The sequence below is a fragment of the Vibrio sp. R10-SG3-ISO10 genome, from assembly GCF_059834185.1.
Window position 1 is genome coordinate 402,846 of record NZ_JCBDHG010000022.1, and the last position, 114,935, is coordinate 517,780.

Genomic DNA, 114,935 nt, shown 5'->3' on the forward strand with positions numbered 1-114,935 from the left:
AACAGATAGCCAATTAAATACGACGTACAAAAAGCTAATGAGTGCGCTTAAACTGCCATCTGAAGACTATGCGATGCCAAAACCACAAGCTGACGATGTAAGAGAAGTGCAAAGACAGTGGATTAAACATCGTGATGCGACATGTCGCTTGATTGCCTCAGTCGAGCCACAGTTAAAAGAGCAATGCCTCAACTGGATAACGGCTCAACGAGAGCAAGAGTTGCAAGGTATTATCACGCCATAATGGCACCAACAAATATGACAAGGGGACATGAGGTCCCCTTTTTGTTTTTTAAACGCTTTAAGCCTGCGAGACTGCGCTTGTGCTAGCTAACCAGTTAGACAACTTTCTAATTTGCGGTAAGACAGTCAAGTTAAGTGTTAGCGCTGCCGGCCATGCCAGAAGAAAGCTATCTAACCAAATTGCTGGCCACTCGCTACTAAAACCCAATTTATAGCCAGAAATTAATCCCGACATAATGATGGCCATGGTCAAAGACGAAAGCAGGGCGGAAATCCAAAAATGTTTGCGGCTCATAAATTCTCCTCTTCTTGTTGTTGTTCTGATGTATTTAAGGATATAACTATCCAATAGTGAAAAAAATAAGCAGGTATAGAAGTATGAATTCCATATTTGGAAACATGGATGATCTCTATTTGTTTTGTAGTGTGGTGGAAGAAGGCTCTTTGCTGTCGGCTTCTAAAAAGCTTCAGCTTCCGGTTTCGACCATGTCACGCCGCTTATCTGCGCTTGAACAGCGCCTCAACACGCGGTTATTGGAAAAGAAGGGCAGAGAGCTGGTTGCAACACAAAGTGGCTCAGAAGCCTTTGAGTTGCTTAGAAGTGGAATGGAATCGGTTGAGTCTGGCTTCGGGCAAATGCTATCTGATACACAGGAAGTGTCAGGCAAGATAAAGCTCGCTATTCCACACAACTTTTATCGAGCCTTTGTGGGGGAGGTGGTCGAGCAGTTTTTGGCTGATTATCCCAAAGTATCGCTCGACTTGGTGCTTAGCCAAGAGCAAGCAGTACCACAGACTGACCGAGATTTGCTGATCACTTTCGACTTGGCAGAGATGAATGAGATGATCGCCAGACCTTTATTTAAAGCTCGCCATGCCTTTTTTGCCAGTCCTGAGTACTTAACCAAAGTAGGGGAGGTTAACGATCTTGCTTTTTTGAGTCAGCTTGACTGGGTCAGCGTTGATCATGCACTAGACATTTCCGTGTATGAGCAAGAGCATCTGGTTGATGTGATGAGTGTGAAACCTAAGCTGATCGTGAATGATATTTTGGCGGTATGTGGCGCTGTAGAGAAAGGTTTAGGCGTGGCGTCGTTGCCTTTCAGACATGTGCATAAAGGGATGAACTTAGTTAGGGTGCTGCCTCAGTATCAACGCAGTGTTAGACAAGCCTACTTGGTTTATAAGCAAAGGCGTTACCAACCTAAGGCGCTGAGTTTGTTGGTAGAGCGCTTAATGGCTGGCGTAGAGAAGATGCAAGAGCCAACGGATTTTACACTGTAAAGTCACCTCAATTGGAATTGAAGAGTAAAGGAAATCAAATGGATAAAGTGGTTATTGTAACGGGAGCGGGGAGGGGAATTGGCGCTGAAACCGCAAAACTTCTTGCAAGCCAAGGCTATGCCGTCGCGGTCAATTATCTTAAAAACCACCAGCGCGCTGATGAAGTGGTTGACCAGATCGTTTCTGCGGGCGGAGAGGCATTCGTGATTCAGGCTGATGTCTCAGACCAAGAGCAAGTTGAAGCTATGTTTGCCCAAGTTATCCAGCGCTATGGCACGGTCACTCATTTGGTGAACAATGCAGGAATTCTGTTTACTCAATCAACCTTGAGCGAGATTGACCTAGAACGATTCAAGAAGGTAATGGATGCCAATGTCATAAGTTGCTTTTTGTGCTGTAAGGCGTTTATCAATCAACTTGATAGTAATGGCTCTATCGTAAATGTCTCTTCTGCTGCGTCAAGAACAGGAGCGCCATTTGAATATGTAGACTACGCAGCCTCTAAAGGCGCGATGGACTCGTTAACCAAAGGGCTGTCACTTGAGCTTGCGTCGCGAAATATCCGTGTTAATGGTGTCAGGCCAGGTTGTATTTACACTGAGATGCATGCCGATGGGGGGGAGCCAGGACGCGTAGATAGGCTTGGGCCACAACTTCCGTTGGGACGCGGAGGAACGGCATTAGAAGTGGCGAACTCAATTGCTTGGCTACTGTCTGATGAAGCGTCGTTCGTCACCGGCTCTTTTATTGATATAGCGGGTGGTCGATGATTGCTTTTTAACAAGGGCATTCGCTAAGCCGATGCCCTTACATTGAGTTAAACCACCAGTGGCAAATGGCCTGTCTTCACTAGGATCACGGTTTCTTGTTCGACGTAAGGAAAGTGCTCACTCATATGCGGACTGCGTATCCAACAGCCCTTTGGATACTGCCCGTGCTCATCGGAGAATTTGCCACTGAGCACAAGGATTTCTTCACCACCAAAATGCTTATGTGGTTGAAACCTTTCTCCGGCTGGCCATTTAACTAAGGCAACATGCTCATGCTCAAAGTCATGTAGGGGCATCACTTCAAGGCCACCAATCCCCGCAAGCCATTGCTGTCTGTTTGTATTGACTCGAACTGTCGCACTATCGCGTGCATCAAATTGATTTAGTTTGACTAAGATAACGCAGCCTTTGTCGCTAAATGGAGCGTGGCTACTGCCCGGAGGGTTACGTAAATAAGTCCCTGCTGGGTAATCGCCATTTTCATCGGAGAACACCCCCTCTAATACAAAGATCTCTTCACCCATTGGGTGAGGGTGGGTTTTAAACTGAGAGCCTGCTTCATAGCGCACGATACTTGTCGTATGGCCTGATTCTGCTTCCTCACGTTCGAGTGGTTTACGCCAAACACCTTGGGCAGGGCTGGCGATCCAAGGCATAGACTGAGTATCAATCACGACTCGCTCAGCAAAATTCATATTGAGCATACTTTTCTCCTTCCCGTTACTTGCTCAATTGAAGGCAGTGTTATCGGCATCAAGTAATGGGATTATTTAGATAAGAATAATCCAGTTTCTTATCGTTTTGGTTATTTTGTTGGTACTTATACTATCCACATACCAAGGCGTTAGATAGTAAGTACTAACTGGTGGGGTAGGTACTTATTGGTACATCTTTATGAATAACAAAGAGAAAAAATTTTCGAGGAAAGTCGCTCCTCAAAGTAGCGCTCGGATGGTTGAAACCATCTATGGCTGCAAATGGTCACTAACGGTTTATCAATTGCTTGCTGTAGGCATCAATCGTCCTGGAGAGATGGTACGTAGTGTTGATGGGCTGTCGACTAAGGTTCTGAACCAATGTCTAAAGCGTAATGTAGAGTTCGGTATTCTAGATAAAGTGGTATACAACGAATTGCCGCCAAGGGTGGAATATAAGGTGACGGATTTTGGGGAGAAGTTTCTCACTGTACTTGAGCAACTTGAAGCGCTTCAGCAAGAGATTGACCGTGATTTAGAGCGCTAATAGACATGGAATACTAGCGCTCTTTGTAAAGCAGTTTAGCCAGTGATTAGGGCGAGGTTCTTTAAGCTTTTGTAGGCCGCAGTTTGTGTTTCGATCGGCTTACACACCGAAAGTAGATCATCAATAAAGTGCCCCAAAGCGCGGGCTTCAACCTTTCTAATACCGCGTTGTTGGCTTTCGGTTAAGTAGTCGTAGACTGATGCGGCACCAAAATCGCCAAATATCATCTCACCTTGTTCATTGATCAACACATTGTGCGCGTAGAGGTCACCATGACATACCTTGTTGTCATGCAGGTGATTAAACACATCCATCATCTGGTCGACAATCTTTTCAATCTGACTGATCGAAAGAGTGAAGTCTTGTTTAAAAACATCTCGTGTACAGGTTTGCAATGTTGGTGGTAGACCAAGATTAAAGTAGCTATCTGGGATCAACTCCATCACTAGGGCAAGGTGATTGTCCTCGTTTACTTGCGCGATAGATTTCACAAGGTTGTTGTGGTGACCTGTTTGCAGGCAAGCTTGCAACTCATCGCAAGGATAACCATCACTGGTTACGTCTCCCTTAAACACTTTTACTGCAACATGGGCTGGGAAGTCGAAATCGGCGTCGAGCCAATCCGCGTGAGAGATCACCCCAGAAGCCCCTTGCCCTAAAACCTGATTAAGCTTGTAAGCGCTTGAAGCAACTTGTGGAACACTCTCTTCAAGACTAGTTCTTTCACAGAAAGGGTTGCCTGCAAAAGCCATCCACGCCAGTTTAGGAAGCTCAAGTAGTACGCTAGGGAAGCGCTCAAGTTGATTTGCAGACAGGCGTACTAACTCTAAGTTGAGCAACTGGCTAAAGCTGTTGGGTAGTGATGTCAGTTTGTTACCTGCCAAGGCCAATTTTTTCAGGCGCGGGCGATAACCCAAAGACTCTGGCAACTTAGTGATCTGGTTATCAGTCAGAATTAACCAACGAAGTTGCTCTGGCAATGACTCTTCGGCGACACGAACAATTTGGTTACTTTTAAAGCCAACCATCTCAAGCTTTTCGCACCGTCCGAGAACAAGCGGAAGGCGTGTGAAACGGTTATTGGAAGCAAACACTATTTTGAGTTGCTTTAATTCAGTGAGCCATTCCGGCAGTTCACTTAAAAGGTTGTTTGAAACATCGAGAATTTCCAACGTATCAGCTAAGGCTAAGATCTCTTGTGGTAACTCGGTTAATTGTTCAGAAAGTTGAAGACGCTGAATGCCTGCAAGCTCTCCGCTTTTAAGGTGTTCTACTGTGTGCAAACTGACTGCCTATAGTTGCTCGTGAATGGGAAAAGAGCGCGTATTCTACGCAGGTTGAATACAAAAGGCGAGGTGAGCGTATCTGCGCCTTACATGAGGCGCAAATAGCTTTGGAGTTATGATTTTTTTCTCAGCTGTCGATAGCTTAATAGTGACAAAAGAGCAAAGAAGGCCGGATCGCTCCAACCGAAGCCGACAAAGATCCCTGTAAATCCAGCATAGCCAGTTATTACGACACCGAGAAGATTGGTGACAAGCAGCGCTTTGAGTAGCTGTTGCATTGTCTCTCTGTGCTCTATTGTTCTTAGAAACAGGCTTACTGCCGCTACGCCTCCGAGAAAGATACTTGTGTGTTGTGAGAGGAAGTAAGCGTATCTATCGTTAATCTCAACGCCATACATTGGCCACATCATGGTTGGCAGAAAAAACAGTGCTAGTGCAAACACAGTGTAGATGCTGCCGTGTAAGGTTAAAAACAGTCTGTTCGTCATAGCGGTTCCTTACAGACCTACTGGCCCACGATTGATTTCAGTCAGTGGCTGATTGATGTCAAAAATAACGCCACGTACTTCTCCTACGCCCATTTTTTTCAGTCTCGCAGCATGCATGTCTAGGTAATTTTGTGCGCTGACCTCATCTTGGAAAAGATAGATACCACCACCTAGCTTTTCAGATTCGTTTTCTGTCCAGATTTTCCAGATCATACCGGGTTCTTGATTAATTGACTCCGCTAGACCAACCAATGCTTTAGACATCTCTGCGCCCATAGGGCCATGGTATTCAAAATCGACTTGTAGTATTTTCATTTTAGTTTCTCCGATTGTTGTCTGTTGTGAACGCGTGTTTCCGTTCGATGGAGATATTGTTGTCTATATAAATTGAACAGAAAAGTTCATAATGTTGTGTATAAATGTCTAAAAAATTGACAGGTTATGCAATGAGACTGAAAAGTACCCTTGAGCAATGGGTTACGCTGAAAGAAGTGGATCGGGCGGGCAGTATTCAAGCCGCGGCTTCGGCTTTAAACAAAAGCCATACAACCTTGATTTACTCGATCAAAAAGCTTGAAGATCAACTGGGCGTTAAGCTGGTGGAGGTTAAGGGAAGACGTGCCACAGTCACAGAGCATGGTCGTTCACTGCTTAGAAGAGCGAGCAGTATGCTTGAACAGGCAAGAGAGTTGGAAGACTTAAGCCAACAAATCTCAGCGGGTGTCGAGTCAGAGATTACAGTCGCGATGGATCACCTTTGCGACCCGAGCCTGCTCTATCAACCGATGGCAGAGTATCTTAGTCGAAACAGTATTACCTCGATTCAAGTAGTAGAGACATCTTTATCTAAAACGGCCGAAATGGTGACCAGCGAGCAAGCGGATATTGCGATTATTACCTTGCCGGTGACCAATTATCCGGCTCAAGCTTTTTCGATGACGAGTATGTTGCCCGTTGTCTCAAGTAAGCACCCACTCGCAAGTCAAAGTCAGGTTTGTATGGCGGATTTTGCCACTCATTGCCAAGTTGTCATTCGCGATCTGGGGGCTACTCAGATTGAGAATAAAGAGCAAAATGTCGGTTGGTTAAAAGCTAATCAGCGGATAACCGTCGATAATTTTGATCATGCATTTCGAGCAGTGGAGCAAGGCGTCGGTTTTTGCCGTTTACCAGAGCACATCATCAAGCTAAGAAACACAGGCCAGCTTAAGGTGCTTAAAGTCGAGCACAATGAAAGGTATCAAGTCCCGCTGCATATTACGCTTCCTAAGGGAGCCAAAACTGGCCCTGCCGCCAAATGCTTCTACGAATTGTTATTATCAAAAGCGGCTAAAGGCTAATCGTAACCCTTGAAAACATAACAGTGAGTAATTACTTACAACCATTTGTTTACGTCGGTATGACGCAAATAGTGACCTACCACACGCTGCGTTAAGTTAGTGATTTAATCTTTTTATAAGCTGACATTGGTATGCGATATTTCGATGGTAATTTTAAGATTGACTGGTAAGTGATATGAGAAGCGAAAAAGAGAAAATGCTCGCTGGTGAGCCATATGATGCGTGGGACAAAGAGCTATACAACGAACGAATTTCATGTCGTAAAGTTCTGCAAAAGCTCAACAATAGTATTCCAGATACCGAAGAGTGGCGCAGCGCGATTGATACTCTGATCCCTGATTCTAAAGACGCTTACCTAGAACCTCCATTTCGTTGTGACTATGGTTCGAATATAAAACTCGGCAAAAACTTCTACGCTAATTTCAACTGTGTGGTGTTGGATGTGGCTGAAGTTCATATCGGTGATAACGTCCTCTTTGCTCCTAACGTACAAATCTACACGGCAGGTCACCCGCTCGACGTGAAAGGTCGTGTTGAAGAAGGCGTCGAGTTTGGTACACCGATTACTATTGGCGACAACGTTTGGCTTGGCGGTGGTGTGATTGTCTGCCCTGGCGTCACCATCGGTGAAAACAGCGTGGTTGGAGCGGGTAGTGTCGTCACCAAAGACATTCCAGCTAACGTTGTCGCAGCAGGTAGCCCGTGTCGAGTGATTAAACCTATCGAACAAGCTTAAGGTTTTTAAAGCGTAGAAGAGTGATAAAGAGAGGCGATCACCTTTTACGTTTTTTTATTGATGGAGCGCTAATGTTGTTAGCTAAAAAATAATCAAAATAGTTCTTTACAATTGTCTAAAAAACACAAATAATGCCATCGCTCTGTTGTTCAGAGTTATTAAATGAAACATCCAGTTGTAAAGTAAACCCTCAGAATTTCCTCTTGTTATCCTCTGTGTTTCCCTTAGCTTCATAGATACATTAAATAATTCAAGCTCCTAGTGCATCGCATTTCTGCGAATTAAATTTATTATTACTAAATAAGGGACATGATATGTCTAACAAAGTAAATGGTTCTGTAAAATGGTTTAACGAAACTAAAGGTTTCGGTTTTCTTTCTCAAGACAACGGTGGCGAAGATGTATTTGTACACTTCCGTGCTATCGCTTCTGAAGGTTTCAAGACTCTAGCTGAAGGCCAAAAAGTGTCTTTCGAAGTAGAGCAAGGTCAGAAAGGCCTTCAAGCAGCTAACGTTTCAGTACTATAACGTTTAGCAAGGGTGCAAGTGGCAACCTGCTAATTGCACAACTTCATTCAATCTAGAAATACTATTTATAACATCTTTTCGAAATCCCCAATATTTCCTTATACCTCCTCTCTGTATTTGTCGTTGCGCTATTGGACTTCTTCGTCTCATTATAAATTTAGTAATCTATTCCTCTGATATTAGGTAATGGTTTTATTACTTGTCAGAAACTTAAAATATATAAAGGCAAAATATGTCACGTTCAATCGGCCGTAAGCGCTTTTGGTTTCAACAGAACCGTAGCAAACAGAAAAACGAAAACAATAAGGATTTATGATAGTTACATTTAACTTATTGGAAAATGAGATCACTTGGCAATCAACACTTCATCAGCTCAATAGTGATATTTTGAAACGTCATGTTTTATTTCATGGACGTCTTAGAGATATCAATATTTCCTTTCTCTACTGTGAAGCAACATTAAGCGGAAAAATTATTGATTCAACCAATGAGGTAGTGGGTTGTTTTTACATGACCGCTTCATAGATTCATCAATATTGTCATCGCTCTCTCTAGCTCTCCCAAGTTTTGTTCAACTTTTAATTAAAAATCTAAAAAAAGTTCTTTACCTCAACCTTAGTTGAGGTTTTAGCATGCTTCTTGTTGGCTAGGAATTGATAAGGAGAAAGCAATGATTCAACTAGAACATGTTAATTTAGTGGTTAAGGACATCCCTGAGATGTTGAAGTTCTATCAAGCGGCATTTCCACATTGGTCGGTGCGAGATGAAGGACAGGGAGAGTGGAGTGGCAAACCGAGAAACTGGCTGCATTTCGGCGATGAATACCAATATATTGCAATGAGTGATCACGGTGAAGGAAATAATCGAGAACTGGCAGGCCATCAGGTAGGACTAGCCCACTTTGCTTATGTCACCAACAACATTGATGCGGTGATCGGCCGATTGGTTGAAGCGGGTTATCCTATCGCTAAGCCGGGCGCTGATGAACCTTACCGTAAAAATGTCTACTTCGTTGATCCTGCAGGATTTGAGATTGAGTTTGTTGAATACCTAACCGACGATCCAAAACTGCGTAATTTATCGAGTTAAAGCGCTAGAGCGCAGAAAGCAATTGAGCCTTTCTGCGCGTTAGTGACGTTATTACAGCGGAGTAAATTCGAACTTGTCGCCTTTATCGGCAACATGGTATCCAAGTGCTGTGATTTGTTCTCGGATCTTATCGGCATCCGCAAAGCGTTTTTGTTGCTTCAGTACCAGCCTCTCTTCGGCAAGCTTTATGACCTCGTCGGGTACTACAACCTCTTCAATATGGTCAATATTCAGGCCGAATATCTTATCGAAAAACAACACAGTAGCTTTTATATCTTGGCTAGGGTAGGCGCTGTCTAATACATCCCATAACAAAGCGAGAGCCTTTGGCATATTTAGATCTTGATTGATGAGTTGGATAAAACGCAGCTTATATTCCTCTATCAACTGCCCGTTATCTGCTAGCTTAGCCACCTTGTTTCTCAGTCGTTTTAGTGCTGTTTGCGCTCCTTGTAAACTCTCCCAAGTAAAGCTTAGATGACTTCTATAGTGACTCGTTAATGTAAGGTAACGATAGGCTAAGGGCTCAAATCCGCGCTCGAGTAATGCTTCTAGGCGCAAAGAAGTGCCAGATTTAGAAATTTTCTCTTTGTTAAGTTGTAGAAAAAAACCGTGAAGCCAATAGTTTGCTTGTATGCGTCCGTTTTTTGCTTGGCACTGCGCGATCTCGTTAGTGTGATGGATAGGAATATGATCCTCGCCGCCGACATGAATGTCGAATTGCTCTCCTAGGTATTTTTCCGCCATTGCGGAACACTCGATGTGCCAGCCAGGAAATCCAACACCCCAAGGGCTAGGCCATTCCATTTGCCTTGCCTGCTTGCCAGAAAGTTTCCACAATGCGAAGTCTGTCGCCAGTTTTTTATCAGCCATGTTGACCCTAATTCCGGCCTCTAAACCTGATGTATCCAAACGTGCGAGTCGACCATATTCAGTTAATTTACTGGTGTCAAAATAGACTCCATCACGGGTCTGGTAGGTGAAGCCTTTCTCTTCAAGTTCAGTGATGAAGTCTATTTGCTCTTGGATATGCTCTGTTGCTCGGCAGATGGTGGTTGGGGTCAAGATATTGAGCTGCTTTAAGTCCGTTAGGAAAGCTTGCTCAAAATATTTCGCTATTTCCCAGGCAGACTTATTTTGTTTTCTAGCGCCTTTCTCCATTTTGTCTTCACCAGTGTCGGCATCTGAAGTCAGGTGGCCAACGTCTGTGATGTTCATAACGTGATTTACTTGATACCCATTGAGTGACAACACGCGTCTTAAGGTATCGACAAAAAGGTAGGTACGTAAGTTACCCGCGTGAGCGTAGTCATATACGGTTGGACCACAAGCATAAAGGCCTACGGTATTGCTATCTATGGACTTAAATGGTCTTTGTTCACGAGCCATAGTGTCAAATAACGAAAGGGTCGCTGAGGTCATAGATTGTTCCTTCAAATACAAAAAGGCCGCGGATGAGAACATCAGCGGCCTGTGATTAGGTATAGATTTTTGCTAACTAATAGCTACACGAAAGCCGCCGTATATCGAAGCGATTACAGCAGCAACAAACTGGAGAGGTGTAGCTAAACAAATATGTCATGCTTTTACCCTAAAGAAGAGGTGTGATAAATGCAACCTTTGGATTCACATGGTTTCGAATTGGTTAGGTTGTTACAATTACAGGCTAAGCAACTTTGAAGCATCATTGAATTGGTGTTGGAACTTGATCATGGCCCGTCCTAAGAAACATCGTCACATTTGCACTCATGCAGCTCATGCTTTTTACAAACCCAATGGTGTGACTATGGATGAGTTGCAGATTGTTGAGCTGTTGCCGGATGAATTAGAAGCACTGAAACTTGCCGATCAAGAAGGATTGAATCAGATTGATGCCGCTGTGCAAATGCAGGTGTCGCGCCAAACGTTTGGAAACATCATTAAACGCGCTAGGCAAAAGGTTGCTAGTAGCATCATCCAAGGTCATGCCCTAAAACTTCAATAGGCTTGAGCTACTCAGGCTCTTTGATTTGATAAAGCGTGCGCTTTGTCCCTTCACACGCATCTTTGCAGTCGCACTCCCTAGTGATGTTTAGTTGCGATAAACCACCGCAACTGCCTTGAATTGGTCGGCGAGAGAACACCACCCCGATCGCCATTAAGGCTATAAAGCTCACGAAAATAAGTACTGTAAGTAGTAACGTCATCGTCTAATCCTCCGGATTGAGCGCCAGTTTGGTTGCGACCGTGCCAAAGCGAGAGTGGCGTTGTTTTTGCCACAAGCTTTTTTCTTTGGTGATATTCGACCGTAATCCAAACTCTCTACTGCAATCAGCTCGGCAAAATTGATGTCGTGAACATCTTGCTTCGCTTTTGTGGCTAACACTTTAACTTTAGATTGAAACAGCCCTTTGAGCATATTTTGGCCAATGTTTCTCACTACAACTACGTCTACTTTGTAACCAGCGATAACCTGTTGCCACTTTTTCTTGGCACTACAACAAGATTCATCCTTAGAGATAGAGAGGTACTGTGTTTTCCGCGTGATGGAATCAATGATGGCGATTTGCTGGCAGCGAGAGAAGTGATTACTTACTGCGTTGTTAGTACAAGGAATTGCGTAGATCATGCTGGCTCCAAAACTCGTTGAAATTTAGAGCACTATAGCGATTTATTACTGGCATATGCCAATAATAAAGTTGGTTTCTTAGTTATCGCATTTCGAGAACAACTAATGTTTACATACAGTTTCGGTAAACAAGAACCGCTTTTCAGTGGGTTCATGTTATTGATTAAATAGAAAATAAATGTCTTCTATGTTTCTGCTGTGAGTTCGTCGGAAATCGATTTTGGGGTAGCTATTGTTTACCTTCAGATAACAGTACTTTGCGTAGTAGATTGGCAAATTGATCTTGTTCATCTGGGTTTAGAGCGCTAAGCATATTGTTCATATTGTCGACGTGATCGTTCAGGGCGTTATCGACAAGTTCAATGCCTTTATTGGTTAGAATCACCTTACAGCTGCGTCTGTCATGTTCACTGAAAACTCTCTCCACAAGTTCTTGCTTAACCAAATGTTCTATCCGAGTGCTCACTGCCCCAGAAGACAGCATAAGAGTTTTATATAACTCTGTAGGGGTAATGCCATGGGCATCGCTACGGCGCATTGTTGCTAAGATGTCGAACTCAATGCTGCTTAGTCCATGTTGCTTAAACACGCTGTCCATCTTCGACTTCCACAGATTGCTTGTGCGACGCAAGCGGCCAACAACTCCCATCGACGAGCAGTTTAAATCGGGTCTTGCTTGTTTCCATTGAGCCAAAATTAAATCGACACTATCTGATGGCATTTTTATCTCTCATCTAAATATCTTTTTAAAAAGATACTTGATCAAAAGTTAAGTTGCCATTACTTTATAAAAAGTATCTTTTGCAAAAGATACTTTTTATTGAGGTTATATGGAGAGACTCTAGTGAAGGATTTGCATCAGATTAAAACCATAGTGTTGACGGCATTCGCCCCTATCGTATGGGGAAGTACTTACATAGTGACGACAGAGTTACTGCCAGCGGAAAGCCCTTTGCTCGCTGCAACGATTAGAGCCCTACCGGCAGGTTTGTTGCTCGTATTGTTTGGTAAAACGCTACCCAGCTCAGTGTGGCTTGCTCGACTTGGGGTACTCGGATTTTTGAACATTGGGTTGTTCTTTTATTGCCTATTTTTTGCAGCGACCTACTTACCGGGTGGTATGGCCGCTATGGTGATGTCGATTCAACCTGTTGTCGTGATATTGCTGAGTTGGTGGTTACTCAGTGTAAAGGTGTCAGCAATACAGCTAATCGCCTCAGTAGTGGGCATCTTTGGAATCGCTTTACTGGTCCTAAATAGTACCGCGAAGTTAGATTTAGTCGGTCTCATTGTCGCGAATGTTGGAACGTTAAGCATGGCGAGCGGGGTCGTTTTGACTAAAAAATGGGGCAGACCTATAGGTATGTCTGTGCTGAATTTTACGGGTTGGCAGCTCCTGTTTGGTGGATTAATGCTGCTCCCAGTTGCTATATGGTTTGAGGGGGTACCTCATCAACTAACGCTAATGAACGCTCTGGGTTACTTATACCTGAGTGTTATCGGAGCCGTAGTTGGGTATTTTCTGTGGTTTAGAGGCATTGATCAGCTGCCTACCACTACGGTCTCATTTCTCGGTTTTTTAAGCAGTGTCTCTGCTTGTATCTTGGGTTATATCGTTCTCGACCAGCATTTGTCGGTATTTCAGTTGCTTGGAGCATTACTGGTTTTAGTCTCTATTGTACTTGCAAGCCATCACTCTTCAGGAAAATCGACTCTATCTAATCAAACTCCAACCGTTCGATCACTAGAAGGAAACTAATATGAATCTTACTATCGTATCTGGCAGCCAGCGTGACAATTCGCAGAGCTTAAACGTCGCTCGCTATTTAGAATCATTATCTGAAAAGCACTTTGAAACTATCAATATCTTGGATTTACATCAGCTTAATTTGCCGCTCTGGAATGAAGGTGTTTGGCAGCAATCCGAAGAGTGGCAGCAATGGCCCCCTATTGCAGAAATGTTAAGGCAATCTGATGCAGTGATTCTTATCTCGCCTGAGTGGCATGGAATGGCGACACCTGCAATTAAGAATTTCTTGCTGTTAACGACTGATGAAGAGCTAGCGCACAAGCCTGTATTGCTAGTGAGTGTTTCTGCCAGTGTGAATGGTGTCTATCCGATAAGTGAATTACGTATGACTGGCAGCAAAAACAACCATGCCTGTTTTTTGCCTGATCATCTGATGTTTCGCAATATCGAAACGCTGATGACCCAAAATCACCAACTACACGATGATGAGATGCACCAACGTAGTCAATATACCTTGTCATTGCTTGCCCACTATGCTCAAGCGCTTGCTCCTATTCATCGCGATATGGTGACTATCGGAAAACCATTCCGTTACGGAATGTAGCTGTTTTACAGTGTAAAAGCTTAAGTCGGGAGGTTGTCCAATAATGGAATCTGTTTATCGCTTGATTTGGTCAACTTAGTAAAGATTCTAGAGTCCAATCAAAAAAGGGTATATACATAATCTTATGTTATTCAATCTGCTGAGTATTTAATGACTCTCAAACAAATCCTTCAAATCCGCAATGTTCGCTGCTTCTTAATGTTCCGAAGCAGCTACTTTGCGCGCTTTTACTATCCAGTTTTCACTTTACTCTACTTAGATTATGGTTTGACCCTTTCTCAGTTTGCCATGCTCAATGTAGTTTGGGCGGCAACCATCGTTCTAGCAGAAGTACCATCGGGTGCATTTGCCGATACTCTAGGGCGTAAAAAGCTGGTGGTGCTGTCCTCAATTGTCATGTTTATAGAAATCGCCATGATCGCCTTTGTTCCGACTGGCAACCCCACCTTAGTGTTCATGGTATTTTTGGTAAATCGGGTCTTGAGCGGTTTGGCTATGGCATTAGCCAGTGGTGCCGATGAAGCACTGGCTTATGACACGCTTAAAGAGCAGGGCAAAGAAGATCTTTGGCCGCGAGTGTTGCAGATTCAGTTACGTATCGCTTCAAGTGTCGGCATAGTTGTGACCTTGGTGGGTGCTGCTATGTACGACGTTAACTTTATGGCTCATGTCTATCATCTACTGGGGTTCTCAGCGCCAGAAACGACTCAGGATATAATGCGCATCCCTGTTTATGCGACCTTGTTTGTAGCTCTTATCGCCATGTACGCTGCATTTAGCATGAGGGAAGAGAAGAAGACGTTGCCAAGTGATAGCGGTAAGTTGGCAACGACGATGGCAAGTCTTAAGCTCACCATGAACACGGGTAAGTGGGTGATCTCCACACCCTATGTTCTGTTTATTCTGCTTTATTACAGCCTGTTTGAGCACACTTCACGGATGTTTTTAACCATGAACAGCCAGTACTATCGAGCGATCGATATCCCCATCATCTATTTTGGGTTGATTGGCGCAGGGATAAGCTTGCTGCAAATTGTGTTAGCGGGGCAAAGTCGAAAGTTGGCGGAAAGCATCGCTCCGAGAAGGTTTATTGCCATCATGGGCATCGCGACGATGGCGACTTATTACTGGATTAGCTTAGGTTGGTCTATTTACGGGGTGATTCCGGCGTTGCTATTAATCTTCATCATCATGACGATGAATATCTTTATTAGCTACCACCTTAATAAAAACACCGAATCACACAACCGAGCCACAGTACTGAGCTTTAAAGGGCTAATGTTTAACCTCGGCTATGGGATGATTGGTATTTTGTACGCTTACTATTACAAATTGCTGTCTAAAAACTATAGCGAAGAGCAGATAGAGCAACACATCGACTTTATTGCGTCTCTTTCTTCATTCTTCTACTACTTTACGTTTTTGTTTGTTGCTATCAGTCTGTTTTTCTACGTGAAAGACAAGCAAAAGCCGATTTTCTAAGTCCTGTTAACCTGTTAACCTGTTAGGCTAGCTTATTCTTAATGTTTGATTGTATTCAACATTCAATAAAGAGTGAGCTTGCTCTACGGTTCCTGTAACCCAGTTAGGAACATGGTTTGCGTCAATCAGTAGCGGCATGCGGTGATGATATTGAGCGCATTGCGGATTGGGTTTCGTGGTGAGTGTGACCACTTTTGAGTTGTTTTCGAGTGCGATAGCTGCCATGTACAGAGCTCCTTTGTTTGGCTGCTCAAATAGGTATTTCACCTTTCGCCCTTGTTCCTCACGCCACTCATACCAGCCACTGCATGGGACAATAACCCGACTGAACTGAAACGAACTGGCAAAGGTGGGTTTCTGCGCCACAGTTTCTGCTTGGGCGTTAATGATAACTCGTTTTGCCCAGTCAGGCTTAATGCCCCAAGCGAGGTTGCGCTGCTGTAGCTTGCAACCATCACTGGCTAAACAAGCTACTTGTTCTGTCGGACGTAAATCGTTGTTGCTATGAGTATTAAAACTTAAGCCAAGCTGTTCACAGACGATATTGCACAAGGGATCGTCGATGACATTGAGTCTTCCGCACATTGCTTCCACCTTTCTCAAATGAGCCTAGTCAGTATAGCAATCACGCTGGAACCGTTTTAAAAAGTAAAAAGCCGCGCTGAGTGGCGCGGCTATTTGAGCGATAATTTGTGCCTATTAGCTTTGGCATTCAGCGGGCGCTGGCCTGTTTTGTCTTATGGCAAGTATCGCTTGAGGTAACAAAGACATCACAATCATGCCGATCATCAAGCTGTACTGGAATGGGGTGAAGGATTCACCGAGCAAGACGAGCCCAGACACGATCCCCGCGATCGGATTGGCAATACCCCCAAAGGTAAAGTCGACCACAGACATGCGTTGCAATAGCCACACATACATACCGTAACCCAGTGCAGTGTTCAGCCCGACAACCCATAACAAACCAGAAAGATTGGTCATTGAGAAGTTGTCGAAAATCGCAGCGTATTTCGCCGGTTCCATTGCCCCTTGAACACCTGCGGCGATAGACAGGATCACGCCACCTAGGATGAGCTGCCAGGTTAAGACTGTCCACCAGTGCATACGATTGCCGAGTGATTTAGTGATCGAGCTGCCAACCACAATACACATGATCGCCGCGAGCATAGCCCCCAAACCAATCGGATTTAGGCGAATTGAACCTGGGTCAAACAGCATCCAAGCGAGTGCGATCAGGGTGGCACCACATACCGACTGAATCAAGCCTGGGCGATGTTTGTTGATCAGCCAGTTGTAGAGCATCGCAAATACAGGCACTGAGATCATGCCGACGCCAGAAATGGCAGAAGGCAACGTCAGCGCCATGACAAAGATTAGCCCGAAGAAGGTCGCAATATTGATCAATCCTAAGCTAAACAAAATCTGCCAGTCGCCTTTTTTCGGCAGGCTTGGCTTAAATGCCAACAACAGAAGTCCGGCTGGTAGCGCACGGATCGCACCCAGTAATAGGGGAGGCCAGTCTGCAAGTGTGTATTGCGTGACGGCATAAGTGGTTCCCCAAAAGAACGCCGGAATCATGGCAAGTAATATATTCATAACAACTATCTTTACGTTAAGATACTTTTGTGAGGAATGTACGCCTAAAAGCGCTGTTTGTAAAGTATCTTTATGTTAAGATATTCAAAACAGCATTTTGTTACTGGAGACAAATATTCATGGACGCTATTGATAGAGTAGTAGACCAGTGGGCTAAGGAAAAGCCAGAGCTAGAAACTGAACCTATGGCGATAATGGGTCGATTGATGCGCATTGCCAAGTATATGGAGACAGAAGTGGCTCAGCTACATAAGCGCTATGACTTGAAACTTGGGGAGTTTGACGTGTTGGCGACTTTGCGTCGTAGTGGTAAACCTTTTCGCTTAACCCCTTCAGAGCTGATTGATTCTATGATGCTGACATCTGGCGCGATGACGAACCGATTAGATAAGCTTGAGTCTAAAGGTTTGATCAGCCGCGAGCACAGCAAAGAAGACCGTCGTAGTGTGACGGTTGAGCTAAGCCAAGATGGTTTTGTGCTGATCGACAAAATTATTGAAGAGCACGCCGCAGTACAGGAAAAGTTGGTTAAAGGTATTAATGCTAATCAGAAGAAACAGATGAACACTATTTTGAAAGGCTGGCTGACTCAATACGAGTAATCTCTTCGAAAATACGAAATAGAAAAACGCCCTCATTTGCGTGTGCAACTGAGGGCGTTTTGTTTAGCTTTGTTAGTCAGTACTAAGAGACGGCGTCATCACAATAAAGCTGGGCGTGGTCAATTCCCCCGAGTGCGCAGCTTTCATCGATATCAGATAAATCACCACTGACCCCGACCGCGCCAAGAATGTTTTTTTCGGCATCGCGAATGAGCAATCCGCCTGGAACGGGAACCATATTACCGTGTGCGAGAACATTAACAGCGGAGATAAATGCAGGTCGATTGTCGGCATCCTGAGCGAGCTTTCGCGAAGAACACCCGAGCGCTAGTGCGCCCCAAGCTTTAGCAATCGCGATATCTGGTCGCATCATGCTAGAACCATCTTGGCGTTGCAGAGAGATGAGTTTCCCTCCACTGTCGAGAACGGCGACCGTGAGCGGTGCGCTTTTGCTCTTGGAACCTGCCTGAAAGGTACCGTCAATGACGGAGAGTGCTTGATCTAGAGTTAAACTTCCCATGTTATCTCCTGTTAATGTTCTACCGCCCTAGCTCGAATAGACGAACTAGGTTGGTATTACGCAGCCCCGTTAAGAAGCTGATAGCTTGGTAAGGTCAGGAAGGTGGCGAACTCTTTCGCTGTTGACAGCTCGAAGAAAAGGTCAGCGGTTTGTTCAAAGCGGCCAGCTGCGAATCGAGCATCGCCCACTTCCTGTTTGATAGTGTTGAGCTCTTGATACAGCCATTGGTGGAAAAGCTCTTTAGTAAAGGTTTGCCCATCATCAAGTTCGACTGAGTGATGAATCCATTGCCAGATATTAGCGCGCGAGATCTCTGCCGTTGCGGCATCTTCCATCAAGCCATAGATCGGCACACAACCATGGCCTTGAATCCAAGCTTCGATGTAATAAAGCGCAATACGGATATTTTTGCGAACGCCAGCTTCATCGCGTGTCCCTTCACACGGTTTTAGCAGCAAATCAGCACCAATTTCATGTGTTGGGCTGACAAAATCGAGTTGGTTTGGCTGTCCGCCAAGATTCTTATCGAACACAGACATTGCCAAATCGACTAGCGCTGGATGTGCAACCCAAGTTCCGTCGTGGCCATTGCGAGATTCACGCTCTTTATCCTCAATCACTTTGGCGGTCACTCGCTCCATCTCGGCAGGATCTTTTGCTGGGATGAAGGCTGACATACCGCCCATTGCTAAGGCACCACGCTGATGGCAAGTACGTACTAACAGTTGGCTGTAGGCATTAAGGAATTCTTTATCCATCCCAACCACGTGTCGGTCTGGAAGAATGCGGTCGGTGTGGTTTTTGAGGGTCTTGATATAACTGAAGATGTAATCCCAGCGGCCGCAGTTCATTGCGACGATATGGTCACGCATGGCGTAAAGCATTTCGTCCATTTGGAATACGGCAGGTAGCGTTTCAATCAGAACGGTCGCACGAATCGTGCCTCGCTCGACACCAAAGTAATCTTCAGTGAAAGAGAAAACGTCATCCCACCATTGTGATTCTTCCATGCTTTCTAGCTTAGGAATGTAGTAGTAAACCCCAAGTCCTTGCTCTGCTCGTGATAGATAGTTGTGGTAGAAGTAGAGCGCGAAATCCATCAAGCAACCAGGAATGGGTTTATCGTCAAATTGGATCGATTGCTCCGGCAGGTGCAGGCCTCGCGGACGGGCAATCAGTAGGGCTGGGTTATCACTTAGCTGATAATGTTTGTTTTTTGCTTCATCGTGATAACTGATCGTGCGGGCATTGGCATCGCGCAAGTTGATCTGCCCTTGAACCATGTTCTCCCAAGTTGGGGAAGAAGCGTCTTCAAAACAACACATAAAGACCTTAGCACCTGAATTCAGTGCGTTGATCACCATTTTGCGATCAATCGGGCCGGTTATTTCTACTCGACGGTCTAACAGTTCAGGTGGCGGAGTGGCGACTTTCCAGCTCTTGTTGTCACGAATAGATTGTGTATCCGCTCGGAAATTCGGTAGTTCACCAGCATCAAAGCGCTTTTGTTGCTCTTCGCGAGCAGCGAGTAGCGCATCTCGACGTGGAGCAAACTTCTTAACTAGCTTGGTTAAGAATGAGAGCGCTTCTTTGTTAAGGATGGTTTGGTATTCAGGGTTGTCCATGTTACCGACTACGCGCAGACAGGCGGTTTCTTCTCTTTCTGCTACATCGTTCAGACTCATTGTTCGTCTCCTTTAAACAATATCGAATGATTTTGTGTACAAAAATCATGTTGCACGAATACTTATATTTCAATTCATGTAAACAATCAAAGGGTATTTAACATTTATTTTTCATTTGCTCTGTTGGGAAAATATTTTTATGTAAAGATATTTTATATAAAGCAATGATTTCTAGGGTTTTCGGGGTTAGTGTTCGCTTCGAGTAATGGCTCTATGTTGAAAAAATGTTGCATTTAGGGGTTGCCAAATTCTGAATATGATTCATAGTACACAAAGTATCTTTGAATTGTATACAATCGAAATGGAGGTTCGCATGGCAAAGATGAAGGCAATTGAGGCGGCGGTAGAAGTACTTAAGAAGGAAGGTGTAGACATTGCCTTCGGTGTTCCTGGCGCAGCGATTAACCCAATGTACGCGGCAATGAAAAAGCTCGGTGGTATTGATCACGTACTTGCTCGCCATGTGGAAGGTGCTTCGCATATGGCAGAAGGTTACACGCGTACCAATCAAGGTAACATCGGCGTGTGTATCGGCACATCGGGTCCAGCAGGCACAGATATGATCACCGGATTGTATTCTGCATCAGCGGACTCAATTCCAATCCTTTGTATTACAGGGCAAGCGCCACGAGCTCGCCTGCATAAAGAAGATTTCCAAGCAGTAGATATCGAATCTATTGCTAAACCCGTCACTAAGTGGGCGACAACCGTACTAGAGCCAGCACAGGTGCCACGTGCATTCCAGCAGGCGTTTCACCTAATGCGCTCAGGCAGACCAGGCCCGGTACTGATTGACTTACCGTTAGATGTTCAGCTGACGGAAATCGAGTTTGATATTGATACTTATGAACCGTTAGAGGCATACCAGCCAAAAGCAACACGTGCTCAGGTAGAAAAAGCCATCGAAATGATGTGTGAGTCTGCTAACCCAGTGATCGTTTCTGGTGGTGGTGTTATTAATGCGGGAGCTGAAACGTTGCTGCAACAATTCGCTGAAATTACAGGTGTTCCAGTGATTCCAACTCTGATGGGGTGGGGATCCATCGCGGACGACCATGAACTGATGGCAGGTATGGTTGGTCTGCAAACGGCGCATCGTTACGGCAACGCAACTCTGCTTGAGTCTGATTTTGTGTTTGGTATCGGTAACCGATTTGCTAACCGCCACACGGGGTCTTTGGATGTGTATACCAAAGGGCGTAAGTTCGTTCACGTTGATATAGAGCCGACTCAAATTGGGCGTGTGTTCTGTCCGGATCTTGGCATTGTTTCTGATGCTAAAGCAGCACTTGAACTGCTGGTGGAAGTGGCGCGTGAATGGCGTGACGCAGGCAAATTACCAAACCGCAGCGCGTGGGTTGGCGAATGTCAGCAGCGTAAAGCGACGATGTTACGTAAAACTCACTATACCGACGCACCGATTAAACCAATGCGTGTTTATGAAGAGATGAATAAAGCGTTTGGTCGCGATACGTGCTATGTCAGCACGATTGGTCTTTCTCAAATTGCGGCAGCGCAGTTCCTACACGTGTATAAGCCACGTCATTGGATTAACTGTGGTCAAGCTGGCCCGCTAGGTTGGACGACACCTGCCGCTCTCGGTGTACGTGCCGCGGATCCTAATCGCGATATCGTGGCTATCTCTGGTGACTACGACTTCCAATTCATGATTGAAGAGCTGGCCGTTGGCGCACAGTTTAACCTGCCGTATATCCATGTTTTGGTAAACAACTCTTACCTTGGTCTGATTCGCCAAGCGCAGCGTCAGTTCGACATTGATTATTGTGTTCAGTTGGCGTTTGAGAACCAGAATGCACCTGAGCTCAACGGCTACGGTGTTGACCATGTGACGGTTGTTGAAGGCTTAGGTTGTAAAGCGATTCGAGTGACTGACCCAGAGCAGATGCAAGAGGCGTTTGCTCAAGCGAAAGAGTTAATGAACAAGCACAAGGTGCCTGTTGTGGTTGAAGTGATTCTAGAGCGCGTAACCAACATTGCGATGGGCGTCGAGATTGACTCAATCAATGAGTTCGAAGCCTTGGCAGAAAGCGCTGACGACGCACCAACGGCGTTAATCAATAACAGCTAACAGAATAAGGAAATCAAAATGGCAAAGTTTGCAGCAAATTTATCCATGTTGTTTACCGAATTGGACTTCGAAGATCGCTTTGAGGCCGCAGCAAAGGCGGGTTTTAGTGGCGTAGAGTATTTATTTCCTTACGCCTTAGAAGCCGCTCAAATCAAGGAGAAACTTGATGAAAACCAACTTACCCAAGTGCTGTTCAACCTTCCGGCCGGCGATTGGGAGGCGGGCGAGCGCGGTATCGCGGTGGACCCAAACCGAATTGAAGAGTTTCAAGCAGGCGTCGCCAAGGCCATTGAATACGCCAAAGTATTGGGTAATACCCAAATCAACTGCCTCGCAGGGATCGTTCCACAAGGGGTAAGCCAACATGATGCGCATGCGGCGTTTGTTATCAACCTACGTTATGCCGCGCATGCTCTAAAAGAGGCTGGCATTCGCTTAGTGATTGAAGCCATCAATACGCGTGACATCCCGGGATTCTTCCTCAACACCACTGAGCAGGCGAAAGCGGTGATTAAAGAAGTGGGTAGTGACAACCTGTTTATTCAGTACGACATCTACCACATGCAAATCATGGAAGGGGACCTAGCGCCAACCATGAGTGCCAACATCGACCAAATTGCCCATGTGCAGTTAGCCGACAACCCAGGCAGACATGAACCGGGTACTGGGGAGATTAACTACCCATTCGTCTTGAAACATCTTGATGAGCTTGGTTATCAAGGGTGGGTTGGCTGCGAGTACAAGCCGAAAACCACCACCACTGAAGGCTTAGATTGGATCAACCTATACCGCTAAGTGCGGTCTGTGCCCGCCAAAGTGTGGGCTAACGTTACGGAGAACAGAATATGAAAATTGCATTTATTGGTACAGGTATTATGGGCCGCCCAATGGCAGCGAACTTGCAAAAAGCCGGTTATGACATTGTGCTATCTGATCACTTTAACCCAGCGCCAAAAGACTTGGTGGATGCAGGAGCTCAAGTTGTTAACTCTGCGCAAGCAGCCGCTGAAGCAGCAGACGTTATTATCCTTATGGTGCCAAATACACCACAAGTGGAAGATGTGCTATTTGGCGAGAAAGGTGTTGAAGCAGGCCTGAATGCGGGGGGGGCTGAAGGTAAGCTTGTGATCGACATGAGCTCAATCTCACCAATGGCAACCAAAGCGATTGCTGCGCGCATCAATGAAAGTGGTGCACAGTACCTAGACGCACCAGTGTCTGGCGGTGAAGTCGGTGCGGTTAACGCTACGCTAAGCATCATGGTAGGCGGCGCGCAAGAAGCGTTTGATAAAGCTCGCCCTCTGTTTGAGGTGATGGGTAAAAACATCACCCTAGTCGGTGAAAACGGTGCCGGTCAAACTTGTAAGGTCGCCAACCAGATTATTGTGGCACTTAACATTGAAGCGGTTTCTGAAGCGCTGGTGTTTGCTTCAAAAGCGGGCGCTGATCCAGCACGTGTGCGCCAAGCGCTGCTCGGTGGGTTTGCAAGCTCTAAGATCTTAGAAGTCCACGGCGAGCGTATGATTGAAGGCACGTTTGATCCTGGCTTCAGAATCTCGTTGCACCAGAAGGACTTAGATCTAGCGCTAACGGGTGCCAAAGAGCTAGAAGTTGCACTGCCTAATACGCAAAACGCACAAGAGTTGTTTGAAGAGTGTGCGGCTCAAGGCGGACAGGACTGGGACCACTCAGCGCTGATTAAAGCGATTGAGAAGCGCTCAGGACATTCGATTCGAGATTAGGGTCTACTGCCTCTAGTTTCCGTCTGGGATAGCAAGGACTCCTCTCCCTCGCTATCCCATACCAATCACGACAAGCAATTGGTGGTGATTGGTATCTATATATCAATCTTGCTGACTAGCCGTTGTGGGGGAAATCAGTCGGATTGATATTACTTAAATCGCGTAGTTTTTCGTCTCCTTTTGTACGCGTTCCCGTTGTAAGTCAACAGGTAGAGGCTCGTTCGGGCCTCGTCTTAGCAGGCACCTCGCGTGCTTACATCGGGATTTTTTCTTGGTTACTCAGCTGCAGGCACTGTTGGCGCAATAAAAGCGCGGGGGAGTTGTGCTATGTTAGCCCTAGGAAGAGTAAGGCTTCGAGTACGAGTAAAGAGATGCAGTTAAATACGTTAATCGCGAGACAAATCGTTGAGCGCGCGACAAAAATTATCCAGTTTCCTGTCAATGTGATGGATGAGAACGGGATAATTATCGGCTCAAGCGATCCAGCGCGATTGCACCGAACCCATGAAGGCGCCTTATTGGCGATACATGACAACCGAACAGTTGAAATTAATCATACGGTTGCCAGTACTCTGATTGGTGTAAAAGAAGGGATTAACTTGCCTATTTTGCATCAAGATAGTGTGATTGGTGTAGTCGGTATTTCAGGGCAGCCTGAAGAGGTCAGACGCTATGGCGAACTGGTTAAGATGACCGCTGAACTCATCGTTGAGCAAGCTGATTTAATGGCTCAGATTCAGTGGAATAAACGTCATAGAGAAGAGCTACTGCTGCAGCTAATACAGGGTTCTACCTTAAATGAAACCCAGCTGCTATCGATAGCAGAACGATTAGATTTGGATTTAGCTCAGCCAAGGATCGCTGCCACAGTTAAGGTGATACCTAAGCAAGGTCAACCTTTGACGTTAGAGCAGTTGCAGAAGCTAGTGCACCTGTTGGAGTACCCAGAGCGAGACAACATTGTAGGTATTGTGTCTGTCTCTCAAAACGAAGTTGTCGTGCTCAAGCCAGTGACCTTAGTCGACAATACATGGAGCAAAGCTGAAGAGAAAAAGCGGGTTAAACGCCTGCTTAAGCGGATCGCTCAAGAGGCGGATTTTACGGTCAAAATCGCCATGGGAGAGTATTTTCCCGGCCTTACCGGGTTATCTCGCTCTTATGAAACGGCCAAGGCGACCCTAGCTTGTAGCGATGAAAGCAAAGATGCGATCTTATTTTATCAAGAGCACAAGCTGTCGGTTCTGATTGATAATTTGAAGCAAGATGAGTGGCGTCGCAATCAGATAAGTCACCCGATTGAAGTTTTGCAGCAACACGATAGTAAAGATGTTCTGGTTAAGACGTTAAAGGAATTTTTTGCTCAGGATTGCGATCTGGCTCAAACCTGTGCAGCTCTCCATATTCACCGCAATACACTGCGTTACCGAATAGAAAAGATTGAAGAAGTTACAAGTTTAAAAATCAATAAGTTAGACCATAAAGTTCAACTGTATTTAGCCCTAAAATGTGTGTGATTATTTGAAGGTTTTTGTCATTTTGCACAAAAATGTTCGTTTCAGATAATAATAAATCTGTCATTTTGCATAAAGAATTTATTTGTCTCTGCTCTTACTCTTCAGGCAGTTCACAAAATAATCGGAAATAACAACAAAATGATAGAAGTCACTACCCTTGGTGCGTTGACCGCTTTGGTCGTCGCCATCGCCCTTATTTTGAAAAAAGTGCCGCCTGCATACGGCATGATTATTGGTGCCTTAATTGGTGGTGTGGTCGGTGGTGTATCACTAACTGACACAGTTTCACTGATGATTGGTGGTGCGCAAGGTATCGTTACTGCGGTACTCCGTATTCTTGCCGCTGGTGTACTAGCGGGTGTCTTGATTGAGTCGGGTGCGGCAACTTCGATTGCCGAAACCATAGTGAAAAAAGTGGGTGAAACACGCGCACTTCTTGCACTCGCTATCGCGACGATGATTTTGACTGCGGTTGGTGTGTTTGTCGATGTTGCTGTTATTACGGTGGCACCAATTGCACTCGCGATTGCACGCCGCGCTGATATCTCTAAGACCGCAATTTTGCTCGCCATGGTGGGCGGCGGTAAAGCGGGTAATGTGATGTCACCAAACCCGAACGCGATTGCAGCAGCCGATGCGTTTAATGTTCCACTGACATCGGTGATGGCGGCAGGGGTGATTCCTGGTTTGTGCGGCTTAGTATTGGCTTACTTCATCGCGAAAAAGCTTGTAAACAAAGGCTCTAAAGTGGATGCGTGTGAAGTGGTAGAAGTAGATCACTCGCGCCTACCCGCTTTTAAGGCAGCGATTGTTGCACCATTGGTTGCGATTGCACTGCTGTCACTGCGCCCGATAGCTGGTATTAACGTTGACCCATTAATTGCGCTTCCTTTAGGTGGCCTTATCGGCGCTGCAGTCATGGGACGCTTTGCAGATACCAATCACTTCGCTGTTGCCGGTCTTAGCCGTATGGCACCAGTCGCAGTAATGTTGCTTGGTACAGGTACATTGGCGGGCATTATTGCTAACTCTGGCCTTAAAGATGGATTGATTGATGTATTGACGGCATCTGGGTTGCCTTCATTCTTACTGGCACCAATTTCAGGTGCAATGATGGCACTGGCAACAGCGTCAACAACGGCGGGTACGGCAGTCGCTTCAAGTGTGTTTAGCGGCACAATTTTAGAACTCGGAGTGCCAGCTTTAGCAGGTGCTGCAATGATTCATTCGGGAGCGACAGTTCTTGATCACATGCCTCATGGCAGCTTCTTCCATGCAACGGGTGGTGCGGTGCACATGGATATTCGCGAACGTCTGAAGTTGATTCCATACGAGTCTGCGGTAGGTCTGATGATCGCCTTCGTCTCGACCATGATGTTCGGTGTGTTTGGTTTATTTGTTTAAGGAATGAAAATGAAGATTGTAATTGCTCCTGATTCGTACAAAGAAAGTTTAACTGCTATGGAAGTGGCGACTGCGATTGAAAACGGCTTTAAAAAAGTAATGCCAGACGCAGAGTTTGTTAAGTTGCCAATGGCTGATGGCGGTGAAGGTACCGTGCAGTCATTAGTTGATGCAACGGGTGGTTGCATTGTAACGGCTACAGTGACAGGGCCGTTAGGTCAGCCTGTTGAAGGTTTCTATGGCTTGTTGGGCGATGGCTCTACAGCCGTGATTGAGATGGCCGCGGCATCGGGTTTACACCTTGTTGAACCAGCGAAGCGTAATCCACTGTTAACGACGACCTATGGGACTGGCGAACTGATTAAAGCAGCACTTGATGCTGGGGTGAAACATATCATTGTAGGCATTGGTGGCAGTGCGACCAATGATGGTGGTATTGGTATGGCCCAAGCGTTAGGGGCTCGCTTGCAAGACGAACAAGGCGCTGATCTAGCTTATGGGGGCGGAGCGCTTGAGAAGCTTGCTAGCATTGATTTGTCTGGTCTAGATAGCCGCCTAGCTGATGTTAAGTTAGAGGTGGCGTGTGATGTTGATAATCCACTGTGTGGCCCGAAAGGCGCATCTCATATCTTTGGCCCGCAAAAAGGCGCAACGCCTGAAATGGTAGAGCAGCTAGACAGTAACCTAGCTCACTACGCTAAGGTGATTCGCCAAACTAACGGTAAAGAAGTGATAGACCAAGCTGGCGCAGGTGCTGCGGGTGGCCTTGGCGCGGCTTTACTTGGCCTGTTTGATGCGAGCCTACGCCCAGGTATCAGCATTGTCATGGATGCAGTCAATCTGGCCGAAGTGGTAAAAGATGCGGATTTAGTGATTACTGGTGAAGGTCGTATCGATAGCCAAACCATTCATGGTAAAACACCAATCGGTGTCGCTCGCACTGCCAAACAGTACGACTTGCCTGTGATTGGGATTGCTGGAAGTATCGCGCAAGATTGCCACGTTGTGCATGAACACGGCATTGATGCCGTCTACAGCGTAGTACTCGGTGCAACCGATCTACCGACTGCACTTAAAGAAGCGGCATTCAACGTCGAGATGACCTCACGCAACGTTGCCGCTGCACTGGCAATGACGCTTAAATAACTTCCCTTTACACTGTAAACGGCCGCTAGTTAGCGGCCGTTTTTGTATTTAATGAAGGTCGAGTTATAGAGGCAATTGGCACCTATATATGAACTCTAACTAACTGCGTTACCCGCGTCGATCAAACTCATTATGAATAAGTACGATACATTGAGACGCAAACAGCATTTGAGGTCCAAGGCTGACCTTTTGTGTTCCTAAACGCTTAAGACTGTTCCAACTCTTTTTCGGCATTGGAATGTGGTCGGTTAGGATAAAACAAGCATTGCCACCAAACGGCTCGTCACGAATGTCCGTGCCCTTTTTATCAAGTAAGTAGAGCGTATAGTCTTCTGCCAAGCGCTGAACCAGTTTTTCAAAGCTGATGGTTTCGACACTTAAGCCGCTTGCCACATTGCGCAGCTCTTCTTTTTTCATGCCGACAGAGTGCTCTAAAGCTTTCGCAATTAAAGCGATTAACGCCGATTCATGAAAGCCACCAATGTTGGAAAGCTGAGTGGATTCAAAGCATAGAGTGCGCGAAAAGTCTGCGGTACTTTCGATGACCAGATAGACCTTCACGTCATCTCGATGAGATTGAGCAGTGAAAATCGCATTCATCAAAACATGAGCAAGAATTTCGGAATGAGCGTCGCCACCGACTCCCTCAACGAAAACCTTATGGTCAGTCGAAGCTGCGCGGGCACGGATTACAAAGGCTTTATTCATAGATAACCATTAGAGCGAAAATTGCCCCTTATATTAACGATGTACAACGCTCTGTCTATTTGCATTTTGATTTATTTGCATCCAAGTGTTGGGGTGGTTGCTCTAGGCGCTCAAAAGTGACGACTCCAAAATACGAAACTCTTAAAACAACATCCCAACAAACAAGCCGATGAAAAATACACATAATACATGCATTGCAGCGGGTGGTACTTTGTCCGTAATGGGTTGTTTTACTTCTGGGTTGACTAAATAGTCCTTACCATTCAATGTGTAAAGTGCATAGCCTAAAGGGTCCATAAAATCTCTCCTGCTCTCTCTGTCTCTGCTGGTTATTATTGTTGAATAAACAGGAAGTAATAATGATATGGTAGAAAATCAAAGTTCACCTTTTATCACTCAGATCCACTTGCAGCGATTGCAGCAGCTGAGTCGTTACTATTCGCTGAATATCGCAGCAACAACCGATGTCCAGACTTTAGCTGAGCAACTTAGCTGTTCTGAGCGCAATATTGCTAAGCTAATGAAAACCTTAGCGAGTATTGGTTGGATTTCGTGGAAGCCGGGTAGAGGTCGGGGCAACAAGTCAGAGATAACCTTGCTCGATAGTTTTGAGTCCGCATTGATGAGTGTTCTTGAGCAGCATTGTCACAAAGGGCATTTGAGTGAAGCGGCAAGGTACGCGGATCTGTTTGGTTATGAGGAGATGTTTCGTAAAAAGCTACCAAGTTGGCTGACGCAGGCACAGGAAAGCTTAAAAAACCTGAACACCCTAGTGACCTTAGTTCCTTATTCTCTTCCTATTATGCACCCATTGTGGGCCCATAGATCCAGTTCACGACTGTACATTGAAGCCATGTTCGATACGTTACTTAAGTACGACAATGAAACAGGGGCGATACGACCACATCTAGCACACCATTATGAGTTTAGAGAAAATGAGCTGTGGTTAAGAATCAGACCCGATGTTCATTTTCACAATGGTGAAAAGCTAACTGCTCAGCACGTCGCAAAATGTATCGAAGACCGAGTGAGCAAGCCGCACAACTACCAAATCCTCTATCGCCACATCTTGGAAGTGGTAGCGGAAGGGTTATGGGTGGTGATCAAGATGTCTCAGCGCCATGAGTCGATTCTACATCTACTTTCCGAGGCCCATGCTCCAATCTATTTAGACAACCCAGAGCGGGATATTCCTTATGGGACGGGGCCTTATGCACTTGAATTAAGTTCGGAACACCATTGGATTTTGGCGAAGAATCCTAATTACTTCTCAGCAGGTGGTTTTATCGACCGGGCGGAGTTTTGGACGAGTGATGACGCAGATAGCAGTGTTCAAGGGCATATCGTACATCATCGATGCCCAGCTTCTCCAAGCGGAGGTGTTGATAAAATCTCATTGCAAACAGGCTGTGATGTGATCGAATTTAAGCATCATCAATCAGAACTGTCGATGGACGAAAAAGCATGGATTTTTCACCAAGCGCGAGAGTTCTGTCGACAACAAGCCAGTGACTACATTCCTATTGCTAACTCCATCACTGGTTATCATCAAAATAAAGGTGTGTTTCTTTATCACCCGAATCAAAGTAAGCCAACTCGACCATTGAGAGTATGTATTTCGGGGCAGACTGAGCCTAGGTTAAAACTGATTGAGCACCTTAGACAGCAAGGAGTTGAGATTGATCTCTTCCCTCTAGAGCATTTGAAGCAGACATGGATTGATTTTGCTGTTGGAGGGTACGTTTTTCCGAACAACACTGTGTTTGGCTATTACAAATGGTTGCTCACTAGCTTGGCGTTCACTTCTTGCCTTTCAGCAGAGCAGCAGCAAGCGTTTCTCTCTATTGTTGATCAACTGATGTTGGCAAGTGATACCGAGCAAGACTTCCTCAATGAGCTTTATCGCTGTGAGGATTGGCTGATTCAGAATGGTGTGTTTGTGCCTTTGTGGCGCGACTCTGAGAGTTACGATGTCGCCAACTCTCTGCACGGTTTGGAGACAGACAGTGCAGGAATTTTATCGCTACAAAGACTCTGGTTTGATAGCTGAACTATTGTTTGTTCATCGGAGCATTACTTTAAACTCCCAAATATGTAGGTAACACTCATTGTATCGGTAAGCTATTTTTGACCTAGGGAAGGGTGAAAAAATATGATTTATAGAACGTTGGCTGATCTAGTCGTCATACTTCATCTGTTGTTTATTATCTTCGCCTTGCTTGGAGGCATGCTAGTGCTTTGGCGTCGCCATATGTTGTATGTCCATATTCCGGCGGCCTTATGGGCTGTAGCGATAAGTGTTAATGGCTGGATTTGTCCTTTGACACCACTAGAAAACAAACTCAGGTTTTCTGCAGGTGTTGAAGGTTATCCGGGGGGATTTGTTGAGCACTATGTCGTTCCCATAATTTATCCGCCTGGATTGAGTTCTGACATTCAGGTTTTTCTCGGTGTGGCGGCAGTGGGAATAAATATAGTGGTTTATGGATTTGTCTATTGGCGGCATAAGATCAAGCCTCGTGGGAGGCAAGAATGAAAAGCTTGCTAATTACTGTAGTAGTGAGCTACTTGCTTATTGCGCTGACTATCTACTCCTTACAACGTCGCCTTATGTATTTCCCTCAGCCCGTCAGCAATGTCTATGGCGAGATGAATACCAGCTTCGTTGTTGATGGTGTCCAACGGCATGGTTGGGTGCTCAATGACGGTCAAGATAAAGCGCTAATCTATTATGGTGGCAACGCAGAAAGTATCGAGGCCAATATTCCTCTATTCACGTCAGTGGCCCCAAACTATACCATCTACTTAGTTCCTTACCGTGGCTACGGTAATGATTCAGGTGTACCGACGGAAAAGGCATTGTATAGCGATGCCATGCAGATTTTTCAGTCAGTGGAAAGCAAACATAATTCCATATCCTTGATGGGTCGAAGTCTGGGATCTGGTATCGCGACACATATCGCTGCTCATAGACAGGTAGACAAGCTCGTACTGGTGACGCCATTTGATAGTATCGAAAACGTCGTCAAAGATATCTATTGGATGTTCCCTGTTTCTTGGTTGCTCAAAGATAAATACAAATCCGCAGATAGGGTGAAAGACATTACGGCTAAAACCTATATCTTTATTGCAGAACAGGATCGAGTGATCACACGAGCAAGAACCGAGCAGTTAGTTTCTAAGTTTAGCGATCAACTGAGAGGCGTTATCGTCATACCTAGTGCCAACCACAACACGATTTCACAGTTTCCCTCTTATGAGATGGAGCTCAATCGAGTTTTGAGGTAACCGCACTCGCTAGCTACTGCCAAATGGTACCTTGCTTTCCTGAGTTGGTTGATCTTCAGGTGGGGCTGTCGTGTGTAAGTTTGCGTCAATCGTTTGATCCCCTTTTAGTCGCTCCCACAGTTGACCAATCTGCGCCAAGCTCCTTTCACTCGGGTAACGCTGAGTTGTATCGAGTAGTCGCCAGTCACCACTCTCATTCATATGAGCGAAGATAAATTCGAACGGCAGGTTATCTGACATCCCCAAGCGAAGGTCAGTGACAATCAAAGCGTCATTTTCAACTCGATAATTTACGTAGTTATGCGCAAAAGCTTGTAGCCCTTTTAATGTTTCGGATTTCTCTTTCATTGGCCATTGCCCTAATGGACGTGACACAAAATTTATATGAGATTGCCCGTCTAATATCGAGGCTAAGCCTTCCCAATATTGTCCTTCATCCATAACAATGACTCGCCATAACAGCGTATTAAAAGGGGTTGGTGTAATCAGAACTTGTTGGTTGGGAAGGTTTTGTGACACCAAGTTATCTTCAACTCGAGCCGCAACGAACTGTTGGGAAGCATAGCCCCACCCCAAATAAAGCGTGGAGGTGAGCAGCATAGATAAACACCACCTGCTACCTCTAGAGTTTGAGAACAGGCTTACACCAATTGCGACTAATAGAGGAACGGTGTAAATAGGGTCAATGATGAATACACTGTTGAGTGAAAAGTAACCTTGTATTGGCCATATAAGTTGCGTGCCATAAGTCGTCATTGCGTCTAGCAGAGCGTGGGTGACCAACACATTCGCAGTGAGTAAAAAGGTGCGGGAGAAATTCCAGAAAGCATCGGGTTTTAAGCGACAATACAGCCAAGAAACAATCCAAGAAAATGGCAACAAAACCAGCAGAGAGTGACTAAAACCGCGGTGTTTAATGGTGTTTTGCACTGCATCGCCATAATCTAATATGACATCGAGATCAGGTAAGGTACCTAGCGCGGCTCCGATTAACAGCACTTTTGCATTACACTTTTTGCCTGCAATGGCACCTGCTACTGTTGCACCTAACGCTGCTTGAGTAATTGAATCCATTTATAATTATCTCTTCACTGGTCTCCCATCCCTTTGGGCTTATCTTTAAGAGCCAAGATGACAGGGGTGAGTATCTACTCGTTTATTTTTATCTACTTACTTTGGCAGCTACTTAGATCAATTGCGATTAAAATCTAAAAAGAATCTTGGAGCAGTTCAAACTGACTATCCCAATTCTCTGATAGTGACTATTTTTCTATCAATCTAATCACTTGTTAGGCTATGCGTATTCACTCACCCTATACTGAGAAGCGTTAGGGAAGAATAAAAAGGAACAAGCCAATGAAACGAGCTTTCACTCTGACATTACTCGCGAGCTTATCAATGAGTACTCATACTTTTGCAGCAGACAGTGCGGATATGGTGTTAACTAACGCCAAGATTTATGGTCACCAATCGGCAGATTCGATCGCCATCGCCAACGGAAAAATTCTTTATATTGGCCAAAGCGCTGAATCAGATAAATTCACCAATCGTTATACCGAAGTGGTTGACTTAGAAGGCGCTTATGTAATGCCTGGCTTTGTCGATAACCATAACCATGTTTTTGAAGCAGCATCAGAAGCGGGCGGGCAGTGCGAAGTGAGCATGGATGCAGGACTAGAGGATCAAATCCCTTACCTTAAGGCGTGTCGCAAAGACGCGACCAAGGGGGAGTGGGTGATGGGTTACGGCTTTTCAATTGAAGCGATTCTTGCTGAAGACAATGAGAGAACCCCACTTGAAGTGATTGATTCCGTTTTCCCAGATCAGCCAGTCATTATTATGGAGCAAACCTCTCACTCTATGTGGGTTAACTCGGTGGCTTTAGAGCTCGCTGGTATTACTAAAAGCTCACCAGAGCCACAAGGTGGTAAGATCCTAAAGGATGAGTACACCGGTGAGCTCAATGGCATTTTGTTTGATAATGCGGGCGATATCGTGATGGAAATGGCTTGGAACAGCTTAGAAGAGCAGTTTGACCAAAGCTATGAAGGGCTTATGGCTGGGCTCGAAGAAGCTAGAGCGCATGGTATCACTACGATCGGTGATGGTCGCCTATATTGGAAGCGCGGCTGGTATGAAGTATGGCAAGAAGCAGAAAAGCGCGGGGATCTCACGGCGCGTGTCTCGCTTAGGCCTTGGATTTATCCAACGGACAGTATGCAGCCTCAGCTATCGTTCTTAAGCGAGATATATTCTGCGGATACGTTAGGGTTATTGTTGGTTGACCAAGTCAAAATGTACAGCGATGGTATTTTGGTTAATGGTACCGCCAAGATGCTCGCCCCTTATCTTGATACCTATATTCCAGATGAACCGTATGGCATTAACTATATTCCACCACAAGCGATGGAGACGTGGTTGAAAGCCCTAGATAAGATTGGCTACGGTGCTCATATCCATGCGATTGGTGATGGAGCGATTCGCGAGTCGTTGAACGCGATCGAAGCAATGCGCGGCCAAGGTGGCGATAAAGATTACACCTTAACTCACGTTGAGTTAGTCAATTCTAAAGATGTGCCACGTTTTGCTAAATTAGATGTGACCGCGGACTTCCAAGTAGGCTCTGATTACGTCGCTTACCACGATCACCAGTGGGCAGAAGCCTTCTTAGGTGCTAAACGCACAAGAGCCTTGATGAACCTAAAAGCTATCTTCGATACAGGTGCTAACGTATCATTAAGCAGTGACTGGAACGTTCACGACATCAATCCATTGGTGGGGATCGCTAACAGTGTGATTATGGGAAAAACAGGTTTACCGAGCGTTAAAGACGCCATAGAGGCCTATACGATTAATGCCGCTGCTAGTCTAGGTATTGATGAGGTAACGGGCTCGATTGAGCTAGGTAAGTCGGCTGATTTTGCCGTGCTTTCTCATGACATTACCCAACTTTCACCAGAAAAGATAAAAGCCACTGATATTTGGATGACGATCCTAAAAGGTAAGATAGTGTTTGATTTAGAGCAGCAGTAACCACTCGCATTATCTAAATTGGTGCAGGTTTTTAATCGCCTCAATCACCTTGTTTCCGGTCTCTGATAATGTGAGGCCGGAACGCCAGTTTATTTCAACACGGCGTGGGATCGCGCTTTGCTCAAAATCAGAGTCAAGAGCGACGAGAGAGCCCGATTTAAGCTGTTGATGGAGATTATCAAGAGGCAAGAAAGCAAATCCTTGGCCGTTTTCTAGCAATCGAATGAGTAGCGTTAGATCATTGATCAGGGCATAGTCGGGGCTAAATCCTTCTCCCTCTTCTTCTCCAAGTTCCCCCCAAATCAATTCTTTGAACAGGCTTAAATCATCAACAGAGATAGGCTGCAATTTCGTTAGAGGCAGCGAACGATGGCAGACCAAGCCTTCTTGGTAGAAGCCTAATTTAGCGTATTCCACTTCAGTTTGATGCAGTTGTCCTGATTCATGGCGAATGACGATATCTGTGTCGCCATTGTGCAGATCTTCGCTGAGTTCTTGAAACTCTGCTCGGTAAATCTCTAGGCACACGTTTGGCAGTTGAAACAGGGCAGTGATTGCATTGGTTAACGGGGATTCAGGAATATAGTGCTCAAGTCCGATGCGAATGGATGTTGGCTCTCCTTGGCTCAGTGCTGCTGCTCGATGGTTGAGTTTATCAAGTTGCGCAAGGGTATGAGTCAGGGAAGGGAGGAGTTGTTCACCTTGAGCGCTTAGGGTGCTTTTGTTGCCTGTTCGATCGAAAAAGCTGACACCTAGATCAATCTCAAGGTCAGAGATCCACTGACTGACCTGAGACTGTTTTTTACCTAACTTGCGCGCCGCAGCGGATATCGACCCCAGCTCGATGGCAAGTAAAAGTGCTTTGAGGTGAGTGACATTCATAAGGCGGAGCTCCGGTTGGAAAAAACACCGCCTATTATCCTCGATTACGCAATGTGCGTCATCTTGTTGAGGGTAAAACTCTCGATCGCACCCTCTACCGCTGCTGAGTATGCCGCTATATGCTCGCTTGCCAAATGTGTATCAAGCGCGGCTTCTGACTCCCAGTTCTCGTGGAATACAAAGTGAGCTGGGTTTTGATTGTCTTGGTGCAAGTCATAGTTAATACAACCCTGCTCAATACGAGTCTTGTCGATTAACTTGATAAGCTCAGATTTTACTAGCTCTACTTGACCGTCTTTAGCAATGATATTGGCAATGATGGTTAACTTTGTCATGGTTGATGTCACTCTCTCAATTAGTTTTTAAAGTGTGGTGATTACGTCATCCATTGGAAGACGAGCTTTTGGCAAACCATGGTTATAGTCTTCACCTTCTTTGTGGTAACCCATAGCCAAAGCAAAATCACACACGTAACCGTCTAGCTCATCTTTGAAGACTTCTCCGATTAGCTCAGGGTCAACACCTTCCATTGGAGTAGATGCTATGCCCATACGCGCAAGAGTGTGCAGCGTGTTGCCCAAAGCGATATAGGTTTGAGCTTTAGTCCAGTTACCGTTAAAGCCTGTTTCATCTGTATTTAGCTCAGCAAAACCGTAAGCGCCGTTTAGCATGTCGTTGTAACGCTCTGCTGGCAGGTGTCCAGAAGTTACTTCTGCATCGACAACTTTAGCGTATTGCTCTTTAGTAAAGTGCGGGTTATGAGCAAACAAAATAGTGTGTGATGCTTCTTTTGCATGCGGTTGGTTGAACTGGTGCATGTTAGCAAACGTGTTGTGGAAGCGCTGTTTGGCTTCATCACTCTCAAGTACGATGAATTTCCAAGGCTGAGAGTTGATTGACGATGCAGATAAGCGGATAGCTTCTTTGATTACTTGCATATCTTCTGCAGAAATACGTTTTGTCGCATCGTATTTTTTCGCTGTGTAACGAGTGTTTAAGTCTTTGATGATTGGATGAGTCATGATGGCTCCTAACTATCTAAAAATTACGAATTCAGTCGGGTTTGATGTTCGGTGCGTCAACAATTAACGTATGGCTGGAACATGCCCCAATTATCGAAAATCCGCTCTAGCTCATGTCGGTGGGGCTAATTTAGTGCAGTTGCTCGCAGAGAAAAATAGCTAATTATTCCAATCACTATGGAACAAAACTTCCATAATTGGCCGAAGAAGGTAGGTAGGGTTAGATGAATGCTAGTAGTAGCAGAAGCATGGCGAGATAAGTAGATTCTCGCCTTTGCTTGCTTGTCTTGAGCGCAGCTTACTTAGATTGGTACTATGAGAATATCAACCGGTGATTTATCGACAAGATGTTTGGAGTATGAGACGATTTTGCTCCAAAAATCATGGTGATGACCACAGATCAACAGGTCGACATTATTCTCTTCTATGGTGTTTTTAAGCTTGTCAGCCAGTTCGCCAGTGCCCACAAATATCTGTCTGATCGCAAGCGGACTGTACTCTTCAAAAGCAATAATTTGCTCGATAGCATGTTCGCCTAATGGTTGCTGATCCGGTGTGTCTTTCAGATCGACTAACTCTGGATAAATTTCACCATGTGAGCCGTCTACGTGGATAAAAGAGATTTGTGCATCGGCCAGTTTGGCCAAGTATACCGCCCTATCAATCAGAGCTTTGGTCTCTTCCTCAAGCTCTAGGGCAACAAGAATATGCCGGTAGTTCATAATCGTGTCCTCTTCTGAATATCCTACAGTAAGCATAATATGTGTACTGGGTGAATGTTGTCGTTAAGGTCTCGAAATGATGAAAATTATCGACGGTTTGTTGGTAAAAATAGGAAACAACCTCTAGTCAATCAGACCTCATTTGTTCCTCGTTTCATCTCTACAATGATTGGCAGATGTTAATGCTGATTTAGGAATCGAATATGACTACATTTCCCAATCACTTTCTGTGGGGGGGCGCTATTGCTGCCAATCAAGTAGAAGGGTCTTTTGATTTATATAACAAAGGATTATCTACATCAGATATGTTGCCAAATGGGATTTTAAGCCCCCATCAAACCCGCGAACAGCGAACCGATGGGATTAAAGATTTGGCCATCGATTTCTACAACCGCTACCCTGAAGATATCGCCCTATTTAGTGATATGGGCTTTAACTGTTTGCGCCTTTCAATCGCGTGGACACGCATCTTTCCTAATGGCGACGAGCGTGAGCCCAATGAGGAAGGATTAGCTTATTACGACAAGATTTTCGATGAGCTGGCGAAATACGATATCCAGCCATTTGTCACCCTGTCTCACTATGAAATGCCTTATGCTTTGGTGGAAAATTATGGTGGTTGGGCGAGCCGTGAGGTGATTACTTTCTTTGAGCGTTACGCCAGCACGGTATTTGAACGTTACAAAGATAAAGTGAAGCTGTGGCTAACGTTCAATGAAATCAATATGTCGTTGCATGCTCCGTTTACTGGTGTCGGGCTCGAAGAAGATGCCTCAGAGCAAGCGATCTATCAGGCTATTCATCATCAATTAGTTGCGAATGCTAAAGCGGTTAAACTGTGTCACCAAATCATACCTGATGGCAAAATTGGCAACATGCTGCTAGGGGCAATGAACTATCCGTACACCTGTAGCCCTGATGATGTGATTGCAGCGATGCACGAGAACAATAAGTGGTTGTTCTTTGGCGATGTGCAAACCCGAGGTAAGTACCCTGGCTATATGCTGCGTTACTTCCGTGAGAAAGGGATAGAAATTGCAATGGAACCGGGTGATCTAGAGGAGCTCGCAAGTGCAAGTGTCGATTTTATCTCATTTAGTTACTACGCAAGTGGCTGTGCGAGCGCCGATCCTAAGCAAAAAGAGGTGGGCAACATCGTTGATAGCGTGCCAAATCCATACCTCGAAAAGAGTCAATGGGGTTGGCTAATCGATCCAAAAGGCCTGCGGATTCTGCTCAATTTCCTTCATGATCGTTACCAAAAGCCACTGTTTATCGTTGAAAACGGTCTAGGTGCTCGTGATGAAGTTGATGAAAATGGCGAAATTATCGATGACTATCGTATCGCTTATTTGAATGATCACCTTGTTCAGGCAAGGGAAGCGGTGCTTGACGGTGTCGATCTGATGGGCTTTACCAGTTGGGGACCGATCGATCTTGTGGCGAATTCAACCGCAGAAATGAGTAAGCGCTACGGATACATCTATGTTGACCGTCACGATGATGGAAGCGGAACGCTAGCGAGAAAACCTAAGAAAAGTTACTACTGGTATAAAGAAGTGATCGCTTCTAACGGTCGTTCGCTTGAAGCCTAGTCTTATTAAAAAGGAGCCTGTTGGCTCCTTTACTTTATGCCTTGGCAGCCAAGAAAGAAATCTATCGCAGATTCTAAATTGGCTTGGCGCTCGTTTGCGTCGTTCGGAGCCATACCGAGGAAGACGGGGAAGAAGGTTCTCCCTTTAACCAGCGCCCAAAGGTTAGTGGCCAGTTCTGATGTGTTTTGCTGCGGTAAAGCGCCGTGACGAATGGCCTCTTCAAGCCAAGTCTCCATCGGGCAAGCTTTAATGCTCTCAACTTCATTGAGGTGACATTTTCCCTGGCACATGGCTTCAATGGTGATAGCGACTAGTAGGCGTCGCTTTTCACATTGCATGATGTGTTCAAGCTGTTGGGCAAATATATCGATCAGTTGTTGGCGAATATCGATAGCCGGATTGAAATCAGGTAAAGCGTGATTGAGCTTTTCCTCTTCCATGATGTACTCAACAACCGCTTTATATAAGTTCTCTTTAGAACCAAAATGGGAATAGACAGTCGGTTTTGTCGAATTCGCTTTCTTTGCAATGAGCTCTAACGAGGCGCCTTGTACGCCCATTTCCTTGTAGCACTCAATTGCAGCCAAAATGATACTGAGCTTGGTTCTCTCGCTGCGTTGGTTTCGTTTGTCCATACCTTTATCCGTACAGGATGGGGAAAGATGCAAAGCTACCATAAATAATCATGCCTTCTATCACTAAAATAGCTTATTGAGAGTTTTTTCATCTTTTATCGACTTGTTTGCTGCTTTTACCATCAAGATTGGCGATTGAGTATCTCATTGAGCTGATTAACGAGGTTAACCATAGGGTCGATTTTCTTACCGACCAACTCGGGTGCTTCTGGAGTAGTTAGCACGAAGTCATTAGGCTCCAATCCAGATTTGATTGGGACATAACCCGTGTAGCTTTCTTTGATTTTTGCGATTGTCACCTGCTTTGGTCTTACTACGCGTTTTTCATCCAACACAAACAGGGTTGGAATCCCATCATTAGTATGGATAGAGGAGGCAGGGACAAATAGCTGAGGTTCTTGCTGTGGACTGTTCAAATAGAAAGCGGTCTTTGAGCCGATCAAATGCTCGCCATTTCGGTTGTCGAAAACGGCGTAAGCGCTAAGTTCTTGACTTTGGTTGGCGAGCTTAGAATCAACATAGCGCAGCTTGCCATCGATATAATGACCTTCCTGGCTGACAATTGAAGCCTGTAAATGGTTTGGGTAGTTGTTTAGTACCTTGCGAAAGACGTTCAGTACTTGAGGAGAAGCAGTGAAGTGTAGCTCTACAGTATCGGTCGCGATCAGTTCTGTAATCAAATCACCTTCATTAACGTAGTTGCCTGCATTCAAATGGAACTGGCCTAGTGTGCCTGAGAATGGCGCGTACATGGTGGTCGCCTCATGATCTTGCTGGGCGATCAGTAAGTTACTTCTGGTCGCTTCTACCGCATTGACAGCGCTTTCAAACCTTGGGTCATCCTCTCCGGTGGTACGAGTAAGCTCGATGATGTTTCTGGTTGCCATTTGATACTCATTTTGAGCGGTCTTGACTGCGAGAGCAGCCAAGGTGGCATCGAAATCGAGCAATGGCTGACCTTTTTCAACGTATTCACCATCTTGGACGTAGATATTGGCAATTTTTCCGCTGTTTTCCGCCTGAATCTTGGTGTACTTAGATGGTTTGAACTCGCCTTCCAGCGCGATCAATTTAGTCGCTTTTCGTTCAATAGGTAATTGAACCATGTAAGCGGTCGAGTTAGCTGATGGCTTTGCTTGAGAAAGTTGGCAGCCGAAAAATAGAGTTGGAGCAAGCGTTAAGGTTAGGCCAAGTGAAAGGGCGAGTTTGTTCATATCTGTCCCTGATTCGTTGTTTTATTTATATGGTTTATCGAACTTTATAATTCGTTTCTAAATTTTTATGGTTGGAAAGGGTATTTTAACTTTACCGTTAAGTAAAGTTTTGTCTCGAATGATGTCAGTTTTTTTCGCAGCAAGAGATATGTACAGAGCTTAACTATTCTCACATTTTGAGAATTGGAGGTTATTTTTACTTACTCATTCCTACTGGGTAAGAATACAATTTGATCATGACCTGAATGTGGCGATACAACAATAGCGTGAACTCAATGAAGCAAAATAGTGGGCAAGTAAACGAAAAGGTTCTTCAGCTACTTATGCAAGTAGCGGTAAATGATGAACCCGTGACAGCGAAACAACTTAGTGAGCAGTTAGGTACGCCTATCAGTAGCCTATACCGACATCTAAAACTACTGCGGGAATGGAACTTGATCGAAGAGAGTCCAAATGACAAAACCTTGATCATAGGTCCGGCAGCGTTACTGCTTATGCGTAGTTACGAAACCAGCCAGCATGACCTAGATACCGTCGATTCAGTGCTCAATCGTTTGCAAAAGCAGACTAATGAAATGGCGGCATACATGGTGCCGGTTGGTTATCGAGCACTTTGTGTCAGTCGTAAAGAGAGTATGCAGGCGCTTCGCTGCAGCTACGTCCAGGGTCAAAGTCAACCCCTGCTGCGAGGCGCCTCATCGAAAGTCATGTTGGCTTATATGCCCGCAGCGAGATGCGAAAAGATCCTGCGTTACTTTGGTCAACAAGAACGCTTGGAGCAGTGGCAACAAGAGCTTGAGCAGATCCGTAACCAAGGTTATGCGCTAAGTACCTCTGAAATTGACTCTGGCGTTTCTGGGATCAGTGCGCCAGTGATGAAAGGTTCTAAGCTGGTGGGGGCCATTTCGGTGATGGCGCCCGCGCATAGAGTTCAAATGAATCAACAGAAGATTATTCTTCACGTTCTTCAAGCAGCGAGGGCATTGCCCCCAGAAAGGTAATAGGTATGTTCGGGCTATTTCGACGCAATAAAACGCAAAGTGTTACAGGTGTTTTGTCCCATCGTTTGGTATTGCTGAGTGTCAGTGAGCGCTTGAAGCCGATGACACAGGTGGATTTCGAAATGGCCGATCAGAGCTTAGAAGAGATGTACGATTGGATCTCTGAACTAGAAGGCCACTGTTGGATAAATGGGGGTCATTACAATCTTGAGGTACAAACAGTTGGCAAGTATCAACTTCATTTAAGCCGTTTTCTTGGCTCTGAGGCACTGCCAGTTGTATTAACCAACAACTGCGAAACCGTATTGCACACCTTACCTGTTATTCACTCTCCTCGGCGTGAGCTTGGCATCATACATATTGGGCGGCAGTTTGAGATTAAAGCTTCTCTTGAACCAGACCAAGGGAGCGCTTTTCATTTCGCGTTATCTCGTTATAACGAATGTCGCCTGTTCTGTTTGGGCATCGATCAAGCAAGCCAAGATGAAAGGGCGTGGGAGTATGCCGAAGATCTTGGCTGTGACTGGATGACATTGGCAGAATGCAGCTTCAGTTACCGATTGCAGGTCAAGCAACAACTGGCCAATTACTTAGCCCATTGTGATGATGTAGCCGTCAATATTGATCTCTCTTGTCTCTATCCGGTATCGCGTTTAGAGAGAGGCTCCGCACTGGATGTTCAAATGGTCAATCGAATGATCCGCCAGCTGTTGATTTCCGGTAAGGTTCGTCAGGTACAGTTGGTCGGGTATAAAGATAAACACCTTTATTCAAAGCAAACTCAAAGCATTTTGCATGAATTGACGCAGATGTTTCCATCGAATAATAGAGCGGCTTAGTCACGACTTTCGAAAAACCTCGTCGCTAGAAACGCAAAAGCTGGCGGTTAAGCCAGCTTAGTTGGGTGTTAGCACATTAAGATTTGTTCGCGTCTTTGTTCGACTCTTTCCAGTACTGAATACGTACGCGATGCAATTGTGCTCTTCTCATTTTCTTCATGATAATCCCTCACTTAGAAACAATGCAGCTCGTCATTGAGCTTATGTGAATGTAGTTCCTCATGAACAGGGATTAATTTAGACCCCAATTTCGAAAAGATCTAGGTTTTTGATCACATTTTTTTGTATGTACGCCATACCTTATTAGTTAAAAGTGAACCATGGCGCAGTTTAATAAGTTTGAAATGTAACTTGCGGGTAAGTGTCATATTGCAAATTAATATTAAATAAACAATAACTTAACCAAAGTGTCATTTTCTCCGTCTACGATTTGCTCGCATTTATATAATTATTACTCAAGCAAGGAGTCAGCAATGCGTTCGGTTTCAGACAAGAAGTGTGACAATCAGGATTCTGAATTTAGCCAAATGATCGATGCACGTCTATCTCGTCGTCGATTTTTAGCGGGAACAGCAGCAGTAAGTGCGAGTGCTTTTCTTTCACTTAACCCAATTACTAAAGCTTTTGCAGCGAAAAATGATAGCCCGCTGCTTAACTTTGAAGCCGTACCAGCTTCAACTGCCGATGCGTTTATCGTGCCTAAAGGCTATAAAGCGACGCCACTCCTTTCTTGGGGTGATCCAATTTTCGCAGACGCACCAGAATTTGATCCAAGTGGTAAGCAAGATTCGAAAGCACAATTGCGCCAGTTTGGAGATAACACTGATGGAATGAGCTTCTACCCAATCAGTGAAAACCGCGCTGTAATTGCCGTAAACAACGAATATACAAACTATGATTTGTTGTTTGACCACGGTGGTAACGCCATGACTGCAGATGATGTGTTAAAAGCGCAAGCAGCACACGGCGTAACCGTATTTGAAATCGTTAAGTCTGGTGACCAGTGGAAGCTAGATAAAAACGGTCAGCGTAACCGCCGTATTACAGCAAATACCGAAATGCAGCTGACAGGCCCTGCCGCTGGTCATGACTTGATGAAAACCAAACTCGATCCATCAGGTATGAAGCCACTAGGCACGTTCAACAACTGTGCAAACGGTCAAACGCCTTGGGGTACTTACCTGACTTGTGAAGAGAACTTCAACGGTTACTTTGGTACTAGTGGTAGCGCTGAGGTGTCAGCTGATCACAAACGCTATGGTGTTAAAGCAGCTAAGAGCAAATATCAATGGCACGATACTGACGAACGATTTGATGTTGCTAAGCATCCAAATGAACCACACCGTTTTGGTTGGGTGGTTGAAATCGACCCTAACGACCCAAGCTCAACGCCACTTAAGCGCACTGCATTAGGTCGCTTTAAGCATGAAAATGCTGCCCTGCTAATCAACGACAACGGACATGTTGTGGTGTATTTAGGTGATGATGAGCGTGGCGAGCACCTATACAAGTTTGTCTCTAAGAACAAGTACCAACCAGGGAACGACAAAGCGAATCGCGATCTATTAGAAGAGGGCACTCTGTACGTGGCTAAGTTCGAAATGGATGACAAGGAGCTTAAGGGCAAAGGCCTGTGGCTAGAGCTGACGCATGGCAAAAATGGTCTAACTAAAGAGAACGGCTTTAAAGATCAAGCAGAGGTGATGATCTTTGCGCGCCGCGCGGCTACGCATGTTGGCGCAACGACGATGGACCGCCCTGAGTGGGTTGCGGTTCATCCTGATAACAAACATGTGTTCTGTACCTTGACCAATAATAAACATCGCGGTGTAAAAGAAGGTCAACCTGTTGGTGGTCCTAACCCACGCAAAGAAAACCACTACGGACAAATTGTGCGTTGGGTACCACAAAATGGTGACCATACAAGTGATGGTTTTGAGTGGGATCTGTACCTGATTGCGGGTAACCCAGAAGTGCATAAAGGTAGCTTGTACGCAGGCAGTGATAACATCAACGCTGATAACATGTTTAACAGCCCAGATGGTATTGGTTTTGATGCGGCAGGACGCCTATGGATTCAAACCGATGGTAACTACTCGAACAAAGGTGACTTTGCCGGCCAAGGCAACAACCAAATGTTGTGTGGTGACCCAATGACGGGCGAAGTACGTCGTTTCCTAACAGGCCCTATTGCTTGTGAGATTACTGGACTTACCTTCTCAGCGGATAACAAAACTATGTTTGTTGGTGTTCAACACCCAGGTGAAAGTGGGGCACCTTCGCATTTCCCTGCTGGTGGTAACAGCAAACCGCGCTCTACTATCATGGCGATTACGCGCGAAGATGGCGGTGTAATCGGCGCATAAGCGTTATTAAATGGTTGAGCCCCGAATGTCATCATTCGGGGCTTTTTTGTTTTCACTTGGGTGTTTTCTGACTTTGTTTACATTGCTCGTACATACTTGAATTCGGTTATTGGTAACGTCTGCGACAAATGTAACTAAATGTAAATGCATAAAGAGAGGCTCCTCAGCCAATCTTTAAACCTTGTCTATGAACTTTCACCATCAAAGCAAAGCGATACGGAATCATGACCAAGAGGCCAAGTTGTTTCGAAATCGAGCGATTGTCGCCTTTGTTGCAATGATCGCTCTACTTGGAGTGCTTGTTGCCAACCTTTATCGCTTAGAAGTAAAGCAAGTCGATTACTATAAAACCCGCGCTAATGACAATCGAATTCAGGTCTTGCCTATCGCTCCAACCCGAGGGTTAATTTACGATCGCAATGGCAAAATCTTAGCGAACAACTTTCCGGTTTACGTTTTACAAATGATTCCGGAAAAAGTTGAGGATTTGAATGCCTCTTTGGATAAGTTGGGGCAGTTGGTCTCGCTTTCTGATGCTCAACGAGAAAAAATCTACAACCATCACGGTAAGCGTTTTAAACCTGTCATCGTCAAGAATGGCTTAACAGAACAAGAGGTTGCCCGATTCTCAGTCCATCAATATGAGCTACCGGGCTTTTCTATTGATGTCGAGATGAAGCGAGATTACCCATATGGCGAGATACTGACTCATGTATTGGGCTATGTTGCACATATCAATGATCGTGATCTCAAGCAGCTAGATGAGAGTGGCGAGCTTGCGAACTACCGAGCAACGAAAACAATCGGCAAACTAGGTATTGAAAAGTACTATGAGCATCTACTTCATGGTGAGCAAGGGTATCAAGAGGTTGAAGTAAATAGTCGCGGCCGCATTATCCGCACCATTGAGTATGTCCCACCAGTTTCAGGTCAGGATTTGGTGCTGAACATTGATATCGATTTGCAGAAGTTTGTATTCGATAAGCTTGATCATCGAGAAGGCAGTGCCGTGGTGCTGGACCCTCGTGACAATAGTGTTCTTGCTATGGCGTCTAGCCCAAGTTATGACCCTAATCTGTTTGTAGAAGGGATTTCGAGTAAAGCCTACAGTAAGCTACTCAACGACCCATTCCATCCATTAGTCAATCGCGCCACTTTGGGCGTGTACCCTCCTGCCTCGACAGTCAAACCCTTTATGGCAGTGGCTGGGTTAAGTGAAGACATTATTGAGCCAGACACAGTTCGTAATGATCATGGTGCGTGGCGGATTCCGGGTACGACAAGACAAACTAAGGTGTGGCGAGATTGGAAACGTTGGGGGCACGGGCCTGTGAATGTCACGCTAGCGATTGAAGAGTCGGTTGATTCTTTTTTCTATCACATTGCGTATGAGCTAGGTATCGATCGTATTTCAGATTGGATGAATATGTTTGGTTTTGGTCGATTGACGGGGATTGATATACCGGAGGAGACGCGAGCCAATATGCCAACTCGGGAGTGGAAAGAGTCTCGCTATCGTCAGCCTTGGTACAAAGGCGACACCGTGCCTATTGGTATTGGGCAAGGTTACTGGACAGCGACGCCTTTGCAGATAGCTAAGGCAACGTCTGTATTAGTGAATCACGGTCAAGTCATTGCGCCCCATTTATTGAGAGCGACCTTAGCTCACGGTACGCCATTTAGTGAAGAAAAGCCCAAATCGACCAAGACCGATGACCAGATTAAAGGGGTGAGTGATAAAACCTGGGACATTGCGATGAACGCGATGCGACTGGTTAACTCTGGTAGTCGAGGCTCGGGGCGTAGAGCGTTTCGAGGGGCTGACTATTGCAGTGGTGGCAAATCAGGGACAGCTCAGGTGTTTGGTTTGAAGAAGGATCAGGTCTATAACTCCAAGGAGCTGAGTTATGATCTTCTTGACCATGGCTTGTTTACTGCCTTTGCACCTTGTGATCAGCCAAGATATGTCGCCACTGTGGTGATCGAACATGGTAATGGCGGCTCAAAAGTGGGGGCTCCTTTTGTACGTCAGGTATTTGATTACCTAGATATCGCAGGAAAAAAACAGCAGAAATCGAATCACTCGTAGCGGTAAAAAGTGCTCCAATGGATAATTATGCGTATGGAAGCATAAAATTTGTGATCTTATGTTGATAGGGCACTAAATGTAGTTGCGACATTTGTACGGTATCACTATATTGAAAGGGTATCCCAATAACTTAAAGGTGTAGAGAAACGAGTAAACTCCCAGAGTTAATACGAATAAACTGAACGCAAAAAGAGACACAGGGCTTAACGAATCCGTCGTTAAGAGTGCATCGAAAAACGTATAAGAACTAAGTATTTTCAAAGGCCTTTTGCTTTATCCCTCTCAAGTAGTCGCATCTTCAAGTTATCGATACTGCTTTGATAACCAAGGAGGAGGTTTGGCTATGTTATCACTAGGTTTGGTCGCTTTAGGCGTATTCGTATTCTTCTTCTGCTGGGTAGTTCAGCACGGTCTACCAGTCTTGGGTATGAAGCTCGATGAAGATGATTTATTGCTGATTTCAGAAATGTCTGGCGAAGACGTACTCGAAGCATAACGAAAGATATCACCAGAAAAAAAGGAGCCATAGGCTCCTTTTTTAGTTTCTACTTTTTGTTTTCAATTTGATTGTCTATCTGACAATAGTTTCCCCTGAATTTACAAAAACTATTTAATGCTCTGAAAAATATAGGCTTATTGTCTGTCGGTATCAGGTAAAAAAACTGGCTCATAACTTGCGATAGCTAGAGTCCATGCCTTGTTCCACTAAGTTAATGCTGGTGGCAGGACTTATCCAAGACGACTAAGGAGCCAGTTATGAAGCAATCACTTTCCCTTCCTGAAGGTGCGCAGATAGCGGTTGATAAAGATGGCAACGTTAGAGTGCTTCCTTTGGGGCTCCCACCACGACCAGAAGAGATTGTCATAACACAGTCGGACTTAGATAGCCTGCCCGAGTTGAGAAAAGCATTAGTTGAGAGCCCAGAGCCAAGCCCCCCTTTTGTCTCTGAGGTCGAAGATGTGACTCGCTTACTGGAACAAGGCTTGGACCCCACAGCATTGAGTGAGTTTTCACCAACCGCAGGGGGAAGCAATGGCGCAAGTCTTACCTTGTCTCAATCGATAGAAAGAGAGGGGGTTGAAAAGCTTGCTAAAACAGAGTTTGAAACACGAGGGCTAGATAAAGAACAAGGAGAAAAGCAGAGAATCTCTTTGTTTGATGACCCGGCATATAAAGCGACCAATCAATCGCCGCAAGTATTCAATGAGCAGAGAACGTTTACTGAGGAATCAGGGTTTAATCTTGTTTCTCCACTAATTCCGTTTGATGTGAATGGAGAGGTATTGAGCATCACGGTCACAGAGCTGCCAACCATAGGTTTTATATCTCATTTTGATGGAACTCCAATCATTATTGGAGAAACGCTGACTATAGAACAACTCGAAAACATCTGTTTTCATGCACCAGAGGAGTGCCGGGAGGGCGATGTAGCTGGTTTATTCTCATATAGTGTTGATGATGGTGTAGGAGCATTTAATAGTGTTCAGCAAGCTAGTATACAGATATTGCTCCAGCCACTTAATGATGCTCCCGTCGCTTTTGACAGTGTTGAAACTGTTATTGAAAACCAGAGATTAGAAGGGCGATTACCTCAAGGGGAAGATGTTGATGGCACCATCGCGTCTTACCAATTAGTCGCAAATCCGGAGCTCGGTGGCGTCACGGTCAATTCTGACGGTTCCTTTGTTTTTGAAACCGGAACCGATTTCGATTTCTTATCAGAAGGTGATACCACCCAAGTCTCTTTCCTATACTCCGTTACAGACGATGGCGGGTTAGACAGCGAACTTCAAACCGTGACCATCACCGTTACCGGTATCAATGATGCGGGAGTGATTGCAGGGGTCGATTTCGGTCAGGTAGTGGAGGATTCGCAAGGGGTAAAGTTAACAGACTCTGGTCAATTGACTGTTACTGATGTTGATGGTGAGCAAGAAGAAGCATTTGATAACAACAGCGTCGTACCAGCCGCGGGTGTTCTGGGACAGCTTGAGATTGATAAAACCGGCCTATGGCAATACAGCGTCGACAACGCAGACGTTCAATACTTAGGTGAAGGGGAAACCAAACAAGAGATTTTCACCGTGAGTTCGGTTGATGGCACGGAGCACACCGTGACGGTAACCATTATCGGTGTAAACGATGCTGCAGTGATAGCAGGCCAAGATACAGGCAGTGTTAAAGAAGATGAATCTACACCGCTGTTAACGGAATCTGGCACATTGACCATCAGTGATGTGGACGGCGCAGACGAAGAGCTATTTGTCCCTGCGTCTCTGACTGCTCCGGAAGATGCTATCGGCACGCTGACTATTGATGAAAATGGCCAATGGAATTTCGAGTTAGAAAACAGCTCAATTCAATACTTGGGTGAAGGGGAAACCATCACCCAGGTTTACACGGTTGAATCCATTGATGGCAATTCACACCCGATCACCATTCAAATCATTGGTACCAATGACGCCGCGGAAATTACTGGTGACGATGTTGGCACCGTCACTGAAGATGAATCCACCCCACAGCTTACTGATACAGGCTCACTACGAATTTCTGATGTCGATGGTGAAGATGAAGAACTTTTCGTGGCTGCTACAGGCATCACCAGTGCAGGTGTTCTAGGTAGCTTAGCCATTACCCAAGATGGCGATTGGACCTACACGGTTGATAATGCGGATGTTCAATACTTGGCAGAGGGCGAAACTAAGGTTGAAACCTTTACCGTAGAGTCTCTTGATGGCACAGAACATACCGTGACTGTCACCATTATTGGTGTCAACGACAGTGCAGAAATTGCTGGTGATGATGTTGGCGCGGTGACCGAAGACGATGATACGCCACTGCTGACCGACTCTGGCACCTTAACCATTTCAGATGCCGATGACGGCGAAGCCGAATTTAAACCAAGCAGTGTGGTTGCCTCTGCAGGCGCATTGGGTTCACTGACTATCGATGCGGCAGGTAATTGGGATTACCAAGTCGATAACGCTGACGTGCAATACCTTGGTGAGGGTGAAACTAAAGTCGAGACATTCACGGTTGAATCCCTTGATGGTACTGAGCACACCATTACTGTCACCATTACTGGCGTCAACGATAGTGCGGAAATTGCTGGTGATGATGTTGTGGCTGTAACTGAAGATGATGATACGCCACTTCTGACCGATTCAGGCACGTTAACCATTTCAGATGCCGATACAGGTGAAGCGGAATTTAAACCGACCAGTGTGGTGGCATCAGCAGGGGCGCTAGGGTCATTGACCATCGATGAATCGGGCAACTGGGACTACGTTGTTGCTAATGATTCAGTGCAATATCTGGGCGATGGCGAAACCAAAGTAGAAACCTTTACCGTTGAATCAATCGATGGCACGCAGCACACCATTACCGTCACCATTACTGGCGTCAATGACAGCGCAGTAATTGCTGGCGTTGATACCGGCGAAGTAACGGAAGATGACATCAATCCTATCCTGACTGATTCAGGCATTCTAACCATTTCGGATGCCGATACTGGCGAAGTCGAATTTAAACCAAGCAGTGTGGTAGCGTCTGCGGGCGCATTAGGTTCACTCATAATTGATGCCGCAGGTAACTGGGATTACCAAGTTGATAACGCGGACGTGCAATACCTCGGCGAGGGTGAAACCAAAGTCGAAACCTTTACCGTCGAATCACTTGATGGCACGCAGGATACCATCACTGTGACTATTATTGGTGTCAACGACAGTGCCGAAATTGCCGGTGATGATGTTGGTGCCGTGACCGAAGACGATGACACTCCACTCCTTACTGACTCTGGCACCTTAACTATTTCAGATGCTGATAGCGGCGAAGCTGAATTTAAACCAAGCAGTGTGGTTGCCTCTGCGGGCGCATTAGGCTTATTGACAATCGATGCGGCAGGTAACTGGGATTACCAAGTCGATAACGCTGACGTGCAATACCTTGGCGAGGGAGAAACCAAAGTCGAAACCTTCACCGTCGAATCCCTCGATGGCACCCAGCACACCATTACTGTGACTATTACTGGCGTCAACGATTCTGCCGTGATCTCAGGTGACGATGTTGGCACCGTGACCGAAGATGAGTCCACACCACAGCTGATTGATACAGGTTCACTGCGAATTTCTGATGTCGATGGTGCAGACGAAGAACTTTTCGTTGCAGCCACCGACATCACCAGTGCAGGCGCTCTAGGTAGCTTAGACATTACCCAAGATGGCGATTGGACCTACACGGTTGATAATGCCGATGTTCAATACTTGGCAGAAGGCGAAACTAAGGTTGAAACCTTTACCGTAGAATCGCTCGATGGCACGCAGCATACCGTGACTGTCACCATTGTCGGCACCAATGATATTCCTGCTATGTTGGGAGATCTTACGGGTGAGGTGAAAGAGGAAACGGCTCTACAAACCACAGGTACGCTTACCCCAGTCGATGTCGATAACGGCGCAACGCATACTTGGGCTCTAGTCGGAGAAACGGATTCGACCTACGGTTCAATATCAATCGATGACCAAACGGGGGAATGGACTTACACCCTTGATAATAATGCCGCACAACCACTGGCTGAAGGTCAAGAAGTACAAGAAACCTTTGTGGTTGAGGTGGATGATGGATTAGGGGGAACATCGCAACAAAATATCGTCATTACCATTGAAGGTACCAACGATGATCCTGTGATCAGTGGTGATGACAGCGGCAACACTGTAGAAGACTTAATGCTGGTGGCCGATGGTGTGCTCAGTGTTGATGATACTGATGTGACGGATACTCACACTTGGTCAATTCAAGGTAATGGCCAAGGCAGCTACGGCAGCATCACCATCAACCAAAACGGTGAGTGGGAATACACACTCGATCCTAGTTTGACTCAGTCGTTTGAACACGGAGAACTCTACGAAGAACAAACGTTCACGGCTATCGTCAACGATGGTAATGGCGGCACTGACAGCTTTGAAATAGATATCGACATTCTTGGTCAAAATGATGCGCCGAATATTTCAGGTCGTTCAACTCGAACTATCTGGGAAGACGATGGTAGCGGCGTTCGAAGTGGTACTTTAAATACTGGCGACCCTGACGTTAACGAGGTACACACTTGGTCGATTGTTGGCGACCCTGATGGACAATTTGGTTCCCTGACTATCAATCAAAATGGCGTGTGGACTTACACCTTAGACACTAATGCTACGCAAGCAGCCAACACCCAAGCTCTCTCGCTTAATCAAAACGTCAAAGAGTATTTCACCGTCCAAGTGGTTGATAAACATAATCAAGTGGATACCAAGCAAGTGGTTGTTACGGTTAAGGGGCGCAACGATGCACCAGAAATTGATGGTGTACTCGTGGGCACGGTGACCGAAGATGATGCATTGCCAGTGACCACTTCAGGTCAACTGAATCACAATGATGTTGATGGATTGGATGACCATGTTTGGTCACTGCAAACCAATCAAGGCCAATACGGTTCGCTGCAAATTGATGCTAATGGTGAGTGGACTTACACCTTAGCCAATGGTCACTCGGCGGTTCAAGCCTTGCTTCCAGGAGAAACTCTAACCGAAACCTTCTTGGTCACGGTCACTGATGACACCAATGACAACAAATCCTCCAACAATGCTTCAGACACTGAAACCATCACCATCACGATTGAAGGTAGCAATGACACGCCAAGCATTACTGGTGGCACAACCGGCAGTGTGATTGAAGATACGCCAGCGAAAAGTAGCGCAACAGGTAAGCTGCTCGCCCTTGATATCGATACCAACGATGCACATAGCTGGAAAGTGGTTGGCGAAGATATTAACGGCGAGGCGAGTGGCCTTTACGGCATCTTAACGGTTGATGATAACGGCCAATGGTTATACCAACTCGATAGCACCCGTTGGAGCACCCAATCGATCCCACCAGGCACAACAGAAGTCGATACATTCGAAGTTGAAGTCACGGATATCAATGGCGCGACAGAAACCATCACGGTGGATATTTCGGTGGCTGGTGTTAACACCACACCTGATATCGTCCTTGGTGATACGCCTACCATTGTTGAAGATGATGTGCCAAACACCATCAGTGGCACCTTTGGTTCGGGCGACCCTGATGTTGGCGACTCTGCGCTTTGGAGCGTTATTTCAAGCGGCAGCTATGGCAATTTTGTACTCGATTCAACTGGTGGTTGGGTTTATACCCTCGATAATGGCAACAATGCCGTCAATCGACTTGATGAGGGCGATCTTCTGCAAGATACGGTGCAAATCAAAGTTGTCGACCGATTTGGCGAAGTGTCTATTAAAGATTTCACCGTTGATATCGAAGGCAACAATGACGGCCCTAGCATCAAAGGCGATGTAGCGAAAACTATCCGAGAAGATACCGCCAGCTTCAGTGGTCAACTGCAAGATGGTGATCCAGACGCTCACGATACTCACTTATGGTCACCAAGCAATCTAGTCGGCAGTTACGGCAGCTTTACCATGACCTCTAGCGGCGCTTGGGTTTATTCACTCAACAATGCGCTCGACGAGATCCAAGAGCTCAATCCCAATCAAACCCTACAAGAGAATTTCACGGTCGAAGTGGTCGATAGCTATGGTGAAATCGACAGTCGTGATGTGGCGATCACCATTCGTGGTACCAATGATCTGCCAACCGTATCCGGAGATATTGCCGGTACCTTTGTCGAAGACCAAGCCTCTCCCGATATTACGGGGGTGATGATCTTGTCAGACATCGACGATGCCGACACACCAAGCTTTATTGCCAATAGTTACCAAGGTAATTTTGGCCAGTTTGATATTAACCAAGCGGGCGAGTGGAGCTTTACGGCCTACCCAGATTCACTGGATGCCATGAAACGTGAAGAAGTGGTGTCAGAAGTCTTCACTGTGATTGCAGAAGATGACTTTGGCGGTGTGATCACTCAATACGTCACCATCAACATTGAAGGGACTAATGATGTGCCTGTCATCACTGGGGATAGCTCAGGCAGCGTGATTGAAGATGGTGCTAACTTTGGTGCGATCGATTTCAGTTCTACCAGCGGACAGTTGACCTCTTCGGATGTCGACAAAGACAGTTCTGTGGTCAGTTGGGCGATTGAGAATGGTACCGATCCTGGTGACGCCGAGTTCGGTATAGGCACATACGGCACACTCTCTCTCGGCAACGATGGCCAATGGGTTTACCAGTTAAACAACAGCGATCCAGATACGCAAGCGCTCAACTTGGGTGATGTAGGCCAAGAAACCTTCTATGTCTCTGCAACCGACAACGATGGTGCTGTCTCGGAATGGCATCAGATCACCATTGATGTCTATGGTCAAGATGAAAACGGCTCTGGAGGTGGTGGCAGCGGCGCTGGTACCGATCTGGGCGATTTATCGACGACCCTTATCGAAGATGTCACCACTGTGACAGATGGCATGGTGCCAGTTTTACCGGGAAACAATAACATCACTGGTGTTTCCCCAATCTCGGGTGGCATCTTTGGTACCTTGATTGATGGTTCTGGTCAAACGGGAGTCGCAGGCCGTCAGTGGCAATACACGCTTGATAACAGCTCTGACTTAGTCCAAAGCTTATCTGAAGGGCAGCAAGTCACCGAAACATGGCGCATTGACACCAATCAAGGCTACTACACCATGGAAGTCGTGATTGAGGGGACAAACGATGACCCAGTGATCACCTTTACCGATTCTCCAATCACTGAACCTGCGCCGGGCGTTACTGTTCAGGTGGGTGAAGTGACCGATGAAGTCTCTCCGCAAGCATCCGGTGTGCTTGGTGTTGATGATCCAGATAACGGTGACACGCATACATGGTCGCTGGATCCAACTACCCCAGCATCAGGCACGTACGGCACCTTAACACTTGATGCAGACAGCGGTGAGTGGGTCTACGTATTGGCCGATAACGCTGCGGTTAACAATCTTGCTCATGGAGAAACGGCCACTGAAACCTTTATCGTGACGGTTACTGATAGCGAGCTTGCGACTGATACACGAACCATTACCTTACAAGTAACAGGCGTGGGTGAAGATGTAGTGGTTGTGGACCCTGTGATTGAAACGCTCACCATGACAGAGGATGTGGATGATCAAGATGGTAGTGATGACGGCGTTTATAGCGCTTCGGGCTCGTTAGCGGCACCAACAGACTTAGGCGACAACCCAACCTGGACCTTAGTCGATGGCTCGGGTCAATACGGCAGCATCAGCGTGGATACGAGTGGTAACTGGGTTTACACCTTAAACAACAGCAGTAATGCGGTTCAGTCCCTGCAAACTGGTGAAACGGTGCAAGATACCTTTACGCTTTATGTCGTCGATGAGCATGGTAAAACCGTTGTTGATGGTAGTGGCCAACCGCAGTTGATGGAATTTACCGTGGATGTTCAGGGCAGCAATGATGCGCCAAACATTACCGGTGATTTATCCGAGTCCATAAATGCCGATAATACCTCGCCCCTGTCAGGTACAGTGCAACCGGGTGATGTCGATACCAATGATCGCCACAATTGGAGTCTTGAGAGTGTTCCCCAGTATGGTGCGTTTAGCTTGATGTGGATGTGGAGTGGCGCATCGGCAGAATGGAGTTATGAGCTAGATACAACTAGAAATGATCTTATTGAGCTCAATGGTCGAGATTCAGCGCCATTCACTGAAACCATCACCGTTAAAGTGGTCGATAGCTTAGGCTTAGAATCTGAAAAAGACATCGTCATTACTATCAACGGGGTGAATGATGCTCCAACCATCAGCGGTGATGCCAGTGCCGCATTAAGTGAAGATGGTGTGCTTACTCAAACCAAACAGCTCATTGGTGATGATGTCGATATTGGAGATACCGTGACCTTTGATGCTAAGTCACTCAATGGTACTTATGGTTTATTTATTATTGATGCGACCGGTGAGTGGAGCTACACCATTTACAATGATCAGCCACATATCCAAGCCCTTGCTGAAAATGAGGTGGTGACTGAAAGCTTTACCGTGTTCGCTACCGATGATTTGGGTGCGGAAGTGAGCCAAGTGGTGACGGTGACTGTCACTGGTTCTAATGATGTGCCGGTGTTATCCGGTGATGTTCAAGGAATAGTGCAAGAAGCGTCAGGTAGCAGCGCATCAGGTAAGTTGGTGGTCAGCGATGCTGATGTGGGAGACAATGCAACCTTCTCTATCGTCTCTAATGGCAGCTTAGGTACGCTACAAGTGAACGCTCAAGGTGAGTGGACCTATGTGGTCGATGATACTGCCCCCGCAGTCAATGCGTTGGCAGTAGGGGAAAGCACCACTGATACGATTCAAGTTAAAGCGATTGATGGTGAAAATGGCGAGTCCAATATCGTAGACATCATTATCACCATTAACGGTACTAATGATGCGCCTGATATTGTTGCCATTGCGACTCAAGAAGTGACAGAAGATACACTGTTAACCCTTTCTGGTACGTTTGATAGTGGCGACCCTGATAACTCAGACCCTCATTCTTGGTCAGTGATCAGTTCGGATACCCGAGGCACGCTAACGGTGAATCAGACTACCGGTGCATGGGACTTCGAGCTAAATAATACTCATGCTGATATTCAATCCTTAGCGGCGGGCGAAACCCTAATGCTCAGCTACACCATTCAAGTGATGGATGAGCTGGATGAAACAGACACCCAAGTGGTTGAGTTTGAAGTGACGGGTACCAATGGCGCACCGAGTGTCGTTACCTCAAGCAGTACACTGACCGAAACCATCAATGCTGACAGTACGATTACATCGGCAAGTGGCAGTATTGTGACAGACGATGAAGACACCAGTGATACGCACACCTTCGCCTTGACCGGAGATGTGCAAGTGCTGACCAGCAGCTTTGGTGAAATGACGATTGACCGCACTACCGGTGTATGGAACTACACCCTGAATGTTGCTGCAGGGTTATTGCTTAAAGATGAGTTGGTGAGTGATACCTTTACCGTGACCATTGATGATGACAATGGTGGTGTGATTACTCAAGTGCTAACCTTCAACATTCAAGGTACCGATGACTTGCCTGTAATTACCGGTTCGGCGGCAGGTCAGGTTCAAGAAGATTACCTCAATCAAACCTCTGGGCAGCTTGCCGCGACAGACACCGAAACTGACACGGGCGATCTTACATGGCAGTTAGTAAGTAACTCAGTCGGTCAGTACGGTACGTTGAGCTTTAATCCAACAACGGGTGAATGGGACTATCAACTTACTCCTGGCTCAACCAATGACTTAGTCGCTAGTGCCACAGATACTGACGAGTTCACTGTACAAGTATCGGATGGTGTAAAAACCACGCAGCAAGTGATTGCGATTACGGTGATTGGGAATGTGGCTCAACAAGGTGGCATCGGCTTTGACTTGCTACAAGCGAGTAGCGCAGATGAATGGTTGTGGGGCGGGCCAAATGACGGTTCTGATGCAGGTCAAACAGACAGCTTCGCTTGGAGTGATTCTACGGTAGGTACATCGGCGCAGTCAGGTACTGATTACGTGAAAGACTTTGATGCTGGCGAAGACATCATTGACCTATCAGGCTTCGTCAATGTTAATGATGTTTGGCAATCGGTCTCAGTGGCACAGCAAGTGAATATCGATGAGGTTGGAACTGATACGCAAATTAGCTTGTTCGATAGCAATCAAGATTTGGTTCAAACCATCACCTTACAAGATGTGCTGATAAGCGAGCTGGCCAGTGAAGATACTTCGAGTATGACTCAAGCAGAGTTACTGAGTACCTTAGTGAGTGACAAGGCGATCACTATCTCTCAAACCTATGGGCATGAAGGGGACGATACCTTAACTGGCAGCTCAAGTGACGACATCTTATTGGGCGGACTGGGCGAAGATACTTTTGTGATGCTGAGTGAGAATGCAGGCACGGCGTTGAGTCCAACCCAAGATACATTGGCGGACTTCTCGGTCAGCGATGATATCATCGATTTATCAGACTTACTGCCGGATGCACCGAGTATGAACGACTTGTTTGCAAATATTGATGCCACTGTGGTCGATGATATCAATGACCCTAGCGATGACGCTTATACCCTGCTCGAAGTCACCGATGAAAGCGGTGGACAAACCAACATCAAGATCAATGATATGGGGTATAGCGAACTCGGCCTAGGCGCAGGCGCGACCGATGATGCGATCGTGACTGCATTAGTCGAACAACTAAAAGTCCTCCAAGTCGAGACATAGAATAACGATCTTTACTATCAGTCAAAATAATTACAGGGGGAGCAATGAGCTCCTCCTTTTAGTTATAGACGGTGAAATTCAATGTGAGAATGATATTTTCATTTTGGCTCTATAACTCTTGTTTTGCTTCCCATTTTGAGAATGCAGATAGCGAATTTTTTGCGGAAATATTATCTATTTGAAAATACGAAGTTATATACACCTTGTTGAGTATTTCTGTTTTGGCATGCACATTGCGTTGGTAGAAGATATGAACGCTCACATTGGTTGAGTCTAGATATCTTAAGGAGAACGTTATGGCTTACCTAAACCAAATGACCAATAACACCCATATGGCGAACTCTTTTGGTGCACCGTCGGGCGATGCGAGCCTACTATCAATGGTACAGCGTGACTTCTCCCCATTGCTGTTTGACTCCGGTATGTTCTCGATAAGTGGAGAAAACCGTCGTCGCATTCGTTTCAACCCTAAGAGTGTCACTGCAAAGGTTGGCACATTAGGCTCTTTAGTTATTGACGAGTCCGGTCACTGGGATTATTCGGTCTATAGCATTAAAACCCAGTACTTAGTGATGGGGGAAAGAAAGATTGAAACCTTCTTCTTGCGTTCGACAGACGGTAATCGCTTTGCTGTGACGATTGTGCTTGTTGGCGATAATGGTGGCGCTTCGATTGAAGAGTTAGAAACCACGATCAGTTTTGGCTAACGAACGTACATTTTACTGCTGAAAATGTTGCACCACTTCGTTTTTAATAGTTTCAAAGCGCTTCGGTAGCTGGCGATGTTTTTTAGTCAAGAAGTATAAGGTCTCTACCACTTCATTACTTGGCTCGAAGATAGAAATTCGTTCGCTCTCGACAAACGAATCGAGTGCGCTTTTGGGCAAGACGGTAAATCCTAATCCATTGGCAACAGGCAGCAAGATTTGGCTCAACTGATTGATGTAGCCAGTGACCGGAATATCATCGATATTCATTTTCTCCAGTTCAGACTCCCCGCATTGAGCAAAGTAAATCGAAAGGTAGTGAATCGCATCAGGGTGTTGGATTAGCCCAATTTCCTTCAAGCTCTCTTGGCTTAAATCTTTGGCTGCATGCGCTTTCGGTAATAGTAAACACAGTGGCTCCTTACCTAACACTTCTGATTCAAAGCGAGAATCAGATGGAATTTGTGTCACAATCCCAATATCTGTCACACCAGTTAGGACATCCGCAACAATTTTGTGATGAGGTGCGGCCTCTAGTCTTGATATGAGCTGCGAGTATTTACATTGTAAATTGAGTAGATGTGGGTAGAGCAATAGTGCCAGCGAACCCGAACAAGACAGCGAAACATCACCTGAAAAAGGGTCTTCCATGTTTAAAGAGCTAAGCAGTTCAGACTCTTGTCGCTCAAGCTGAATCGCATGTTGGTAAACACTACGGCCAGCTTCCGTAACTTCAAAACTTTTGTTGTGCCTTTCAATTAATGGATAGCCGCAAGCTTGCTCGAGTTTTTTGATATGTTGACTAACACCAGGCTGAGTCATAAACAGCTTCTCAGCAGTTTTGGTAAAGTGGCCTGTATCGAGCAGGGTAACGAAGGTTTTGAGCCAGACAGGGTTAATCATCGTACTTTCTCATAACATAAAATTATCGAGATTAGTTTATGCGATAACAGAGGTTTCTGATAGAAAAAAGGCGAGCCGTACGCTCACCTTATGTTTTACGCGGCGTTTAAGTGGGAGGCGAGGTCACGACCATTGCCTCGATATTTGTCGATTGTTGGTGCAAAGGCAGCTGAAATATGCAACAAGCGAGAGTCCGGGTGTTCGGTAAGGTAGCGAGCTTTGCCTTCTTCGCTTTCGAGCAGATCCCAGTCGCGATGAATCGAACGGGCCAAATGAAGAGTGGTGGCCATTTTAGGAGAAATCTCGGCATCTCGTGGCTCCGCAAAATTTGCAATGGCGTCGACCATGTCATCAGGGAAGCGCCAAGTTTTGGCTAGTTTTGCTCCAAGAGTAGGTGCTGTGATATCTAATATTTCTTCCTGAACCGCAATGGCACTTTCACCCGCTTCGGCTCTTTCTGCAATGGCTTTTGCTTGCTCTGGAACTAACGTATGAATCATCAACTCGCCAATGTTGTGTAATACGCCCGTTGTGAAAACTTCATTGCTATCCATGCCTGTCTCAACGGCAATTTTGCTAGCAATAATCGACACTTCGAACGTTTCTTCCCAGTATTTATCCATATCTAATGTTTTAATTCTAGGGAAGGCACTAGAGAGAACTGAAGCGACAACTAATGTTCTCACGGGGCCTGTTCCAACTCGAAGTAAGGCTTCATTTATCGAAGATACGCTTTTGCTTCCTCCAAAATGAGCTGAATTGGCAAGACGGAGCAATCTAGCGCTAAGAACTTGATCCGTTGCTATTTTATTCGCTAGTTCTTTAAAGTCGACATCACTTGTGTTGACCATATCGAGAAGCTCTTGAAGTACCTTCTGGATTCTCGGTAACTCGTTCAGTCGAGATAGTAGTGCCTCCTGGCTCATAGCTCTCTCCTTAATTCCATGTGAGCTAAGTTACTATAGTTCAGAAACTTATCCTGTTACAAAGATAAGCAATCAATACCATATGTGCGGGCTAATGTTTTGTTTGTTTTTTGTAGCATCGCACCAAATAAGTGATGCACTAAATTTACTTTTATTGTTATCATCTGCGGAAATAGTCGGGGAGCCTACCCAATAGGGAAAGGGCTGAGATCGCGAAGCGAGACCCGTTGAACCTGATTCAGTTAGCACTGACGTAGGGAACTATGCACACTAATTCCATTTCTCGGGTTTAGTGTACTCGCATTCGATAGTAAGTCTCTTTATGAGCGTTCTTTTCGTGGTCGAGAGTTCCTATACGTCTTGTAGTAGGAGCATCTATGCCACATTCACAAGACACAACACCTATTGTATTAACCATTGCTGGCTCTGACAGCGGTGGCGGCGCAGGCATCCAAGCGGATATTAAAGCGATGTCAGCGACAGGCAGTTACGCGTGCTCTGTCATTACAGCCATTACTTCGCAAAACACCCGAGGCGTGACCGCCATTCACCCGATTCCATTAGCGCATATTGAAAGCCAGCTCGATGCTGTATTTACTGATTTGAATGTCGTCGCGGTTAAGGTTGGTATGCTGGCTGATGCCGAAATCATCAAGGTTGTGGCGGCTAAAATACGTCAATACCAACCTAAGCATCTCGTGGTTGATCCTGTCATGGTTGCAACAAGCGGTGATCTATTACTAGAACAATCGGCAATCTCTACGCTCAAACAAGAACTGCTACCACTCGCGGATCTTATTACCCCGAACCTGCCTGAAGGGGCGGCTCTGATTGGTGGTGAGGTTCCTCAAGATGAAGAGCAAATGGGGGCGATGATCGAGTCATTACGCACGCTTGGGGCGAAAGCAGTGCTGCTTAAAGGTGGGCACTTAGAGAAAGACCAAAACAGTAATGATCTCCTTATTGAGCAAGAAAGCAGTGAGTTATTGAGCGCAAAACGTGTCGCGACCAAAAATACGCACGGTACAGGTTGCACCCTCTCTTCTGCCATTGCTTCATACCTTGCTCAAGGTAACCGTCTTCATAAAGCGGTGTATCTTGGTAAGCAATATATCTCTCAAGCCATTGCGCACGCCGATCAGTTAGATGTGGGTCAAGGTCATGGCCCAGTGAACCACTTTTTCTGTGGCCACACCAATGTGCGCTAAAGCGATCGGGATAGAGCTCAAGGCGTCACAGCTTCGCTATCTCGATAGCCCAACCCCGACCCTAACTGGCTTAGATATGCACATCCCAGCTGGGAAGTGGACAAGTCTGCTAGGTCGAAGCGGCTGCGGTAAAACCACGTTGTTGCGCTATTTAGCGGGTTTACTTGATAGCAAAGTGGAATGGAAGGGGACCCTTAAGCTAAGCCAAGGGCAAGACTTACATGAGCAAATTGCCTACATGGCCCAGCAGGACCTATTACTGCCTTGGTTAAATGTCATAGATAACGTTATGTTAAGCCGTAACTTTGGTGCGCAAAATGTTAAGCATGACAAAGCACTTCAGTTGCTTGAACAGGTTGGGTTAGCTGCCCATGTTAATAGTATGCCTGCTCAGTTATCTGGGGGAATGCGTCAGCGTGTTGCCCTTGCGCGTACACTGATGCAAGACAAGCCTGTTGTGCTAATGGATGAGCCTTTTTCAGCGCTAGATGCCGTCACGCGCCATAAGTTGCAATCCTTGTCTGCCACGTTACTCAAGGGCAAAACCGTTGTGCTGATTACCCACGATCCCCAAGAAGCAGTACGTTTATCGGATGCGCTCTATTTGCTTCAGGGTGTACCTGCTTATGCGCACTCGTTGGACGTTCCTGCCTCACTGCCTCCGCGCGAGATAGATGGTGAGTGCGCAGCTTTGCAGCGAAGTATTCTAGACAGGTTGGAGCAAGACTATGAGTAAGGTATCGAATCTAGAACTTACGTTGCCTAATAAGAGAATCAACGCTCAGGTGACACATCCAATGGTGCGTATGACGGTTAGCCTGTTGGTGATTTTGGGCATTTGGCACAGCGTTGTGGTTTTGTTTGATATACCAAGCTTCATTTTGCCTGCTCCGCTAGATGTCTTCGAGCGATTGATTTCACGTTTTGATGTACTCATGAAACACACTCTTGTTACTGGGCAAGAAATCATACTGGGTTTACTGCTTGGCCTCTCTATGGGGCTTATCTTTGCACTGCAAATGTTGCTGTTTAAACCATTAAAACGTTGGTTGTTACCCATGCTTATTGCGAGCCAAGCAATTCCGGTGTTTGCCATTGCGCCTGTACTGATGCTTTGGCTTGGGTACGGCATCGCGTCCAAGGTGGTGATGGCGGCAATCATTATCTTCTTTCCTGTGACCACTTGTTGCTATGACGGTTTGCGCAATACACCAACGGGTTATCTCGATCTCGCCAAGACAATGGGAGCAAGTAAATGGCAGCTATTAAGACACATACAACTCCCTGCTGCGCTGCCAACTTTGGCCTCAGGTATTCGAGTTGCCGTTGTGATTGCACCGATAGGTGCCGTAGTCGGAGAGTGGGTCGGTTCAAGTGCGGGTCTTGGCTACCTAATGCTTCAAGCGAATGCACGCATGATCATCGATGAAATGTTCGCCGCATTATTCATCCTCGCTCTGCTTTCCGTTTCTCTCTATTTCATTACAGACAAACTACTTAAAAAATTTATTCCTTGGGAAAATCAATAAAGAAAGGATACTCCGTGAAAATAACCAAAAAAATCAGTGCAGTGGCACTACTCACCTCACTATTATCAGCGAATGCCATTGCAGAAGAGAAGAAGCTCACTCTAATGCTCGATTGGTTTGTTAACCCTAACCATGGGCCAATCGTCATTGCTAAAGAGCGTGGTTACTTTAAACAGCAAGGTATAGAAGTAGAGATCCAAGAACCTGCCGATCCAAGCACGCCGCCAAAACTTGTCGCGGCGGGCAAAGTCGATTTAGCGATTTCCTACCAACCCAGCTTGACCATTGATGTCGCTGCCGGATTACCACTGATTCGCTCAGCGACACTGATTGCGACGCCACTTAACACCTTGATGGTGCTAGATAACGGCAAGAACGACAATCTGGCTGACCTAAAAGGCAAAAACATAGGTATTGCGATTGCGGGCAACGAAGAAGCCACCATCGGTACTATGCTGAGCCAAGAGGGTGTGAAGTTTTCAGACGTGAACATCATCAATGTTGGTTGGGCGCTCTCTTCTTCATTGGCATCGGGCAAGGTTGATGCGATTTGGGGCGGTTTGCGTAACTTTGAAACCAACCAACTTGCGCTAGAGGGTTACAAAGCGAAAGCCTTCTACCCAGAGGAGCACGGCGTGCCTGCTTACGATGAGTTAGTATTTGTCGCTAATGCGAAAACCCATGATGCTGAAGCCATCAAGTCATTCAACAAAGCGTTGGAGCAAGCAACTACCTATATCGTTAACCACCCGCAAGCCTCTTGGAAACAGTTTGTCGCTTACGCACCAGATACCTTGAATAATGAACTTAACCAACGTGCTTGGAATGATACCTTAACTCGTTTTGCGCTGCGCCCATCTGCGGTCGACCTTAAGCGTTATGATGACTACGCCGAGTTTATGTACTCGCAAAATCTGATTGAGACACTGCCAAAAGCAGCGGACTACGTACCGGAGTTTAACTAATGAAGTACCAAGACCTCATCGAAGCTTGTGAGTCTGATTGGCAAGAGTACACCGAGCATGCTTTTGTACAGCAGCTTGCATTGGGCACTTTGCCTCAACCTTGTTTTTTGCACTATCTCAAGCAGGATTTCTTGTTCCTAAAACAATATGCTCGCGCTTATGCCTTGGCGATATACAAAGCGCGTAACCTTGAAGATATGCGCCGCGCTTTGCCAAGTGTCCATGCTTTGCTTGATTCAGAAATCGGCCACCATGTGACTTACTGTGGTCAGTGGGGCCTGACAGAATCTGATTTAGAGAATGAGCCTGAAGACTTTGGAACGGTAGCATACACTCGCTATGTGCTTGATGCAGGAATGACGGGCGATCTTGTCGAGTTGTATGCTGCGCTTGCTCCTTGTTCGATTGGCTACGCGGTGATCGGTAAGGCCTTGAATGAAAGTGATACGACTAAACTAGAAGGCAATGCATACCGCAGTTGGATAGAGCTGTATGGTGGTGAAGAGTTTCAATCTGGCGTTGAACAAGGTTCAGATCATTTTAACCAATTGCTAGAAGAGATTGATATCAACAGCCAACGCGGCCAGAACCTGATTCAGGTATTTAAAACGGCAACGCGCATGGAAGTGGCATTTTGGCAGCAAGGGCTAGACGTCAAAATCTAATCCAATCCAAATGAAAATTAAGGGCTTGAGTGCACCTGGTATTCAAGCCCTTGTCTTTATTGCTGATAGATTTGTTATCTCAAGCTGCATAAATTGAAATTTGTTGGTCAACTTTCAGGCATCTTCATCCTTGACTGCTAAGATTTTTAGTATGTTTTTGCAAAATTCTTGATGACCAATGCAAGTACCCAATAAGCCAGATAATGAAGCTCAGCGTCTCAATGAACTTGAGCAGCTTGAAATTCTAGATACCGATTCAGAAGAGCGTTTTGACCGTGTGACTAGGTTGGCTAAAAGATTGTTCGATGTGCCAATCGCTGTCGTGAGCCTTGTCGATAGCGATCGTCAATGGTTTAAGTCTTGCTACGGGATTGATGCGCGAGAAACACCGCGTGATATTTCATTTTGTGGTCATGCTATCCTGGGCACTGAACCTTTCATCATTTCTGATGCAACGAAAGATGAGCGGTTTGCTGACAATCCTCTAGTTATTGGTGAGCCGGGCGTGCGATTTTACGCTGGTGTTCCTCTTGTCCACCATGATAACTCTATGCTTGGTACCTTGTGTGTGATTGATACTAAGCCTCGCCAGTTTAATCAAGAGCAAGTGAACGACCTTGTCGATTTGGCTAAGATTGTAGAGCAAGAGTTAGCAACCAGAGTGACAGCAACCACAGATCCATTGACCCAAATATCTAATCGACGAGGTTTTTCTTCATTAGGAGAAAAGCTACTCGAATACTGCCGATTTGGTGGTTTCCCCGTCTCTTTGGCCTATTTCGACCTAGACAATTTCAAGCTGCTGAATGACCAATTCGGGCATCAAGTGGGGGACGAAGCACTGAAGCAGTTTACGCAATTGTTGCAGTCTTCCTTTAGAGAGTCGGATGTTTACGCGCGCATGGGCGGAGATGAGTTTGTCGTCTTAATGTCGGGCACCACCGAAATGGTCGCGCACATCGCTATTGATCGCTTTACACAAGCAGTCGAAGCGTTTAATCAAGACCCGAGTCACTTATATCAGTTAGGATTCAGTGTTGGCATTGCTTCGTCTAAAGTGCTTAACGACACAACCTTGGAGTCTTTATTGAATATTGCCGATCAACGTATGTTGCGAGTAAAGGACACAAATAGAGGGTAACGTCGTCAATCAACACGAAATTTCATTAAATTGACATTGTATTGATAAATTTTCCACGCCTTCTCGACTAAAATTCAGCTTCGTTTCTAGCTGTTGTGAATCCCTATCGTGAAAAACTTCATTCAAAACAAACGTGAAGGCCTGATGTTGCTTGTCGCTTTCTTACTCGTTGTTGCACCAATGTCGTTGTTTGTTAGCCACATTGATTTATTGAGTGAAGTATCTGATGTAACCGGGCTAGGTTATACCTTGTTGACAGATTCGGCAGGCTCGAAAGGATTCTTAATTACTCTCTCCCTACTTATATTAGCCACTTGGAAGATAGTGGGTACCAACTCACAGTTTCTAAGTAAACTGGTTCAGCTTGGTATTATTTTAGTGATTGGTTTTGCGGCAAAAACGGGACTTAAGCATATTACTGAAAGTCCACGTCCTTATACCGAGCTACTTTCGCATCAACTCTTGATCCCTCAGCCCGCTCATTTTTACAAGCTAGATACCGTACAAAAAGCAGAGGTGATCAATCAAATCTCACAGCAGGTGACGACTTGGCGTACTCGCCATTGGCAAGGGGAAAAAGATTACTCTTTCCCATCCGGTCACACGATTTTCGCTGCGATTTGTTTGGCATTTTTCGGTGGTCTATTTTGGCAAAACAAACAATATGGATTGGTAGCTGTCGTCAGTGTGTGGGCGATAGGCGTCGCCTATAGTCGATTGTGGCTTGGAATGCACCGACCGATTGATCTTGTTGGCTCTATTCTGTTTGTGGGGATGGTGTATTTGTTAGTACCGAGTCTAGACAAACTTGTTAATAGACTTTGGCCGATGTTAGAAGGTCACTTGCTGGTTAAAGGCAAGCAAGCAAAACGTTGATATGAGCCTCCAGTAATCGAACAGACTACTGGGGGCTGTTGTATTAGTCGGTAAGGAAGCCGTTGTTTATTGGCATGCTGCTATCTTTTTCGCTTCATGTTGGATGATGTTTTGCAGTTCCTCTTTTAGCTCATCAAACTGCTGTTGCTGCATTTCTTGATGATTGTCGATTTCAGAAGAAATCCATAGCGTAGACCAGACAATACAGATTACTGTGATAATGATGTCTTTTAGAGTCACTTTGAGTTCAAAAGTCATGCTTCCTCATAATGTACACTGTTTTTTATCGGCCGTATTTTGCAGTTATCTTAGTTTGGTGTCAAATTAATGAGAGTGTGTCTAGGGTGGTTTGTCTCACTATCTCATCACTTAGCATTACTCCAATCGTGATACCTGTGGTGGCGGTGGAAATTGATAACCGCTCAATGATTACCCTCACTTATAAGAGTGATGAATCGAACAATCATCAACACATATGCATATCTGGTAGCACAAATTCACAAATTTAATGATAAAGTGTGCTGGAAATGCTTTCGTATCGAACTAATAAATGGATAATAGGGCAGATAACATAAATTGGAATGATCACAATGTCTGAAGAATCAAATAAACTATTTGAAACCACTGTAGGTATGAGCTTTATCGCTACCCGTATGGTTCAGAACTCCATTCAAAACAAAATTTCGAAACTTCGCGATGATGTGAATTTTGAGCAAATGCTAGTACTGATGGAACTAGACTATGAAGATGGCCTTAGACCAAGTGTTATCGCAGAACGTTTGCATCGCAGTAAAGGGACAATGACCAGTCTTATTCGTCATGCAGAAAAGAATGAACTGATTGCGAGTGCGAAAGATCCAAGCCACAAAAATGCCAAGCGTTTGTTTTTGACGCTGAAAGGTAAAAAGGTACACGATCAATTAGCACAAATGATTCGTGACGAAATGAGCTTTGCGACTCAAGATCTGAATGATGAAGAACGCAAGCATGTTTTCTCTGCGATGGAAAAAATCATTCTTCGTTATAAGCCAGATTTTTACGAGATATAACGAAGCGGTTTTGATTAAGGGTGCAATAGTGCACCCTTTTTGTTACTCGTTCATCTCGCATCTACGAGATGTATTGCAAGATATGATAAGCGCAAGTCGACAAGCTTATCACTAGCAGTGGAAACGGAAGCTGAATAATTGCGTTCTGTTTGTTCATATTTGCGTCCTCACCTACCGAACCTCTTTATTGTAGAAGCTTATTGTCACTATTGGTTTTATAGATAGCTTATAACCTCTTTTATACCAATGTTACCTCATGTTCTTTTATTTTTAAATCAATAATGATTCATTTAATTTCACCAATGACACTTCTGGGGCTTTGCGTTTTCGATTGTGACTTTCTTGTCAGGCGATTTTGATTTACTAGGTTGCTCTGGTGATATCGAATGGAACCCATTCCACATCATTTGTCTAAACAGACCACCTTATTCGCAAAAAAATGTATTATTCTTGCAAATGTATAAATAACATTAATGTAAGCAATCAATTTATAGTTGGTTGTGTCTGATTTTGTTGCGAGGCTTGCATGCAGGTAAAAATTCTAAAACGTCTGATCAAAGACAAAATGTTTGGTAAAACAAAAAATACTGCGTTGGATGTTCAAGTAGCCCAAATGGCAGATGCGCGAATGGGGGCCATGTATATGTTAGCGAGTACTGAGATCTCGAAGGTTTCAGCATTCTCTAACGCTCATTTCTTCGACAACTTTGTCATTGGCTCCGAGCCACTAAGCGATCTCAAATCGGCAGCATCAGGTCTTCTAGATAAAACCAATGCGATCAACAAACTGCAGCAAACCAAAGCAGGGAAAAAGATCGTTGGCGCGGCTAAAGTTGTCGGCGATACCGCAAGTGCAGTGGTGACTAAAGTTAAACAGGTGATTTCTGACTTTTTCCGTATGCTAATGAACAAAGCGCGTAACATCTATGGTGATTTACTCTATGGTGTTGAGTGGTTTGCTGACTTTGCAACTTGGATGACCGGAGAGTTTGCCGGAAACTTTTCAAGCTTTATCCCAGGATGGGGCTACGTTCAGAGTGCTTCCGATATCTACTCGGGTGTAAAACAAGCAGTATGTAAATCTAAAGATCTCATTACGCAAGTGTATGCAGGCCGTGGTGTTGAACTATTGGGCGGCCACCCAAGCATTATTGCCAATGCTTTGGCTCGCCATTCTGCGACAGGCGCATTAGGTGGAATTAAAAATGCAGCGGTCGGTATCACTAAGATAGGTTTAGAGGCTGCGGGCGATGCGTTTGCTGGTGTGGGTACATTAGTGAGCGTATTAACTGGATTGTTTGAACGTATCGTTAAGCTGGTGGATTACATGATCCAACGCTGCTTAGTGGGCAAGGTACTTAAACGCGCTAAGAAAGAGTGGTCCAATCGCAATGCGAATGGCAGCTTAGTTCAGGATCACAAAAGATTTTCAGAGTGGTTCCAAAGTGCAGTCATCACTACGCCTATCATTGCGGCTTTAGTCATGGGAAGCGGATTTGTCGCTCACCCCTATAAGTTTGCCCAGTTGTTGACGCCAAAACTTGAGGTTATCTCTCAAGGGGAATTTGATAAAGCGGTGGTCTACATTGATAAGCTAAAATCCCTCTCAAGCAAATACGTTCAAGAATATGTCGATAGCTACAGCGTGGACTTTACCAGCAGTGATGGTGTTGTGACAGCACGTTTAAATGAGCTTAAGAATGGCAAAGGGATTTTGGATGGGCATGAGTTTGTTGTGAAGAAAACAACGCCTTAATCGTTAGCCTATATAAGAATTTAGCCATATCAAATCTCAGCTTTGATATGGCTTTTGAACGTTAGCACTGCTCAGAGATCGCGCATTAAGGTCTCAAACTCTTCACTCGCTTGGTCGATCAAACGATTTATCTCTTCTGCATCTCTATTGTCTAATTCCAACTGCCATGGTTTTTTATTTTGTTTGCCACACAATCGCGTGTGACCACCGACCTTTTGAAATGACAGTTCAGTAAACTCCGATTGATGATGTTGCTTGTTTTCCATGATCTCTACGTCAATCAGACCGATAGGATTAATCTCAACATGGGCATGGGAGTGGTTCACATCGATTAGTTCGTATTCTCTATGTACTGAAATCACGGCATTCTCCTTACTCTAGTCACTGACGTTTTAAACAAGTGTAGGCGATCAATTTTGAATGATTAGTGAAATAAATAAGAATATTGATGCAGGTTAATTTCTACTCGTTTTTACCTGAGTAAAAACTTATTAGCTGCTCTTCAATTGCATCGCTTGCCATTAAAACAGCAATAGGTGGCGTTCTTGAATATGGGTGTAAGGCGTAAACATTCGTACTAGGAAGTGCATAATTAGGTAAACAAGGACAGAGCTCGGGGTATTGAGAAAGTACAAACTCAGGCACGATACCTATTCCCATACCGTGAGCGATCATGGCAGCAACTTGATTAATGGTATTGACTCTATGCTTAGCTAGGAAATGGTGTTCAACGGTATCTCCAGTCGAAATGGAGTGCATAGTGTGAGTGATCTGTTTGCCTTGCCAGTGGTTAGCGATGTAATTTGCGTCTTTGAAGGCTATTTTGCATGAGGCTTTCTGGCACAAAACGTCGCGAAATGCGCCTATTTTCCTTTGTTTATAACTGCTGTCGCCAGATTCTCCGACTCGAATAGCGAGATCAATATCATTTTGCATCAAGTCTAATTGGTCATCGTCCGCCCTTATATCGAGACAAACCTCAGGATAGGCCGCAAATGCGTGTGCTAATGCAGGAGTAATCACAGTTTCTACTAACGCATGGGGAGCCGTAATAGTGAGATTGCCGGATGGAGTCTGGTGTGTTTCTCGCATCTCGTCCCAGGCTTGATCGACAATCTTGTTCATCGCTAAGCAGTGCTGGTAGAACATCTCTCCCTGTACGGTAAGACTTTGCTTGCGAGTAGTGCGTTTAAGCAAAGTAGTGTCCAGTTCGCTTTCTAGCTGTTTGAGTGCGCCACTCAGTACTGATTTGGAAAGTTCTAGCTTATCGGCGGCCTTTGAAATTGACCCACAATCAACAATGTACATAAATAGGGTCATTTGGCGATGTTTGTTCATTTAATTGTTCTCTATTTTAGAACAGTAATTTCTTATTTGTTTGTTTTTACGTGTCAATAATAGCACTAAACTGAGCTCAATTATTGAGAGGAGAATAAAAATGAGTCAAGCCGTATTAGAAGCCTGTCAGGCAGGCATTGCAGCGTGGAAACACGCTTTCAATAACCAAGATGCGAAGGGCTGTGCGGAGCAGTACCAAGAAGGCACGATTATGCATGCTAAACCTTTTGGTCGTTTTGAAGGCCGAGAGCAGATCCAAGCCTTTTGGCAAAACATCATTGACCAAGGTTTCAGTGACGTTGCGTACACAGAGACAAGATGGGAAAAAGTGGATGAGAGCAGTTATATTCTGACGTCAAATTGGACGATGAACAAAGCATTCGGTGTGGTTCACAAGGAAGTATGGACAATTCAAGATGATGGTAAGGCCCGCTTAACTTACGACGAGTTTGAAGTACAAGGTGAACGTTAGTACCTATCAGAATGTATATCTGAACATCGACTTATCCCGATAGCAAAAAAGTCAATTTAGTGAGATTAGAACATCACACCACTGAATTGGCTTTTGTTTTATTTTCCAGTCTTAAATTTGATTTAGAATTCATGCTCTAAACTAAAGTTGTATTAACATTTTTGTAACCCCCATTAATGTGCCATGATAAAATTCAAACGTTTATTACCCGATAGGAGCCAATAATGTTTGAAGTTGTGCCTCGTAATGATCAACGCACTCCTCTGTCACTGATGAATGATCATCTTATCTCGTGCCCTGATGATCCGTGGACAACCTGTCCTTGGGTTCAAGTCGGCAGGCTTTATCTTTCCGTTACTCAGACAGCCAACTCTTCTTGGCCTACATTGGCTCGACACCTCAACCATCCCGGCGGATATGTCGTATTCTCAGGTCGACATGGTACTCAAGCAGGTCAAGCCGTTGATTCGAGTACCGGCCAGTTCAATAAAAAGTACGTCATTGAAAAGCAGTTTTATCTCGATGATTTAAAAGCGGCCAAAGAATTTGGCAGCAAAGTCGAAGTTGTGGATGTCGCGACACTCAATACGACAGAAAAACTCAAAAGTGCAACCTTAGGTAAAATAAGCCAAGGTAAAGTGGTGATTTATGCTTGGTGTCATTCGATGTTCTCAATGATGGACCATAACGAGGATATGTATGACGATATCTACAATAAAAGAAAAGGCGCAGGTCCTTTGCGAAACTATGTCGTAGAATCACGTGCAATGACGTTGGTGAATCAATCTGTCCGAGCACTCTCTACCGAATGGTACAGTTGGTCTAACGATTAAATATCTACTCAGGCTCCGAAGTAAAGGAGCCTGACTTTCCTTTGGGTTTTCTATCCCATTGCTATATACGTTTCTCTCATTTTTGTTTGATAATATTATGTTATTGTTTTTATAATTATTGATAATTTCATTTAATCAACACCAGTGCATACACTCTCTCCATCGAAACAAAACATCGCACTAATTCTGGAGAAAGTTATGAAAATGAATCACGTTGGTATCATGGTGGGTGATATGGACAAAGCGGTTGAGTTTTACACTCAAGCGTTAGGCCTGAAGATTGTCATGAATAACACTAAAGTCGTTGAAGAGCGCGAAACGGCTATTGGTCGTATGTGTATCGCCGTATTTGGTGAGGGTTTTAAAGGCTTCAATATTGCTCACTTGGTGACAACTGATGGTATCGGTGTTGAGTTATTTGAGATGAAGGAGCGTCAAGAGCGCCATGAGGTCGACTTCTCACGCTTAGGCATCTTCCATTTCTGCTTACAAACTGATGATTTCGAAGGCGTAATGGAAAAGGTCGAGCAGTTCGGTGGCAAAGTACGTATGGATGTGATGCGTTATCACCCAGAAGACGACACTAAGCCTGCAAAAATGGTTTACCTAGAAGACCCGTTTGGCAATCTATTTGAGTTGTACTCTCACACCTACGAAGAGACATATGCATCAGACTACGAGTAATGCGCTCTAAACCGAAAAAAGGATTGGCAACAATGCCAATCCTTTTTTGTATTAACCAAAGAGGAAGCTATATAGAAAGCCTGCACCTATCGCCATGCTGAGAATGACAACCAGGAAAGCAGCAATCATCTGATTTTTGAAGATAGACTTAAGTAAAATCACCTCGGTCAAACTTGCACCTGCACTACCTATGATGAGTGCCATTACTGAGCCTAATGCCATGCCTTTTTGTACTAATGCTGCACTAAGTGGAATGACTGCTTCGGCGCGAATGTACAAAGGTATACCGATAATGGCTGCGACTGGTATTGCGTACCATTTTCCTGCCCCTGCGTACTCAGCAATCAACTCAGTAGGAATAAAGCCGTAGATAAACGAACCAATAGCAATACCTAGCATTAGGTAAGGGAAGACTTGTTTAAAATCTTTCCATGTTGAGTACCAAATTTTTGCCCAACGGCTTGGTTCTTTGTTCTCAATTACAGTCGCTGTTGCTGTGCCATCTGCCGAGCAGCAAGAGACTTCAACTTTTGGTTCACTGCCGCAAGCCGTTTCTTTTGCTGCAACGGGCGCGGCCTCACCGCAGCGAGATGCTGCACATGACGACTCTGCTTTTACTGCAGGTTTATTCTCTCCGCAACTTGTGCCGCAGCTTGAAGGTTGCGCTGCTTGGTAGGCTTCTGGTTTTACATAGCGCTCAAAACCGAGTTTTTCTAGCGTATAACCTGCGACCACGGACACCAACATTGCAATAGCGAAGTAGAACAGCGCGACTTTCCAGCCAAATGTCACCACAAACAAGCCAATGATGACAGGGTTGAGGAGTGGGCTACCAAATAAGAACACCATCATTGGGCCAAACCCTGCTCTAGCTCTTAGCAGACCTTTCAAGAAAGGAATTGTTGAGCACGAACAAAATGGTGTAATCGCACCAAGTAACGCAGCGATAACATAACCCTTACCGTTGCGAGAACTTAGGATCGATTGGATCTTCTCCGGTGTTAAGAATTCTTGCAACACCCCAACAATGTAGCTAATGGCCAAAAACAGAATGATCAGTTCAGTGGCTAAAAATGCAAACATATCGAGCGCTTCGCTCGCCATGGTTATAAATTCGTTATTCATCTAAATACATCTCCAAAATCATTTCGATTATTCTCGAATTATAGAAGTGAGATGATAAAGATCAATATATATTTCCATAAAATTCGAAATAAATTACAAAGGTTTGTTTTATCAGGTAGATAGCTCTAGTTAGACAAATGAAACTAAAACGTATCGAGAGAGAATTTATTTTTTAATCATAAATGACTGTGAGTCTGGTTTTTCGGAATCGATATGTGATTTAAAACTATGCTTTTCTAACTGATTTGATGTAAATGTGATTTTGTTTGTGGTTAGTTTACGCTATTTTAGATATGAAGTTCGTTTGTGAAACTTTGGTACTGTCATTGGGAAATATTAAGTAGCAAAGATCGCATGTAAATACCACACTATAAATGTTATAACATAACATTAAGTTCTGATTTGTCTGTTTTATGAAGCTCGTTCGTCCCATACTGATTGCGGTAGCGATCACCGCCTTTTCTCTCTCTGCTGTGCTGACTTTCAAGTTTGAGCCGAAGAGTGAGCCAACTCCGATCAAAGTGACTGCTTATCAATCCTTAGAAAATGCAGTTCCAGCTACCCAGCAGCCGTCTGAAATTCGTGCTCACTACTTTGTTAAAGTCGGTGATACCTTAAGCACGATATTTTCGGCATGGAACATACCTTACGAGACGCTGCAAAGTATTCTAGAGGCCGATCTCGAGTCGCTGAAGTTAGACACGATTAAGCCGGGTGATCACCTGGAACTTGTGCTTGATAGCGATTCTAAACAACTCGCGAGTTTGATCTACCACCAAAGCTTGGTTGAAAGGGCGGTGTTTACTCGTGAGGCAGACAATAGCTTTAGCTACCGCTTTGTTGAAGAAGCGGGTGTGTGGCAGGAAAAGCTCTATGCGGGCGATATTCAGGGGAGCTTTTCGCTATCGGCTTACCGTGCGGGCTTAACGCCTAATCAGATCGCTAACATTACCCGAGTCTTACGTGACAAAGTTGATTTCGCAAAAGAATTGCGCGCTGGGGATCGTTTTAATGTGTTGGTCAAAGAGCAATATTTAGGCAGTCATCTAACGGGAAATACCGAGATACAAGGTATTGCCATTTATCTTCGCGGCAGAGAAGTCGCAGCATTCTTGGCTGAAGATGGCCGCTTTTACGACAGGCAAGGTAATAGTCTAGAGCAAGCGTTTGATCGCTACCCAGTAGCAAAACAATATCGCCGCATCACGTCTCCATTCAATCCACGACGCAAGCATCCAGTGACGGGGCGTGTTACTCCGCATAACGGCACAGACTTCGCCACTCCTGTCGGAGCGCCTGTCTACTCAACCGGTGATGGTAAAGTGATCGCGGTACGTAACCACAAATATGCGGGTAAGTATCTTGTTATCGAACACAACAGTGTTTACAAGACGCGTTACCTTCATCTTCACCGCTTTTTGGTCAAGAAAGGCCAACACGTTAAACGTGGTCAAAAGATAGCGATTGCAGGTGCTACGGGTAGGATCACAGGCCCCCACTTGCACTTTGAAGTCTTAGTACGTAACCGTGCAGTAGACCCAATGAAAGCCAATCTTCCGCTCGCGAGCTCCATTTCAAAACAAGATAAGCCGGCATTTTTGGCTCGAATCTCTGACTTTGATAGTCGAGTAGCGAGTCTTAAATTGGTGTCTGTGCGTTAATCTCGCTAAGGTTTCCTAGGTTTGAACCTGTCGATGGTGACGCCTGAAGTAGGGGTGCGGTAAAAATTTCTGAGTCATGGATGACGAGTTGCTCTATCTCATTAATTAGCCACTTCAGTGCGAGGCTAGGTTGATTTCGAGTATGCCAAGCCACCGATATAGTGGGCGATGGTACAGAAATAGGCACGGCTTTATCTACCAGTTGCCCTTTACGAATCGCCTTGCTCGCGACAGTAAACGGCATAACACAGATCAGATTCGATTCTTGGAGCAGGTCAATTGCAGATGAGAAACTATTGACTGTCATTGCTACCCTTCGCTGCTTACCCTTCTCCATAAGGCACTTGTCTACAGCTCCGCTAGGATCTCCAGATAATGAAACGAGAAGATGATCTGCGTGGCAAAATTCTTCCAGCGACAAATCTTGAGCTGCTAGGGGGTGAGAAGGGTGCATTACACAGGTAAAGTGGTTGTCGTACAAATGCTTTACTGTGATGTGACGATGTTTGGTTGGAAAATAATCCAACACTAAATCGACCTCTGCATTTAATAAAAGTTGTTCGCCATTTCCTTGAAAAGGGACAGCATAAAGATCAATTGCGTGCGCCCTTTGCTCTATGATCGCCCTGAGTTTAGGCCAAAACAAACCACTAATTCCGTCTGTTAGTGCGACCCTGACTTGGGTTGAGGAAGTCATAGGGTCAAATTTGGGAGGCGAAATGGAACCATTTATCTGGCGCAATGGATCAGCGATTTCTTGCCATAGCTTTTTCGCATAAGGAGTCGGTGTAATTCCTCTGCCCTGCTTTAAAAACAGTGGATCTCTCCAAGCATAGCGCATTCTGGAAACGGCTTTAGACACTGATGGCTGAGTCATTGCCAGTTGTTCAGCAGCAATCGTAATTGATTGCTCGCGCATAATTGCATCAAAGATAACAATCAGATTTAAATCAACTTTAGCCATATAATTCATTCCCCTGTGGAATAATGTTTATATCAACTATTAATTAGAAGAAATAGGTTAATCGCTGAATACTGAAGCTGTTCTCATCACATATTAAGGAAGAAAAACATGAAAGCAGCATTTATAAAGCAATATGGGGAAGTGTCTAACCTAGAGATCGGCCAGTTGGAAAAGCCTTCAATTAAGGCAAATCAGGTGTTGATTAAGGTTGTGGCTTCGGGGGTTAATCCTGTCGATTTTCATCTGCGTAACGGCATGATGGCACAAACTGATACCCATACCTTACCTCTCGTTCTTGGATGGGATTGCGCAGGTGTTGTTGAGTCGATTGGCGATGAGGTTGAGTCATTTGCGCTTGGCGATAAGGTGCTTTCTTTTACTCCGATCTCAGGGCAAGGCACTAACGCAGAGTTTGTGGCTGTTGATGCGGATCTAGTGGTTAAAAAGCCGGATGATTTGAGTTTTGTGGAGGCGGCTGGGCTACCACTGGCTTCTGTGACTGCGTGGCAAGGATTACATCATCATGGGCGACTACAACGTGGAAACAAAGTGTTGATTCACAACGCTTCTGGCGGTGTAGGTGCATTCGCTGTTCAAATTGCAAAGGCTAAGGGGGCGTATGTTGTTGCGACAGCTTCAGCAGCAAAGCTCGAGTACATTAAAAGCTTAGGAGCGGATGAAGTCTACGATGAGCAATCGCCAGAATGGCATGCTTCAATGCGGTATGACCTTGCGTTTGTTGCAAAACCAGGCGTTTATTTACTTCATAGAACCGTTTCTTGCGTAAAGTCGGGTGGCGCGATTGTTTCTACCTTTGATGAACTTGCTGAGGGTGAAGTGGGGATATATGGCATCGCATTTAATCGTATGTGGGTTGAAAACAGTGCCAAAGACCTAGAGCAAGTCGTTAACCTCATAAAAGATAACCAACTAAAAGTTCCGATCGATACCGTCTATCCACTTGAAGATATTCAAAGTGCTCATCGCCGAAGTGAACAATATCAAGCTGTAGGCAAAATTGTTCTGGTCATCGATTCAACCCGAAAGTTCTAGTTTTTATCCATGCCTAGTGTTGAGTTTAGCTAGGCACAAACTCGCAAAGCGCTTCAGAACTTGTTGGGCGTGTGGTGTTGAGGTTACTTGCTGTTTTTTGGCCTCGATTTTCGCTTCTCCCAACTCTTCCTGAAAGTTCACAAGTACATCGAGCATGATGTCGGCAGTAAACTCGGGATGAAACTGCACGCCCCATGTGCACGCGCCGACACGAAACGCATGGTGCTGGTCCATATTGCTTTGTGCCAACCGGACAGCTTGCTTTGGTAATGTAAGTACAGATTGAAAATGGACGGCTTGAGCGTCGAAGTGTTCGGGTAGCTGGTTAAGCAACGGGTCGTCGATGCTATTTTCCAAACGGGAGATATTGACTGTACCGACTTCCAGCCCATTTGGGTTGAAGTCGACTTCTCCACCAAAAGCGTAGCTAATAAGTTGATGACCAAAGCAGATACCTAATGTTGGAACGTGAAACTCTGCGAGCTGCACAATTTCCGCTGCAAGCCGCTTCATCCAGTTGGCTTCTTCTGTCACCATGGACAGTGAACCCATGATGATCACGCCCGCGAGCACTTGCGGTTTTGGCAGTGGATTAGTGATTCCGTCGTGAAACTCGATCTCAAGCGTGGTGGAGCCAATGGCTTGCTTTGCCCACAGTTCAAAATCACCAAATTTGCTCAGTTGGCTTTCAGGGGCTGAGCCAACATTGACTATCAATAGCTTTTTCACAATCTACCTCGAATAACATCCATGCCACTTGGCTAAGTTATAGAAATGAAAGACCGATAGCAATGGATATTGAGGCAAGAAAAACCGGAACAGCAAGCTATCTGAGGGAATAGATTGGTTCCGGTGGTGGGTATGCGTTTGGCGATTTGAGGAGGCGCAAAACGAACCCATAAGTCGAAATCGGTTTGCAGCAACTAGCTTTGAAAAACAATCTCATCTTCTTCCGTAGTAAATAAAACGGCTTTGTTCTGCTCTATTAATCGAACAGCCGAAGAAGGCGTCACTGCCTGAACTTCCCCCTTTGCTTTAAGCGTAAGGGACTCCCATACTCGATCTTTATATTTTCCTGTTTGTGTGTATTGGATCAGTACTTTCATTGATTTCTCGCTCACTCCTGTAGCACGTACAAGAAACATTAGCTCCATCCCAAATGTTTTACAGCTGTTAAATGTGCAACATTAGATTAACCAAATGTGGGTGGTGAAATCGTCATTTTATGCTTGTCTAGAAAGTGGGGCTGTTAACTATTGCATCTTGGATATATTTCGATTATTTTGGAAATATATCATCTTATGTGGAGTCTGTAATGGAACTTGAAGTCGTTGCCAAAGCGCTTAAAGAGCTTGGTCATCCAACTCGTCTTTCGATATACAAAAGTGTAGTCAAAGCAGGTTATCAAGGTATTGCAGTGGGTAGCTTGCAAGAGAAGCTAGGTATACCAGGCTCAACGCTTTCTCACCATATCTCTAGCCTTGCTTCAGCGGGATTGATTAGCCAACGTCGAGAAGGTCGAACACTTTACTGTGTCACCGATTACCAATGTCTAGAAGGTGTTATTGGCTTCTTGCAGGATGAGTGTTGCGCAGATGAAAACTGCTAACCCAAGCCTCAGCTTAGAGCAAGTGTGGGCAGAGTATCAGCAGGCGTTAAAGTCTTTCCTTCACTCTAAGGTTAGTAACCCAGATGATGTGGAAGATTTGCAGCAAGAGATTTTACTCAAAACCTATCAGAACTTATCTACCATCGCGGATGTCAGCAGTGTCAAAGCTTGGCTGTTTCAACTGGCTAATCGCACCATCATCGACTTTTACCGTAAGCGTGCTCGCCAGCAGCGTGATGGCGAATTCGAAGCAGATGACTTGTGGTTTGAAGAGCAAGAGGCCAGCTTAGAGCAAGAAATGGCAGAGTGTATTAAGCCCTTTGTTAATGCTTTGCCTGCGGAGCAATCTCAACTGCTAGAAGCTATTGAACTAAACGGCGAAAGCCAAAAGCTACTCGCTGAGAAAGTTGGCGTCAGCTACTCAACGTTAAAATCGCGCGTGCAGAAAGGCCGTGTTGAACTTAAAAAACTGTTTGAGGCATGCTGCACCTTCCAACTCGATAAACACGGCAACCTCGTAGACTGTGAAGCAAAATCAAAACAGTGTGGACGTTGTTAGCCTTAAACCTCTCTATTGAGCGCTTCAGAGTGATAGCTCCCTTTATTGAAACGCTTTGATAGGGCGACAGAAATTTCCGTATCTGGGCTTAAATATTCAGCCCCGCTATTCAGCGGGGCTTTTTTATGCTTAATTAGTAATACTTAGAGATGAGAAAAATATCAGGTGTTAGAAACCTGAATCATAAGGAGAATGTTGATGGTTACAGCGCTTTACGCTGCAATTCTTGCTGCACTAATGATTTGGCTCTCTATTCAAGTGATTAAGCAGCGCCGCAAAGCTCAGGTAAAATATGCGGATGGCGGGGTAGATGCCCTGACCATCGCCCGAAGTGCACAGGGCAACGCGGTGGATTACATTCCAGTTACCCTGATTTTGATGGCTATGGTGGAGTACAACGGTGCAAGCCCTTGGATGATCCATGCGTGTGGTATTGTGTTTGTTCTTGGCCGTATATTACATGCGAAAGGTATCCTTGCAGACAGACTAAAAGGCCGTATTTCGGGGATGAAGATGACCTTCTTAGTGATGGCGGTTCTGATTGTACTAAATATTGTTTATCTACCATTTGATAGGATGTGGTAATGATATTTCGCTCTCCTCCTGCATGGGCGCTAGTACTGACGGGGTTAGTCCTCAATGTCTTAGCGCTTTTGATGTCGAGCATTGTGCTCGACAAGTTGAGTGGGGAGATTGGCCAGCTATCTGAGCAAAAAGACGAAAACATCTATTCAATTCAGCTCGCGTGGAACAGTGTTGAAATGCTCGAACGTAAGCGTGAAATGTTGCTCCTGCATATCGCTCATGAGGGCGAAGTTCAACAACAATTGCAAGCGACGCTACAGGGTCAATTGAGCCAGTGGGTTAATCAGCCAATCCCAGAGATTAGCTTAGACAACCTTCCTCAATTGATGATGCTGATAAACCAAGCCCAGCAGGTATATCGAAATCAAATTGATGACTTTTATCTAGAGAATCTCTCTATATCTGAGCTGATGACAACGCTTAATGAAAGGATTGCTTGGTACAAGAACATTGGCTTGTTTCTACAGGTGTTTGGTTTAGCTTTGATTCTTGCCAGAGACTTGGCTCGTAAGCCCAATTAACGACAAAGCGATGGATTACCCATCGCTTTGTTTTCTGTTCAACGGTTCCCTCAACAATCACACTCAACATGGCTACCTAAATAGCAGTCGATAGAGGGGTGTTTTCTCTAACCCTTTAATCAATCCAAAGGTGAGCACTATCGCGCCAAACAAGACGGTCATATCTTTGGCAAATCCAGTCAGGCCCAATACTCCAGATACGTTCATCATCACAATAATCATAGGTAGATGAGCCACGTAGAGAGGTAACACATACTTAGATTGCTTGGTTAGCCAAGATTGAGTTCCGAGTGCTGGTTTTGATAGTAGCCACATAAAACAGCCCGTTCCCCACAGCACAGTGCCAAACAGGAAGTCATTGCCATTAAAAGGTTGCTGATAGTTATTGAGGATAAAGGCTTCAACGAAATGTGACAGCATACCGACTGATGCTAGCAGCAAGGCTTGACGAGAAGTAGCATTTATCGTTTGCTGACGAATCGAAAAACCAATCGCAAACAGCAAGGTACTGAAGAACGGGCCGTTTCGGGTAAAGAATGGAGACCAGAACTCTGTTAGCCCCTGATAGCTGCCTGCAAGAACACCGTAAACATACAGTGCGATGCCAAGCGGGACAAAAAGCTCTATCTGTTTAAACTTTTGCAATCCAGCACCAATCGCAGCTGCAAAAATCAGCGCGGGAATAAACCATAAGTGGACGAGACCGCCTTCTAGCAGCGAGTTTAGTGGTGCTTGACCAAGGTAACCCCAATAACCTTGACGTTCGGCGAGATACCCATGCTCAGCCACAGTCGCCCAGTTAAAAGGCATAACAAGGCATATCACACTCCAGACAACAAAAATGCGCAGCAAAGGAGTGGTGTAGCGCTTAAGCGTCGCGATTGGGTCAACGGTTAGCTTGGGTTGGATCAAATAACCTGAAATCAAAAAGAACAAAGGGACGGCAAAGCGTGTTGCTTGGTTAAACACGTATCCAACCCAGGGCGTTTCATTAATTTGCCAATAGCTGAGAAACATCTGACAGTGCATGGCGGCAATCGCTAATATCGCTATCACTCGGCCTAGCTCAATACTTTGAATTTTCTTACTTTCCATAACGACATCAAAACCATTAAAAGTGTTCAGGGTATATCAATAAATTCGCCTTAAGGAATGAATCTAAATCAAATTATGCTGAGGCTACTATCAGTTACTACAGTAATTTGAGAGTAAAATCTAACCCTAAGAATTGTTACATTTACGGGTTAGACTTTGTGATTTCATTCAGTTGCAGGTGAGATAAAATTTGCAAAAAAGAACGAGTGTGCTAAAAATAGCATTAACAGTAACGAGAGAGCAGTATGAGTAAAGGCAAAGTTACCCGAGAAAATATCTTAAGTAAGGCATTTGAGCTAGCGAGTGAAAATGGGCTTGAGAGCTTAACCATTGGGGAATTAGCCAAGCAATGTGGGATGTCGAAGAGTGGCTTGTTTGCTCACTTTAACTCCAAGGATAACCTGCAAATAGCAGTTTTGGATTACGCCAACCAGATCTTTACTCAGCGCGTGATTGCGCCCGCGAGGGAGCGAACTTCGATCACCATCGAAGAAAAGCTCACACTGCTGCTCGATAACTGGTTAGGGTGGAACCACTCTTTTCAAGGCAGCTGTATGTTCTTAGATGCTTGGAAAGAGACGAGCGCAGAATCGGCCCCTACCCAGCAAGTACTAAAGAAAACCATCGCGACTTGGATAGAGTACTTACGAATTCAGGTTGCGAAAGGGGTCGAGAATGGTGAATTTCGTCAAGATCTTAAACCTAGGCAGGCCACGTTTGAATTGTATGGTTTGTATTTAAGTGCTCATCTGTTTTATTCGATACACGGAGAACAGGCGAGCAACGAGCACTTCTGGCAGGGCGTTAAACGTTTGATTGCAAGCTGGAAGTAACCGAATTCTAAGCTAAGTAGACACTACTTGGCTTATTATTTAATTAAAAATAGCACGGTCGTTCGCTTTTTGGCGAGAAGTAGAGACTGGCACCAAAAGGATAAAACCATGAGTGAGAAGATTTACTTTAATACCTCGCAAAAGTTCAGTGTAAAGAAGAGCTTGGTTAACATAACTACTCGGCTTCATCACACTCTCGCACCTAATCATGCGAAGAACACCGCGCGCAAGTTACTGCTGACCCCAGCGCGCACAAAGCCTAAGAATGCTGAACCAACCGGATTGATTAAAGGTGAAGTAGAATCTAAGGAAGGGGTACTCAAAACGTACCAATTAGGCACAGGCCCAGTGTGGGTGCTGACCCATGGTTGGTCGGGGAGTGCGAGTCAGTTTTACCCCTTGATGGAGCACATCGCTAGCCGAGGCTACACCGCATTAGCGTATGATCACCCGGGCCACGGTCAAAGTGGCGGCGTGTACGGGCATATTCCGGCATTTGTTCATGGCTTAGAAGCGATTTTGGATAGTGTTGATGATGTGGCTGGGCTTGTTGGTCACAGCATGGGAACGGCGTCTTCAATCGAGTGTCATCATCAGAAGTTGGTCGATAAACCATTCTTGTTGATTGCGCCTGTATTGGATTATCTCGACAACTTATTTGGCAGCGTCGCTCGCTCAGGATACTCAATGCGTTTGTTCAATGCAGTCGTTTCTGAGGTTGAAGATCAGTACCACTACCCAATTCAATCCGTCGACCCATACAACAAGCTCAAGTTACGCAGTGCGCAAACCATTATTGTCCACGATCAAGGTGACAAGTTTACTAAGTTTGAGGTGTCACAAAAGGCGGCTCAAGAAATGGAAAACGTTACGCTGGTGGCAACCCAAGGACAAGGCCACGGCAGAGTGATGAAGTGTGCTGAAGTAATGGAAAGCTTCGATAAGCTGATTGGATAAGTTTATTAAAGGGGGCTGCCAAGTCCCCTTTTAACCACCTGATTAATGGTATTGCTCTCGGTAGTGACCAGGTGAAACGCCTTTCCAAGCACTGTAGGCGCGAATAAAAGAATTGGACTCCTGAAAGCCAAGCAGAAACGAAATCTCTCCTAAAGACATCTCTGATTTCTCTAAGTAATGATCAGCAAGTTCTTCTCTAACCGTTTGTAAGATACTTTGGAAACTCTCCTTTTCAGCACTGAGCTTACGTTGAAGTGTGCGCTTACTCATCGCAAGTTTTTCTGCGACGTCTTCAATACTAGATTGACCACTTGGCAGCGCTTCCAGTAGTACCGCTCTGACTCGATCAGATGTAGTGGCCCTGCTATCGAGATCAGATAATTTTTGATTGAGTTTCGCCTCGAAAAACTCCCACATAGCCGCATTCGAGGTAAGGAAGGTTCGTGCGGCATCTTGCGCAGAAAATCGAATTTTTACCTCTTCCCCTTTGCGAATGGAGCAGCCGAAGTAGCTTTCATACTGAGTGATATCCTTCGGTAGCACTTGCAGTTCAACACTCAGTGGGCGAATTGGCTCTCGCGTCGCCAATCGTGCCAACTGGGTAAAAAAGACAGTTTCCATTAGGCCAAGCGTTTTTGGCAGTGCTTCGCGGTAGCCGTAGCAACGTACGGTGATTTCTGTGTATTGATCGGTTTGATTCACCACAGACATCATTGGGCCAATCAGCGGTTTGTATTGGCTCAAACGGCTTAAGGCTGCGTTGAAGTTTGGACTGCAGATAGAAGCAAACAGAGGAGCATCAAAAGCTTCCACTGAAAGGTGCTGTGCGAACAAGAGAGGGACCTCTTTATCCCCTGCTGCTTTTTCTAGGCCATTACACAATTGAAAGTACTCGTGAGGCGCTAAGCTGGCATTTTCTCTGCTAAATAAATCCCCTGGCAGGTTGGCATAAGCCAACACAGCTTGGAGATCAATTTGCATGTCATTGAGTAGCACTTTCCATATTGGAGAGACGGCAAATCGGTTCGCACGTTTCATTTTATTAGTTCTTTTCCATAAACTTACGAGACATTTTTAATACCATCTTACGCGGTAAGAATGGAATTACCCAGTTAAGTTGAAATTTTAGCCCACGTTCGTTGAATGCAACTAGCTCGCCTTTTTCCATTGCCTGATAACCGCACTGAGCGACTGAACGAGGTGATTTGGCATTTTTCCAAATGTCGACACCATCTAAGTTCCCCGCTGCTACAAAACCTGTTGCGACAGCCCCCGGACATAAAGCGGTTGCAGTAACATTGTACTGTGCAACTTCTTCGGCAATCGCTTGAGTAAAAGAGGTGACATAAGCCTTAGTGGCGTAGTATACCGCTTGCAATGGTCCTGGAATAAATGACGCAGTCGATGAAACATTGAGAATGCGCCCATTTCGTCTCTCAACCATACCTTGCAAAAAGTGGTGAGTTAGGTTGGTTAGGGTCACCATGTTTAACTGCATCATGGCTTGGTCATCCGTGAGTGCTCGTTCGTGGAACAATCCATGGCCGCCGAAACCCGCATTATTAATTAAAGTATCGATTTGTAGTCCCATCGCTTCGACGCTAGCAGCAACCCTATCTGCTGACTGAGGATCAGATAAGTCTTCGGCAATAACAAACACCTTGCTTTGGTATTCGCTTTCCAATTCAGCTTTCAGTTGATTTAACTTATCTTCAGATCGCGCCACCAATACAAGATCGCCACCTTTCTGTGCGTGTATTTTTGCTAGCTCTAAACCGATACCACCTGATGCGCCAGTAATTAATGCTGTGTTTGCCATATTGTGCCTCATTTTCTGATTGTTAAACGTTATGTTGTTGGGATGAGGAAATAATAAGCAATCAAATTGCGCCACACACTGGCAAAAGGTGACACATTACTCGCCAATGACGCCAATTGAATTTTTACTAAGCGAGGTTGATAAATAATTGGGGTGAATTATTTTTGTGAAAATCAATTTAGGTGTTGATGGAAAAATATCTAATTCATTCATACCATTAACATTCATAACCTTGTTGTTGATATGGTTAACAAATTCGCAATGAAAAATATTTCCAAATGGCGTTTATGTGGGATCATTTGCTATGCCACAAGGCCCTAATAAGGAAAAAATAATAATGAATAGAAATGATAGTGTCCCTTTGCCCAACAATACTAGAGAATGGTTTTTCAACCGCAATAGTCTGATTATCCTCGCAGACGTTGCTCTGTTTCTCATCTTGTACTTTACCTTGCCTTTTGACCCTCAAGTGGTGCTAGGTATTAGTATGCTCACCTTTGTCGCGATTCTTTGGCTGACAGAAGCATTGCATGTCACCGTGACGGCCATTTTAGTCCCAATTATGGCTGTTTTGTTTGGTGTATTTGACACCCAAACTGCACTGAACAACTTTGCTAACTCAATTATCTTCTTATTCTTGGGTGGCTTCGCCTTAGCTGCCGCTATGCATCGTCAGGGACTGGATAAAGTTATTGCAGATAAAGTGCTGATCCTCGCTAAAGGTAAAATGAGTGTGGCTGTGTTCATGCTGTTTGGTGTTACCGCTGCGCTATCAATGTGGATCAGTAACACTGCGACCACGGCGATGATGCTGCCTTTGGTACTCGGCGTGTTAAGCAAAGTGAATTCTGAAAGTGGTCATAAGACCTATGTGTTTGTTCTGCTCGGCATCGCCTACAGCGCAAGTATTGGTGGTATTGCAACGATTGTTGGTAGCCCACCGAATGCTATCGCCGCTGCGGAAGTTGGTTTAACTTTTACTGAGTGGATGAGCTTTGGTGTACCAACTTCGCTAATTTTATTGCCTATTGCTATAGCTGTTCTTTACGCGACTCTAAAGCCAAACTTATCTGGAGAGTTCGAGTTAAATCGCGACGCGATCAACTGGGATAAAGGTAAGGTTGTGACTTTGGCTATTTTTGGCGCCACCGTCTGCTTATGGATCTTCAGCAAGCCGATTAATGCCATGCTCGGTGGTTACGCTAAGTTTGATACCCTTGTGGCGCTAGCGGCCATTATCGCAGTTAGCTTTGCCCGCGTTGTTCACTGGAAAGATATTGAGAAGACCGCAGATTGGGGCGTTTTGCTCCTGTTCGGTGGTGGTATCTGTTTGAGTAATGTTCTAAAGGCAACGGGAACAAGTGTCTTTCTTGCCAATACCCTGAGTGAGATGATTGCTCACTGGGGGATCTTCTTCATCATCGCTATCATTGCGGTTTTTGTTGTGTTCTTAACGGAATTCGCCAGTAATACGGCGAGTGCGGCCTTATTAATCCCTGTATTTGCAAGTGTTGCTGAAGCGTTTGGCATGTCGCCTGTCATCCTGTCTGTTCTGATAGCGGTTGCCGCATCCTGTGCCTTTATGTTGCCAGTTGCGACGCCTCCGAATGCGATTGTGTTTGGATCTGGGCACATTAAACAGAGTGAGATGATGCGAGTTGGTATTATCCTTAACATTGCTTGTATCGGCGTGCTAACCTTTATCGCTCTGAGCTTTTGGACCTAGCCACTAGTTAGCTTGATGCCTAAACTCCCTTAAGCCTACCTACTTCGGTAGGCTTTTTTAGTTGTGCGTATTTCAAACCCTAGAAAGTTTATTTTGCATGTTTTGTTATGTTATAACATTTGCATCATTTAAAACCTTGGAATGGAAATATAATGGACAAGATCAATAGCGCGCTGATTGTTGCGGGGACACATGGTAATGAGCTTTCAGGTATATATTTACATAAGCTGATTAATGACAGGCTTTACTCCGCTGAACGTTCAACATTTACTACCTCTTCGGTGATCGCTAACCCAGAAGCGGTAAAACAGAATGTGCGCTATTTAGAGACAGACTTAAATCGAGAGTTTGCTGAGCTTGGTAACGAGAAAGAACGCGTATTGCATGAGAGTAAAGCCGCTTCTGCGTTCGCTGCCAAATATGCTGCCAGTAAAAATCAGCTCATCGTTGATTTACATAACACGACCAGCAATATGGGCGCGACGCTCATTCTACTCTCTACGGATCGCTTCTACCGAAAAATGGGGGCCTACGTAAAACAGCGCATGCCAAAAGCAAACATCTTGTTTGAAGATAGAAAGCCATGGTCAGAGCAACCTTATTTGTGCTCAACAGGCGAGTATGGCGTGATGATTGAAGTCGGGGCTCAAGCTCATGGCTCGCTGAAGTCGGAAACACTTGAGTTGATGAAACAAATGCTCACGGCGGTGCTAGATTACGTAGAAAAGCACAATCTCAATCAGCTAGATAACTTGCAAGATTACAGCGCGTTTTTCTACACGGAAGAGGTGCCAATTCTGCTCGATCAAGATGGAATGCGCAGCGCTATGGTTCATCCGATGGTATGCGGGCGAGACTTTGAAGTGGTGAAGCAAGGAGAGCCGCTACTAGCAACGTTTTTAGGCCATGATATTCTTTGGGAGAAGGCACAAGATATCTACCCACATTTCATCAATGAAAGTGCCTATAGCAAAGCCAACATTGCGATGGCTTTGGCAGAGAAACGCACGGTGTCAGCAAGTTAGAAAAATCCTGAGTGCTCGTAGAGAGCACTCAGGATTGACTGCATTTAGTGTATAACACATTCAAGGAGCTTGCTTTCTAAGTCTGCCGCTACCGTTTCGGCGATCACTTCGATACGAGTTTCACTACATTCATCGAGATCAGACTCAGTCAGACCATCCTCGGTTAGGTTATAGCCGAAGATGCCATCTTGGGTAATGAATACCGCTTTCATGCGTTCAGCTTTTAAGCCGACTAACAACCTCAGCAATTTTTGGCGGTCAAAGATTTTGTTCGCTGAAAATCGCCATCCTGCGCTCTGATAACCTTCACCTGAGTTGGTGGCTTTTAGCATACCGCTGTCTGGCATCGGCAACTCGGAAGCCAGTGGTTTACTTTCATGATGATGGTGGTGGTGTGGAGTATGCGCGTCTAGGTTTGCTTTTCCTTCAAACTCAGACAATGAAAGTCTGCCATGCTCAGCAAAGACAACCTTAGTATTTGGACGACTGACCTCAGCAACATAAGCTTTGAGTTTGGCTTTGTCACCGGGCTGATACAAATCCTGCTTGTTGCCGACCACGGTATCAGCAATGGCAATCTGCTGATTGAAGGTCTCGTGATGAGTATAACGTTGATCAGACAACTTACGCGCGTCGACCAAAGTGACGTTTTTTTGCAGTGACAACACTTGGCGATAATGCTCAGAAGAGAGAACCTCTAACACTTCTTTAGGGTGACCAAGACCTGTTGGTTCAATCAATAGGCGATCAGGTTTTGCCTCTGATAGCAGCTGATTGAGGGCGATTTGCATCGGCAGACCAGCTGCACAGCACATGCAGCCCCCAGGCACTTCCCGGATAAATACTTGCTGACCTTGATTGGTTTGCCCGTGGAACAAACTGCCATCGACACCAATTTCACCAAACTCATTAACCAGCACCGCCCAGCGTTCATCCTCTGGTTTGCTTTTCATTAGATTCAATATCGCCGATGTTTTCCCCACGCCGAGAAAGCCTGTGATGATGTTGGTTGGAACTCCCTTTATTGCGGAGTTATCAGTGCTCATTGGTTATTCTCCTATAGACTGACTTAGAGTGATTGACGGTTATCGATTGAATGACAAGCGCATTGCTGGGTTAGATGAAGGGTTTATTTGCTGGTTTGCATACACTAAGTCACCGTTGACCCAAGTGTGTTGAATCTGGCTAAAGAAAGTATGCCCCGCAAACGGCGACCAACCGCAGTGGTATAAACTATTTTCGTTGCTCACTCTTGTCGTTGATTGAGGATCGACCAGAACTAAGTCAGCAAAATAACCTTCACGGATAAATCCGCGTTCCTTGATTGCGTAGCGAATGGCAGGGTTATGCGCAGCCTTTTCAACAACCTGTGCCATGGTCAGGTACCCCGATTTGACCTGATCAAACAGGGTCAGTAGCGCATGTTGTACTAAAGGCAAACCCGCAGGGGCTTGTTCATAGGCGACCTGTTTTTCTTGCCATGTATGAGGGGCGTGATCGGTGGCAATAATATCAATTTGGCCTGTTTTCAGCGCGTTGACCAGCGCGTCTCTGTCACTAGGAAACTTGATTGCTGGGTTACATTTGATCTGGTTACCTAAGGTTGCATAATCTTGGTGACTAAACCACAAATGATGGACACAGGCTTCCGCAGTAATCTTCTTGTTTGCGATTGGACCTGATTCAAACAGAGCGAGTTCTTTTTCCGTTGTAATGTGTAAAACGTGCAATTGGCTTCCATGCTTTTTCGCCAACTCAACCGCGTAAGAGGAAGAGGCGAAACAAGCTTCGTCATCTCTTAGAAGAGGATGATCTTCGATGGTGAGTTCCGATTTGTGTTGCAAAAGGCGTTGTTTGTTTTGAGCGATAACCGGACCACTCTCACAATGGGTAACAATCAGAACGGGAGAGTCACGGAAGATAGCATCGAGCGCCTGCGGTGCCTCAACCAAAAGATCACCTGTAGAGGCCCCCATAAACACTTTAACGCCGCAGTGTCTCTTAGGGTCGAGGCGCTTAATCTCCTCTAGATTGTCCTCTGTCGCACCGAGATAGAAGGAATAGTTAGCCAATGAGCTGGCCGAGGCAATATCAAATTTACGTTCGAGAGCTTCAACGGTTGTCGTTGCAGGGCTAACATTGGGCATTTCCATATAGCTAGTGATGCCACCGGCAACTGCCGCGCGGGACTCTGATGCAATAGAGCCTTTATGTGTGAGTCCCGGTTCTCTGAAGTGAACCTGATCATCAATCATTCCGGGAACAAGGTACTTGCCATTAGCCTCTATGATGGTGTCAGCAGGTTGGGCGGTCATACCCTGTTCAACTTTTTCTATCCTTTGGCCGACGATGCGTAAGTCGGCTTCGATAACAGTGCCTTCATTGACGATTCGGGCATTTTTAATGAGCGTGGCAGACATGGTTTTTGAAATCTCCTTGTTTTAAAACTAAGCGGGGATGAGCAGTAGGGATTGGCTTGAGAGGTGATTGCTTTAGCCGCCCGATTCCTTTTTTGCGCAATCATCGCACACACAACTGATCTCGAGTTGCGGATTAATCATGGTAAAACCTTCTTGGCGCGCGTTGGACTGAAGCCCTGAAACCATCGCAGGATCAATTGTTTGCTCACTGATTTTGTTGCACTTAGAACAAATTAAGAACTGAGCGACACCGTGGTCATGGTCACAATGAATATGTGAACAGGCGACGTACTTGTTAGACACTTTGATCTTGTGAGCCAACTGTTCGCTTTCTAAAAAGTCTAAAACACGATAGATGGTCATCGCCTGAATGTTGGCGTCGAAGTGCTCTTTGCAGTAGTCGACCAATTCATAGGCAGACAAAGACTTGTTGGAGTGTATTAAGGCGCGTAGAACGATCTTACGTTTTGTCGTTAATTGCTTGCCGCGATGTTTGCAGCTTTGCTCAACGTGCTTAATGGTCTTTTCGATATCTTGCATTCAATCCAGTGAATTTTGCTTATTTTGGTTATGTTATATCATAACACTTGAGATTGCCATGACTGAGCACGGCTTGCAAGACTGGATGGGTGTCGAAAATCTTCAATCATAGAGTAAGGGAAAGCAATAATCTGAGCGTATCTATTAAAGGAGATAATACTATGACTCAAAGATTAGACTATTTTAATGCTGCGCCAGAAGGGATTCAGATTCTACTAGGTCAAGAAAACTATTTAAGAGCGCAGTTTGATCAGCAACCAACGCTCTCATTGGCTCTATGGGAGTTGGTTAAATTAAGAGTGTCTCAGCTTAATCAGTGTGCTTTTTGTGTCGATATGCATAGTAAAGAGGCGTTGAGTAGTGGAGAGTCTGAGCATCGCTTGATTGGGTTAACTGCATGGCGAGAGATGCCTATATATAGCGAAGATGAGAAAGTTGCGCTACATTGGGCTGAAATGGTCAGTAGTAATAATGCGATATCTGATGACGATTTTGCGTCGACATTAGCAGTCTTTGGTGAGCAAGGCCTAGTGGTGTTAACACTTGCGATCAATGCTATCAATAGCTGGAATCGCGTGGCCAAAACATTCAAGCCAGAAATTGGCAGCCTGTCAAAGTAACAATCTGGCTGAGGAGAATTTAATAACGAAATGGATTTTCGGATTTTTAAACCGCGGGGCAAGTTATCCGACCATATTCAAGCGATATGGTCGGTAAACGTCACGGGTGGGCAGCGTGGCGTTATTAAGAAACCATTGTATTGTGATGGTGGTTCTGGATTGACCTTGCTGTTGAGAGGTGAAGTTTGCCTATCAAATACACCGATAAGTGATCCAATTATTGTTCAAAAATACAATCACAGAACTCAAATTATTGAGCTTTATCATGGCGCCCTGCTATGTGGAATTCGTTTTCAGCCAGGGATGATGTTACCGTCATTTATTAACAATGATACGCAGATTATGTCTGTACTTATGGCACTTCATGAGCAATTGTCCGAGCAAAATCAAAGTAGACATCTCACGACACTTTACCGATGGTGTGAACAGCAAATACTTCCTTTGGAAGCGGATTTTGCTAAGCGAGCGATGCTAATCAAGTTAGCGACACAAGGGAAAATTGGAGAGCAGTTTCCATACAATCAAAGGCAAGTCGAGCGCAGGTTTCGCCAGTGGCTCGGAATGAGCCCCAAATATTTTCAAAGGTTGCGTAGAGTCCATTCCAGCTTGAGTAAACTGAGAGAAAACCCAGATGTCTCGCTTGCAGATTTCGCATTTGAACATGGTTTCTCGGATCAAGCGCATATGACCAGAGAGTTTAAGGCATTTGTGCTAACCACCCCAGGAGAGCTAAGTCGTCGCCTTAAGACAACTAGCTAGAAGGCTGAAATTTCTCAATCAAAAAATCAATAAACAGTCGGATTCGTTTTGGTTGGTACTGCCTGCTTAAATAGATAACATTTAAGTCTGCGCCAGCCGAAGAGGTTGAGGCATTGAAGTTTTTCATATAGCCATTCAGTAGTGTCACTAAACGTTGCTGTTTGATGTCTTCTTGTACATCAAGAATCGATTTCAGTGCGATACCTGCTCCATCGAGTGCCCACTGACGTATGACTTCACCATCATCAGAAAAGCGTTTTGGCACCACAGTAATCGCATTGTGTTTGTCTTCGTCTTGAAAGTGCCAAGTTTTGAGCTCTTCATTACTTCGCACCATAGCTAAACAGTCGTGATGGGCTAAATCTTGTGGGGTGATAGGTGTCCCTTTCTTAGCTAAGTAAGTTGGAGAGGCACAAAGCACTCGTCGACTTGGTGCTAGCTTGCGAGAGATAAGATTGCTATCTGCAAGTTCTCCATAACGAATCACGATATCCAATCCAGACTCCGCCAAGTTAGACAAGTTATCGTTCAGGTAGAGATAGGGAATCACTTCTGGATACAGTTCGCTAAACTCAGATAACAGCGGTGAGATGTATTGTTTACCTATGTCTCTTGGTGCGGAAATTTTTAATGTCCCGCGTACTTCTTTGATACCCGTTTGAAGCAAGTTTTCTGTTTCTTTGACGCTGTCGATGATTTCAAGGCAAGCCTGATGATACATAGCGCCCGAATCAGTCAATGAGATGTGCCGAGTACTTCGATTGAGCAGTTTAACGCCATAACGATCTTCTAATGCTTGCAATCTTGCCGTCACCGTTGCAGGTGATAGGCCGAGCTCTCTCCCAGCGGCCGCTAGCCCCTGATTTTTGATAATGCTGACAAACAGTGTCATATCGGAAAACTTGTCCACCTTTCTCTCCTTTATTATTCGGTATGGCTGAATAATCAATTCAAATATTACTCAATTATCAAATCAAATCCAATCAATATACTGGCCTCATCGAAACAAGATTGGAGCAATAAGTCATGAAAGCAGACAAAACGGTATACGTTGTCCTCGGTGGAACATCAGGTATTGGTGCGGAGCTCGCTAAACAATTAGCCAGTGATAACAGCATCGTACATGTAGCCAGTCGTAAGACAGGACTCGATATTAGCGATGAGCAGGCGGTTTACCACTACTTCGAAACGATAGGCGCTTTTGACCATCTTATCGTCACTGCGGGATCTTATGCTCCGGCTGGCAAGGTAGTAGACGTTGAGGTTTCCCAAGCCAAGTGCGCTTTTGATACTAAATTCTGGGGAGCAATAAATGCGGCAAAACACGGTGCTCGTTTTGTTAAGAAAGGCGGCTCTATCACCCTTACTTCCGGCATGTTGTCGCGCAAAGTCGTCGCCAATACCTATGTAAAAACCGCGATCAATGCAGCAATGGAAGCGACGGCAAAAGTATTAGCGAAAGAACTGGCTCCGATTCGGGTCAATGTTGTCAGCCCAGGATTAACGAAAACCGAGGCATATCAAGGCATGGCTGAAGCAGATAGAAATGCTATGTACGAAAGAACGCAACAAAGCCTGCCTGTTGGCAAGGTCGGAGAAGCGAGCGATGTAGCGGCGGTTTACCAGTTTGCGATTCAAAACACCTACATGACAGGTGCCGTGCTTGACGTCGATGGCGGCGCGTTGCTGGGTTGATTCATTCCGCGAGTGCTTGGTATCAGCCACTAAGAGTCGTTGGTACCTAAGTTCCCCATTCGATTTCAATAGAGATATTCCAATGAATAAAGAAAAAATGCCGCTGCAGGTATGGATCTTAACACTTGCAGCTTTTGCTATCGGCACTGCCGAGTTTGTTATTGCTGGCATACTGCCTCAGGTCGCACATTCGTTATCCATTTCTGAGGGACAAGCTGGTTACCTGATTAGTGCATACGCGCTCGCGATTGTATTTGGTGGGCCATTGCTAACCATTTATCTCGCCAGATTCAACAAGAAAATGGTACTCGCAGGGCTTATGGTTCTGTTTATAGCGGGTAACGTGTTGTCAGCTTTTGCGCCGAATTATCTAACTCTGATGATAAGTCGGGTTATTACTGGTCTGGTTCAAGGTCCTTTCTATGGTATCGGTGCAGTTGTTGCGACGAATCTGGTTTCAGAGAAAATGGCAGGGCGCGCTGTTGGACAGATGTTTGCAGGCTTAACTTTGGCAAACGTGCTAGGTGTTCCTGGAGGGACTTGGATTGGCTTACAGTTCGGCTGGCACACCACATTCCTGACCGTGGCTGCATTTGGATTCGTCGCACTGTTCTTCATCACTTCTGTCATTAAGTCGACAGGTCACGGTGAAGCGAAGGATGTGAAGGCGCAGTTAGCTGCATTCAAAAATCCCATGCTTATTATTAGCTTAGCAATCACAGTATTTGCTTGGTCTGGCTTTATGACTCTGTATGGTTACCTAGCTCCTATTGCAATGCACATAACAGGCTTTGGTGAAAGCGCAGTGACTTGGATTCTGGTCATTGTCGGTGTGGGTTTGATTGTCGGTAACACCATGGGCGGTCGTTCGTCAGACAAAAACTTACAAAAGGCCTCAATGTTTTGGGCCCTAGCCATGATTGTATCTTTGCTGCTTGTGGGGGTGGCTGTCGAAAGCAAAGTAATGTTTGTTGCCACAGCCTTTGTGTTTGGTATCGCTTCGTTCGCCAATGTACCTGCAATGCAGCTTCGAGTGATGAATCACGGTGGTGAGGGCCAAGAGCTGGCCGCAACAGCCAATATCTCTGCTTTCAACCTAGCTAATGCATTTGGCGGATTCTTAGGAGGGATGGTTCTAGATAGTCAATTGGGAGCAAGCATGATTCCTTATGCCGCCATCATTGTTCCACTCATCGGTTTGCTGTTTATTGCCAAAGCCAACCGCGGAGAGAATCCGCAATCCGTTAGTGTCACTAATTAATCTGACCAATCCCCTCAGTAATCGCAGCCAGAACAGTTGTCTGGCTGTCCCAATGATAAGGAACTCATCATGAGTAAACTCTTTCAACCAATTCAGCTTCAATCCGTTAATCTGAAAAATCGTGTTGTAATGGCACCAATGACTCGGGCGCGAACCAGTCAGCCGGGGAATATTCCTAATCAGATGATGGCGGCTTACTATAAACAGCGCGCCAGTGCTGGACTGATAATCTCCGAAGCGACTCAAATCTCAGATGACTCGCAAGGTTACTCATTTACCCCAGGGGTTTATACCGATGAGCAAGTTGCTGGTTGGAAGCAAATCACTCAAGACGTTAAGCAGCAAGGCGCTGCAATGTTTTGTCAGCTTTGGCATGTTGGTCGAGTCTCACATCCTGTGTTTCAAAACGGCGAGTTGCCAATAGCCCCTTCGGCATTAAAGCCAGTGGAAACGCAAGTCTGGATTGCCGACGAGCAGGGTAACGGCAATATGGTGGACTGCGTTGAGCCAAGAGCTATGACGCAAAAGGACATTGATCGCGTGGTTCAAGATTTTGCCAATGCGGCGAAGCGGGCAGTTGAAGCAGGCTTTAATGGTGTCGAAATTCATGGCGGCAATGGCTATCTTATCGACCAGTTCTTGCGAACCAACTCCAATCATCGTACAGACAACTATGGAGGCAGCAGAGAAAATCGCCTGCGCTTTTTACTCGATGTTGTCGATGCAGTCAGTGCTGCAATCGGTGCAAGTCGTGTTGGCGTGAGGCTTGCTCCCTTTATCACTTTTAAAGATATGAACTGCCCAGATATTGTGCCAACAATTTTGCAGGCGTCGAAACAGCTTCAACAAAGAAACATTGCCTACTTACATTTGTCGGAAGCGGATTGGGATGATGCCCCTGTGATACCAGAAAGTTTCCGTATTGAGCTACGCGAGTATTTCACCAATACCATTATCGTCGCGGGAAGTTATACCCTAGAACGCGCGAATGAAGTGCTTGAGAAAGGTTATGCCGATCTGGTCGCATTTGGGCATCCGTTTGTCTCTAATCCAGACTTGGTTGAACGTCTAAAACACAGGCATCCGTTAGCAGAGCTCGATGGTTCAACCCTATTTGGTGGAAATGAAGTTGGCTATACCGATTATCCCAACTTACCGGGAGCCAGTATTTAATAAATACAGCGTTGAATGCACAGAGACCTTCCATAATAAAAACAGTGCACGAGTAAAAGATCTGCCCTATCAATATCTGATAGGGCTTTTTACGCAATTTATATTATCAAAAACAGTAAATGCTATTTACGTTTAGCTGACGTAAAAGCCAAGTGCAGTATGATAGATAGTAAGGACTACGCGCTTATCCATAAGGAATTACCATGCAGTTACTCACTAATCAGAGCCTTGTCTCTTTCATGGCAGCAAATAATGACCAAGGTCTTGAGGTCACAAACCCTGCTACGGGTGAAAGTTTAGGCTTTGCACCTATATCCACTGAGCAAGATATAGTTGCCGGTATAGAGAGAGCACATAGCGCTCAAAAAGAGTGGGCGATGCTACCTGCTAAGGCTCGCTCGAATTTGCTGCAACAGTGGTTCCGATTGCTGTTAGATAACAAAGATGATTTAGCAAGATTAATGACTTTGGAGCAAGGTAAGCCTATTACTGAGGCCCAAGGTGAAGTGCTATATGGTGCGAGCTTCGTCGAATGGTTTGCAGAAGAAGCGAAACGTACTTACGGTGAGACGATTCCTGCGCCTAGTCAAGACAAGCGCCTAGTGACCATCAAGCAGCCAGTAGGTGTAGCTTGCGCAATTACACCTTGGAACTTTCCAATCGCAATGATCACACGTAAAGCTGCCCCTGCTTTAGCGGCAGGTTGCAGTTTTATTGTTAAGCCTTCAGAGCTAACACCTTTATGTGCGTTTGCGGTGGTAGAGTTAGCATATCAAGCGGGAATTCCACGCGATGTGTTGCAAGTTGTGCTTGGTTCTGACCCTAAAGCAGTGGGAGCGATCTTTACCTCTCACCCTTTGATTCGTAAGCTCTCTTTTACTGGTTCAACTCAGGTCGGTAGTATTTTGATGCAGCAGAGTGCTCATGATGTTAAGCGCACTTCAATGGAGCTAGGAGGTAATGCGCCATTTATTGTCTTTGAAGATGCCGATATTGACGCTGCAGTCGCAGGGGCAATGGCATCTAAGTTTCGCAATGCAGGTCAAACTTGTGTGTGTGCGAACCGCTTCTATGTACATAACAATGTGTATGAGGAGTTTGTTGCTAAGTTTGATGCAGAGGTACAAAAACTAACGGTAGGCAATGGTTTGGAGTCTGGAGTCACTATTGGCCCAGTCATCAGTGAAGCAGCAAAACAGAACATCCAAACCTTGATAGATGGGGCGATTGAACAAGGTGCTATCCCTGTGACTCCATTGCAGTCGTTAGATGGTTTGTTTATTCAGCCACTGGTGTTAAAAGGTATCTCGCATAGTATGGATATCGTGCATCAAGAAATCTTTGGACCTGTTGCCCCGGTGATTTCTTTTGACAGTGACGAACAATTGATAGAGATGGCTAACGATACTATCTATGGATTGGCTGCCTACTTCTATAGTCAGAATATTCACCGAGTCTGGAAAATAGCCGAAGCGTTGCAATATGGGATGGTGGGTATCAATGAAGGGATTATTTCGACAGAAGCGGCTCCGTTTGGTGGCGTTAAGCAATCAGGGATTGGTCGAGAAGGTGCCAAGCAAGGGATTGATGAGTATATGGATGTGAAATACCTCTGTTTTGGTGGTAATTAAAAGCGCCTAATTAAGATATAAAAAAAACGCCCTAACCGTATGGATTAGGGCGTTTTTTTACGATCTGTTTTAAACAGTAAAGCGGTCAACCAACTCGTATAGTTCGTTTGCTCTATGGTTGAGCTCTTGGCTGCCCGAGCGGTTTTCATTGGCCAGTTCAGCCGATTGAGAACTTTGATCAGAGATCACCACAATGCGTTGTGAAATTTCTTGGCCGACTAAGCTTTGTTCCTCTGTCGCGGTTGCAATTAGCGAGTTCATATCCATGATAGTGCCGATAGATTCTTGGATTTGAATCAGCGCCTGAGCAGCGGCATTGGCTTCTTCCACTGTGCTAGCGCCACGTCTTTGGCTTGATTCCATGGCTTTTACTGCATCATCAGAGGCGGCTTTTAACTGCTCAATCATTTTATGGATTTCACCAGTACTGTCTTGCGTGCGACTTGCTAGTTTACGTACTTCATCAGCAACCACGGCAAAGCCGCGACCTTGTTCGCCTGCACGAGCTGCCTCAATCGCTGCGTTCAGTGCTAACAGGTTAGTCTGTTCGGCAATATCTTGAATCACCTCAAGAGAAGACGAAATGTTTTGCACGTCACCCTCTAAGCGAGAAATTACTCCACTTGCCTGCGAGACTTCTTCTGCCAGCGCTTCAACGGACTGAGCTGCTGAGTTAACGATGCCTTGTGCTTCTTTGGCGTTATCATCAGCTTCTTTGGCAGAATCGGCAGCTTGGCTAGCGTTATTTGAAATTTCACCAGCGGTGGTTGTCATCTCTGTCATCGCGGTAGCGACTTGCTCTGTCTCTTCACGTTGCCCTGTTGCTAGTTCATCAACTTTTGCAGCGCGTAACGACATGTTGTTGGTCTCGGAAACCACTTGTTGTCCCACATTACTCACGCTACTGATAATGGTTTGTAGGCTTGCAACGAAGGCATTGAAGTTCTTACTTAGCTGGGAGAATTCAGGCGCTTTGAAGTCATCCATACGCGCGGTTAAATCTGCGTCACCACTGGCGAACGAGCTAATTGATTCGTCGAACATTTCCAGAGGCTTCATAATTGTACGGTTCACTGCAACAGCGAAGACAGCAACGATACCGGCAATGACCAAACAGAACACAATAATGGCTGACAGTGTGGTTTGTAGCGCGCTGGTGGTCGCATTTTCCATTTCAGCGATAATCGCATCGATATCATCGGTATAGAAACCTGTCCCTATCATCAGATCCCATTCAGGAATAAAGATTGAGTAACTGAGCTTAGGTAAGGCGACGGTTTCTCCCGGTTTAGGAAAATAATAGGTGGTAAACTCGCCCGTCTTAGCGTTGCGAATGAGATCTTGAATCAGATAATTGCCTTGCTTATCTTGCAGATTCCAGTAGCTGTCTCCGATCCCCTTTTCGCTGCTACCTTGGACACGACGGATACCTTTAGAATCGTAGCCAAAAACATAACCTGTTTTGCCGTACTCAAGTGTTTTTAAAGTAGGGTAAGCTTCTTCTAAGCTTGCTCCTCGGTCGAGGAAAGGTTGAACGGCAGATTTTGCCATTTGTAGGTAGTTTCGAAGTTCCGCTTTTTTCATGTTCATCATGTTAGTGCGGGTAACTTCTATCTGCTGCTCATTGAGCTGTGTGGTTTTCATATAGGTAAAACTCAGCATACCTAATGCAATGACTAGCAGCGGGACCAGTGCCAAAATGTAGAGGCGGCTACGAATAGTAAGACTCATACAAACATCCTGTTTTAGTAATAATGGCTTCCCAACTCAGAGACAAAACGTTGCGCTTAATCTTCTAAGACGAGAGCTTGGTTATTGGAATCATGCTTATAGACCAAAAGTTTATAAATATAAGATTAGCCAATTTATCGGCAAATGGCTGTGATTCTTGAAGGGTTTATAGGTCTTATGAGTTAGACGTTAGTAGAATCTAGCGAAAACATTGACCGTTGTCGCACTTAGCCTTTCCGGTCAATAACTTAGAGATCTGGTATCGATTGTCGGCGAATTTGATGTAAGCCCAGTCTGCAATGGGTCTAATCAACGGCCATCTGAGTGGAGCGTAAAGCCAGCCTTTTCCAACTAGCTTCCATGCGCAGTGAATCGCGTCGAGCCCTAAAAGTAGCGTGTCTTGCTCGTCAACCGCGTGCAATATTTTTGCGGCTTTCTGTGCATCAATATCAGGATAGTTGTCGAACATAGGTGACTGTGTATCGACGAGAAGCAGTTGAGAATGTGTGTCGTACCCTTTGAGTTTGTTCATTTCTTTAACGCAAAGTGGGCAGTGACCGTCGTAGAAGAGAGTGAGTGTTGGCATATAGGCTCCTTTTTAGCTTTCTACGACGTTTTCTAACTTATTGATCAGCCACTTCTACATTTAAGTAGTTGTGCCAATTTTGGGCGATGTTCTGGTATTGGAACACGCAGAAGTCTTTACGATCGGCAAGGTAGTCGTTTTCCACTTCGTCGAGCAGGTTCCGATGTTTTTCTGGGTTGCTGCCGTAGACTAAACAAAGCGTTGAAAAGTAGCGTTGCAAGTCGAAGCTGTGTTCATCAATGTACTCGCCAAACTCATAGTAATCCGGTTTGTCTTCTGACTCAAAAGCAAACATATCCGCAGCACTGATGGCGGCATCTTCACCGTTCTCAACGTATTCAATCATCATCACGGCAGCAAAGTTATCTACTGCATCTTCTTCTTTGCCCAAAATAGGGATGTTCTGATCGGCAATATAGGCGTGGCCAGCTTCGTGAAGCAAGGTGTGCAGTATGGTATCTATCGCTCCAAGCTCCGCAGATTTACCGTACTTTTCTTCATATTTGTTGTTTTTAAAGTACTCCAACGCCTCTTGATAAAAGTGATACGGCATCTGCACAACATGCTTTTCCGGATCGTACAGTGGTCCATCTTCGCTGCCATACTCTATGGTGAGTGTTTTGTTGAAAGGAAAGAGATCGTCAGAGAGGTCAATGAGAGTTTGGTTGACGCCACTTTGCTCAATCTCTGATTTTAATTTAGCTTCCGCGTTATTATTCGGCTGAAGATAACGAATGGTGATGTTATCTGAAGCGGAAAAAGCGTGAGTTGAGAAAGCGAGCAAAGGCAGCAGCACGAAGCGCAAAAGCATAAACATTCCTTATTGTTCTTTTACATAAATAAACTCACTTAATACTGACATAAATTCTAAGCTTTGGCCTATAGTTTGCGCACAAAGGAGTCTCAATATGAAAACTCAACCATTATTAAAGCAACCTCGGGTGCAAAACGCGTTGTTTAGTTTGAACGTGTAAACAACGCCACGAAAATTCGTTCCGTGGCAATCCTAATAATCAGAGGAATTTGTCATGACTAAAAAACATTGGTCTAAATTTCAGTTACTTCATCAAGTGGTGAGTAACAAAAACATCCATGTTAAAGGTACCCACAGCTATTACAGTGATTGTTGGGATAATGGGTTTGAAGAGTCTGTTGTCCGCTACTTGCATGGGGATGAGATAAGTAGACAATGGGAGCCAAGATGGGAGATCGACCAACTTTACATCGGCGATTATGTTTGTATCGCCGCTGAAGCCGTTATCTTAATGGGGGGCAACCATAACCATCGTGTCGATTGGTTTTGTCTGTACCCGTTTCTCGAAGATGTCGAACGCTCGTACCAAAGCAAAGGTGACACTACCATTCACGATGGCGTCTGGATAGGTATGCGAGCGATGATCATGCCGGGTGTGACTATTGGTGAAGGCGCGGTTATTGCTGCGAATAGCGTAGTGACTAAAGATGTTGAGCCTTATGCTGTGGTTGGCGGTAATCCAGCTAAGCATATCAAGTATCGTTTTGAGCCTGAGAAGATAGCAAAATTGCTAGAGATGGGGATTTATCAATGGCCAGAAGAAAAGTTCTCGGCGCTACAAAACCTGTTGGCCCAAGCTGACTTTGATTTACTTGAAACTGCAGTAAATAAGTACGACCAAAAGCACGACAAGTAGATTTGAAAGATTATAATTAGGGCAGTGAGTGGGCTTGTGCTACACTCGCCGCCCTTTTCCGTTTCTATATGAGTGTAACCATGAGCCTTAAGCAAGAACTACAAAACATCCACAATCGTCTAGATAACTGCAAACGTAAACTAGAGGCAGCCAAAGGCCGTGGTGACCAAGAAATGATCACTAAATTTACCAACGATATCGACAAGCTGACGAAGAAAGCTAACTCAATGAAGCACAAGCAGAGCTACGATATGAACAAAGAGCGTAAGAGTCTGTTGGATATGCCATTTTCTCGCGAAATCACCAAAGCAGAGCAAGCGGATATGGGTAAGTTGAAGAAGTCGGTTAAGGGACTTGTTGTGGTTCACCCAATGACCAAGCTAGGTAAAGAGCTGCAGCTTAAGGTGATGATAGGTTACGCACCGAAAAAATTCTAATCGGGATTTGAAATTAAAAAAGCGCCGCAATGGCGCTTTTTTGTTAGAAACCAAACTTACCATTTTGGTTCTTCCACTGAGATTGAGGAGCGATAGCTTCTATGACGTCCCAGTGTTCTACAATCTTGCCATTCTCCACTCTAAACAGGTCGTAGAATGAGGTATGTTTTCCTAGGAACTCACCCTCGCTGATGGATAGCACGAAATTTCCTTGTCCAAGAATCTTATGGTTTACATTGTAAATCATTGGAGTACCAGCTTTTTCGAGCGCAGTTAGTGCTTTACCCAAGCCACTTAAACCATCAGCTACCATGGCATTGTGTTGAATATAGGCGCTATCTTCGTTGTCGATAAAGTGATTGATTTTTGCTATGTCGCCATCGATCAAGATGGTCTGAACAAAATCGGTGACGAGCTGTTTATTCTGTTCCGTTTTCTCAATATCGAGTATTTGTGTTGGTCCGTCTAGCTGAGTGCGACCACTTGGGTTCATTGGCATAATGCTTTGTAAGTTATCCCAATGTTCGACGATTTTTCCATCTTCGAAGCGGAACACATCAAAACCAACTTTGGGGCCGAAAAAGTTGTATTCGGTGTGGGTGACAGCGTAGTCGCCATCTTCGAATGCTCGGACTACATTTGCCTTCGCACTGCCTTTCGGTAACGCTGCCAATACTTCGCCAAACCCGGCTAAACCATCACCTACAGCTAGGTTATGTTGGATGTATTTGTTTGGGTTGATATAGCTAATTGCAGATTGGTCACCAGTTTCAATACTGGAGATAACCGCAACGGCTTTTTGTGTCTGGCTTGGCTCGGTTAACTCGGATTGAGTTGCGCAAGCACTTAAACTCACTGCTGCTGCAACAAGCGTGGTTGTTTTTAATGTAGTTAACAAATTCATTCTGATATACCTCAATGTTGGCTCGAGAAACATGTTAGGGATATCGAATTAGCAAATCATTGTGCATTTAGGATAAAAAATGGTAGATATCGAACCCGTGAGCTTATGGTGTCACAATTTTGGAGTTGTGTGGTACTTGGTAAATTGACTCGGTGTCATTTGGCTATGCTTCTTAAAGAACTTTACGAAGTTGCTTGCATCTTCAAAGCCAAATTCATAGGCAAGGTTTTGAGATGTTGCTTGGTTCACCACTAACCGACGTTTGATTTCGATAATGACAAATGCGTCGATCAATTGCTTTACCGTTAAGTTCGTTGCTGATTTGCAGGTGAGATTGAGAGTTTTGTAAGTTGTTCCTAGTTGATGCGCGTACCAGTTGGCGTCACGTGTTTTGTGGAAGTTGGCCTGAAGTTGTTCGAAAAAACGCGCAAACTTTGTGCTTTGTTCGTCAGACAACTTATCCTGAGGTACTTCAGGTCTTAACCGATGTAAAATGAGTGCGAGGGCTGAAAACAAATACATAACGATTAATGGATCAGGGTTAGGTTGCCTCATCTCTAGTTGCATTTGCTCTACCAATATATCTATTCGGCTTTTACTATTTGCGTCGAGATCGAGCAGAGGAGAGTGGTGCGGATTTAAATGCGTAGGCGTGTAATTGGGCAAGCGCATATTGATATGGACTTGGTCGAGAAATGCTTGAGTGAAAATCAGCATTTTGCCTTTCGGCTGTTGACTAAAATCGAAAGCCTGAACTTGTTCACGTTGGACGAACAGAATTGAACCCGGTTTAAAAGGGTAGGGTTCAAAGTCGATATGGTGAATACCAGAGCCTTTTTGAATAAAAATCAAAGCAAAAAATGCAACACGGTGAGGTTCAGTTGGATCGTGACGTAGTCCTTCTCTCTGGTAGAGGCTCTCTAGTTCAAAGATCTCTAACTCCGCATTGTTTGCCTTACGGTGGTTGAATGCAATTTCTGGAATTGTCATTAGCTGCTCCACAAAGTGCCCTATAGAGTAGACAATAGGAAAGCACCTCTTGAACGTAAGAGGTGCTTTAAATCCTCACTTAATAACCCATCAATTGCAGAAGGTTTTCAGCGGTTTTAATCGCCTCTTTGCGGTTAGCAATATTGAGCTTCTGATATAGGTTACGAATATGCGTTTTGATCGTTGTACCTGCAACATCGAGTTCTTGAGCTATCTGCTCGTTGCTAAACCCAGAATAGATCAGCCCCAGTACCTGCCACTCTCGTTGGGTTAAAGGGCTCGTACGAACAAGCTCTGGGATATTTGGGTGATTGACTAGTTTTTCAACAAACTCTTCATCAAAGTGAACGGAGCTGCTGCGTTGGGTAGTCGAAATATCTTTAAGCAATTGCTGTGCGCGATGGCGCTCTAAGTCGCCGAGTTCACTTTTCTGGTTAAGTTTCTCTAAGATGTGGCCAATCTTGGCGCCATCGACGAGGAAATTACCCAACATACCAGTCTGATTGGTTAACTCCAACGCGCGTTTTAGGTGTTCACGTGCAGTTTCTTCATCATCTTGAGAAACGGCAAGTACCGCTTCAACAATCAAGTTGCGATTGGTATCAGTCAACAACTCGTTTTCTTGCGCTTGTTGCTGTAAGAATTCAAGTGTTTTGCCTGCATCTGCATATTGCTCTAGAGCGATTTGCGCGCGAGCGATATTGCGCCACTGCAGTTGAGTGAAGTGATTGCATGCCGTTTCAGGACGTACTGTGGTTTCAAGCCACTGTTGAATGGAGTCTAGATCGCCTCTAGCTTGCCAGAACAGAATCAGCGAAAGTGATGCGTTGGCGGTCCAGTCAACATGGTAAGTGGACTGTTTAAGTAAGTGAGCAATCTGCTCAATAAACTTACCCGCTTTATCGAGTTCACCACGACCAATTGCGATACGTGCCAACATTGAGTAGCTATGTAAGTGCTTACTTGGACTGTGGTCGCCTAGAACATGTAAACCCTTGTAGGCACACTCTTCTGCCTCATCTAAGCGGTTCCAACACCACAGAATTTGCGCTCGGACGCGAAGCAAAAATTCATGCAGAGGCACTTGCTGTAATTGGTGCTCTTCGATCAGTTTGAAGGCATTATCCTGTACCTCATATGCTGCTTGAACATAGCCTTGAGCAATGAGGATTTCACTTTGCTGAAGCATTGCCCATAAGGCCTGATGATAGACCTGATATTGGCGAGCCAGCTTTTCTGTTTGTTGCATCATAGGTAGGGCGCGGCTTAGATGACCGAGAACGTGGTTAACTTCACCGACCACTGAGGTTGCAACGATGCGACTGCGATAAACCGTACTGTCTACTTGACTCAGTGCTAGTTCAGCAAGTTCGAGCGCTTTCTCTGGTTCGTCTTGGTTAATCGCAACCTGAGCACGCAGAGCATTGAACTCTCCCTGCTCTTTAGCACTTAATACAATGTTTAGCTGCTGCATCTGCTCATCGGCTTTCGACAATAAGTCACCGACATCGTTATATCTGTGCTGGCTCTGGGCCAACCATGCTTGCAGCATGCAGAGTTTTGGCTCGCTATAAAGTTGCTCTGCTGTGAGGGTATTGATCGCTTTTTCTAGCGTGATCAACTCACCACCGTTAAACATCTTCCAACCATACTGGCTCAAGATATCCGCTGTCAGTTGGCTATTATTGGCTTCTTGAGCGTGACGCAACGCTTGGTGAGGTGAAGAGAGTTTCAACCAAGCTTTTGCTGCTGTCTGATGCAGTTGTTTCTCTTGTTGAGGAATACGCGCAGTACGTTCGTGAGCGAGAAATTCTGCAAACAGGTTGTGGAAGCGATACCAGTTTTGCTCGCCCTCTAGCGGGTGAATAAACAGGCCGAATCGGTTTAGTGACTCAATCATGCTAAGGGCATCTTCACGCTCTGTCAGCTCGCAGACCAACTGATCATTGAAATGATCGAGTACCGAACATTGAAGTAAGAAATGACGCGTTTCTTTGTCGAGAAGATCAAACACCTCTTCAACCAAGTAATCCCATAGATGAGCGTGATTAAACTGAGAGAAGGATTCCGCTGATTGAGCTAAGGTTTTATGTTGGTGCTGGGCTTGCAGAGCGATAAGTTGCAATGCTGACGGCCAGCCTTCGACATAGTTGCGTAGATTACTTGCCGTCGCATCGTCAATGCCGTCCGCGACTCGTTGGTTAAAGAATCGGGTGGTCTCTTCCGTATCAAACGCGAGTAACTCGTCGCCAATTTCGATCATCAGATCGCGAACACGAAGGTTAGCGGTGCCAAGTGGTGGAGCTGCTCGGCTGGTTACAACCAAAGTGACGTTATCTGGCATATGTTTTAGGAAGAAGCGCATCGCTTCGTGAATTTCATCTTCTGAAATTAGGTGGTAGTCGTCTAGCACCAAGTAACACTCTTGATGGAAGTTCGACATTTCCGTGAAGACTTCGCCAAACAATGAGTGAAGCGACGAGAATTGACGCTTTTCCGCTAGCTTTTGTGAATTCGGGCAACTGCCATCCGTCGCTTTATTGAGCGCTTGTAGCAGGTAGTTGATGAAGCGGAATGAATCGTTATCGCTCTCATCAATACTGTACCAGCCTACGTGTGACTTATCTGATAGCCATTGGGCGGCCATCGTGGTTTTTCCATAGCCAGCAGGAGATCTAAACAAGACCAGTTTGTAAAATGGAGCTTGTTGAAGAAGGTCTAGTACTCGTGGTCGGACAATCGCATTATGTAAGCGAGCCGGGCGAGTTAATTTCGAAGGAATCCACATCTTTTTGTCCCTATGCCGTGCCCTATATTTAGAGAATCACGTAATTCCAATCAGCTTGGTACGTAATTGAGCAAATATTGTGCAATTAAGCTTATTGGCAAGGATGTTACTTGAGAATAATCGCTACAGTTATTGATCGACGGCGGGTTTTTCGCGTAATTCACATTTTGATGCTAACTACGCCCTATTTTTGTGATTCTTGTCACTTATTGGTGGGGTGAATAATGGGATTTGATCGCCCACTTGCACCAAAAAGCATGTAATTTGCATCGTCTAGCAAATCTTATTGTGACCGAGTATGCATATTGTTCAATTGACTATGTTCCTCTACACATATCTTTAATACATCAGTTATAGGTTAAATGCGTTGATGGTGTGATCCCTATCACCAGAGCTCAGACGATGTTGAATTTAAATGAGAGTTAGATCACTGAGCCCTTGGTAATACGCCCTCTACGCCCTTCGTCCTCCTCCCAAATTGCCGTGTTGTGGGAGGATGTTTTGCTGTTCATGTCAATGCACGATATGGCACAGATGGATTAGAACCAATAAGTGAGATTTCTCTAATGAAACCTACGCAACAGAAAAATTTTGATAAAGCGACTTTCCAAGCTGATGTGAAGAAGCACCTTTCAGCAACTTACGCTAAGACTGAAGAGACTGCGACAGCGCGTGAGTGGTACTTAGCTATGGGCAAAGCGCTTGCTGAACTAACAACATTTGACTTGCTTAAAACTGAGCAAGATCCAAAAATCAAAAACGCAAAAAGCGTTAACTACTTATCTCTAGAATTCCTAATTGGTCGTCTAACAGGTAACAACCTAATCAGCATGGGTCTATATGATCAAATCACTGATGCGATGGCTGAACTAGGTCAAAACCTAACGGACCTACTTGAAGAAGAGCGTGATCCTTCACTGGGTAACGGTGGTCTAGGTCGTTTGGCAGCGTGTTTTATGGATTCGTGTGCTGCACAAGAATACCCAACAGTAGGTTACGGCCTACACTACGAATACGGTCTGTTTAAACAATCGTTCGAAGAAGGTCGTCAGCAAGAAGCACCAGACGCATGGCGCGGTGTTGAAGGCTACCCTTGGGAAGTCGCGCGTCCTAAACTTGCGCAAGAAATTGGCTTCTATGGTCATGTCGAAGTAACACATGAGAACGGTAAAGAAGTTCGTAAATGGGTACCGGGTATGAGCGTAAAAGCAATGCCTTGGGATCTACCAATCGTGGGTTACGAGTCAGATACAGTTTACCCACTACGTCTTTGGGAATGTCAGGCAATTGCACCATTCTCACTAGCGAGCTTTAACAACGGCGACTACTTTGAAGCGCAGCACGCTCTTATCGATGCGGGCAATATCACTAAAGTTCTCTACCCGAATGATAACCACGAGAAAGGCAAAACTCTGCGTCTAATGCAGCAGTACTTCCACTCGGCGGCATCGGTACGCGACATTCTACGTCGTCATGAAGAAGCAGGTTTTGCGCTGGCTGATCTTCCTAAGCAAGAAACAATTCAGCTTAACGATACGCACCCAACAATTGCTATCCCAGAGCTAATGCGCATCCTTATCGACGAGAAAGGCCTATCTTGGGATAAAGCGTGGGATATCAGTGCAAATACTTTTGCCTACACTAACCACACGCTACTACCAGAAGCACTAGAAGCGTGGCCTGAGTCGCTGATTCAGCGTCTACTACCTCGTCATATGGAAATCATTTTTGAAATCAACCACCGCTTCCTACAAGAAGTACGTAAGATGTGGCCTGGTGATGGTGAGAAGCAAGCGAAGCTGTCTATCATCCAAGAAGGTTTCAACCGCATGGTTCGCATGGCTAACCTTTGTGTTATCGGTTCTTACAAAGTCAACGGTGTAGCAGCGCTTCACTCAGAGCTAGTGAAGAAAGACCTATTCCCTGAGTTTAACGAAATCTTCCCAGGTAAACTGACTAACGTAACAAACGGTGTAACGCCTCGTCGTTGGTTGAAGTTCTGTAACCCAGGTCTGTCTCAGCTGATCACTGACAAGATTGGCAGCGAGTGGCCAGCAAAACTTGAGCAGTTAGAAGGTATTGCTAAGTTTGCAACTGACGCTAAGTTCCAACAGGAATTCATGGCAGTTAAGAAGCAAAACAAACAGCGCCTAGCTGATTGGGTTCAAGAGAACATGGGCATCGAGCTAGATACAAATGCTATCTTTGATGTTCAAATCAAACGTCTGCACGAGTACAAGCGTCAGCATCTAGACTTGCTACACATCTTGTCTCTGTACCACCGCATCATCAATGAACCTGGTTTTGAGTGTACGCCACGCGTATGTTTCTTCGCAGCGAAAGCAGCGCCAGGCTACCACCTAGCGAAAGAGATTATCTTCGCAGTGAACAAGGTTGCTGAGAAGATCAACAACGATCCGCGCATTGGCAACAAGCTGAAAGTGGTATTCATCCCAGACTACCGCGTAAGCATGGCTGAAATCATCATTCCAGCGGCTGATGTTTCTCAGCAAATCTCGCTAGCGGGCAAAGAAGCATCAGGTACGGGTAACATGAAGATGGCGCTAAACGGTGCACTAACTATCGGTACTATGGATGGTGCGAACGTAGAGATTCGTGAAGAAGTTGGCGATGAAAACATCTACATCTTCGGTCTAGACGTTGAAGGCGTGCAAGCGGTGAAAGCGCAAGGTTACAACCCTTACGACTACTACCACGCAGATCCTCTACTGAAAGCATCGCTTGACCTGCTTGCGGGCGAAGAGTTCACCCCAGGTCAACCAGGCCTACTTCGTGCAACATTCGATAGCTTGCTAGATGGTGGTGACCCATACCTATGTTTAGCTGATTTTGCTTCTTATGTTCAAGCACATGAAGATATGGGCAAACAATACAAAGACCAAGCGGGTTGGGCGAAGAAAGCCATATTGAACACCGCCTTGGTTGGTAAGTTCACCTCTGACCGTTCAATTAGAGACTACGTGAACAACATTTGGAAATTAGAAGCTGTTAAGCGCTAATTGATTAAAAAGCCAAGGCCATGTGCCTTGGCTCTACTCTTTTTATAATGATTAACAACCCTACATTTTGAAGGTATTAGCAGTCCTTCGGAGAGAGCGATGAAACAAGATAACGCATTAAAACAAGTCGCTGAAATGGCGAGAATTGCCGACAGCTACGTTAGCGCGTGGGGAGATGAAGCTAAAGTTGAAGACGAAACCATTCGTCACTTACTTGCGTCTTTAGGCTATGACACGACAAATGATGAAACTCTTCTGAAATCAGCAGAGAAAAAGCATAAGAAAGATGTGCTAGACCCAGTACTGGTTGTCCGCGATGGTGAACCTGTCGAAGTGGCGCTGAATCTAGGAGCGAGTGCTCGTGAAAGTGAGTTTAGCTGGCGCTTAGATACTGAGCAGGGAGAGGTACTTGAAGGCTATCTTCAATCGCAAATCGTACGCGATGAGCGCAAAGAGGGTGGCCCTTTAGTGTTTGCATTACCGAGAGATATCGCTTGGGGTTATCACAAGCTGACTATCACTCGTAAGCGTCGTAAAGCCCCTTATGAGATGACATTGATTGTGACGCCAAAAGCGTGTTTCAAACAAGATGGCATCTTAAACGGCAAGAAAATGTGGGGGCCAAGTGTTCAGCTTTACACTCTTCGCACTCAGCACAACTGGGGTATTGGTGATTTTGGTGACCTTAAACAGCTGGTTGCCGATATCGCATCACGCGGTGGTGATTTTGTTGGCTTAAACCCAATTCATTCATTGTTCCCGGCAAACCCAGAAGGGGCGAGCCCATACAGCCCGTCGTCACGCCGCTGGCTAAACATCATGTATATTGACGTTAGTTCTGTACCTGAGTTTGCGCTAAGCATTGAAGCGCAGCAAAAAGTGGGCAGTGCAGAGTTCCAACAACGTCTGCAAAAAGCACGCGAATCACACTGGGTGAACTACACCGAAGTCTCTGATCTGAAAATGAGTGTCTTGCCTCAGCTATTTACTGAGTTTAAGAAACGTCACTTAGATAAAAATTCAGAGCGAGCGCAAACTTTCTTAGCCTTTGTTGAAGAGGGTGGCGAGAGCTTAGTTCATCAAGCGGCGTTTGATGCGCTTCACGCTAAACTGCACGCTGAAGATTCTAATGTTTGGGGCTGGCCTGTATTCCCTGAAGAGTACCGTAAGTTTGAAAACAGTGCGGTGCAAAGCTTCATTGAACAAAACCAAGATCAAGTTCATCTTTACATGTACCTACAGTGGGTTGCCGATACTCAGATTAAAGAAGCGCAAGCTTTGGCTGAAGAAAAAGGCATGTCAGTGGGCTTATACCGCGACTTGGCTGTGGGTGTGGCGGATTCAGGCTCAGAAACTTGGGCGGATGATGGCAACCTAATCATGGATGCAAGCATCGGTGCTCCACCAGATGTCCTTGGACCACTTGGTCAAAACTGGGGACTACCTCCGTTGAATCCACAAGTGCTGCAAGCGACTGGGTATGATGCATACATCAAGCTTCTGCGCGCGAACATGAAGCACTGTGGCGCACTGCGTATTGACCATGTGTTAGGCCTGCTACGTTTATGGTGGATTCCTAAAGGTGAAAACGCAACTAAAGGCGCTTACATCTACTACCCAGTGGAAGATATGCTAGCGATTCTGGCGTTAGAGTCGCATCGCTATCAATGTAGTGTGATTGGCGAAGATTTAGGTACTGTGCCTGATGAAATCGTCGAGATTCTACGCGACGCTGGCGTTCACTCATACAAGGTCTTCTTCTTTGAAACTTCAGAAGATGACGGCGGCTTTATTTCACCTGCTCATTACGCAGAGCAATCTATGTCTGCCCTGTGTACTCACGATATGCCAACGCTCCGTGGTTTCTGGCACTGTGAAGACCTTAAGATGGGTGAAGAGCTTGGCCTTTATCCTGACGCAGAGCAGCTCAAAGGTCTGTTCGCTGACCGTCTAGAATGTAAGCAAGGTATCCTTGACTCAGTGGCATGGCATGGTTACCTACCAGAAGGTGTGGGCCGTGATGCGCAATATGTACCAATGGACTCTTACCTAGCGGAAGCACTTCAACTTCATGTTGCAGCAGGTTCTTCGACACTGCTCAGTGTCCAGCTGGAAGATTGGCTTGAAATGGACAAGCCAGTTAACATTCCTGGCACGGTCGATGAGTATCCAAACTGGCGTCGTAAACTGTCGATGAATCTCGACGAAGTGTTCGCGCATGAAGGGGTTAATCGCATTGCTCACAAGCTCACCGAAGTTCGAGCGAAAGTAAGCAAATAGTCGTCTAATTGCAGTTCATACATAGAAAATTTTAGGTTGTATCACTCTATGTAGAGCCGGAATTCGGTAAACTGTCATAACGCTAATTAAGCCCGCTGCATAGCGGGCTTTTTGGGTCATTTGACCTGTCAATACGACAACTAATCTTATTTGGATTATGAAAGTTAGGTTAGGGAGAGAAGTAACTTGAAAACAACAACGTTAGATAAGGCAACAAAGATTTATAACCGGCTTTCACACGCGACATTCGCTGACCCATTTTCGTTTATCGGGCCTTTTATCGATCCAGAGCACGGTGCTTTGCGTGTATGGATGCCAGGCGCTGATAAAGTTGAATTAGTGATCGACGATCAGCGAGTAGAACTTGAAAGGGAAGATGCCTCTGGCTTTATCCTTAAACAAGAGCAAGATTTACACTTAACACACTACCTGCTTGCCGTCGATTGGAATGGCACCGAGCAACTGGTAGATGATCCTTATCAGTATCACAACATCTACGCTGAATATGATGATCTGCATACGCCTAAAGAAATGTACAAGCATATGGGCGCGCAGTTTATGACGCTTGAGCGTGGTGGCAAACAGATTTCGGGTATCCGTTTTTTGGTATACGCACCGCATGCTTCTGCGTGTAGTTTGGTGGGCGAGTTCAACCAGTGGGATGGACGTCGCACACCTATGCAGCGCCTCGATTATGGTATCTGGGGTATCTTTATTCCAAATCTCCCTGAAGGTACTCAATACAAGTTTGAGTTAAAAGGACCAAATGGCGAAGGCTTACCTCATAAGGCTGATCCTTGGGGCGCATTTGCAGAGCAGTATCCTTCTTTTTCTTCAGTGACTTACGATCATAGCCGTTACCAATGGCAAGATGAGCAATGGCAAAATCGTCCGGTGACGGAAAAGCGCAAAGAAGCGCTCTCGTTCTATGAGCTGCATGCAGGTTCTTGGCGTCGTGGTGCGAATGGTGACTTCCTAAACTACCGTGAATTGGCTGAGCAGTTAATCCCTTATCTTGTCGATATGGGCTACACCCACATCGAATTGATGCCTGTTTCCGAGCATCCATTCTATGGTTCTTGGGGTTATCAGCCTGTGGGTTTATTTGCGCCAACCAGTCGTTTTGGTACACCAGATGACTTTAAATACTTCGTCGATCAGTGTCACCAAGCCGGTCTAGGTGTGGTACTTGATTGGGTGCCAGCGCACTTCCCATCAGATGATCACGGCTTAGCGAACTTTGATGGTACGCCTTTATTCCACGACCCAGATCCACGTCGCGGTTGGCACCAAGATTGGAACTCATACATCTACGACCTTGGCCGTGAACATGTAAGACGTTTCTTAGTTTCTAATGCATTGTATTGGTTTGAGCAGTTCCACATTGATGGCATTCGAGTCGATGCAGTGGCGTCTATGTTGTACCTCGATTACTCACGTAGCCATGACCAATGGATTCCAAATGTTGATGGTGGCAATGA

Annotated in this window: 108 protein-coding genes and 1 riboswitch (2 of these 109 cut by a window edge); of the genes, 64 read left to right on the forward strand and 44 right to left on the reverse strand. The window is 45.3% G+C overall.

What is annotated here, in order from left to right; all coding sequences use genetic code 11:
* Positions 1-244, forward strand: the 3' portion of a protein-coding gene (locus AC6R16_RS15310; RefSeq protein ID WP_500674922.1) for a lysozyme inhibitor LprI family protein. 989 nt of this gene lie to the left of the window's left edge; the window shows 244 of its 1,233 coding nt (coding positions 990-1,233); the start codon falls outside the window, past its left edge; its stop codon occupies positions 242-244.
* 57 nt (positions 245-301) lie between these two features.
* Here AC6R16_RS15310 and AC6R16_RS15315 read toward each other — a convergent pair whose 3' ends face one another.
* Positions 302-538 (reverse strand): DUF2798 domain-containing protein, encoded by a 237-nt coding sequence (locus tag AC6R16_RS15315; protein WP_272251250.1) that lies wholly within the window; start codon positions 536-538, stop codon positions 302-304.
* Positions 539-621: 83 nt separating this feature from the next.
* On the opposite strand from AC6R16_RS15315, the gene AC6R16_RS15320 reads away from it, so the two are divergent.
* Complete coding sequence (locus AC6R16_RS15320) at positions 622-1,527, forward strand: LysR family transcriptional regulator (RefSeq protein ID WP_500674923.1); 906 nt, start codon at positions 622-624, stop codon at positions 1,525-1,527.
* Between the two features lie 38 nt (positions 1,528-1,565).
* The gene (locus AC6R16_RS15325) at positions 1,566-2,297 is read left to right on the forward strand and encodes a glucose 1-dehydrogenase (protein WP_500674924.1); all 732 of its coding nucleotides are present in this window, start codon (positions 1,566-1,568) and stop codon (positions 2,295-2,297) included.
* 47 nt (positions 2,298-2,344) lie between these two features.
* Here AC6R16_RS15325 and AC6R16_RS15330 read toward each other — a convergent pair whose 3' ends face one another.
* Positions 2,345-3,001 carry a cupin domain-containing protein gene (locus tag AC6R16_RS15330; RefSeq protein ID WP_272282232.1) on the reverse strand — a complete coding sequence of 219 codons (657 nt, stop codon included), beginning with the start codon at positions 2,999-3,001 and terminating at the stop codon, positions 2,345-2,347.
* 190 nt (positions 3,002-3,191) lie between these two features.
* On the opposite strand from AC6R16_RS15330, the gene AC6R16_RS15335 reads away from it, so the two are divergent.
* Positions 3,192-3,539 carry a winged helix-turn-helix transcriptional regulator gene (locus tag AC6R16_RS15335; protein WP_500674925.1) on the forward strand — a complete coding sequence of 116 codons (348 nt, stop codon included), beginning with the start codon at positions 3,192-3,194 and terminating at the stop codon, positions 3,537-3,539.
* Between the two features lie 35 nt (positions 3,540-3,574).
* Here the strand turns inward: AC6R16_RS15335 and AC6R16_RS15340 are convergent, their stop codons facing one another.
* From AC6R16_RS15340 to AC6R16_RS15350, 3 genes are all read right to left on the reverse strand, one after another.
* Positions 3,575-4,822, reverse strand: a complete 1,248-nt coding sequence (locus AC6R16_RS15340; protein ID WP_500674926.1) for a leucine-rich repeat-containing protein kinase family protein — start codon at positions 4,820-4,822, stop codon at positions 3,575-3,577.
* A gap of 116 nt (positions 4,823-4,938) precedes the next feature.
* Positions 4,939-5,313: a hypothetical protein gene (locus AC6R16_RS15345; protein WP_500674927.1), complete on the reverse strand. Its 375-nt coding sequence runs from the start codon at positions 5,311-5,313 to the stop codon at positions 4,939-4,941.
* Between the two features lie 9 nt (positions 5,314-5,322).
* Entirely contained in the window at positions 5,323-5,628 is a 306-nt protein-coding gene (locus AC6R16_RS15350) for a monooxygenase (protein WP_500674928.1), read from the reverse strand.
* 131 nt (positions 5,629-5,759) lie between these two features.
* On the opposite strand from AC6R16_RS15350, the gene AC6R16_RS15355 reads away from it, so the two are divergent.
* The 4 genes from AC6R16_RS15355 to AC6R16_RS15370 all read left to right on the forward strand — a co-directional run bounded on the left by AC6R16_RS15355 (position 5,760) and on the right by AC6R16_RS15370 (position 9,006).
* Positions 5,760-6,653, forward strand: a complete 894-nt coding sequence (locus AC6R16_RS15355; RefSeq protein WP_500674929.1) for a LysR family transcriptional regulator — start codon at positions 5,760-5,762, stop codon at positions 6,651-6,653.
* Positions 6,654-6,828: 175 nt separating this feature from the next.
* Complete coding sequence (locus AC6R16_RS15360; RefSeq protein ID WP_500674930.1) at positions 6,829-7,389, forward strand: sugar O-acetyltransferase; 561 nt, start codon at positions 6,829-6,831, stop codon at positions 7,387-7,389.
* A gap of 314 nt (positions 7,390-7,703) precedes the next feature.
* Positions 7,704-7,916, forward strand: a complete 213-nt coding sequence (gene cspE / locus AC6R16_RS15365; RefSeq protein ID WP_049845894.1) for a transcription antiterminator/RNA stability regulator CspE — start codon at positions 7,704-7,706, stop codon at positions 7,914-7,916.
* Between the two features lie 670 nt (positions 7,917-8,586).
* A complete protein-coding gene (locus AC6R16_RS15370) occupies positions 8,587-9,006 on the forward strand; it encodes a VOC family protein (RefSeq protein WP_004747404.1) in 420 nt (139 codons plus the stop codon).
* 51 nt (positions 9,007-9,057) lie between these two features.
* Here AC6R16_RS15370 and cysS read toward each other — a convergent pair whose 3' ends face one another.
* The gene (gene cysS / locus AC6R16_RS15375; protein WP_500674931.1) at positions 9,058-10,428 is read right to left on the reverse strand and encodes a cysteine--tRNA ligase; all 1,371 of its coding nucleotides are present in this window, start codon (positions 10,426-10,428) and stop codon (positions 9,058-9,060) included.
* A gap of 289 nt (positions 10,429-10,717) precedes the next feature.
* Here cysS and AC6R16_RS15380 point away from each other — a divergent pair, with 289 nt between their 5' ends.
* On the forward strand, positions 10,718-10,990 hold the full coding sequence (locus AC6R16_RS15380) for a DUF134 domain-containing protein (protein ID WP_004749376.1): 273 nt from the start codon (positions 10,718-10,720) through the stop codon (positions 10,988-10,990).
* 7 nt (positions 10,991-10,997) lie between these two features.
* Here the strand turns inward: AC6R16_RS15380 and nqrM are convergent, their stop codons facing one another.
* The 3 genes from nqrM to AC6R16_RS15395 all read right to left on the reverse strand — a co-directional run bounded on the left by nqrM (position 10,998) and on the right by AC6R16_RS15395 (position 12,335).
* Entirely contained in the window at positions 10,998-11,192 is a 195-nt protein-coding gene (gene nqrM / locus AC6R16_RS15385) for a (Na+)-NQR maturation NqrM (RefSeq protein ID WP_500674932.1), read from the reverse strand.
* A complete protein-coding gene (locus AC6R16_RS15390) occupies positions 11,189-11,614 on the reverse strand; it encodes a NifB/NifX family molybdenum-iron cluster-binding protein (RefSeq protein ID WP_500674933.1) in 426 nt (141 codons plus the stop codon). Before AC6R16_RS15390 ends, nqrM begins: the two co-directional genes overlap by 4 nt.
* A gap of 229 nt (positions 11,615-11,843) precedes the next feature.
* Positions 11,844-12,335, reverse strand: a complete 492-nt coding sequence (locus AC6R16_RS15395) for a MarR family winged helix-turn-helix transcriptional regulator (RefSeq protein ID WP_500674934.1) — start codon at positions 12,333-12,335, stop codon at positions 11,844-11,846.
* Between the two features lie 123 nt (positions 12,336-12,458).
* Between AC6R16_RS15395 and AC6R16_RS15400 the strand changes: the two genes are divergently transcribed.
* The 3 genes from AC6R16_RS15400 (at position 12,459) to AC6R16_RS15410 (ending at position 15,450) form a co-directional block, all read left to right on the forward strand.
* Positions 12,459-13,373 carry an EamA family transporter gene (locus AC6R16_RS15400; RefSeq protein WP_500674935.1) on the forward strand — a complete coding sequence of 305 codons (915 nt, stop codon included), beginning with the start codon at positions 12,459-12,461 and terminating at the stop codon, positions 13,371-13,373.
* Position 13,374: 1 nt separating this feature from the next.
* The gene (locus AC6R16_RS15405) at positions 13,375-13,968 is read left to right on the forward strand and encodes an NAD(P)H-dependent oxidoreductase (RefSeq protein WP_494504100.1); all 594 of its coding nucleotides are present in this window, start codon (positions 13,375-13,377) and stop codon (positions 13,966-13,968) included.
* Between the two features lie 150 nt (positions 13,969-14,118).
* Positions 14,119-15,450 (forward strand): MFS transporter, encoded by a 1,332-nt coding sequence (locus AC6R16_RS15410; RefSeq protein ID WP_500674936.1) that lies wholly within the window; start codon positions 14,119-14,121, stop codon positions 15,448-15,450.
* A gap of 27 nt (positions 15,451-15,477) precedes the next feature.
* Here AC6R16_RS15410 and AC6R16_RS15415 read toward each other — a convergent pair whose 3' ends face one another.
* Positions 15,478-16,035 (reverse strand): SOS response-associated peptidase, encoded by a 558-nt coding sequence (locus AC6R16_RS15415; RefSeq protein ID WP_500674937.1) that lies wholly within the window; start codon positions 16,033-16,035, stop codon positions 15,478-15,480.
* Between the two features lie 114 nt (positions 16,036-16,149).
* Positions 16,150-17,046: a DMT family transporter gene (locus AC6R16_RS15420; protein ID WP_500674938.1), complete on the reverse strand. Its 897-nt coding sequence runs from the start codon at positions 17,044-17,046 to the stop codon at positions 16,150-16,152.
* 119 nt (positions 17,047-17,165) lie between these two features.
* Between AC6R16_RS15420 and AC6R16_RS15425 the strand changes: the two genes are divergently transcribed.
* Positions 17,166-17,648 carry a MarR family winged helix-turn-helix transcriptional regulator gene (locus tag AC6R16_RS15425; RefSeq protein WP_004747390.1) on the forward strand — a complete coding sequence of 161 codons (483 nt, stop codon included), beginning with the start codon at positions 17,166-17,168 and terminating at the stop codon, positions 17,646-17,648.
* Positions 17,649-17,730: 82 nt separating this feature from the next.
* Here the strand turns inward: AC6R16_RS15425 and AC6R16_RS15430 are convergent, their stop codons facing one another.
* Complete coding sequence (locus AC6R16_RS15430) at positions 17,731-18,168, reverse strand: GlcG/HbpS family heme-binding protein (RefSeq protein ID WP_004747389.1); 438 nt, start codon at positions 18,166-18,168, stop codon at positions 17,731-17,733.
* A 56-nt stretch (positions 18,169-18,224) separates the two neighbouring features.
* Complete coding sequence (gene aceB, locus AC6R16_RS15435; RefSeq protein ID WP_500674939.1) at positions 18,225-19,853, reverse strand: malate synthase A; 1,629 nt, start codon at positions 19,851-19,853, stop codon at positions 18,225-18,227.
* Positions 19,854-20,166: 313 nt separating this feature from the next.
* On the opposite strand from aceB, the gene gcl reads away from it, so the two are divergent.
* The 6 genes from gcl to AC6R16_RS15465 all read left to right on the forward strand — a co-directional run bounded on the left by gcl (position 20,167) and on the right by AC6R16_RS15465 (position 27,748).
* Positions 20,167-21,942 (forward strand): glyoxylate carboligase, encoded by a 1,776-nt coding sequence (gene gcl, locus AC6R16_RS15440; RefSeq protein ID WP_500674940.1) that lies wholly within the window; start codon positions 20,167-20,169, stop codon positions 21,940-21,942.
* Positions 21,943-21,960: 18 nt separating this feature from the next.
* A complete protein-coding gene (gene hyi / locus AC6R16_RS15445) occupies positions 21,961-22,737 on the forward strand; it encodes a hydroxypyruvate isomerase (protein WP_500674941.1) in 777 nt (258 codons plus the stop codon).
* A gap of 50 nt (positions 22,738-22,787) precedes the next feature.
* Entirely contained in the window at positions 22,788-23,684 is an 897-nt protein-coding gene (locus AC6R16_RS15450; RefSeq protein WP_004747383.1) for a 2-hydroxy-3-oxopropionate reductase, read from the forward strand.
* A gap of 371 nt (positions 23,685-24,055) precedes the next feature.
* Positions 24,056-25,198 (forward strand): sugar diacid recognition domain-containing protein, encoded by a 1,143-nt coding sequence (locus tag AC6R16_RS15455; protein WP_038197483.1) that lies wholly within the window; start codon positions 24,056-24,058, stop codon positions 25,196-25,198.
* A 138-nt stretch (positions 25,199-25,336) separates the two neighbouring features.
* Complete coding sequence (locus tag AC6R16_RS15460; RefSeq protein ID WP_500674942.1) at positions 25,337-26,602, forward strand: GntP family permease; 1,266 nt, start codon at positions 25,337-25,339, stop codon at positions 26,600-26,602.
* 9 nt (positions 26,603-26,611) lie between these two features.
* Positions 26,612-27,748 carry a glycerate kinase gene (locus AC6R16_RS15465; RefSeq protein ID WP_500674943.1) on the forward strand — a complete coding sequence of 379 codons (1,137 nt, stop codon included), beginning with the start codon at positions 26,612-26,614 and terminating at the stop codon, positions 27,746-27,748.
* A 108-nt stretch (positions 27,749-27,856) separates the two neighbouring features.
* On the opposite strand, the gene trmY is transcribed toward AC6R16_RS15465, so the two are convergent.
* The gene (gene trmY / locus AC6R16_RS15470) at positions 27,857-28,456 is read right to left on the reverse strand and encodes a tRNA (pseudouridine(54)-N(1))-methyltransferase TrmY (protein ID WP_500674944.1); all 600 of its coding nucleotides are present in this window, start codon (positions 28,454-28,456) and stop codon (positions 27,857-27,859) included.
* Positions 28,457-28,597: 141 nt separating this feature from the next.
* Entirely contained in the window at positions 28,598-28,753 is a 156-nt protein-coding gene (locus tag AC6R16_RS15475) for a hypothetical protein (RefSeq protein WP_004747377.1), read from the reverse strand.
* Between the two features lie 67 nt (positions 28,754-28,820).
* Between AC6R16_RS15475 and AC6R16_RS15480 the strand changes: the two genes are divergently transcribed.
* From AC6R16_RS15480 to AC6R16_RS15490, 3 genes are all read left to right on the forward strand, one after another.
* Positions 28,821-30,506, forward strand: a complete 1,686-nt coding sequence (locus AC6R16_RS15480; protein WP_500674945.1) for an SgrR family transcriptional regulator — start codon at positions 28,821-28,823, stop codon at positions 30,504-30,506.
* A gap of 102 nt (positions 30,507-30,608) precedes the next feature.
* Positions 30,609-30,992 (forward strand): DUF2784 domain-containing protein, encoded by a 384-nt coding sequence (locus tag AC6R16_RS15485; protein ID WP_500674946.1) that lies wholly within the window; start codon positions 30,609-30,611, stop codon positions 30,990-30,992.
* A complete protein-coding gene (locus tag AC6R16_RS15490; RefSeq protein WP_500674947.1) occupies positions 30,989-31,744 on the forward strand; it encodes an alpha/beta hydrolase in 756 nt (251 codons plus the stop codon). The genes AC6R16_RS15485 and AC6R16_RS15490 overlap by 4 nt, the downstream gene beginning before the upstream one ends.
* A gap of 9 nt (positions 31,745-31,753) precedes the next feature.
* On the opposite strand, the gene AC6R16_RS15495 is transcribed toward AC6R16_RS15490, so the two are convergent.
* Positions 31,754-32,818: a metal-dependent hydrolase gene (locus AC6R16_RS15495; RefSeq protein ID WP_500674948.1), complete on the reverse strand. Its 1,065-nt coding sequence runs from the start codon at positions 32,816-32,818 to the stop codon at positions 31,754-31,756.
* Positions 32,819-33,100: 282 nt separating this feature from the next.
* Here AC6R16_RS15495 and AC6R16_RS15500 point away from each other — a divergent pair, with 282 nt between their 5' ends.
* Positions 33,101-34,777, forward strand: a complete 1,677-nt coding sequence (locus tag AC6R16_RS15500; RefSeq protein ID WP_500674949.1) for an amidohydrolase — start codon at positions 33,101-33,103, stop codon at positions 34,775-34,777.
* Positions 34,778-34,786: 9 nt separating this feature from the next.
* Here AC6R16_RS15500 and AC6R16_RS15505 read toward each other — a convergent pair whose 3' ends face one another.
* The 4 genes from AC6R16_RS15505 to AC6R16_RS15520 form a co-directional block, all read right to left on the reverse strand.
* Positions 34,787-35,659 carry a LysR family transcriptional regulator gene (locus AC6R16_RS15505; protein ID WP_500674950.1) on the reverse strand — a complete coding sequence of 291 codons (873 nt, stop codon included), beginning with the start codon at positions 35,657-35,659 and terminating at the stop codon, positions 34,787-34,789.
* 44 nt (positions 35,660-35,703) lie between these two features.
* Positions 35,704-35,994: a putative quinol monooxygenase gene (locus AC6R16_RS15510; protein ID WP_500674951.1), complete on the reverse strand. Its 291-nt coding sequence runs from the start codon at positions 35,992-35,994 to the stop codon at positions 35,704-35,706.
* 27 nt (positions 35,995-36,021) lie between these two features.
* Positions 36,022-36,681, reverse strand: a complete 660-nt coding sequence (locus tag AC6R16_RS15515) for a nitroreductase family protein (RefSeq protein WP_004747366.1) — start codon at positions 36,679-36,681, stop codon at positions 36,022-36,024.
* 302 nt (positions 36,682-36,983) lie between these two features.
* Positions 36,984-37,403, reverse strand: coding sequence for a universal stress protein (locus AC6R16_RS15520; protein WP_500674952.1), 420 nt, complete (start codon positions 37,401-37,403; stop codon positions 36,984-36,986).
* Between the two features lie 203 nt (positions 37,404-37,606).
* Between AC6R16_RS15520 and AC6R16_RS15525 the strand changes: the two genes are divergently transcribed.
* Positions 37,607-38,998 carry a glycoside hydrolase family 1 protein gene (locus tag AC6R16_RS15525; RefSeq protein ID WP_500674953.1) on the forward strand — a complete coding sequence of 464 codons (1,392 nt, stop codon included), beginning with the start codon at positions 37,607-37,609 and terminating at the stop codon, positions 38,996-38,998.
* A gap of 29 nt (positions 38,999-39,027) precedes the next feature.
* On the opposite strand, the gene AC6R16_RS15530 is transcribed toward AC6R16_RS15525, so the two are convergent.
* Both AC6R16_RS15530 and AC6R16_RS15535 read right to left on the reverse strand, forming a co-directional pair.
* A complete protein-coding gene (locus AC6R16_RS15530) occupies positions 39,028-39,633 on the reverse strand; it encodes a TetR/AcrR family transcriptional regulator (protein ID WP_500674954.1) in 606 nt (201 codons plus the stop codon).
* 122 nt (positions 39,634-39,755) lie between these two features.
* Positions 39,756-40,847 carry an efflux RND transporter periplasmic adaptor subunit gene (locus tag AC6R16_RS15535; RefSeq protein ID WP_500674955.1) on the reverse strand — a complete coding sequence of 364 codons (1,092 nt, stop codon included), beginning with the start codon at positions 40,845-40,847 and terminating at the stop codon, positions 39,756-39,758.
* Between the two features lie 275 nt (positions 40,848-41,122).
* Between AC6R16_RS15535 and AC6R16_RS15540 the strand changes: the two genes are divergently transcribed.
* The 7 genes from AC6R16_RS15540 to AC6R16_RS15570 all read left to right on the forward strand — a co-directional run bounded on the left by AC6R16_RS15540 (position 41,123) and on the right by AC6R16_RS15570 (position 59,072).
* A complete protein-coding gene (locus AC6R16_RS15540) occupies positions 41,123-41,848 on the forward strand; it encodes an IclR family transcriptional regulator (protein WP_486791494.1) in 726 nt (241 codons plus the stop codon).
* 5 nt (positions 41,849-41,853) lie between these two features.
* Positions 41,854-42,687, forward strand: a complete 834-nt coding sequence (locus AC6R16_RS15545) for an arginase (protein WP_500674956.1) — start codon at positions 41,854-41,856, stop codon at positions 42,685-42,687.
* Positions 42,688-43,160: 473 nt separating this feature from the next.
* A complete protein-coding gene (locus AC6R16_RS15550) occupies positions 43,161-45,053 on the forward strand; it encodes a PhoX family protein (protein WP_500674957.1) in 1,893 nt (630 codons plus the stop codon).
* Between the two features lie 187 nt (positions 45,054-45,240).
* Positions 45,241-47,142 (forward strand): penicillin-binding protein 2, encoded by a 1,902-nt coding sequence (gene mrdA, locus AC6R16_RS15555; RefSeq protein ID WP_500674958.1) that lies wholly within the window; start codon positions 45,241-45,243, stop codon positions 47,140-47,142.
* Positions 47,143-47,479: 337 nt separating this feature from the next.
* A complete protein-coding gene (locus AC6R16_RS15560) occupies positions 47,480-47,638 on the forward strand; it encodes a hypothetical protein (RefSeq protein ID WP_154662709.1) in 159 nt (52 codons plus the stop codon).
* A gap of 260 nt (positions 47,639-47,898) precedes the next feature.
* Positions 47,899-58,365 carry a VCBS domain-containing protein gene (locus AC6R16_RS15565; protein ID WP_500674959.1) on the forward strand — a complete coding sequence of 3,489 codons (10,467 nt, stop codon included), beginning with the start codon at positions 47,899-47,901 and terminating at the stop codon, positions 58,363-58,365.
* Between the two features lie 296 nt (positions 58,366-58,661).
* Positions 58,662-59,072: a VCBS domain-containing protein gene (locus tag AC6R16_RS15570; RefSeq protein WP_425667501.1), complete on the forward strand. Its 411-nt coding sequence runs from the start codon at positions 58,662-58,664 to the stop codon at positions 59,070-59,072.
* Between the two features lie 12 nt (positions 59,073-59,084).
* Here the strand turns inward: AC6R16_RS15570 and AC6R16_RS15575 are convergent, their stop codons facing one another.
* Positions 59,085-59,975, reverse strand: a complete 891-nt coding sequence (locus AC6R16_RS15575; protein WP_500674960.1) for a LysR family transcriptional regulator — start codon at positions 59,973-59,975, stop codon at positions 59,085-59,087.
* A gap of 95 nt (positions 59,976-60,070) precedes the next feature.
* Positions 60,071-60,901, reverse strand: a complete 831-nt coding sequence (locus AC6R16_RS15580) for an HDOD domain-containing protein (RefSeq protein WP_004747412.1) — start codon at positions 60,899-60,901, stop codon at positions 60,071-60,073.
* A 167-nt stretch (positions 60,902-61,068) separates the two neighbouring features.
* Positions 61,069-61,178: riboswitch (TPP riboswitch) on the forward strand.
* A gap of 100 nt (positions 61,179-61,278) precedes the next feature.
* On the opposite strand from AC6R16_RS15580, the gene thiD reads away from it, so the two are divergent.
* The 7 genes from thiD (at position 61,279) to AC6R16_RS15615 (ending at position 67,285) form a co-directional block, all read left to right on the forward strand.
* Complete coding sequence (thiD, locus tag AC6R16_RS15585; protein WP_500674961.1) at positions 61,279-62,109, forward strand: bifunctional hydroxymethylpyrimidine kinase/phosphomethylpyrimidine kinase; 831 nt, start codon at positions 61,279-61,281, stop codon at positions 62,107-62,109.
* Positions 62,099-62,845 (forward strand): ABC transporter ATP-binding protein, encoded by a 747-nt coding sequence (locus AC6R16_RS15590; RefSeq protein ID WP_500674962.1) that lies wholly within the window; start codon positions 62,099-62,101, stop codon positions 62,843-62,845. Before thiD ends, AC6R16_RS15590 begins: the two co-directional genes overlap by 11 nt.
* Positions 62,838-63,638, forward strand: a complete 801-nt coding sequence (locus tag AC6R16_RS15595; protein WP_500639960.1) for an ABC transporter permease — start codon at positions 62,838-62,840, stop codon at positions 63,636-63,638. Before AC6R16_RS15590 ends, AC6R16_RS15595 begins: the two co-directional genes overlap by 8 nt.
* Positions 63,639-63,652: 14 nt before the next feature.
* Positions 63,653-64,603, forward strand: a complete 951-nt coding sequence (locus AC6R16_RS15600; RefSeq protein WP_500674963.1) for an ABC transporter substrate-binding protein — start codon at positions 63,653-63,655, stop codon at positions 64,601-64,603.
* Positions 64,603-65,268 carry a thiaminase II gene (gene tenA, locus AC6R16_RS15605; RefSeq protein ID WP_500674964.1) on the forward strand — a complete coding sequence of 222 codons (666 nt, stop codon included), beginning with the start codon at positions 64,603-64,605 and terminating at the stop codon, positions 65,266-65,268. The genes AC6R16_RS15600 and tenA overlap by 1 nt, the downstream gene beginning before the upstream one ends.
* A 178-nt stretch (positions 65,269-65,446) precedes the next feature.
* Positions 65,447-66,409: a sensor domain-containing diguanylate cyclase gene (locus AC6R16_RS15610; RefSeq protein ID WP_500674965.1), complete on the forward strand. Its 963-nt coding sequence runs from the start codon at positions 65,447-65,449 to the stop codon at positions 66,407-66,409.
* A gap of 108 nt (positions 66,410-66,517) precedes the next feature.
* Positions 66,518-67,285 (forward strand): phosphatase PAP2 family protein, encoded by a 768-nt coding sequence (locus tag AC6R16_RS15615; RefSeq protein WP_500639964.1) that lies wholly within the window; start codon positions 66,518-66,520, stop codon positions 67,283-67,285.
* Positions 67,286-67,351: 66 nt separating this feature from the next.
* Here AC6R16_RS15615 and AC6R16_RS15620 read toward each other — a convergent pair whose 3' ends face one another.
* Positions 67,352-67,543 (reverse strand): hypothetical protein, encoded by a 192-nt coding sequence (locus AC6R16_RS15620; protein ID WP_500639965.1) that lies wholly within the window; start codon positions 67,541-67,543, stop codon positions 67,352-67,354.
* Between the two features lie 332 nt (positions 67,544-67,875).
* Here AC6R16_RS15620 and AC6R16_RS15625 point away from each other — a divergent pair, with 332 nt between their 5' ends.
* Both AC6R16_RS15625 and AC6R16_RS15630 read left to right on the forward strand, forming a co-directional pair.
* Complete coding sequence (locus AC6R16_RS15625) at positions 67,876-68,334, forward strand: MarR family winged helix-turn-helix transcriptional regulator (protein ID WP_500639966.1); 459 nt, start codon at positions 67,876-67,878, stop codon at positions 68,332-68,334.
* A 526-nt stretch (positions 68,335-68,860) separates the two neighbouring features.
* Positions 68,861-70,090, forward strand: a complete 1,230-nt coding sequence (locus tag AC6R16_RS15630) for a hypothetical protein (protein WP_004747311.1) — start codon at positions 68,861-68,863, stop codon at positions 70,088-70,090.
* Between the two features lie 71 nt (positions 70,091-70,161).
* Here the strand turns inward: AC6R16_RS15630 and AC6R16_RS15635 are convergent, their stop codons facing one another.
* Positions 70,162-70,452, reverse strand: a complete 291-nt coding sequence (locus tag AC6R16_RS15635) for a hypothetical protein (RefSeq protein WP_500674966.1) — start codon at positions 70,450-70,452, stop codon at positions 70,162-70,164.
* A gap of 100 nt (positions 70,453-70,552) precedes the next feature.
* Positions 70,553-71,428, reverse strand: a complete 876-nt coding sequence (locus AC6R16_RS15640; protein WP_500674967.1) for a LysR family transcriptional regulator — start codon at positions 71,426-71,428, stop codon at positions 70,553-70,555.
* A gap of 100 nt (positions 71,429-71,528) precedes the next feature.
* On the opposite strand from AC6R16_RS15640, the gene AC6R16_RS15645 reads away from it, so the two are divergent.
* The 3 genes from AC6R16_RS15645 (at position 71,529) to AC6R16_RS15655 (ending at position 73,417) form a co-directional block, all read left to right on the forward strand.
* On the forward strand, positions 71,529-71,900 hold the full coding sequence (locus AC6R16_RS15645; RefSeq protein WP_500674968.1) for a nuclear transport factor 2 family protein: 372 nt from the start codon (positions 71,529-71,531) through the stop codon (positions 71,898-71,900).
* 224 nt (positions 71,901-72,124) lie between these two features.
* A complete protein-coding gene (locus tag AC6R16_RS15650) occupies positions 72,125-72,733 on the forward strand; it encodes a hypothetical protein (RefSeq protein ID WP_500674969.1) in 609 nt (202 codons plus the stop codon).
* Positions 72,734-72,931: 198 nt separating this feature from the next.
* Positions 72,932-73,417, forward strand: coding sequence for a VOC family protein (locus tag AC6R16_RS15655; protein ID WP_004747319.1), 486 nt, complete (start codon positions 72,932-72,934; stop codon positions 73,415-73,417).
* A 51-nt stretch (positions 73,418-73,468) separates the two neighbouring features.
* Here AC6R16_RS15655 and AC6R16_RS15660 read toward each other — a convergent pair whose 3' ends face one another.
* The gene (locus tag AC6R16_RS15660) at positions 73,469-74,542 is read right to left on the reverse strand and encodes a permease (protein WP_500674970.1); all 1,074 of its coding nucleotides are present in this window, start codon (positions 74,540-74,542) and stop codon (positions 73,469-73,471) included.
* Between the two features lie 413 nt (positions 74,543-74,955).
* Between AC6R16_RS15660 and AC6R16_RS15665 the strand changes: the two genes are divergently transcribed.
* On the forward strand, positions 74,956-76,203 hold the full coding sequence (locus AC6R16_RS15665; protein WP_500674971.1) for a peptidoglycan DD-metalloendopeptidase family protein: 1,248 nt from the start codon (positions 74,956-74,958) through the stop codon (positions 76,201-76,203).
* On the opposite strand, the gene AC6R16_RS15670 is transcribed toward AC6R16_RS15665, so the two are convergent.
* The gene (locus tag AC6R16_RS15670; RefSeq protein ID WP_500674972.1) at positions 76,181-77,167 is read right to left on the reverse strand and encodes a LysR family transcriptional regulator; all 987 of its coding nucleotides are present in this window, start codon (positions 77,165-77,167) and stop codon (positions 76,181-76,183) included. The genes AC6R16_RS15665 and AC6R16_RS15670 overlap by 23 nt on opposite strands.
* A 108-nt stretch (positions 77,168-77,275) precedes the next feature.
* Here AC6R16_RS15670 and AC6R16_RS15675 point away from each other — a divergent pair, with 108 nt between their 5' ends.
* On the forward strand, positions 77,276-78,220 hold the full coding sequence (locus AC6R16_RS15675; protein ID WP_500674973.1) for an NADP-dependent oxidoreductase: 945 nt from the start codon (positions 77,276-77,278) through the stop codon (positions 78,218-78,220).
* A 3-nt stretch (positions 78,221-78,223) separates the two neighbouring features.
* On the opposite strand, the gene AC6R16_RS15680 is transcribed toward AC6R16_RS15675, so the two are convergent.
* Both AC6R16_RS15680 and AC6R16_RS15685 read right to left on the reverse strand, forming a co-directional pair.
* Positions 78,224-78,949, reverse strand: a complete 726-nt coding sequence (locus AC6R16_RS15680) for a glutamine amidotransferase (RefSeq protein WP_500674974.1) — start codon at positions 78,947-78,949, stop codon at positions 78,224-78,226.
* A 194-nt stretch (positions 78,950-79,143) separates the two neighbouring features.
* A complete protein-coding gene (locus AC6R16_RS15685) occupies positions 79,144-79,326 on the reverse strand; it encodes a hypothetical protein (RefSeq protein WP_004749160.1) in 183 nt (60 codons plus the stop codon).
* A gap of 209 nt (positions 79,327-79,535) precedes the next feature.
* Here AC6R16_RS15685 and AC6R16_RS15690 point away from each other — a divergent pair, with 209 nt between their 5' ends.
* The 4 genes from AC6R16_RS15690 to AC6R16_RS15705 all read left to right on the forward strand — a co-directional run bounded on the left by AC6R16_RS15690 (position 79,536) and on the right by AC6R16_RS15705 (position 81,494).
* Positions 79,536-79,829, forward strand: a complete 294-nt coding sequence (locus tag AC6R16_RS15690) for an ArsR/SmtB family transcription factor (protein WP_004747330.1) — start codon at positions 79,536-79,538, stop codon at positions 79,827-79,829.
* Entirely contained in the window at positions 79,816-80,388 is a 573-nt protein-coding gene (sigZ, locus tag AC6R16_RS15695; protein ID WP_500674975.1) for an RNA polymerase sigma factor SigZ, read from the forward strand. The genes AC6R16_RS15690 and sigZ overlap by 14 nt, the downstream gene beginning before the upstream one ends.
* 198 nt (positions 80,389-80,586) lie before the next feature.
* Positions 80,587-80,973: an MAPEG family protein gene (locus tag AC6R16_RS15700; RefSeq protein WP_500674976.1), complete on the forward strand. Its 387-nt coding sequence runs from the start codon at positions 80,587-80,589 to the stop codon at positions 80,971-80,973.
* Positions 80,973-81,494: a DNA mismatch repair protein gene (locus AC6R16_RS15705; protein ID WP_239855845.1), complete on the forward strand. Its 522-nt coding sequence runs from the start codon at positions 80,973-80,975 to the stop codon at positions 81,492-81,494. Before AC6R16_RS15700 ends, AC6R16_RS15705 begins: the two co-directional genes overlap by 1 nt.
* A gap of 72 nt (positions 81,495-81,566) precedes the next feature.
* On the opposite strand, the gene AC6R16_RS15710 is transcribed toward AC6R16_RS15705, so the two are convergent.
* Positions 81,567-82,589: an acyltransferase gene (locus tag AC6R16_RS15710; RefSeq protein WP_500674977.1), complete on the reverse strand. Its 1,023-nt coding sequence runs from the start codon at positions 82,587-82,589 to the stop codon at positions 81,567-81,569.
* Positions 82,590-82,834: 245 nt separating this feature from the next.
* Here AC6R16_RS15710 and AC6R16_RS15715 point away from each other — a divergent pair, with 245 nt between their 5' ends.
* The gene (locus AC6R16_RS15715) at positions 82,835-83,422 is read left to right on the forward strand and encodes a TetR/AcrR family transcriptional regulator (protein ID WP_500639978.1); all 588 of its coding nucleotides are present in this window, start codon (positions 82,835-82,837) and stop codon (positions 83,420-83,422) included.
* 108 nt (positions 83,423-83,530) lie between these two features.
* Positions 83,531-84,379 carry an alpha/beta fold hydrolase gene (locus AC6R16_RS15720; protein ID WP_171320277.1) on the forward strand — a complete coding sequence of 283 codons (849 nt, stop codon included), beginning with the start codon at positions 83,531-83,533 and terminating at the stop codon, positions 84,377-84,379.
* A 42-nt stretch (positions 84,380-84,421) separates the two neighbouring features.
* Here AC6R16_RS15720 and AC6R16_RS15725 read toward each other — a convergent pair whose 3' ends face one another.
* Both AC6R16_RS15725 and AC6R16_RS15730 read right to left on the reverse strand, forming a co-directional pair.
* Positions 84,422-85,417: an AraC family transcriptional regulator gene (locus AC6R16_RS15725; protein WP_500674978.1), complete on the reverse strand. Its 996-nt coding sequence runs from the start codon at positions 85,415-85,417 to the stop codon at positions 84,422-84,424.
* A 4-nt stretch (positions 85,418-85,421) separates the two neighbouring features.
* Positions 85,422-86,198 carry an SDR family NAD(P)-dependent oxidoreductase gene (locus AC6R16_RS15730; protein WP_500639980.1) on the reverse strand — a complete coding sequence of 259 codons (777 nt, stop codon included), beginning with the start codon at positions 86,196-86,198 and terminating at the stop codon, positions 85,422-85,424.
* A 337-nt stretch (positions 86,199-86,535) separates the two neighbouring features.
* Here AC6R16_RS15730 and AC6R16_RS15735 point away from each other — a divergent pair, with 337 nt between their 5' ends.
* Positions 86,536-87,924 carry an SLC13 family permease gene (locus tag AC6R16_RS15735; RefSeq protein ID WP_500674979.1) on the forward strand — a complete coding sequence of 463 codons (1,389 nt, stop codon included), beginning with the start codon at positions 86,536-86,538 and terminating at the stop codon, positions 87,922-87,924.
* A 152-nt stretch (positions 87,925-88,076) separates the two neighbouring features.
* Positions 88,077-88,949, forward strand: coding sequence for an aspartoacylase (locus AC6R16_RS15740; RefSeq protein WP_500639981.1), 873 nt, complete (start codon positions 88,077-88,079; stop codon positions 88,947-88,949).
* A 44-nt stretch (positions 88,950-88,993) separates the two neighbouring features.
* Here the strand turns inward: AC6R16_RS15740 and AC6R16_RS15745 are convergent, their stop codons facing one another.
* From AC6R16_RS15745 to AC6R16_RS15755, 3 genes are all read right to left on the reverse strand, one after another.
* Positions 88,994-89,995 carry a CobW family GTP-binding protein gene (locus AC6R16_RS15745; RefSeq protein ID WP_500639982.1) on the reverse strand — a complete coding sequence of 334 codons (1,002 nt, stop codon included), beginning with the start codon at positions 89,993-89,995 and terminating at the stop codon, positions 88,994-88,996.
* Between the two features lie 39 nt (positions 89,996-90,034).
* Positions 90,035-91,369 (reverse strand): dihydroorotase, encoded by a 1,335-nt coding sequence (locus AC6R16_RS15750; RefSeq protein ID WP_500674980.1) that lies wholly within the window; start codon positions 91,367-91,369, stop codon positions 90,035-90,037.
* A 72-nt stretch (positions 91,370-91,441) separates the two neighbouring features.
* Positions 91,442-91,909: a Fur family transcriptional regulator gene (locus tag AC6R16_RS15755; protein WP_500639984.1), complete on the reverse strand. Its 468-nt coding sequence runs from the start codon at positions 91,907-91,909 to the stop codon at positions 91,442-91,444.
* A 161-nt stretch (positions 91,910-92,070) separates the two neighbouring features.
* On the opposite strand from AC6R16_RS15755, the gene AC6R16_RS15760 reads away from it, so the two are divergent.
* Both AC6R16_RS15760 and AC6R16_RS15765 read left to right on the forward strand, forming a co-directional pair.
* Positions 92,071-92,529 carry a carboxymuconolactone decarboxylase family protein gene (locus AC6R16_RS15760; protein WP_500674981.1) on the forward strand — a complete coding sequence of 153 codons (459 nt, stop codon included), beginning with the start codon at positions 92,071-92,073 and terminating at the stop codon, positions 92,527-92,529.
* A gap of 30 nt (positions 92,530-92,559) precedes the next feature.
* Positions 92,560-93,288, forward strand: a complete 729-nt coding sequence (locus AC6R16_RS15765; RefSeq protein WP_500639986.1) for an AraC family transcriptional regulator — start codon at positions 92,560-92,562, stop codon at positions 93,286-93,288.
* Here the strand turns inward: AC6R16_RS15765 and AC6R16_RS15770 are convergent.
* Positions 93,281-94,198: a LysR family transcriptional regulator gene (locus AC6R16_RS15770; protein WP_004747350.1), complete on the reverse strand. Its 918-nt coding sequence runs from the start codon at positions 94,196-94,198 to the stop codon at positions 93,281-93,283. The two genes, AC6R16_RS15765 and AC6R16_RS15770, sit on opposite strands and share 8 nt — an antisense overlap.
* 116 nt (positions 94,199-94,314) lie before the next feature.
* On the opposite strand from AC6R16_RS15770, the gene AC6R16_RS15775 reads away from it, so the two are divergent.
* The 4 genes from AC6R16_RS15775 to AC6R16_RS15790 all read left to right on the forward strand — a co-directional run bounded on the left by AC6R16_RS15775 (position 94,315) and on the right by AC6R16_RS15790 (position 99,048).
* Positions 94,315-94,983 carry an SDR family oxidoreductase gene (locus AC6R16_RS15775; RefSeq protein ID WP_500674982.1) on the forward strand — a complete coding sequence of 223 codons (669 nt, stop codon included), beginning with the start codon at positions 94,315-94,317 and terminating at the stop codon, positions 94,981-94,983.
* Positions 94,984-95,065: 82 nt separating this feature from the next.
* On the forward strand, positions 95,066-96,244 hold the full coding sequence (locus AC6R16_RS15780; protein WP_500674983.1) for an MFS transporter: 1,179 nt from the start codon (positions 95,066-95,068) through the stop codon (positions 96,242-96,244).
* A 69-nt stretch (positions 96,245-96,313) separates the two neighbouring features.
* Entirely contained in the window at positions 96,314-97,417 is a 1,104-nt protein-coding gene (locus AC6R16_RS15785) for an alkene reductase (protein WP_500674984.1), read from the forward strand.
* Between the two features lie 203 nt (positions 97,418-97,620).
* Complete coding sequence (locus AC6R16_RS15790) at positions 97,621-99,048, forward strand: NAD-dependent succinate-semialdehyde dehydrogenase (protein WP_500674985.1); 1,428 nt, start codon at positions 97,621-97,623, stop codon at positions 99,046-99,048.
* 69 nt (positions 99,049-99,117) lie between these two features.
* Here AC6R16_RS15790 and AC6R16_RS15795 read toward each other — a convergent pair whose 3' ends face one another.
* From AC6R16_RS15795 to AC6R16_RS15805, 3 genes are all read right to left on the reverse strand, one after another.
* Complete coding sequence (locus AC6R16_RS15795) at positions 99,118-100,779, reverse strand: methyl-accepting chemotaxis protein (protein WP_500674986.1); 1,662 nt, start codon at positions 100,777-100,779, stop codon at positions 99,118-99,120.
* Positions 100,780-100,978: 199 nt separating this feature from the next.
* Complete coding sequence (locus tag AC6R16_RS15800; RefSeq protein ID WP_500674987.1) at positions 100,979-101,365, reverse strand: thiol-disulfide oxidoreductase DCC family protein; 387 nt, start codon at positions 101,363-101,365, stop codon at positions 100,979-100,981.
* Between the two features lie 37 nt (positions 101,366-101,402).
* A complete protein-coding gene (locus AC6R16_RS15805) occupies positions 101,403-102,176 on the reverse strand; it encodes a DUF4344 domain-containing metallopeptidase (protein WP_500674988.1) in 774 nt (257 codons plus the stop codon).
* A gap of 217 nt (positions 102,177-102,393) precedes the next feature.
* Here AC6R16_RS15805 and AC6R16_RS15810 point away from each other — a divergent pair, with 217 nt between their 5' ends.
* Positions 102,394-103,035: a CatB-related O-acetyltransferase gene (locus AC6R16_RS15810; protein ID WP_500674989.1), complete on the forward strand. Its 642-nt coding sequence runs from the start codon at positions 102,394-102,396 to the stop codon at positions 103,033-103,035.
* Between the two features lie 80 nt (positions 103,036-103,115).
* Positions 103,116-103,472: a YibL family ribosome-associated protein gene (locus AC6R16_RS15815; protein WP_500674990.1), complete on the forward strand. Its 357-nt coding sequence runs from the start codon at positions 103,116-103,118 to the stop codon at positions 103,470-103,472.
* 43 nt (positions 103,473-103,515) lie between these two features.
* Here the strand turns inward: AC6R16_RS15815 and AC6R16_RS15820 are convergent, their stop codons facing one another.
* The 3 genes from AC6R16_RS15820 to malT form a co-directional block, all read right to left on the reverse strand.
* A complete protein-coding gene (locus tag AC6R16_RS15820) occupies positions 103,516-104,376 on the reverse strand; it encodes a nuclear transport factor 2 family protein (RefSeq protein ID WP_500674991.1) in 861 nt (286 codons plus the stop codon).
* A 111-nt stretch (positions 104,377-104,487) separates the two neighbouring features.
* Positions 104,488-105,366: an AraC family transcriptional regulator gene (locus AC6R16_RS15825; protein ID WP_500674992.1), complete on the reverse strand. Its 879-nt coding sequence runs from the start codon at positions 105,364-105,366 to the stop codon at positions 104,488-104,490.
* Positions 105,367-105,445: 79 nt separating this feature from the next.
* Positions 105,446-108,154, reverse strand: coding sequence for an HTH-type transcriptional regulator MalT (gene malT, locus AC6R16_RS15830; protein ID WP_500674993.1), 2,709 nt, complete (start codon positions 108,152-108,154; stop codon positions 105,446-105,448).
* 566 nt (positions 108,155-108,720) lie between these two features.
* Here malT and AC6R16_RS15835 point away from each other — a divergent pair.
* The 3 genes from AC6R16_RS15835 to glgB all read left to right on the forward strand — a co-directional run.
* On the forward strand, positions 108,721-111,174 hold the full coding sequence (locus AC6R16_RS15835) for a glycogen/starch/alpha-glucan phosphorylase (protein ID WP_500674994.1): 2,454 nt from the start codon (positions 108,721-108,723) through the stop codon (positions 111,172-111,174).
* Positions 111,175-111,273: 99 nt separating this feature from the next.
* The gene (malQ, locus tag AC6R16_RS15840; RefSeq protein WP_500639999.1) at positions 111,274-113,454 is read left to right on the forward strand and encodes a 4-alpha-glucanotransferase; all 2,181 of its coding nucleotides are present in this window, start codon (positions 111,274-111,276) and stop codon (positions 113,452-113,454) included.
* 186 nt (positions 113,455-113,640) lie between these two features.
* Positions 113,641-114,935 carry the 5' portion of a 1,4-alpha-glucan branching protein GlgB gene (glgB, locus tag AC6R16_RS15845; protein ID WP_500674995.1) on the forward strand. It continues 883 nt past the right edge of the window, so only the first 1,295 of its 2,178 coding nucleotides appear in the window; it begins with the start codon at positions 113,641-113,643; the stop codon falls past the right edge of the window.

Excerpts from the sequence above, each read along its gene's own strand:
- AC6R16_RS15820 (WP_500674991.1), bottom strand. The coding sequence starts at position 104,376 with ATGAATTTGTTAACTACATTAAAAACAACCACGCTTGTTGCAGCAGCA.
- AC6R16_RS15320 (WP_500674923.1), top strand. The coding sequence starts at position 622 with ATGAATTCCATATTTGGAAACATGGATGATCTCTATTTGTTTTGTAGT.
- AC6R16_RS15405 (WP_494504100.1), top strand. The coding sequence starts at position 13,375 with ATGAATCTTACTATCGTATCTGGCAGCCAGCGTGACAATTCGCAGAGC.
- AC6R16_RS15805 (WP_500674988.1), bottom strand. The coding sequence starts at position 102,176 with ATGCTTTTGCGCTTCGTGCTGCTGCCTTTGCTCGCTTTCTCAACTCAC.
- sigZ (WP_500674975.1), top strand. The coding sequence starts at position 79,816 with ATGAAAACTGCTAACCCAAGCCTCAGCTTAGAGCAAGTGTGGGCAGAG.
- cysS (WP_500674931.1), bottom strand. The coding sequence starts at position 10,428 with ATGACCTCAGCGACCCTTTCGTTATTTGACACTATGGCTCGTGAACAA.
- mrdA (WP_500674958.1), top strand. The coding sequence starts at position 45,241 with ATGAACTTTCACCATCAAAGCAAAGCGATACGGAATCATGACCAAGAG.
- AC6R16_RS15525 (WP_500674953.1), top strand. The coding sequence starts at position 37,607 with ATGACTACATTTCCCAATCACTTTCTGTGGGGGGGCGCTATTGCTGCC.
- AC6R16_RS15395 (WP_500674934.1), bottom strand. The coding sequence starts at position 12,335 with ATGCCATCAGATAGTGTCGATTTAATTTTGGCTCAATGGAAACAAGCA.
- aceB (WP_500674939.1), bottom strand. The coding sequence starts at position 19,853 with ATGAGTCTGAACGATGTAGCAGAAAGAGAAGAAACCGCCTGTCTGCGC.
- AC6R16_RS15370 (WP_004747404.1), top strand. The coding sequence starts at position 8,587 with ATGATTCAACTAGAACATGTTAATTTAGTGGTTAAGGACATCCCTGAG.
- AC6R16_RS15690 (WP_004747330.1), top strand. The coding sequence starts at position 79,536 with ATGGAACTTGAAGTCGTTGCCAAAGCGCTTAAAGAGCTTGGTCATCCA.
- AC6R16_RS15730 (WP_500639980.1), bottom strand. The coding sequence starts at position 86,198 with ATGGCAAACACAGCATTAATTACTGGCGCATCAGGTGGTATCGGTTTA.
- AC6R16_RS15530 (WP_500674954.1), bottom strand. The coding sequence starts at position 39,633 with ATGGACAAACGAAACCAACGCAGCGAGAGAACCAAGCTCAGTATCATT.
- AC6R16_RS15465 (WP_500674943.1), top strand. The coding sequence starts at position 26,612 with ATGAAGATTGTAATTGCTCCTGATTCGTACAAAGAAAGTTTAACTGCT.
- AC6R16_RS15315 (WP_272251250.1), bottom strand. The coding sequence starts at position 538 with ATGAGCCGCAAACATTTTTGGATTTCCGCCCTGCTTTCGTCTTTGACC.
- AC6R16_RS15415 (WP_500674937.1), bottom strand. The coding sequence starts at position 16,035 with ATGTGCGGAAGACTCAATGTCATCGACGATCCCTTGTGCAATATCGTC.
- AC6R16_RS15520 (WP_500674952.1), bottom strand. The coding sequence starts at position 37,403 with ATGAACTACCGGCATATTCTTGTTGCCCTAGAGCTTGAGGAAGAGACC.
- tenA (WP_500674964.1), top strand. The coding sequence starts at position 64,603 with ATGAAGTACCAAGACCTCATCGAAGCTTGTGAGTCTGATTGGCAAGAG.
- AC6R16_RS15335 (WP_500674925.1), top strand. The coding sequence starts at position 3,192 with ATGAATAACAAAGAGAAAAAATTTTCGAGGAAAGTCGCTCCTCAAAGT.
- AC6R16_RS15510 (WP_500674951.1), bottom strand. The coding sequence starts at position 35,994 with ATGACAAAGTTAACCATCATTGCCAATATCATTGCTAAAGACGGTCAA.
- AC6R16_RS15765 (WP_500639986.1), top strand. The coding sequence starts at position 92,560 with ATGGATTTTCGGATTTTTAAACCGCGGGGCAAGTTATCCGACCATATT.
- AC6R16_RS15505 (WP_500674950.1), bottom strand. The coding sequence starts at position 35,659 with ATGAATGTCACTCACCTCAAAGCACTTTTACTTGCCATCGAGCTGGGG.
- AC6R16_RS15485 (WP_500674946.1), top strand. The coding sequence starts at position 30,609 with ATGATTTATAGAACGTTGGCTGATCTAGTCGTCATACTTCATCTGTTG.
- AC6R16_RS15760 (WP_500674981.1), top strand. The coding sequence starts at position 92,071 with ATGACTCAAAGATTAGACTATTTTAATGCTGCGCCAGAAGGGATTCAG.
- AC6R16_RS15630 (WP_004747311.1), top strand. The coding sequence starts at position 68,861 with ATGCAGGTAAAAATTCTAAAACGTCTGATCAAAGACAAAATGTTTGGT.
- AC6R16_RS15710 (WP_500674977.1), bottom strand. The coding sequence starts at position 82,589 with ATGGAAAGTAAGAAAATTCAAAGTATTGAGCTAGGCCGAGTGATAGCG.
- AC6R16_RS15810 (WP_500674989.1), top strand. The coding sequence starts at position 102,394 with ATGACTAAAAAACATTGGTCTAAATTTCAGTTACTTCATCAAGTGGTG.
- AC6R16_RS15815 (WP_500674990.1), top strand. The coding sequence starts at position 103,116 with ATGAGCCTTAAGCAAGAACTACAAAACATCCACAATCGTCTAGATAAC.
- AC6R16_RS15700 (WP_500674976.1), top strand. The coding sequence starts at position 80,587 with ATGGTTACAGCGCTTTACGCTGCAATTCTTGCTGCACTAATGATTTGG.
- AC6R16_RS15580 (WP_004747412.1), bottom strand. The coding sequence starts at position 60,901 with ATGAGCCAGGAGGCACTACTATCTCGACTGAACGAGTTACCGAGAATC.
- AC6R16_RS15545 (WP_500674956.1), top strand. The coding sequence starts at position 41,854 with ATGTTCGGGCTATTTCGACGCAATAAAACGCAAAGTGTTACAGGTGTT.
- AC6R16_RS15675 (WP_500674973.1), top strand. The coding sequence starts at position 77,276 with ATGAAAGCAGCATTTATAAAGCAATATGGGGAAGTGTCTAACCTAGAG.
- AC6R16_RS15590 (WP_500674962.1), top strand. The coding sequence starts at position 62,099 with ATGTGCGCTAAAGCGATCGGGATAGAGCTCAAGGCGTCACAGCTTCGC.
- AC6R16_RS15650 (WP_500674969.1), top strand. The coding sequence starts at position 72,125 with ATGTTTGAAGTTGTGCCTCGTAATGATCAACGCACTCCTCTGTCACTG.
- AC6R16_RS15410 (WP_500674936.1), top strand. The coding sequence starts at position 14,119 with ATGACTCTCAAACAAATCCTTCAAATCCGCAATGTTCGCTGCTTCTTA.
- AC6R16_RS15390 (WP_500674933.1), bottom strand. The coding sequence starts at position 11,614 with ATGATCTACGCAATTCCTTGTACTAACAACGCAGTAAGTAATCACTTC.
- hyi (WP_500674941.1), top strand. The coding sequence starts at position 21,961 with ATGGCAAAGTTTGCAGCAAATTTATCCATGTTGTTTACCGAATTGGAC.
- AC6R16_RS15475 (WP_004747377.1), bottom strand. The coding sequence starts at position 28,753 with ATGGACCCTTTAGGCTATGCACTTTACACATTGAATGGTAAGGACTAT.
- AC6R16_RS15640 (WP_500674967.1), bottom strand. The coding sequence starts at position 71,428 with ATGAACAAACATCGCCAAATGACCCTATTTATGTACATTGTTGATTGT.
- AC6R16_RS15715 (WP_500639978.1), top strand. The coding sequence starts at position 82,835 with ATGAGTAAAGGCAAAGTTACCCGAGAAAATATCTTAAGTAAGGCATTT.
- AC6R16_RS15420 (WP_500674938.1), bottom strand. The coding sequence starts at position 17,046 with ATGAATATATTACTTGCCATGATTCCGGCGTTCTTTTGGGGAACCACT.
- AC6R16_RS15620 (WP_500639965.1), bottom strand. The coding sequence starts at position 67,543 with ATGACTTTTGAACTCAAAGTGACTCTAAAAGACATCATTATCACAGTA.
- AC6R16_RS15515 (WP_004747366.1), bottom strand. The coding sequence starts at position 36,681 with ATGACTCATCCAATCATCAAAGACTTAAACACTCGTTACACAGCGAAA.
- AC6R16_RS15425 (WP_004747390.1), top strand. The coding sequence starts at position 17,166 with ATGGACGCTATTGATAGAGTAGTAGACCAGTGGGCTAAGGAAAAGCCA.
- AC6R16_RS15570 (WP_425667501.1), top strand. The coding sequence starts at position 58,662 with ATGGCTTACCTAAACCAAATGACCAATAACACCCATATGGCGAACTCT.
- AC6R16_RS15775 (WP_500674982.1), top strand. The coding sequence starts at position 94,315 with ATGAAAGCAGACAAAACGGTATACGTTGTCCTCGGTGGAACATCAGGT.
- AC6R16_RS15575 (WP_500674960.1), bottom strand. The coding sequence starts at position 59,975 with ATGATTAACCCTGTCTGGCTCAAAACCTTCGTTACCCTGCTCGATACA.
- AC6R16_RS15480 (WP_500674945.1), top strand. The coding sequence starts at position 28,821 with ATGGTAGAAAATCAAAGTTCACCTTTTATCACTCAGATCCACTTGCAG.
- AC6R16_RS15610 (WP_500674965.1), top strand. The coding sequence starts at position 65,447 with ATGCAAGTACCCAATAAGCCAGATAATGAAGCTCAGCGTCTCAATGAA.
- AC6R16_RS15490 (WP_500674947.1), top strand. The coding sequence starts at position 30,989 with ATGAAAAGCTTGCTAATTACTGTAGTAGTGAGCTACTTGCTTATTGCG.
- AC6R16_RS15785 (WP_500674984.1), top strand. The coding sequence starts at position 96,314 with ATGAGTAAACTCTTTCAACCAATTCAGCTTCAATCCGTTAATCTGAAA.
- AC6R16_RS15540 (WP_486791494.1), top strand. The coding sequence starts at position 41,123 with ATGAAGCAAAATAGTGGGCAAGTAAACGAAAAGGTTCTTCAGCTACTT.
- AC6R16_RS15705 (WP_239855845.1), top strand. The coding sequence starts at position 80,973 with ATGATATTTCGCTCTCCTCCTGCATGGGCGCTAGTACTGACGGGGTTA.
- AC6R16_RS15720 (WP_171320277.1), top strand. The coding sequence starts at position 83,531 with ATGAGTGAGAAGATTTACTTTAATACCTCGCAAAAGTTCAGTGTAAAG.
- AC6R16_RS15660 (WP_500674970.1), bottom strand. The coding sequence starts at position 74,542 with ATGAATAACGAATTTATAACCATGGCGAGCGAAGCGCTCGATATGTTT.
- malQ (WP_500639999.1), top strand. The coding sequence starts at position 111,274 with ATGAAACAAGATAACGCATTAAAACAAGTCGCTGAAATGGCGAGAATT.
- AC6R16_RS15535 (WP_500674955.1), bottom strand. The coding sequence starts at position 40,847 with ATGAACAAACTCGCCCTTTCACTTGGCCTAACCTTAACGCTTGCTCCA.
- AC6R16_RS15625 (WP_500639966.1), top strand. The coding sequence starts at position 67,876 with ATGTCTGAAGAATCAAATAAACTATTTGAAACCACTGTAGGTATGAGC.
- AC6R16_RS15325 (WP_500674924.1), top strand. The coding sequence starts at position 1,566 with ATGGATAAAGTGGTTATTGTAACGGGAGCGGGGAGGGGAATTGGCGCT.
- AC6R16_RS15495 (WP_500674948.1), bottom strand. The coding sequence starts at position 32,818 with ATGGATTCAATTACTCAAGCAGCGTTAGGTGCAACAGTAGCAGGTGCC.
- AC6R16_RS15835 (WP_500674994.1), top strand. The coding sequence starts at position 108,721 with ATGAAACCTACGCAACAGAAAAATTTTGATAAAGCGACTTTCCAAGCT.
- AC6R16_RS15745 (WP_500639982.1), bottom strand. The coding sequence starts at position 89,995 with ATGAGCACTGATAACTCCGCAATAAAGGGAGTTCCAACCAACATCATC.
- AC6R16_RS15500 (WP_500674949.1), top strand. The coding sequence starts at position 33,101 with ATGAAACGAGCTTTCACTCTGACATTACTCGCGAGCTTATCAATGAGT.
- AC6R16_RS15665 (WP_500674971.1), top strand. The coding sequence starts at position 74,956 with ATGAAGCTCGTTCGTCCCATACTGATTGCGGTAGCGATCACCGCCTTT.
- AC6R16_RS15655 (WP_004747319.1), top strand. The coding sequence starts at position 72,932 with ATGAAAATGAATCACGTTGGTATCATGGTGGGTGATATGGACAAAGCG.
- AC6R16_RS15670 (WP_500674972.1), bottom strand. The coding sequence starts at position 77,167 with ATGGCTAAAGTTGATTTAAATCTGATTGTTATCTTTGATGCAATTATG.
- AC6R16_RS15360 (WP_500674930.1), top strand. The coding sequence starts at position 6,829 with ATGAGAAGCGAAAAAGAGAAAATGCTCGCTGGTGAGCCATATGATGCG.
- AC6R16_RS15800 (WP_500674987.1), bottom strand. The coding sequence starts at position 101,365 with ATGCCAACACTCACTCTCTTCTACGACGGTCACTGCCCACTTTGCGTT.
- AC6R16_RS15565 (WP_500674959.1), top strand. The coding sequence starts at position 47,899 with ATGAAGCAATCACTTTCCCTTCCTGAAGGTGCGCAGATAGCGGTTGAT.
- AC6R16_RS15735 (WP_500674979.1), top strand. The coding sequence starts at position 86,536 with ATGAATAGAAATGATAGTGTCCCTTTGCCCAACAATACTAGAGAATGG.
- gcl (WP_500674940.1), top strand. The coding sequence starts at position 20,167 with ATGGCAAAGATGAAGGCAATTGAGGCGGCGGTAGAAGTACTTAAGAAG.
- AC6R16_RS15725 (WP_500674978.1), bottom strand. The coding sequence starts at position 85,417 with ATGAAACGTGCGAACCGATTTGCCGTCTCTCCAATATGGAAAGTGCTA.
- AC6R16_RS15780 (WP_500674983.1), top strand. The coding sequence starts at position 95,066 with ATGAATAAAGAAAAAATGCCGCTGCAGGTATGGATCTTAACACTTGCA.
- malT (WP_500674993.1), bottom strand. The coding sequence starts at position 108,154 with ATGTGGATTCCTTCGAAATTAACTCGCCCGGCTCGCTTACATAATGCG.
- AC6R16_RS15430 (WP_004747389.1), bottom strand. The coding sequence starts at position 18,168 with ATGGGAAGTTTAACTCTAGATCAAGCACTCTCCGTCATTGACGGTACC.
- nqrM (WP_500674932.1), bottom strand. The coding sequence starts at position 11,192 with ATGACGTTACTACTTACAGTACTTATTTTCGTGAGCTTTATAGCCTTA.
- AC6R16_RS15455 (WP_038197483.1), top strand. The coding sequence starts at position 24,056 with ATGCAGTTAAATACGTTAATCGCGAGACAAATCGTTGAGCGCGCGACA.
- AC6R16_RS15450 (WP_004747383.1), top strand. The coding sequence starts at position 22,788 with ATGAAAATTGCATTTATTGGTACAGGTATTATGGGCCGCCCAATGGCA.
- AC6R16_RS15380 (WP_004749376.1), top strand. The coding sequence starts at position 10,718 with ATGGCCCGTCCTAAGAAACATCGTCACATTTGCACTCATGCAGCTCAT.
- thiD (WP_500674961.1), top strand. The coding sequence starts at position 61,279 with ATGCCACATTCACAAGACACAACACCTATTGTATTAACCATTGCTGGC.
- AC6R16_RS15755 (WP_500639984.1), bottom strand. The coding sequence starts at position 91,909 with ATGCAAGATATCGAAAAGACCATTAAGCACGTTGAGCAAAGCTGCAAA.
- AC6R16_RS15330 (WP_272282232.1), bottom strand. The coding sequence starts at position 3,001 with ATGCTCAATATGAATTTTGCTGAGCGAGTCGTGATTGATACTCAGTCT.
- AC6R16_RS15795 (WP_500674986.1), bottom strand. The coding sequence starts at position 100,779 with ATGAGTCTTACTATTCGTAGCCGCCTCTACATTTTGGCACTGGTCCCG.
- AC6R16_RS15550 (WP_500674957.1), top strand. The coding sequence starts at position 43,161 with ATGCGTTCGGTTTCAGACAAGAAGTGTGACAATCAGGATTCTGAATTT.
- AC6R16_RS15790 (WP_500674985.1), top strand. The coding sequence starts at position 97,621 with ATGCAGTTACTCACTAATCAGAGCCTTGTCTCTTTCATGGCAGCAAAT.
- AC6R16_RS15595 (WP_500639960.1), top strand. The coding sequence starts at position 62,838 with ATGAGTAAGGTATCGAATCTAGAACTTACGTTGCCTAATAAGAGAATC.
- AC6R16_RS15345 (WP_500674927.1), bottom strand. The coding sequence starts at position 5,313 with ATGACGAACAGACTGTTTTTAACCTTACACGGCAGCATCTACACTGTG.
- AC6R16_RS15350 (WP_500674928.1), bottom strand. The coding sequence starts at position 5,628 with ATGAAAATACTACAAGTCGATTTTGAATACCATGGCCCTATGGGCGCA.
- AC6R16_RS15740 (WP_500639981.1), top strand. The coding sequence starts at position 88,077 with ATGGACAAGATCAATAGCGCGCTGATTGTTGCGGGGACACATGGTAAT.
- cspE (WP_049845894.1), top strand. The coding sequence starts at position 7,704 with ATGTCTAACAAAGTAAATGGTTCTGTAAAATGGTTTAACGAAACTAAA.
- AC6R16_RS15825 (WP_500674992.1), bottom strand. The coding sequence starts at position 105,366 with ATGACAATTCCAGAAATTGCATTCAACCACCGTAAGGCAAACAATGCG.
- AC6R16_RS15460 (WP_500674942.1), top strand. The coding sequence starts at position 25,337 with ATGATAGAAGTCACTACCCTTGGTGCGTTGACCGCTTTGGTCGTCGCC.
- AC6R16_RS15750 (WP_500674980.1), bottom strand. The coding sequence starts at position 91,369 with ATGTCTGCCACGCTCATTAAAAATGCCCGAATCGTCAATGAAGGCACT.
- AC6R16_RS15355 (WP_500674929.1), top strand. The coding sequence starts at position 5,760 with ATGAGACTGAAAAGTACCCTTGAGCAATGGGTTACGCTGAAAGAAGTG.
- trmY (WP_500674944.1), bottom strand. The coding sequence starts at position 28,456 with ATGAATAAAGCCTTTGTAATCCGTGCCCGCGCAGCTTCGACTGACCAT.
- AC6R16_RS15685 (WP_004749160.1), bottom strand. The coding sequence starts at position 79,326 with ATGAAAGTACTGATCCAATACACACAAACAGGAAAATATAAAGATCGA.
- AC6R16_RS15645 (WP_500674968.1), top strand. The coding sequence starts at position 71,529 with ATGAGTCAAGCCGTATTAGAAGCCTGTCAGGCAGGCATTGCAGCGTGG.